The 112,611-nt window shown below is 67.7% G+C and carries 105 protein-coding genes, 4 tRNA genes and 8 pseudogenes (2 of these 117 cut by a window edge); 55 read left to right on the top strand and 62 right to left on the bottom strand.

Annotation, left to right across the window (positions count from 1 at the left end; all coding sequences use genetic code 11):
• Window positions 1-394 carry the 5' portion of a WS/DGAT/MGAT family O-acyltransferase gene (locus tag ACJ512_RS28440; protein ID WP_407688396.1) on the bottom strand. Its footprint begins 962 nt before the window's first position, so the window shows 394 of its 1,356 coding nt (coding positions 1-394); the start codon lies at window positions 392-394; its stop codon lies beyond the left edge, outside the window.
• A complete protein-coding gene (locus tag ACJ512_RS28445) occupies window positions 394-654 on the bottom strand; it encodes a nitroreductase family protein (protein ID WP_461479916.1) in 261 nt (86 codons plus the stop codon). Before ACJ512_RS28445 ends, ACJ512_RS28440 begins: the two co-directional genes overlap by 1 nt.
• Before the next feature lie 52 nt (window positions 655-706).
• Here ACJ512_RS28445 and ACJ512_RS28450 point away from each other — a divergent pair, with 52 nt between their 5' ends.
• Entirely contained in the window at window positions 707-1,252 is a 546-nt protein-coding gene (locus tag ACJ512_RS28450; protein WP_407688394.1) for an adenosine-specific kinase, read from the top strand.
• 4 nt (window positions 1,253-1,256) lie between these two features.
• On the opposite strand, the gene ACJ512_RS28455 is transcribed toward ACJ512_RS28450, so the two are convergent.
• Window positions 1,257-3,059: an AMP-dependent synthetase/ligase gene (locus tag ACJ512_RS28455; protein ID WP_407688393.1), complete on the bottom strand. Its 1,803-nt coding sequence runs from the start codon at window positions 3,057-3,059 to the stop codon at window positions 1,257-1,259.
• Between the two features lie 32 nt (window positions 3,060-3,091).
• Window positions 3,092-5,848 (bottom strand): cation-transporting P-type ATPase, encoded by a 2,757-nt coding sequence (locus ACJ512_RS28460; protein ID WP_407688392.1) that lies wholly within the window; start codon window positions 5,846-5,848, stop codon window positions 3,092-3,094.
• Window positions 5,849-6,146: 298 nt separating this feature from the next.
• Here ACJ512_RS28460 and ACJ512_RS28465 point away from each other — a divergent pair, with 298 nt between their 5' ends.
• The 6 genes from ACJ512_RS28465 (at window position 6,147) to ACJ512_RS28490 (ending at window position 14,393) form a co-directional block, all read left to right on the top strand.
• Window positions 6,147-7,223, top strand: a complete 1,077-nt coding sequence (locus ACJ512_RS28465; protein WP_407688391.1) for an NAD(P)H-dependent amine dehydrogenase family protein — start codon at window positions 6,147-6,149, stop codon at window positions 7,221-7,223.
• 4 nt (window positions 7,224-7,227) lie between these two features.
• Complete coding sequence (locus tag ACJ512_RS28470) at window positions 7,228-7,719, top strand: VOC family protein (RefSeq protein WP_407688390.1); 492 nt, start codon at window positions 7,228-7,230, stop codon at window positions 7,717-7,719.
• Complete coding sequence (locus tag ACJ512_RS28475; RefSeq protein ID WP_407688389.1) at window positions 7,716-8,489, top strand: SDR family NAD(P)-dependent oxidoreductase; 774 nt, start codon at window positions 7,716-7,718, stop codon at window positions 8,487-8,489. The genes ACJ512_RS28470 and ACJ512_RS28475 overlap by 4 nt, the downstream gene beginning before the upstream one ends.
• Entirely contained in the window at window positions 8,486-9,076 is a 591-nt protein-coding gene (locus ACJ512_RS28480; protein WP_407688388.1) for a TetR/AcrR family transcriptional regulator, read from the top strand. The genes ACJ512_RS28475 and ACJ512_RS28480 overlap by 4 nt, the downstream gene beginning before the upstream one ends.
• A gap of 83 nt (window positions 9,077-9,159) precedes the next feature.
• Entirely contained in the window at window positions 9,160-13,083 is a 3,924-nt protein-coding gene (locus ACJ512_RS28485) for a Pls/PosA family non-ribosomal peptide synthetase (RefSeq protein ID WP_407688387.1), read from the top strand.
• Complete coding sequence (locus tag ACJ512_RS28490) at window positions 13,080-14,393, top strand: M1 family metallopeptidase (RefSeq protein WP_407688386.1); 1,314 nt, start codon at window positions 13,080-13,082, stop codon at window positions 14,391-14,393. Before ACJ512_RS28485 ends, ACJ512_RS28490 begins: the two co-directional genes overlap by 4 nt.
• 16 nt (window positions 14,394-14,409) lie before the next feature.
• On the opposite strand, the gene ACJ512_RS28495 is transcribed toward ACJ512_RS28490, so the two are convergent.
• From ACJ512_RS28495 to ACJ512_RS28505, 3 genes are all read right to left on the bottom strand, one after another.
• Complete coding sequence (locus ACJ512_RS28495; protein WP_461479917.1) at window positions 14,410-14,712, bottom strand: hypothetical protein; 303 nt, start codon at window positions 14,710-14,712, stop codon at window positions 14,410-14,412.
• Window positions 14,713-14,794: 82 nt separating this feature from the next.
• The gene (locus ACJ512_RS28500) at window positions 14,795-15,766 is read right to left on the bottom strand and encodes an LLM class flavin-dependent oxidoreductase (protein WP_369736478.1); all 972 of its coding nucleotides are present in this window, start codon (window positions 15,764-15,766) and stop codon (window positions 14,795-14,797) included.
• An 8-nt stretch (window positions 15,767-15,774) separates the two neighbouring features.
• Window positions 15,775-16,257, bottom strand: a complete 483-nt coding sequence (locus ACJ512_RS28505) for a VOC family protein (protein ID WP_369741382.1) — start codon at window positions 16,255-16,257, stop codon at window positions 15,775-15,777.
• A gap of 115 nt (window positions 16,258-16,372) precedes the next feature.
• On the opposite strand from ACJ512_RS28505, the gene ACJ512_RS28510 reads away from it, so the two are divergent.
• Entirely contained in the window at window positions 16,373-17,683 is a 1,311-nt protein-coding gene (locus tag ACJ512_RS28510) for an ISL3 family transposase (RefSeq protein WP_407689792.1), read from the top strand.
• Between the two features lie 254 nt (window positions 17,684-17,937).
• Here the strand turns inward: ACJ512_RS28510 and ACJ512_RS28515 are convergent.
• Window positions 17,938-19,179: pseudogene (locus tag ACJ512_RS28515) on the bottom strand (MBL fold metallo-hydrolase); the annotation flags it as partial.
• Window positions 19,172-20,443 (bottom strand): sulfotransferase family protein, encoded by a 1,272-nt coding sequence (locus ACJ512_RS28520; protein ID WP_407686174.1) that lies wholly within the window; start codon window positions 20,441-20,443, stop codon window positions 19,172-19,174. The pseudogene ACJ512_RS28515 and the gene ACJ512_RS28520, both read right to left, overlap by 8 nt.
• Window positions 20,444-20,493: 50 nt before the next feature.
• On the opposite strand from ACJ512_RS28520, the gene ACJ512_RS28525 reads away from it, so the two are divergent.
• The gene (locus ACJ512_RS28525) at window positions 20,494-21,390 is read left to right on the top strand and encodes a helix-turn-helix domain-containing protein (RefSeq protein WP_407686173.1); all 897 of its coding nucleotides are present in this window, start codon (window positions 20,494-20,496) and stop codon (window positions 21,388-21,390) included.
• Here ACJ512_RS28525 and ACJ512_RS28530 read toward each other — a convergent pair.
• The gene (locus tag ACJ512_RS28530; protein WP_407686172.1) at window positions 21,380-21,766 is read right to left on the bottom strand and encodes a DUF2237 family protein; all 387 of its coding nucleotides are present in this window, start codon (window positions 21,764-21,766) and stop codon (window positions 21,380-21,382) included. The two genes, ACJ512_RS28525 and ACJ512_RS28530, sit on opposite strands and share 11 nt — an antisense overlap.
• An 85-nt stretch (window positions 21,767-21,851) precedes the next feature.
• Here ACJ512_RS28530 and ACJ512_RS28535 point away from each other — a divergent pair, with 85 nt between their 5' ends.
• Together ACJ512_RS28535 and ACJ512_RS28540 are read left to right on the top strand one after the other, a co-directional pair.
• On the top strand, window positions 21,852-22,244 hold the full coding sequence (locus tag ACJ512_RS28535; protein ID WP_407686171.1) for a hypothetical protein: 393 nt from the start codon (window positions 21,852-21,854) through the stop codon (window positions 22,242-22,244).
• 277 nt (window positions 22,245-22,521) lie between these two features.
• Window positions 22,522-22,881, top strand: a complete 360-nt coding sequence (locus ACJ512_RS28540; protein ID WP_407686170.1) for a hypothetical protein — start codon at window positions 22,522-22,524, stop codon at window positions 22,879-22,881.
• Window positions 22,882-22,899: 18 nt separating this feature from the next.
• Here ACJ512_RS28540 and ACJ512_RS28545 read toward each other — a convergent pair.
• From ACJ512_RS28545 to ACJ512_RS28555, 3 genes are all read right to left on the bottom strand, one after another.
• Window positions 22,900-22,989: transfer RNA gene (locus tag ACJ512_RS28545), tRNA-Ser, on the bottom strand.
• Between the two features lie 29 nt (window positions 22,990-23,018).
• Window positions 23,019-23,498 (bottom strand): nucleoside deaminase, encoded by a 480-nt coding sequence (locus ACJ512_RS28550; protein WP_407686169.1) that lies wholly within the window; start codon window positions 23,496-23,498, stop codon window positions 23,019-23,021.
• A 110-nt stretch (window positions 23,499-23,608) separates the two neighbouring features.
• Window positions 23,609-24,130 carry a tRNA adenosine deaminase-associated protein gene (locus ACJ512_RS28555; RefSeq protein WP_407686168.1) on the bottom strand — a complete coding sequence of 174 codons (522 nt, stop codon included), beginning with the start codon at window positions 24,128-24,130 and terminating at the stop codon, window positions 23,609-23,611.
• Between the two features lie 119 nt (window positions 24,131-24,249).
• Here ACJ512_RS28555 and ACJ512_RS28560 point away from each other — a divergent pair, with 119 nt between their 5' ends.
• Window positions 24,250-25,194 carry a prephenate dehydrogenase gene (locus tag ACJ512_RS28560; RefSeq protein ID WP_407686180.1) on the top strand — a complete coding sequence of 315 codons (945 nt, stop codon included), beginning with the start codon at window positions 24,250-24,252 and terminating at the stop codon, window positions 25,192-25,194.
• On the opposite strand, the gene ACJ512_RS28565 is transcribed toward ACJ512_RS28560, so the two are convergent.
• From ACJ512_RS28565 to ACJ512_RS28580, 4 genes and pseudogenes are all read right to left on the bottom strand, one after another.
• Complete coding sequence (locus tag ACJ512_RS28565) at window positions 25,157-25,711, bottom strand: putative glycolipid-binding domain-containing protein (protein WP_407686179.1); 555 nt, start codon at window positions 25,709-25,711, stop codon at window positions 25,157-25,159. The two genes, ACJ512_RS28560 and ACJ512_RS28565, sit on opposite strands and share 38 nt — an antisense overlap.
• A 49-nt stretch (window positions 25,712-25,760) precedes the next feature.
• A pseudogene (locus ACJ512_RS28570) lies at window positions 25,761-26,469 on the bottom strand (ABC transporter permease).
• Window positions 26,466-27,143, bottom strand: a pseudogene (locus tag ACJ512_RS28575) (ABC transporter permease). The pseudogenes ACJ512_RS28570 and ACJ512_RS28575 overlap by 4 nt, the downstream one beginning before the upstream one ends.
• 15 nt (window positions 27,144-27,158) lie before the next feature.
• Window positions 27,159-28,068: pseudogene (locus tag ACJ512_RS28580) on the bottom strand (ABC transporter substrate-binding protein); the annotation flags it as partial.
• Between ACJ512_RS28580 and ACJ512_RS28585 the strand changes: the two are divergent.
• Window positions 28,067-28,429: a LapA family protein gene (locus tag ACJ512_RS28585; RefSeq protein WP_407686167.1), complete on the top strand. Its 363-nt coding sequence runs from the start codon at window positions 28,067-28,069 to the stop codon at window positions 28,427-28,429. The pseudogene ACJ512_RS28580 and the gene ACJ512_RS28585 overlap by 2 nt on opposite strands.
• Here the strand turns inward: ACJ512_RS28585 and ACJ512_RS28590 are convergent.
• Both ACJ512_RS28590 and ACJ512_RS28595 read right to left on the bottom strand, forming a co-directional pair.
• The gene (locus tag ACJ512_RS28590) at window positions 28,426-29,472 is read right to left on the bottom strand and encodes a phosphotransferase family protein (protein WP_407686166.1); all 1,047 of its coding nucleotides are present in this window, start codon (window positions 29,470-29,472) and stop codon (window positions 28,426-28,428) included. The genes ACJ512_RS28585 and ACJ512_RS28590 overlap by 4 nt on opposite strands.
• A complete protein-coding gene (locus ACJ512_RS28595) occupies window positions 29,469-30,104 on the bottom strand; it encodes a histidine phosphatase family protein (RefSeq protein WP_407686165.1) in 636 nt (211 codons plus the stop codon). The genes ACJ512_RS28590 and ACJ512_RS28595 overlap by 4 nt, the downstream gene beginning before the upstream one ends.
• An 82-nt stretch (window positions 30,105-30,186) precedes the next feature.
• Here ACJ512_RS28595 and ACJ512_RS28600 point away from each other — a divergent pair, with 82 nt between their 5' ends.
• From ACJ512_RS28600 to ACJ512_RS28620, 5 genes are read left to right on the top strand one after another with little or no spacing between them, the layout of a single operon-like run.
• Window positions 30,187-31,227 carry a phosphotransferase family protein gene (locus tag ACJ512_RS28600; protein WP_407686164.1) on the top strand — a complete coding sequence of 347 codons (1,041 nt, stop codon included), beginning with the start codon at window positions 30,187-30,189 and terminating at the stop codon, window positions 31,225-31,227.
• A gap of 1 nt (window position 31,228) precedes the next feature.
• Window positions 31,229-31,987, top strand: a complete 759-nt coding sequence (locus tag ACJ512_RS28605) for an SDR family NAD(P)-dependent oxidoreductase (protein ID WP_407686163.1) — start codon at window positions 31,229-31,231, stop codon at window positions 31,985-31,987.
• 16 nt (window positions 31,988-32,003) lie between these two features.
• Window positions 32,004-33,287 (top strand): acyl-CoA dehydrogenase family protein, encoded by a 1,284-nt coding sequence (locus ACJ512_RS28610; protein WP_369736460.1) that lies wholly within the window; start codon window positions 32,004-32,006, stop codon window positions 33,285-33,287.
• On the top strand, window positions 33,235-33,891 hold the full coding sequence (locus ACJ512_RS28615) for a TetR/AcrR family transcriptional regulator (RefSeq protein ID WP_407686162.1): 657 nt from the start codon (window positions 33,235-33,237) through the stop codon (window positions 33,889-33,891). Before ACJ512_RS28610 ends, ACJ512_RS28615 begins: the two co-directional genes overlap by 53 nt.
• Window positions 33,891-34,865 (top strand): NADPH:quinone oxidoreductase family protein, encoded by a 975-nt coding sequence (locus tag ACJ512_RS28620; protein WP_407686161.1) that lies wholly within the window; start codon window positions 33,891-33,893, stop codon window positions 34,863-34,865. Before ACJ512_RS28615 ends, ACJ512_RS28620 begins: the two co-directional genes overlap by 1 nt.
• Here the strand turns inward: ACJ512_RS28620 and ACJ512_RS28625 are convergent.
• The gene (locus tag ACJ512_RS28625) at window positions 34,855-36,735 is read right to left on the bottom strand and encodes an alkyl/aryl-sulfatase (protein ID WP_407686160.1); all 1,881 of its coding nucleotides are present in this window, start codon (window positions 36,733-36,735) and stop codon (window positions 34,855-34,857) included. The two genes, ACJ512_RS28620 and ACJ512_RS28625, sit on opposite strands and share 11 nt — an antisense overlap.
• A gap of 135 nt (window positions 36,736-36,870) precedes the next feature.
• On the opposite strand from ACJ512_RS28625, the gene ACJ512_RS28630 reads away from it, so the two are divergent.
• The gene (locus ACJ512_RS28630) at window positions 36,871-37,353 is read left to right on the top strand and encodes a lipoprotein LpqH (protein WP_407686159.1); all 483 of its coding nucleotides are present in this window, start codon (window positions 36,871-36,873) and stop codon (window positions 37,351-37,353) included.
• Here ACJ512_RS28630 and ACJ512_RS28635 read toward each other — a convergent pair.
• The 5 genes from ACJ512_RS28635 to ACJ512_RS28655 all read right to left on the bottom strand — a co-directional run bounded on the left by ACJ512_RS28635 (window position 37,350) and on the right by ACJ512_RS28655 (window position 41,154).
• Complete coding sequence (locus ACJ512_RS28635; protein WP_407686158.1) at window positions 37,350-38,861, bottom strand: sensor histidine kinase; 1,512 nt, start codon at window positions 38,859-38,861, stop codon at window positions 37,350-37,352. The genes ACJ512_RS28630 and ACJ512_RS28635 overlap by 4 nt on opposite strands.
• Window positions 38,839-39,543, bottom strand: coding sequence for a response regulator transcription factor (locus tag ACJ512_RS28640; RefSeq protein WP_369741379.1), 705 nt, complete (start codon window positions 39,541-39,543; stop codon window positions 38,839-38,841). Before ACJ512_RS28640 ends, ACJ512_RS28635 begins: the two co-directional genes overlap by 23 nt.
• Before the next feature lie 148 nt (window positions 39,544-39,691).
• A complete protein-coding gene (locus ACJ512_RS28645; RefSeq protein ID WP_407686157.1) occupies window positions 39,692-39,847 on the bottom strand; it encodes a hypothetical protein in 156 nt (51 codons plus the stop codon).
• 22 nt (window positions 39,848-39,869) lie between these two features.
• The gene (locus ACJ512_RS28650) at window positions 39,870-40,112 is read right to left on the bottom strand and encodes a hypothetical protein (RefSeq protein WP_407686156.1); all 243 of its coding nucleotides are present in this window, start codon (window positions 40,110-40,112) and stop codon (window positions 39,870-39,872) included.
• A gap of 97 nt (window positions 40,113-40,209) precedes the next feature.
• Entirely contained in the window at window positions 40,210-41,154 is a 945-nt protein-coding gene (locus ACJ512_RS28655; RefSeq protein WP_407686155.1) for a class I SAM-dependent methyltransferase, read from the bottom strand.
• 133 nt (window positions 41,155-41,287) lie between these two features.
• On the opposite strand from ACJ512_RS28655, the gene ACJ512_RS28660 reads away from it, so the two are divergent.
• From ACJ512_RS28660 to ACJ512_RS28670, 3 genes are read left to right on the top strand one after another with little or no spacing between them, the layout of a single operon-like run.
• Window positions 41,288-42,340 (top strand): phosphotransferase family protein, encoded by a 1,053-nt coding sequence (locus ACJ512_RS28660; protein WP_407686154.1) that lies wholly within the window; start codon window positions 41,288-41,290, stop codon window positions 42,338-42,340.
• Window positions 42,341-42,387: 47 nt separating this feature from the next.
• Window positions 42,388-43,008 (top strand): hypothetical protein, encoded by a 621-nt coding sequence (locus tag ACJ512_RS28665; RefSeq protein WP_407686153.1) that lies wholly within the window; start codon window positions 42,388-42,390, stop codon window positions 43,006-43,008.
• 46 nt (window positions 43,009-43,054) lie between these two features.
• Window positions 43,055-43,792: a DUF732 domain-containing protein gene (locus ACJ512_RS28670; protein ID WP_407686152.1), complete on the top strand. Its 738-nt coding sequence runs from the start codon at window positions 43,055-43,057 to the stop codon at window positions 43,790-43,792.
• A 7-nt stretch (window positions 43,793-43,799) separates the two neighbouring features.
• On the opposite strand, the gene ACJ512_RS28675 is transcribed toward ACJ512_RS28670, so the two are convergent.
• The 3 genes from ACJ512_RS28675 to ACJ512_RS28685 form a co-directional block, all read right to left on the bottom strand.
• Entirely contained in the window at window positions 43,800-44,543 is a 744-nt protein-coding gene (locus ACJ512_RS28675; RefSeq protein WP_407686151.1) for a TrkA C-terminal domain-containing protein, read from the bottom strand.
• A 332-nt stretch (window positions 44,544-44,875) separates the two neighbouring features.
• Window positions 44,876-45,160 (bottom strand): HigA family addiction module antitoxin, encoded by a 285-nt coding sequence (locus ACJ512_RS28680; protein ID WP_407686150.1) that lies wholly within the window; start codon window positions 45,158-45,160, stop codon window positions 44,876-44,878.
• 15 nt (window positions 45,161-45,175) lie between these two features.
• Entirely contained in the window at window positions 45,176-45,457 is a 282-nt protein-coding gene (locus ACJ512_RS28685; RefSeq protein WP_407686149.1) for a type II toxin-antitoxin system RelE/ParE family toxin, read from the bottom strand.
• A 502-nt stretch (window positions 45,458-45,959) separates the two neighbouring features.
• Between ACJ512_RS28685 and ACJ512_RS28690 the strand changes: the two genes are divergently transcribed.
• Window positions 45,960-46,649 (top strand): hypothetical protein, encoded by a 690-nt coding sequence (locus tag ACJ512_RS28690; RefSeq protein ID WP_461479918.1) that lies wholly within the window; start codon window positions 45,960-45,962, stop codon window positions 46,647-46,649.
• A 111-nt stretch (window positions 46,650-46,760) separates the two neighbouring features.
• Here ACJ512_RS28690 and ACJ512_RS28695 read toward each other — a convergent pair.
• Window positions 46,761-46,964, bottom strand: a pseudogene (locus ACJ512_RS28695) (IS630 family transposase); the annotation flags it as partial.
• Here ACJ512_RS28695 and ACJ512_RS28700 point away from each other — a divergent pair.
• Window positions 46,962-47,303 (top strand): annotated as a pseudogene (locus ACJ512_RS28700) (transposase); the annotation flags it as partial. The pseudogenes ACJ512_RS28695 and ACJ512_RS28700 sit on opposite strands and share 3 nt — an antisense overlap.
• A 351-nt stretch (window positions 47,304-47,654) precedes the next feature.
• Here ACJ512_RS28700 and ACJ512_RS28705 read toward each other — a convergent pair.
• The 3 genes from ACJ512_RS28705 to fdxA are packed head-to-tail and all read right to left on the bottom strand — an operon-like array spanning window position 47,655 to window position 49,113.
• Entirely contained in the window at window positions 47,655-48,092 is a 438-nt protein-coding gene (locus ACJ512_RS28705) for a hypothetical protein (RefSeq protein ID WP_407686146.1), read from the bottom strand.
• Window positions 48,089-48,763 (bottom strand): helix-turn-helix transcriptional regulator, encoded by a 675-nt coding sequence (locus ACJ512_RS28710; RefSeq protein ID WP_407686145.1) that lies wholly within the window; start codon window positions 48,761-48,763, stop codon window positions 48,089-48,091. Before ACJ512_RS28710 ends, ACJ512_RS28705 begins: the two co-directional genes overlap by 4 nt.
• Complete coding sequence (fdxA, locus tag ACJ512_RS28715) at window positions 48,760-49,113, bottom strand: ferredoxin (RefSeq protein WP_407686144.1); 354 nt, start codon at window positions 49,111-49,113, stop codon at window positions 48,760-48,762. Before fdxA ends, ACJ512_RS28710 begins: the two co-directional genes overlap by 4 nt.
• A gap of 55 nt (window positions 49,114-49,168) precedes the next feature.
• On the opposite strand from fdxA, the gene ACJ512_RS28720 reads away from it, so the two are divergent.
• The 6 genes and pseudogenes from ACJ512_RS28720 to ACJ512_RS28745 all read left to right on the top strand — a co-directional run bounded on the left by ACJ512_RS28720 (window position 49,169) and on the right by ACJ512_RS28745 (window position 55,777).
• Window positions 49,169-51,055 carry a molybdopterin-dependent oxidoreductase gene (locus ACJ512_RS28720; protein WP_407686143.1) on the top strand — a complete coding sequence of 629 codons (1,887 nt, stop codon included), beginning with the start codon at window positions 49,169-49,171 and terminating at the stop codon, window positions 51,053-51,055.
• Window positions 51,056-51,167: 112 nt separating this feature from the next.
• Window positions 51,168-51,776, top strand: a complete 609-nt coding sequence (locus tag ACJ512_RS28725) for a DUF2249 domain-containing protein (RefSeq protein WP_407686178.1) — start codon at window positions 51,168-51,170, stop codon at window positions 51,774-51,776.
• Window positions 51,773-52,618: a class I SAM-dependent methyltransferase gene (locus ACJ512_RS28730; RefSeq protein ID WP_407686142.1), complete on the top strand. Its 846-nt coding sequence runs from the start codon at window positions 51,773-51,775 to the stop codon at window positions 52,616-52,618. Before ACJ512_RS28725 ends, ACJ512_RS28730 begins: the two co-directional genes overlap by 4 nt.
• A gap of 52 nt (window positions 52,619-52,670) precedes the next feature.
• On the top strand, window positions 52,671-54,404 hold the full coding sequence (ctaD, locus tag ACJ512_RS28735) for an aa3-type cytochrome oxidase subunit I (RefSeq protein ID WP_407686141.1): 1,734 nt from the start codon (window positions 52,671-52,673) through the stop codon (window positions 54,402-54,404).
• A gap of 210 nt (window positions 54,405-54,614) precedes the next feature.
• A pseudogene (locus ACJ512_RS28740) lies at window positions 54,615-54,976 on the top strand (hypothetical protein); the annotation flags it as partial.
• A 54-nt stretch (window positions 54,977-55,030) separates the two neighbouring features.
• Entirely contained in the window at window positions 55,031-55,777 is a 747-nt protein-coding gene (locus tag ACJ512_RS28745) for a succinate dehydrogenase/fumarate reductase iron-sulfur subunit (RefSeq protein WP_407686177.1), read from the top strand.
• Window positions 55,778-55,885: 108 nt separating this feature from the next.
• Here the strand turns inward: ACJ512_RS28745 and ACJ512_RS28750 are convergent, their stop codons facing one another.
• Entirely contained in the window at window positions 55,886-57,142 is a 1,257-nt protein-coding gene (locus ACJ512_RS28750) for an NAD(P)/FAD-dependent oxidoreductase (RefSeq protein WP_407686140.1), read from the bottom strand.
• A 353-nt stretch (window positions 57,143-57,495) separates the two neighbouring features.
• Between ACJ512_RS28750 and ACJ512_RS28755 the strand changes: the two genes are divergently transcribed.
• Window positions 57,496-57,828 (top strand): cupin domain-containing protein, encoded by a 333-nt coding sequence (locus tag ACJ512_RS28755; protein WP_407686139.1) that lies wholly within the window; start codon window positions 57,496-57,498, stop codon window positions 57,826-57,828.
• Here the strand turns inward: ACJ512_RS28755 and ACJ512_RS28760 are convergent.
• Entirely contained in the window at window positions 57,806-58,042 is a 237-nt protein-coding gene (locus tag ACJ512_RS28760) for a PRC-barrel domain-containing protein (protein WP_407686138.1), read from the bottom strand. The genes ACJ512_RS28755 and ACJ512_RS28760 overlap by 23 nt on opposite strands.
• Before the next feature lie 328 nt (window positions 58,043-58,370).
• Here ACJ512_RS28760 and ACJ512_RS28765 point away from each other — a divergent pair, with 328 nt between their 5' ends.
• On the top strand, window positions 58,371-58,727 hold the full coding sequence (locus ACJ512_RS28765) for a DUF488 domain-containing protein (protein WP_407686137.1): 357 nt from the start codon (window positions 58,371-58,373) through the stop codon (window positions 58,725-58,727).
• A gap of 480 nt (window positions 58,728-59,207) precedes the next feature.
• Here ACJ512_RS28765 and ACJ512_RS28770 read toward each other — a convergent pair whose 3' ends face one another.
• Window positions 59,208-59,645, bottom strand: coding sequence for a group III truncated hemoglobin (locus ACJ512_RS28770; protein WP_407686136.1), 438 nt, complete (start codon window positions 59,643-59,645; stop codon window positions 59,208-59,210).
• Complete coding sequence (locus ACJ512_RS28775) at window positions 59,638-60,390, bottom strand: helix-turn-helix transcriptional regulator (protein WP_407686135.1); 753 nt, start codon at window positions 60,388-60,390, stop codon at window positions 59,638-59,640. Before ACJ512_RS28775 ends, ACJ512_RS28770 begins: the two co-directional genes overlap by 8 nt.
• A gap of 183 nt (window positions 60,391-60,573) precedes the next feature.
• On the opposite strand from ACJ512_RS28775, the gene ACJ512_RS28780 reads away from it, so the two are divergent.
• The 4 genes from ACJ512_RS28780 (at window position 60,574) to ACJ512_RS28795 (ending at window position 66,139) form a co-directional block, all read left to right on the top strand.
• The gene (locus ACJ512_RS28780) at window positions 60,574-61,608 is read left to right on the top strand and encodes an Acg family FMN-binding oxidoreductase (protein WP_407686134.1); all 1,035 of its coding nucleotides are present in this window, start codon (window positions 60,574-60,576) and stop codon (window positions 61,606-61,608) included.
• A 172-nt stretch (window positions 61,609-61,780) separates the two neighbouring features.
• A complete protein-coding gene (gene acnA / locus ACJ512_RS28785) occupies window positions 61,781-64,570 on the top strand; it encodes an aconitate hydratase AcnA (RefSeq protein ID WP_407686133.1) in 2,790 nt (929 codons plus the stop codon).
• Window positions 64,571-64,614: 44 nt separating this feature from the next.
• On the top strand, window positions 64,615-64,941 hold the full coding sequence (locus ACJ512_RS28790) for a carboxymuconolactone decarboxylase family protein (RefSeq protein ID WP_407686132.1): 327 nt from the start codon (window positions 64,615-64,617) through the stop codon (window positions 64,939-64,941).
• Between the two features lie 4 nt (window positions 64,942-64,945).
• Window positions 64,946-66,139 carry a mandelate racemase/muconate lactonizing enzyme family protein gene (locus ACJ512_RS28795; RefSeq protein WP_407686131.1) on the top strand — a complete coding sequence of 398 codons (1,194 nt, stop codon included), beginning with the start codon at window positions 64,946-64,948 and terminating at the stop codon, window positions 66,137-66,139.
• Here ACJ512_RS28795 and ACJ512_RS28800 read toward each other — a convergent pair.
• From ACJ512_RS28800 to ACJ512_RS28815, 4 genes are all read right to left on the bottom strand, one after another.
• Window positions 66,089-67,351, bottom strand: a complete 1,263-nt coding sequence (locus ACJ512_RS28800; RefSeq protein WP_407686130.1) for a dihydrolipoamide acetyltransferase family protein — start codon at window positions 67,349-67,351, stop codon at window positions 66,089-66,091. The genes ACJ512_RS28795 and ACJ512_RS28800 overlap by 51 nt on opposite strands.
• Window positions 67,351-68,355: an alpha-ketoacid dehydrogenase subunit beta gene (locus ACJ512_RS28805; RefSeq protein WP_407686129.1), complete on the bottom strand. Its 1,005-nt coding sequence runs from the start codon at window positions 68,353-68,355 to the stop codon at window positions 67,351-67,353. The genes ACJ512_RS28800 and ACJ512_RS28805 overlap by 1 nt, the downstream gene beginning before the upstream one ends.
• Window positions 68,352-69,398 (bottom strand): pyruvate dehydrogenase (acetyl-transferring) E1 component subunit alpha, encoded by a 1,047-nt coding sequence (gene pdhA / locus ACJ512_RS28810; RefSeq protein ID WP_407686128.1) that lies wholly within the window; start codon window positions 69,396-69,398, stop codon window positions 68,352-68,354. The genes ACJ512_RS28805 and pdhA overlap by 4 nt, the downstream gene beginning before the upstream one ends.
• Window positions 69,399-69,507: 109 nt before the next feature.
• On the bottom strand, window positions 69,508-70,014 hold the full coding sequence (locus tag ACJ512_RS28815; RefSeq protein ID WP_210420024.1) for a CBS domain-containing protein: 507 nt from the start codon (window positions 70,012-70,014) through the stop codon (window positions 69,508-69,510).
• A gap of 303 nt (window positions 70,015-70,317) precedes the next feature.
• On the opposite strand from ACJ512_RS28815, the gene ACJ512_RS28820 reads away from it, so the two are divergent.
• From ACJ512_RS28820 to ACJ512_RS28830, 3 genes are read left to right on the top strand one after another with little or no spacing between them, the layout of a single operon-like run.
• Entirely contained in the window at window positions 70,318-70,785 is a 468-nt protein-coding gene (locus ACJ512_RS28820) for an OsmC family peroxiredoxin (RefSeq protein WP_407686127.1), read from the top strand.
• 16 nt (window positions 70,786-70,801) lie between these two features.
• Window positions 70,802-71,275, top strand: coding sequence for a hemerythrin domain-containing protein (locus ACJ512_RS28825; protein WP_407686126.1), 474 nt, complete (start codon window positions 70,802-70,804; stop codon window positions 71,273-71,275).
• Window positions 71,276-71,311: 36 nt separating this feature from the next.
• Window positions 71,312-71,503, top strand: a complete 192-nt coding sequence (locus ACJ512_RS28830; protein WP_144954063.1) for a ferredoxin — start codon at window positions 71,312-71,314, stop codon at window positions 71,501-71,503.
• A gap of 216 nt (window positions 71,504-71,719) precedes the next feature.
• Here the strand turns inward: ACJ512_RS28830 and ACJ512_RS28835 are convergent, their stop codons facing one another.
• The 3 genes from ACJ512_RS28835 to ACJ512_RS28845 all read right to left on the bottom strand — a co-directional run bounded on the left by ACJ512_RS28835 (window position 71,720) and on the right by ACJ512_RS28845 (window position 75,503).
• Entirely contained in the window at window positions 71,720-72,052 is a 333-nt protein-coding gene (locus ACJ512_RS28835) for a cupin domain-containing protein (RefSeq protein ID WP_407686176.1), read from the bottom strand.
• Between the two features lie 256 nt (window positions 72,053-72,308).
• Complete coding sequence (locus tag ACJ512_RS28840) at window positions 72,309-74,030, bottom strand: transposase (protein WP_461479919.1); 1,722 nt, start codon at window positions 74,028-74,030, stop codon at window positions 72,309-72,311.
• 63 nt (window positions 74,031-74,093) lie between these two features.
• Window positions 74,094-75,503 (bottom strand): WS/DGAT/MGAT family O-acyltransferase, encoded by a 1,410-nt coding sequence (locus ACJ512_RS28845; RefSeq protein ID WP_407689138.1) that lies wholly within the window; start codon window positions 75,501-75,503, stop codon window positions 74,094-74,096.
• Between the two features lie 524 nt (window positions 75,504-76,027).
• Here ACJ512_RS28845 and ACJ512_RS28850 point away from each other — a divergent pair.
• Window positions 76,028-77,035 carry an Acg family FMN-binding oxidoreductase gene (locus ACJ512_RS28850; RefSeq protein WP_407689137.1) on the top strand — a complete coding sequence of 336 codons (1,008 nt, stop codon included), beginning with the start codon at window positions 76,028-76,030 and terminating at the stop codon, window positions 77,033-77,035.
• A 167-nt stretch (window positions 77,036-77,202) separates the two neighbouring features.
• Here ACJ512_RS28850 and ACJ512_RS28855 read toward each other — a convergent pair whose 3' ends face one another.
• The 7 genes from ACJ512_RS28855 to ACJ512_RS28885 form a co-directional block, all read right to left on the bottom strand.
• Window positions 77,203-77,700, bottom strand: coding sequence for a hemerythrin domain-containing protein (locus ACJ512_RS28855; RefSeq protein WP_407689136.1), 498 nt, complete (start codon window positions 77,698-77,700; stop codon window positions 77,203-77,205).
• A 330-nt stretch (window positions 77,701-78,030) separates the two neighbouring features.
• A complete protein-coding gene (locus ACJ512_RS28860; protein ID WP_407689135.1) occupies window positions 78,031-78,828 on the bottom strand; it encodes a slipin family protein in 798 nt (265 codons plus the stop codon).
• Complete coding sequence (locus ACJ512_RS28865; RefSeq protein ID WP_407689134.1) at window positions 78,825-79,451, bottom strand: hypothetical protein; 627 nt, start codon at window positions 79,449-79,451, stop codon at window positions 78,825-78,827. The genes ACJ512_RS28860 and ACJ512_RS28865 overlap by 4 nt, the downstream gene beginning before the upstream one ends.
• A gap of 3 nt (window positions 79,452-79,454) precedes the next feature.
• A complete protein-coding gene (locus ACJ512_RS28870) occupies window positions 79,455-81,782 on the bottom strand; it encodes a nitric-oxide reductase large subunit (protein WP_407689133.1) in 2,328 nt (775 codons plus the stop codon).
• A gap of 200 nt (window positions 81,783-81,982) precedes the next feature.
• Window positions 81,983-83,056, bottom strand: a complete 1,074-nt coding sequence (locus tag ACJ512_RS28875) for an FAD-binding oxidoreductase (RefSeq protein WP_461479920.1) — start codon at window positions 83,054-83,056, stop codon at window positions 81,983-81,985.
• The gene (gene hcp / locus ACJ512_RS28880) at window positions 83,053-84,735 is read right to left on the bottom strand and encodes a hydroxylamine reductase (RefSeq protein ID WP_407689131.1); all 1,683 of its coding nucleotides are present in this window, start codon (window positions 84,733-84,735) and stop codon (window positions 83,053-83,055) included. The genes ACJ512_RS28875 and hcp overlap by 4 nt, the downstream gene beginning before the upstream one ends.
• 99 nt (window positions 84,736-84,834) lie before the next feature.
• A complete protein-coding gene (locus tag ACJ512_RS28885; RefSeq protein WP_407689130.1) occupies window positions 84,835-85,539 on the bottom strand; it encodes a Crp/Fnr family transcriptional regulator in 705 nt (234 codons plus the stop codon).
• A gap of 352 nt (window positions 85,540-85,891) precedes the next feature.
• Here ACJ512_RS28885 and ACJ512_RS28890 point away from each other — a divergent pair, with 352 nt between their 5' ends.
• On the top strand, window positions 85,892-87,148 hold the full coding sequence (locus ACJ512_RS28890; protein WP_369736942.1) for an ISL3 family transposase: 1,257 nt from the start codon (window positions 85,892-85,894) through the stop codon (window positions 87,146-87,148).
• 97 nt (window positions 87,149-87,245) lie between these two features.
• Here the strand turns inward: ACJ512_RS28890 and ACJ512_RS28895 are convergent, their stop codons facing one another.
• From ACJ512_RS28895 to ACJ512_RS28905, 3 genes are all read right to left on the bottom strand, one after another.
• Window positions 87,246-87,422: a hypothetical protein gene (locus tag ACJ512_RS28895; RefSeq protein ID WP_407689520.1), complete on the bottom strand. Its 177-nt coding sequence runs from the start codon at window positions 87,420-87,422 to the stop codon at window positions 87,246-87,248.
• A gap of 559 nt (window positions 87,423-87,981) precedes the next feature.
• A tRNA-Arg gene (locus ACJ512_RS28900) sits at window positions 87,982-88,054 on the bottom strand.
• A gap of 23 nt (window positions 88,055-88,077) precedes the next feature.
• Window positions 88,078-88,169, bottom strand: a tRNA-Ser gene (locus tag ACJ512_RS28905).
• A gap of 89 nt (window positions 88,170-88,258) precedes the next feature.
• Between ACJ512_RS28905 and ACJ512_RS28910 the strand changes: the two genes are divergently transcribed.
• On the top strand, window positions 88,259-89,332 hold the full coding sequence (locus ACJ512_RS28910) for a pyridoxal phosphate-dependent aminotransferase (protein ID WP_407689521.1): 1,074 nt from the start codon (window positions 88,259-88,261) through the stop codon (window positions 89,330-89,332).
• Window positions 89,329-89,790, top strand: a complete 462-nt coding sequence (locus ACJ512_RS28915) for a DUF4334 domain-containing protein (RefSeq protein WP_407689522.1) — start codon at window positions 89,329-89,331, stop codon at window positions 89,788-89,790. The genes ACJ512_RS28910 and ACJ512_RS28915 overlap by 4 nt, the downstream gene beginning before the upstream one ends.
• Window positions 89,791-89,803: 13 nt before the next feature.
• Here ACJ512_RS28915 and ACJ512_RS28920 read toward each other — a convergent pair whose 3' ends face one another.
• Entirely contained in the window at window positions 89,804-90,394 is a 591-nt protein-coding gene (locus ACJ512_RS28920) for a TIGR03086 family metal-binding protein (RefSeq protein ID WP_407689523.1), read from the bottom strand.
• A gap of 23 nt (window positions 90,395-90,417) precedes the next feature.
• Here ACJ512_RS28920 and ACJ512_RS28925 point away from each other — a divergent pair, with 23 nt between their 5' ends.
• The 3 genes from ACJ512_RS28925 to ACJ512_RS28935 all read left to right on the top strand — a co-directional run bounded on the left by ACJ512_RS28925 (window position 90,418) and on the right by ACJ512_RS28935 (window position 93,804).
• Window positions 90,418-91,251, top strand: a complete 834-nt coding sequence (locus ACJ512_RS28925; RefSeq protein ID WP_407689524.1) for a crotonase/enoyl-CoA hydratase family protein — start codon at window positions 90,418-90,420, stop codon at window positions 91,249-91,251.
• A gap of 19 nt (window positions 91,252-91,270) precedes the next feature.
• A complete protein-coding gene (lipE, locus tag ACJ512_RS28930) occupies window positions 91,271-92,515 on the top strand; it encodes a lipase LipE (protein WP_407689525.1) in 1,245 nt (414 codons plus the stop codon).
• A gap of 146 nt (window positions 92,516-92,661) precedes the next feature.
• The gene (locus ACJ512_RS28935) at window positions 92,662-93,804 is read left to right on the top strand and encodes an Rv2629 family ribosome hibernation factor (protein ID WP_407689526.1); all 1,143 of its coding nucleotides are present in this window, start codon (window positions 92,662-92,664) and stop codon (window positions 93,802-93,804) included.
• On the opposite strand, the gene ACJ512_RS28940 is transcribed toward ACJ512_RS28935, so the two are convergent.
• Window positions 93,786-93,872, bottom strand: a tRNA-Ser gene (locus ACJ512_RS28940). The genes ACJ512_RS28935 and ACJ512_RS28940 overlap by 19 nt on opposite strands.
• A gap of 203 nt (window positions 93,873-94,075) precedes the next feature.
• A complete protein-coding gene (locus ACJ512_RS28945; protein WP_407689781.1) occupies window positions 94,076-95,797 on the bottom strand; it encodes a transposase in 1,722 nt (573 codons plus the stop codon).
• Window positions 95,798-95,877: 80 nt separating this feature from the next.
• Here ACJ512_RS28945 and ACJ512_RS28950 point away from each other — a divergent pair, with 80 nt between their 5' ends.
• On the top strand, window positions 95,878-96,849 hold the full coding sequence (locus tag ACJ512_RS28950) for an NAD(P)H-quinone oxidoreductase (RefSeq protein ID WP_407685396.1): 972 nt from the start codon (window positions 95,878-95,880) through the stop codon (window positions 96,847-96,849).
• On the opposite strand, the gene ACJ512_RS28955 is transcribed toward ACJ512_RS28950, so the two are convergent.
• Complete coding sequence (locus ACJ512_RS28955; RefSeq protein WP_407685343.1) at window positions 96,846-98,042, bottom strand: cysteine desulfurase-like protein; 1,197 nt, start codon at window positions 98,040-98,042, stop codon at window positions 96,846-96,848. The genes ACJ512_RS28950 and ACJ512_RS28955 overlap by 4 nt on opposite strands.
• A gap of 117 nt (window positions 98,043-98,159) precedes the next feature.
• On the opposite strand from ACJ512_RS28955, the gene ACJ512_RS28960 reads away from it, so the two are divergent.
• The 6 genes and pseudogenes from ACJ512_RS28960 to ACJ512_RS28985 all read left to right on the top strand — a co-directional run bounded on the left by ACJ512_RS28960 (window position 98,160) and on the right by ACJ512_RS28985 (window position 103,942).
• Window positions 98,160-100,133, top strand: a complete 1,974-nt coding sequence (locus ACJ512_RS28960) for a DUF6541 family protein (RefSeq protein ID WP_407685344.1) — start codon at window positions 98,160-98,162, stop codon at window positions 100,131-100,133.
• An 11-nt stretch (window positions 100,134-100,144) separates the two neighbouring features.
• Window positions 100,145-100,662, top strand: a pseudogene (locus ACJ512_RS28965) (bacterial proteasome activator family protein).
• 21 nt (window positions 100,663-100,683) lie between these two features.
• Complete coding sequence (gene wzt, locus ACJ512_RS28970; RefSeq protein ID WP_407685345.1) at window positions 100,684-101,487, top strand: galactan export ABC transporter ATP-binding subunit Wzt/RfbE; 804 nt, start codon at window positions 100,684-100,686, stop codon at window positions 101,485-101,487.
• Window positions 101,484-102,413, top strand: coding sequence for a galactofuranosyltransferase GlfT1 (glfT1, locus tag ACJ512_RS28975; protein ID WP_407685346.1), 930 nt, complete (start codon window positions 101,484-101,486; stop codon window positions 102,411-102,413). Before wzt ends, glfT1 begins: the two co-directional genes overlap by 4 nt.
• Window positions 102,414-102,462: 49 nt before the next feature.
• Window positions 102,463-103,293 (top strand): galactan export ABC transporter permease subunit Wzm/RfbD, encoded by an 831-nt coding sequence (gene wzm, locus ACJ512_RS28980; RefSeq protein WP_407685347.1) that lies wholly within the window; start codon window positions 102,463-102,465, stop codon window positions 103,291-103,293.
• 40 nt (window positions 103,294-103,333) lie between these two features.
• On the top strand, window positions 103,334-103,942 hold the full coding sequence (locus ACJ512_RS28985; protein ID WP_407685348.1) for a DUF2202 domain-containing protein: 609 nt from the start codon (window positions 103,334-103,336) through the stop codon (window positions 103,940-103,942).
• A gap of 93 nt (window positions 103,943-104,035) precedes the next feature.
• On the opposite strand, the gene ACJ512_RS28990 is transcribed toward ACJ512_RS28985, so the two are convergent.
• The 3 genes from ACJ512_RS28990 to ACJ512_RS29000 form a co-directional block, all read right to left on the bottom strand.
• A complete protein-coding gene (locus tag ACJ512_RS28990; RefSeq protein WP_407685349.1) occupies window positions 104,036-105,799 on the bottom strand; it encodes an oleate hydratase in 1,764 nt (587 codons plus the stop codon).
• A gap of 20 nt (window positions 105,800-105,819) precedes the next feature.
• Window positions 105,820-106,677 (bottom strand): 3-hydroxyacyl-CoA dehydrogenase, encoded by an 858-nt coding sequence (locus tag ACJ512_RS28995; RefSeq protein ID WP_407685350.1) that lies wholly within the window; start codon window positions 106,675-106,677, stop codon window positions 105,820-105,822.
• 192 nt (window positions 106,678-106,869) lie between these two features.
• Entirely contained in the window at window positions 106,870-108,360 is a 1,491-nt protein-coding gene (locus ACJ512_RS29000; RefSeq protein ID WP_407685351.1) for a YeeE/YedE thiosulfate transporter family protein, read from the bottom strand.
• 147 nt (window positions 108,361-108,507) lie between these two features.
• On the opposite strand from ACJ512_RS29000, the gene ACJ512_RS29005 reads away from it, so the two are divergent.
• Both ACJ512_RS29005 and ACJ512_RS29010 read left to right on the top strand, forming a co-directional pair.
• Complete coding sequence (locus tag ACJ512_RS29005; RefSeq protein WP_407685352.1) at window positions 108,508-108,654, top strand: YgaP-like transmembrane domain; 147 nt, start codon at window positions 108,508-108,510, stop codon at window positions 108,652-108,654.
• Between the two features lie 13 nt (window positions 108,655-108,667).
• Complete coding sequence (locus tag ACJ512_RS29010; protein ID WP_407685353.1) at window positions 108,668-109,576, top strand: sulfite exporter TauE/SafE family protein; 909 nt, start codon at window positions 108,668-108,670, stop codon at window positions 109,574-109,576.
• A gap of 536 nt (window positions 109,577-110,112) precedes the next feature.
• On the opposite strand, the gene ACJ512_RS29015 is transcribed toward ACJ512_RS29010, so the two are convergent.
• Together ACJ512_RS29015 and ACJ512_RS29020 are read right to left on the bottom strand one after the other, a co-directional pair.
• On the bottom strand, window positions 110,113-111,513 hold the full coding sequence (locus tag ACJ512_RS29015; RefSeq protein WP_407685354.1) for a PPE family protein: 1,401 nt from the start codon (window positions 111,511-111,513) through the stop codon (window positions 110,113-110,115).
• A 44-nt stretch (window positions 111,514-111,557) separates the two neighbouring features.
• Window positions 111,558-112,611 carry the 3' portion of a PPE family protein gene (locus ACJ512_RS29020; RefSeq protein WP_407685355.1) on the bottom strand. It continues 161 nt past the right edge of the window, so only the last 1,054 of its 1,215 coding nucleotides appear in the window; the start codon falls outside the window, past its right edge — the gene reads right to left on this strand; it ends in the stop codon at window positions 111,558-111,560.

Below are 112,611 nucleotides of genomic sequence, written 5' to 3' on the forward strand. Positions count from 1 at the left end.
CGAATCGGCCGTCTTTGAGCCCCTCGATGACGTGCAACTCCCACAGCGGGCGGTGCCGGTCGAGCAGGCTGCTGTGCCACCGCGAGGTCAGCTCGAGCAGCTCACGGACCCGTCCGGGGGACGGCAGCGCCGAGCGGCGCACGTGGTAGTCGAGGTCGAGGTCTTTGTCGTACGCCCAGGCCAGGTTCGCCACACCACCCCAGAACGTCGCCGGACGCTTGAGGAAGGTGGGTTGGACATCCTGCTGGGCGACCAGGCTGTCGTAGAACCCGCGCACGTAGCCGCGACCGGCCCCCTCCGGCGGCTCGTAGAGCTGCAGCCCACCGACATGCATGGGGTGCTCGCGCGATTCGCCCAGCAGGAAGATCGCGTCGGTGGGCGTCATCAGTTCCATCATCCAATTAGACCCCGACCGAAGCCGTTCCGATGCGCGAACTCCGCGACTTCGCGGCGAACCCTCAGATAGGGCACCGCCGCGACGGGATGGCCGGGGCGCACGGCGTAGACGACCTTCATCCGGTCCGGCACGGCGAGGAGCGTCTTCACCTCCTGCTCGACGGCGGGCACGCTGGATGCCGAAAGTGCTTGAAAGCCAAGCCCCGACGAATTCGCCATCAGCCACATGTTCTGCAGGACGCACCCCAGGCTCATCATCCCGAGGACGTCCCCCTCGGAGCCGGGCGCGCGGACTGACGTTCCTCGATCGATGCGGCAGGTCCCGTTCCCCGGTCCGGCGTCGCGGTGGCACCATGTGCTTGTGACGACACTGCTGTCCTGGGATGTGGTGAGCATCGACAAGCCCGACGACGTCAACGTCGTGATCGGCCAGGCGCACTTCATCAAGACGGTCGAGGATCTGCACGAGGCCCTGGCCGGGGTGAGCTCCTCGCTGCGGTTCGGGCTGGCCTTCTGCGAGGCCTCTGGGCCCCGGCTGGTACGGCGCAGCGGCAACGACCCCGAATTGGTCGAACTCGCGGGCCGCGCCGCGCTGGCCGTCGGGGCCGGGCACAGTTTCGTGATCTTCTTGCGGGACGGCTTTCCGGTCAACGTCCTCAACCCGGTGAAGGCGGTGCCGGAGGTGTGCGGAATCTACTGCGCCACAGCCAATGCGGTCGACGTGATCGTCGCGGTCACGCCCCGCGGCCGCGGCATCGCCGGGGTGATCGACGGGCAGACCCCCGTCGGGGTGGAGACAGCCGGTGACGTGGCCGAGCGGCACGCCTTGCTGCGCGCCATCGGTTACAAACTCTGAGCTTTCAGCGCTTGGCGTAGAGCGCGTCGATCTCGGCCGCGAACCGGGCGGCGACGACGTTGCGCTTCACCTTCAGTGTCGGGGTCAGCTCGCCGGTGAGCACGGTGAAGTCGACGGGCAGGATGCGGAACTTCCGGATCGATTCCGCATGGGAGACACTCTGGTTGGCCGCGGCGACCGCCTGGTCGATCTCGCCCACCAGGGCGGGGTCGTCGACCAGGTCGGCCACCGAGGCGGTGGCCGGCTTGCCGTGGTGCTGCTTCCACACCTCGAATCCCTCGGGGTCGACCGCGATGAGTGCGGCCACGTAGGGCCTGTCGTCGCCCACCACCATCGCCTGGCTGACCAGCGGGTGGGCCCGCAACTGATCCTCGAGCACCGCCGGTGCGACGTTCTTGCCGCCCGCGGTCACGATGATCTCCTTCTTGCGGCCGACGATCGACAGGAATCCGTCGTCGTCGACCGAGCCGAGGTCGCCGGTGTGGAACCAGCCGTTGACGATGGCCTCGCCGGTCGCCTTCTCGTTGTGCCAGTAGCCGTCGAACACCACACCACCGCGCACCAGCACCTCGCCGTCGTTGGCGATCGCCATGCTGTTGCCCGGCAACAGCCTTCCCACCGTGCCGACCCGTTCCTCGCCGATCCGGTTCAGGGTGATCGCGGCGCTGGTCTCGGTCAGGCCGTAGCCCTCGTACACCGTCACGCCGACACCGCGGTAGAAGTGGCACAGCCGCTTGCCCAGCGGCGCACCGCCGGACACCGCGGCATGACAGTCACCGCCCAGGGCGGCCCGCAGCCTGCCGTAGACCAGCCGGTCGAACAGCGCGTGCGAGGCCCGCAACAGCGGGCCCGGGCCGCCGGCGTCCCGGGCGGCGCTCCACTCGATGGCCGCGCGGGCGGCGAGTCGGAAGATTCTGCCCCGGCCGCTGTCCTGGGCGTTCAATTCGGCGGCGTTGTAGACCTTTTCGAACACCCGCGGGACCGACACCACGACCGTGGGCTTGAAGACGGCAAGCGTGGCCACCAGGTTCTTGATGTCGCCGGTGTAGCCGATGGTGACCTTGTTGGCGAACGCCGACATCGACAGCGACCGCGCCAGCACGTGGGCCAGCGGCAGGAAGACCAGCAGCCGCTCCCCCTTGTGCAGCAGTGTCGGGAAACACGCCGTGGCGCCCCGAATCTCGCACAGCAGGTTCGAGTGCGTCAGCTGACAGCCCTTCGGACGGCCGGTCGTGCCCGAGGTGTAGATCAGCGTCGCCGCGTCGGCGGCCCGCAGCCCCGCCAACCGCTCGTCGAGTTTTCCGGTGTCCACGGACTTGCCGGACTCGGCCAGTTCGTCGAGCGCCCGCAGGCCGTGGGACTCGAGGTGCAGGATCGTACGCAGGCTCGGCAGCTCGCCGCTGAGTTCCTTGACCAGCTGAGCGTGCGCATCCGTCTCGGCGATCGCCATGACCGCACCGGAGTCCTCCAGCACCCAGCGCACCTGCTCGGGCGAGGAGGTGTCGTAGATCGGGACGGTGACCGCGCCGACCGACAGGATCGCGTAGTCCAGGATCACCCACTCGTAGCGGGTGGCCGACAAAATCGCCACCCGGTCACCGGCGTTCACCCCGGCGGCGATCAGACCGAGCGCGGTTTCGCGGATCTGCCGGGCGGCCTGGGCACAGGTGACATCCGTCCACGCGCCGTCGACGAGGCGCTGGAAGATCACATGGTCGGGATCGTCGCGCTCGTGGGAGTACACGCTGCCGACCACGTTGTCGTTCTCGCCGACGGTGAAGCTCGCCGGGAGGCTGAATTCGCGCATGCACCACGCTAGCCGCCCCGGGTGCCGCCTTCCTAGTGGCCGAAAGTCCCGGCGTCGAGGGTCGATCGGCGCCCGCCTCCGAGGGCGCGCCGCAGCAGCTTGTCGACCGCGACCACACCGCTGATCGCCGCCGCGATGGCGAAGATTCGCAGCCATGCACCGGCGGAGATGGGCGCGGTGGCGAAAACGGCCGTCATGGCGGGCAGATACGTGATGGCCAGCTGACCGATCGCCTGCGCGGTCACACCCACCACGATCCAGCGGTTGGAGAACACGCCGATCCGCCAGGCCGAGCGCGTCAACGAGCGGCAGCTGAACAGATAGAACGTCTCGATGACGACGAACAGGTTCAACGCGGCCGTGCGCGCCTCCGGCAGCGCCGCGCCGTTGGCGAGTTCCCACTCGAACAACCACCAGGCGCTGGCGACGAGCAACGTGGCGACGAGCAGGACCCGCGCGAGCAGCCCGCGGGTCAGCAATGGTTGGCCCGGGTCGCGCGGCGGCCGGGTCATGATGCCGGGCTCCTTGGGCTCGAACGCGAGCATCAGCCCGAGCGCCACAGCGGTGGTCATGTTGATCCACAGGATCTGGGTGGGCAGGATGGGCAGTGCTGCGCCGAAGGCGATGGCGGCCAGGATCACCAGTCCCTCACCGATATTCGTGGGCAGCGTCCACGTGATGAACTTGGTGAGGTTGTCGAAGACTCCCCGGCCCTCCTCGACCGCGGCCTCGATGGTGGCGAAGTCGTCGTCGGTCAGCACGACATCGGCGGCGTCTTTGGCGACCTCGGTCCCGCTTCTGCCCATGGCGACGCCGATGCTGGCCTGCCGCAAGGCCGGGGCGTCGTTGACGCCGTCGCCGGTCATCGCCACCACGTCGCCGTTGCCCTGCAACGCCTGCACCAGCCGGAGCTTCTGCTCGGGCGACACCCGGGCGAACACACTCGCGCCGGCCACCGCCTCCGGGAAGTCGTCGGCGTCCAGCGCGGCCAGACCGGCGCCCGTGAGCACCGTCCCCGGTCCGTGCCTTCCGCCGAGGATGCCGACCTGGGCGGCGATGGCGGCGGCCGTCCCGGCATGGTCGCCGGTGATCATCTTGACCGCGATGCCCGCGGTGTGGCACGCGACGATGGCGGGGACCACCGCCGCCCGCGGCGGATCGAGCATCGCGTGCAATCCGGTGAGGGTCAGCGAACCCGGCAACGCCTCGTCATCGAATTCATCGGGGTCATCGACGGCGCGCACGGCGGTCGCCAGCACCCGCAGACCCCGCCCGCCCAGCCGGTCGGCAGCCGTCAGCACCGCGTCACGGTCCAGCGGCCGCAGCGCGCCGTCGGCCCCCATCTGCGAATCGCACAGCTCGAGCAGCTTTTCCACCGCACCCTTGACCAACATCACGTAATTGCCGTCGTCGCGGTGCAGGGTGGCCATGTACCGGCGCTCCGAACTGAACGGGACGGCCGCTATCCGCGGCAGGCGTGCCGCCAGCTGCGGCGGATCGAGACCGGCCTTGACGGCGACGACAAGCATTGCGCCCTCGGTCGGGTCGCCGACGACATCCCATCGCCCGTCCTCGTGGGTCAGCGCCGCGTCATTGCAACACGCGGCCGCCAGCAGCGACCACCGCAGCGCCGCGTCGGCATCGATCACCACCGGTGCGCCGTCGGCGGTGCGCAGCTCACCGGCGGGCGAATAGCCCGACCCGGTCACCTCGACCGTTGCGTCAGTGGTCCAGACCACCTGCACGGTCATCTGGTTCTCGGTCAGCGTTCCGGTTTTGTCGGTGCAGATAACCGTTGTGCTGCCGAGAGTTTCGACAGCGGGGAGGCGCCGGACGACCGCGCGGCGGCGCGCCATCCGGGCCACACCGATGGCCAGCGTGATGGTGACCGCCGCCGGCAGCCCCTCGGGGATGGCGCCCACCGCGAGAGCGATCGCAGCGGTGAACGTCTCGACGGGATCCTGGCGACGGAGCAGCCCGGCGGCGAAGGTGAGGGCGGCGAGCCCGAGAATGCCTACCGTCAGGATCTTGCTGAACCGGGCGAGTTTCTCGGTCAGCGGGGTGGCGAGTGTCTCCGCGGCTCCCACGAGACGGTGGATCTCCCCGACCTCGGTCTCCGGGCCGGTGGCGACCACGACGCCGGCGGCATGCCCGGCCGTCACCAGTGTGCCCGAGTAGGCCATGTTGCACCGGTCGGCCACCGGGGTCGAATCCGGTAGGACGGTCTCGCTCTTGCTGACCGGGGCCGACTCGCCGGTCAGCGCCGACTCGTCGACGCGCAACCCGGTCTCACGCAGCAGTCGGACGTCGGCGGGAACCTTGTCGCCGGCTTCGAGCAGGACCAGGTCGCCGGGGACCAGGTCGTCGGACGGCACCGTTCGTTCCCGGCCGTCGCGGACCACCTTGGCGTCGGTGTGCACGATCTCGCGCAGGCCCGCGAGGGCGACCTCGGCCTTGGACTCCTGGATGAAGCCCACCGCCGCATTGATCAGCACCACACCGAAAATCACTATCGAATCAGCAAACTCGTGCAACCCCGCGGTGATCGCACCGGCGACCATCAGCACATAGATCAGCGGGTGATGGAACTGCCGCAGCACCCGCAGCAGCAGCCCGGCGCCCGCGGCCGGGGGTAACACGTTCGGGCCGAAACGCTCGAGACGTTCGGCCGCCTCGCCGCCGGACAGCCCGCGATGCGGATCGGTCTCCAGTAGCAGCACGACCTCGTGCACGGCTAAGCCGTGGTGTGCGGTCGTCGCAAACCCGGACGAAGCCCGCGCCGCCGGCATCGCCTCACCTCGCCACTCGACCGACCAGTCGTTCTCCCCCGATTGTTCGCGACGCAGGCGCTGTCGGTCAGGGCCTTAAGTCACCGCCGCCGCGCTCGGCGCCCGCCCCGCAGTCCTTGAACTGCTCGGCGGTGGGCTCCAACAGGCTCATCCGGTCCCCTCTCCCTCAGACGCTCACCCGCGGCCGGGCGGACCGTCGTTGACAGTCACTGCCAGCCGGTCATACTGTGCCAGTTCAGCCTCGGGCCTGTAAGGCCGGTGAAGGCGTGTCCGGGCGTTCGATTCGGGAGGTCGTTAGATGGGTGAGCCGTCCAAGCTGCGCGTGATCCAGTGGGCGACAGGAGGCGTCGGGAAGGCCGCCATCGAGTGCGTGCGCAACCACCCGCAGCTCGAGCTGGCCGGCTGCTGGGTGCACAGCGCGGACAAGAACGGCCGCGACGTCGGCGAGATCCTGGGCACCGGCCCGCTCGGCGTCACCGCCACCACCAGCGTCGAGGAGGTGCTGGCCATCGACGCCGACTGCGTGATGTACAGCCCGCTGATCCCCGCCGACGAAGAGGTCATCGCGATCCTGCGGTCCGGCAAAAACGTTGTCACCCCGGTCGGCTGGGTGTACCCCGACGCGACCAACCCCCGCGTCAAGGCCATCGCCGACGCCGCGCTCGAAGCCGGCGTGACCCTGCACGGGTCCGGCATCCATCCCGGCGGCATCACGGAGCGCTTCCCGCTCATGGTGTCCTCGCTTTCGTCGGCGGTGACCCACGTGCGCGCCGAGGAGTTCTCCGACATCCGCACCTACAACGCCCCCGACGTGGTGCGCCACATCATGGGGTTCGGCGGCACCCCCGAGGAGGCGGTGCAGGGACCGATGGCCGGGCTGCTCGAAGCGGGCTTCAAGATGTCGGTGCGAATGGTCGCCGACCACATGGGCTTTCGGATCGATCCGGACATCAGGACCATCCAGGAGATCGCCGTGGCGACCGCCGACATCGACTACGACCCCTTCCCGATCACCCCGGGGTCCGTCGCCGCGCGCCGGTTCCGCTGGGAGGCACTGGTCGACGGGGAGCCGGTCATCACCGCGGCGGTCAACTGGCTGATGGGGGAGGAGAACCTGGAGCCGAACTGGAATTTCGGCGGCCGTGGCGAACGCTTCGAGGTCGAGATCACCGGCGACCCCACGGTGAGCCTGACGTTCAAGGGGCTGCAGCCGGAGACCATCGCCGAAGGGCTGCAGAAGAATCCGGGGGTGGTGGCCACGGCCAACCACTGCGTCAACGCCATCCCCGACGTGTGCGCCGCCGGGCCCGGCATCAAGACCTACCTGGACCTGCCGCTGCTCGCCGGGCGCCCGGCCCCACACCTGGCGCGGTGACCCGGTGCGACTCGACGACGTGTCGTTCTGTCACCTCGTCGTCGGGGTGACGGACATGGATCGCGCGCTGGCGTTCTACCGCGACCTGCTCGGCATGGAGGTCGTCTTCGAAACCCTCATCTCCGGTGAGCCTTTCGACGCGGTGCTGCACGCCAAGCGCAAGCAGGAGGGCCGCGTGGTCGGCGGGCTGCTGGGCGGTGTGATGGTCGAACTGCTCTCGCTCGGCACCAAGCCGCCCGACCGGACGCACCGGCGCAGCGTCACCGGGGTCCACAACCTGTCGCTGTCGGTCCCCGACCTCGACGACGCCCACCGCCGCATCACCGCCGCCGGCTACGCCCCCGACCAAGATCCATTCGAGATCGGCGGCGTGCGCATGTTTTTCGTCAAAGACCCCGACGGGACGCCGGTCGAACTCATCGAGCTGCCCGGCGGCGCCCGCAGCACCTACGAGATGCACCGCGAGGTGCGGCTGCGGCTGGGGCCCGAGCGATGACCTACTCTCACCCCGATTCGATGCGCGGCCACGTCGCGATCGTCACCGGCGCCGCCCAGGGCGTCGGCAAGGGCGTCGCCGCGGCGCTGCTGGAACGCGGCGCGGCGGTGTTCCTGGTCGACATCCAGGCCGAGCGGCTGGCGGCCACCACCGCCGAGCTCGCCCGGGCCGGGCGGGTCGAGCAGCTGGTCGCCGATCTGCGCGACCCCGACAGCGCGCCGCGGATCGTGGCGGCCGCGGTCGAGGCGTTCGGAACGGTGCACGGCCTGGTCAACAACGCCATCGCCACCAACGAACCGAAGCGGTTCGTGGACATCACCCTCGAGGATTTGGCGCTCGGTCACGACGTGGGCCCGCGGGCGAGTTTTCTGCTCATGCAGGCGGTGCACCCGGTGATGGTCGAGGCGGGCGGCGGGTCGATCGTGAACCTCGGCTCCGGCACGGGCACCGGCGGCGACGTCAAGTGGGGTGGTTACGCCGCCGCCAAGGAGGCTATCCGCGGTATGTCGAAGGTCGCGGCCCTGGAATGGGGGCGCGACAACATCCGGATCAACGTCATCTGCCCGTTCGCCGAGTCCGACGGGGTCAAGCTGTGGAAGGAGTTCGCCCCCGACGACTACGCGAAGGCGGTGCGGCGCGTCCCGATGCGGCGCATCGGCGATGTCCGCACCGACGTCGGCGCGCTGGTCGCCTTCCTGCTCAGCACCGACGCGGCGTTCATCACCGCGCAGACCATCCACGTCGACGGCGGGATCGGCTGCTTCCGGTGACGGAATCGCTGCGCGACCGGCAGCGCGCCCAGATCCGGGCCGACATCAGGCGGGCGGCGTTCCGGTTGTTCGTCGAACGCGGCTACGACGCGGTGACGACCGAGGAAATCGCCACGGCGGCGGGCGTTTCGGTGCGCACGCTGTTCCGGCACGTGTCCGCCAAGGAGGATCTGCTGCTGGCGCCGGTCCGGCACGGCGGCGCCGCGATCGTCAACCTGCTCGAGCAGCGTCCCGCCGCCGAACCACCCGACGTCGCGCTGAGCAACGCGATCATCACCCGCACGCGGTCGTTCGACCGCGACGACTGCGCGGAGTGGCGCGCGGCGCTGCTGGTGGCCCCCGGCCTGCTCGGCAAGGTCAGCATCCACCAGCCGGCCGACAAGGAGCGCGCGATCAGGCTGACCGCCGAGCGGATGGGCGTCGACCCCGACGCCGACATGCGCCCGGGCCTGCTGGTCCACCTCGCCTTCGCGGCCGCCGATTTCGCCTTCCAGCTTTGGGTACGCCACGCGGGCAAGCCGCTGGACCGCTACGTCACCGAGGCGCTCGACGCGGTCAAGGCGCCGCACTGGAGGCGCGCCGGCTAGCGGGCTCGCCGGCGTAACCGGGCCGTCACACGCCGCACGCGGTCGCCGCCGCGACGGCCGAGCTTGAGTATTTTCGTAGGGTGGTGACAGGACCAGCACCGGCACGAGCCCCGGCGGACGTTCCGGCTCAGTACCTGCTGTCGTCCGCCGCGCCCAGCGCGCGCACCCTCATCGACATCGTCTACGCGACGGCCGCGCGTTTCCCGGACGCCCCCGCTATCGACGACGGCACCGTGCAGCTCACCTACGGCGAGCTGATCGGCGACATGGAGGCCAGTGTCGAGTGGCTGGCGGCCAGGGGCATCGGCCGGGGCGACCGGATCGGCATCCGGATGCCCTCGGGCAGCTACGCGCTGTACGTGGCGATCCTGGCGACGCTGGCCACCGGCGCGGCCTACGTGCCGGTCGACGCCGACGACCCCGACGAGCGGGCGGAGCTGGTGTTCGGTGCGGCCGACGTGGTCGCGGTGATCACCGAGGCGGGCCTGCTGCGGGGCCCCGGCTCGTCGCGCGGCTGGCGCGCGACGGCGCCCATGACCCGCGACGACGCGTGGATCATCTTCACCTCCGGATCGACCGGCACCCCGAAGGGCGTGGCCGTCACGCACCGCAGCGCCGCCGCGTTCGTCGACGCCGAGGCGCAGCTGTTCGTGCAGGACGGCCCGATCGGTCCCGGCGACCGGGTGCTGGGCGGGCTGTCGGTGGCCTTCGACGCCTCGTGCGAGGAGATGTGGCTGGCCTGGCGGCACGGCGCCTGCCTGGTGCCCGCGCCGCGCTCGCTGGTGCGCAGCGGGATGGACCTGGGTCCGTGGCTGGTCACCCGCGACGTGACCGTGGTCTCCACGGTGCCCGCGCTGGCCGCGCTGTGGCCCGCCGAGGCGCTGGAGGCGGTGCGGCTGCTCATCTTCGGCGGCGAGGCCTGCCCCGCGGAGCTGGCCGAGCGCCTCGCCGTGGAGGGCCGGGAGGTGTGGAACACCTACGGCCCCACCGAGGCGACGGTGGTCGCCTGCGCGGCCAGGCTGGGCGGTGGCGGCCCGGTCAGCATCGGGCTGCCGTTGCCCGGATGGGACCTGGCCGTCGTCGACGCCGACGGCTGCCCGGTCGGCTACGGCGAGATCGGCGAGCTGGTGATCGGCGGGGTAGGCCTGGCCCGCTACCTCGACGAGGACAAGGACGCCGAGAAGTACGCCCCGCTGCCGACGCTGGGCTGGGGGCGCGCCTACCGCAGCGGTGACCTGGTGCGGCTGGAACCCGACGGGCTGTATTTCTGCGGGCGCGGCGACGACCAGGTCAAGGTCGGGGGCCGCCGCATCGAGCTGGGCGAGGTCGACGCCGCGCTGGTCGGCCTGCCGGGGGTCAGCGGCGCGGCGGCGGCGGTCCGCCACACCGCGACGGGGACGCCGGTGCTGGTCGGCTACCTCGTCAGCGCCGATCCGGCGTTCGACCTGCACGAGGCGCGCCTGCGGCTGGCCGAACGGCTGCCCGCCGCGCTGGTGCCCCGGCTCGTGCGGATCGAGGAGCTGCCCACCCGGACGTCGGGCAAGGTCGACCGCGACGCGCTGCCCTGGCCGCCGCCCGGCGGGGACCCGGACGCGAGCGCCGATCTGGGCGGCACGACGGGCTGGCTGGCCGGACTGTGGCGCGACCTGCTGGGGTCGGCGGTGGACGGCCCGGAGGCCGACTTCTTCGCCCTCGGCGGCGGCTCGCTGGCCGCCGCGCAACTCGTCGCCGCGTTGCGGCGACGGTATCCGCAGGTCACCGTCGCCGACCTGTACGACCATCCCCGGCTGGGCTCCCTCGCCTCGTTCCTCGACGAGCTCGAGCCGCCACCCCCGGTCACCGAGCGCTCGGTCCGCCCGACCCCGCGGCTGACCCAGGCCGCACAGACCGTGCTGTCGGTGCCGTTGGCGACGCTGGCGGCGCTGCCGTGGGTGACGTGGCTCGCGCTGGGCAACGGCGTCGCCCGCGCGCTGCACGTGGTGCCGTGGACCGTCGCGGTCAACTGGTGGCTCGTCGCGGTGGCGTTCGTGTTGTTCGTCTCGCCGGTGGGCCGGATGGGCACCGCGGTGCTGTGCGCGCGGCTGCTGCTGTCGGGGGTGCGGCCCGGCACCTACCGCCGCGGCGGGTCGGTGCACCTGCGGGTGTGGCTGGCCGAACGGGTGGCCGAGGCCTGCGGCGCCCACAACGTGGCGGGAGCGCCGTGGCTGGTGTACTACGCCCGCGCGCTGGGCGCCAACGTCGGCAAAGGGGTGGACCTGCACTCGCTGCCCCCCGTCACCGGGTTGCTGAACCTGGGCCACCGCAGCGCGGTGGAACCCGAGGTGGACCTGTGCGGGCACTGGGTCGACGGCGACGAGTTCCACGTCGGCGCCATCACCGTCGGCGACGACGCGACTGTCGGCGCCCGGACCACGCTGCTGCCCGGCGCGGTCGTCGGTAAGAACGCCGACGTGGCCCCCGGCTCGGGCGTCGTCGACAAGATCAAGAACGGGCAGTACTGGAAGGGCTCACCCGCGGTGAAGTCGGGCCGGGTCAAACATCCGTGGCCCGACGAGCGGCCGCCCCGCCGAACCCGGTGGGTCGCGATGTACGGGCTGACGTCGCTGCTGCTCGCCGCCCTGCCGATGATCGCCGGCGCGAGCGGCGTCGCGGTGATCGCCGCGGCGGTGCGCCACACCCGCCGGCTCTCGGAGGCGGTGCCGCCGGCGCTGCTGTGGACGCCGGTCGCCGCGCTGGCCGCGGTGACGGTGTACGCGCTGCTGACCGTGGTGGCGGTGCGGGCGCTCTCGATCGGGCTGACCGAGGGCTACCACCCGGTGCGCAGCCGGGCCGGCTGGCAGCTGTGGGCGACTGAGCGGCTCATGGACGCCGCGCGCAACTATCTCTTTCCGCTGTATGCCGGCCTGCTGACACCGGCGTGGCTGCGGTTGCTGGGCGCGCAGGTCGGCCGCGGCACCGAGATCTCCACGGTGTTGCCGATCCCGAAGTTCACCGTGATCGAGGACGGGGCGTTCCTGGCCGACGACACCATGGTCGCCTCCTACGAACTCGGCGGCGGCTGGATCCACGCGGCCACGACCACCGTGGGCCGGCGCGCGTTCCTCGGCAACTCCGGCATCACCCAGCCGGGGCGCCGGGTGCCCGACGACGGGCTGGTCGCGGTGCTCTCGGCCGCACCACCCAAGGCCAAACGCGGCTCATCGTGGCTGGGCAGCCCCCCGATGCGGCTGCGGCGGCGCCCCACCGAGGCCGACCCGGCCACCACCTACGACCCGCCGGCCCGGCTCAAGGTCCGGCGCGCGGTGGTGGAGACCTGCCGGCTGCTGCCCGTGGTGGTGACGGTCGGGATCGGGCTGGCGGTGCTCGGAGCGCTGCAGGCACTGGCGCGGATCTTCGGCATCTGGGCGGCCGCGTTGTGCGGCGGGCTGGTGCTGCTGGCGGCGGGCGCCGTCGCGGGGGCCGTCACGGTCGCCGCCAAATGGCTGACCGTGGGGCGGATCCGGGCCAGCGAATACCCGCTGTGGTCGTCGTTCGTCTGGCGCAACGAGGTGTGCGACACCTTCGTCGAGACCGTCGCGGCGCCGTGGTTCGCCCGCGCGGCCGCCGGCACGCCGCTGCTGACCCTGTGGCTGCGGGCGCTGGGCGCCCGCGTCGGGCGGGGCACGTGGTGCGAAACCTATTGGCTGCCCGAGGCGGATCTCGTCACGCTGGGCTACGGCAGCACGGTCAACCGGGGTTGTGTGGTACAGACCCACCTGTTCCACGACCGGATCATGCGCATGGACAGCGTCGTGCTCGAACCCGGCGCCACCCTCGGGCCGCACTGCGTGGCGCTGCCGGCCGCCCGAATCGGGGCCGGGGCGACCGTGGGCCCCGCATCGCTGGTGGTGCGCGGCGACAAGGTGCCGGGATCGACTCGCTGGCAAGGCAATCCGATCAAGCCGTGGGGCGCGGGCCGCAAGAAGGGCCGGGCCAAGAACTCGGCGAAGCGGGGCGCCGCGGCGTGAAGGTTCCGGCTGAGAAGTCCGCGCCGGTCATCGACGACTACCTGCCGAAAAACGGCAATCCCGGCTACCGGGTGTCGCGCTACGAACTCGACCTCGAGTACCGGGTGGCGATCAACCGGCTGTCCGGCACGGCGACGATCACCGCGGTGACGCTCGTCGAGCTGCAGCAGTTCAGCCTGGACCTGTCCGGCGCGCTGTCGGTCGCCAAGGTGGCGGTCAACGGCAAACGGGTGCAGCAGTTCTCCTGCCGCGGCGGCAAGTTGCGCGTCCGGCTGACATCGAAGCTCGCGTCCGGTGCGGCGATGACCGTCGTGGTGCGCTACGGCGGTGCCCCGAAACCCATCCGATCCCTCTGGGGCGACATCGGTTTCGAGGAGCTGACCGACGGGGTGCTGGTCGCCGGTCAACCCAACGGCGCCCCGTCGTGGTTCCCCTGCAACGACCACCCCGGCGACAAGGCCGCCTTCCGCATCCAGGTCAGCACGGAAAGCCGCTACCGCGTCGTCGCCAACGGGAAACTCGTGGCGCGCCGCACCCGGGCCTCGCAGACCGTGTGGACCTACGAGCAACCCGAGCCGACCTCCACCTACCTGGTCACGCTGCAGATCGGCGCCTACGAGCTGGTGCGGCTGGCCCGGGCACCGGTGCCGATCCAGGCGGCGCTGCCCGCGCGGCTGCGGGACGCATTCGAGCATGACTTCGCCCGTCAGCCCGAGATGATGTCGCTGTTCGTCGAACTGTTCGGCCCCTACCCGCTGAGCAGTGGGTACACGGTGGTGGTCACCGATGACGACCTGGACATCCCCCTTGAAGCCCAGGGGATTTCGATATTCGGCGCCAACCACTGCGACGGCACGCGGGGCGCCGAACGCCTCGTCGCCCACGAGCTGGCACACCAGTGGTTCGGCAACTCGGTGACCGCGCGGCGCTGGCGCGACATCTGGCTGCACGAGGGATTCGCCTGCTACGCCGAATGGTTGTGGTCGGAGCGCAGCGGCGGCCCCGGCGCCGACGAACTGGCCCGGCTGCACCACGAGCGGCTGCGCGCGCAGCCACAGGACCTGCTACTGGCCGACCCCGGCGCGCGGCACATGTTCGACGACCGCGTGTACAAGCGTGGGGCGCTGACTCTGCACGCGTTGCGATCCCGGCTCGGTGATGCGAGTTTCTTTGCGCTGCTGCGAGATTGGACGGCACGCCACCGCCACGGCACCGTCGTCACCGACGACTTCACCGGCCTGGCCGCGAGTTACTCCGACGAGTTGCGGCCGCTGTGGCAAGCGTGGCTGTATTCCACGGCGGTGCCGTGACCGGCGGCGCAGCGGCTCAGCCGCCGCCGCCTCCGCCGCCTCCGGCGCCACCGGCACCACCGCCGCCGGCGCCCCCGCCGCCCTGGTCGACGGTCCCGGTGCCGTCGTAGATCAGCGGCGGCGGAACCGGCCGCCCCGGCCCGTTGGCGGGCGGCGGTGGCGGCGGTGGCGGCGCCGGGTTCGGGGCGGGCGCCTGCGGTGCGGCCGGAGCGGGCGGTGCCGCGGTCGCGTCGGGCGCCGGCACACCGACGCCAACCGCCGTGGTCAACGCCGCGGCGCCGCCCAACAGTCCGACTGCCCTACGTATCTCGAAGCTCATCAATTCCCCCAATTCTGTTGAAACCTGCCGTATCAAAGCCGTACCCGGTGCCGTGGTTGCCCAATCACGGCTTGGATACCTGTCAGGTGAACGCGGGCAAAACTTTGTCGGCCAGCAGTTGGACCGATCTCCACGCCTCGTCGGCCGGCATGCCGCCGACGAGCGGGTGCATCACCAGCGGTCCGTAGTCGTCGGAATCCCTGATCTCGGCGATGAGTTCCTGGGGCGTCAGGAACCGGTATCGCCCGGACGCCCTGACCTCCTCGAGGGTCCGCACCCCCGGCAGGTGCATCAGGGAACGCTCCTCGGTGGACCAGCCGCCGTAAGTGACCGCCTCCCAGAGGATGTGCTCGCCGAGCTGCGCCCAGGCCCGCTCCGGATCCTCGTGCAGGAAGATCATTCCGCGATTGACCCGGCCGGGCATGATCACCAGGGGCTTGACGCCGGAGTCCGAACACAGCCGCCGGTAGTGCGCGGCGACGTCGGGCAGGTGGTCGGCCAGGCTCAGCGGCAGGCCGAAGCGCGCCGCGCGCCTCGCCGTGGCGCGCACGCCACCGCCGACGTACAGCGGTGGGTGCGGGCGGCTCCACGTCCCGGTGCAGATGGGCCCACCGGGGTCGGTGCCGGCCCACACCGCCAGCAGCCGGGCGATCAGGGTGTCCATCAGCTCGCCGCGCCGGCCGAAATCGACTCCCAGCGCGTCGTATTCGATCGTGCGGTAACCCAGGCCGACGGTGGTGTGCAGCCGCCCCCGGCTCATGTTGTCCACCAGGGCGATGTCCTCGGCGAGCCGGACCGGGTGCCACAGCGGTCCGAGCGCGCAGTCCACGCTGGCGATCAGCGTCGTCGTGCGCGCCAGGAACATCGCCGCGGCCATGATCGGGTTGCAGCTCCACCCGTGCCCGGTCGCGTGGTGTTCGTCGACACTCACCGAGGTGATGCCGTGCGACTCGGCCCACTGCGCCATCTCCAGCGCGATGCGGACCAGTTCGCCTTGCGTCCGTGGGGTTCCCTGCGGCGAGCCGAAGTTGAAGCGTAACACCGTGAGCAGCATGTCCGGCCTCAGCCCTGCTCCGGCGCTGCCGCGGACCGCAGGAACGCGGCGAAGTCGGGGAACAGCGACCGGTCGACGATCTCGATGCGGGTGCCCGACGAGTCGACGTAGTAGGCGAACAGGGCGAGCCCCGGTGGCGAGACGTCGGCGGTCGCTTCGAACACGAAGCCGTTGTCCTCCAGCGCGCGCGCCGTCGCCGTCAGGTCGTCGGTGAAGTAGCCGAGGTGGTGAATCGCGTTGCCGCGCGGTGCCGTCCACGGGCTGTCGGGTACCTCTTGGATCAACTCCACGTGCGGGCTCTGCAGCGAGTAGACGAACGTCGAGGTGAGTTCGCGGGTGCCTGCGGCGGTGCGGAACGGCAGCGTGTAGCTCATCGGCGCGATCCAGGTGTAGCCGGCCAGCGCGCTCAGGCGCGCCATCGCGTCGTCGAGGTCGGACACGACGATGCCGGTGTGGTAGAAGTCGTCCGGCCGCAGCGCAAACGTCATGATTTCCGGCTCCCCTGACACTTCCGTGGGTGGGTAGCCGCGAGGGAGGGGCGCACGTCGTTGTCGCCTAAGGTTTCTGGCTTGTCGAAGGTCAGGAACCAAGGGAGCGGGCAACGACGTGCGGAATGTGAGGTTATGGCGTGCGCTGCTGGGTGTCGATAAGCGCACGGTGATCGAGGACATCGAGTTCTCCGACGAGGGCGAGGACGCCGAGGTGGTGGTGGCGCGGGTGCGTCCCCGCAGCGGTGTTTCACAGCGTTGTGGGCGCTGTGGAAGCAAGGCGCCCTGGTATGACCGCGGTGAGGGTCCACGCCGATGGCGGGGCCTGGATTTGGGGACGGTGCAGGTGCTGTTGGAGGCCGACGCGCCGCGGGTGAACTGCCCCACACACGGGCCGACCGTGGTTGCGGTGCCGTGGGCGCGTCATCGCGCCGGACACACCTTGGCCTTCGATGACACGGTGGCCTGGCTGGTGGTGGCGTGTTCGAAAACCGCGGTGTGCGAGTTTATGCGGATCGCGTGGCGCACTGTCGGCGCGATCGTGGCGCGGGTCTGGGCCGACACCGAAAAGACCGCTGATCGGTTTGCCAACCTGCGCCGGATCGGCATCGACGAGATTTCCTACAAACGCCATCACAAGTATTTGACCGTGGTCGTTAACCACGACAGCGGGCATCTGATCTGGGCCGCACCGGGACGCGACAAGGCTACCCTGCGAAAGTTTTTCGACGCTGTGGGCGCCGAGCGCTGCGGGTTGATCACCCACGTGTCCGCTGACGCCGCGGACTGGATCGCCGACGTGGTGGCCGAGCGCTGCCCGGGCGCGATCCTTTGCGCCGATGCGTTCCATGTGGTCTCCTGGGCCACCGAGGCACTCGACACCGAGCGCCGGCGGGCCTGGAACGACGCGCGCTCGCTGGCTCGTAGCGAGCCCAAATGGGGCCGCGGCCGGCCCAGCGAAGACACGCCGCCGCGACCGGGACACGAGCGGGCCCGCAAGCTCAAAGGGGCCCGCTACGCGCTGTGGAAAAATCCCGAGGACCTCACCGAACGGCAAAGCCAGAAGCTGGCCTGGATCGCTAAAACCGACACCCGGCTGTACCGTGCCTACCTCCTCAAAGAGGGCCTGCGGCATGTGTTCTCGGTCAAGGGGCAAGAAGGCAAGGACGCCCTCGACAAGTGGATCTCCTGGGCACGCCGCTGCCGCATTCCGGTGTTTGTCGATCTGGCTCGCCGCATCGTCAAACACCGCGACAGCATCGACGCCGCCCTCGACCACGGCCTGTCCCAGGGGCTAATCGAATCCACCAACACCAAGATCCGGGTCCTGACCCGCATCGCGTTCGGATTCCACAACCCCGCCGCACTGATCGCCCTGGCCATGCTCGCCCTCGGGGGCCACCGACCCGCCCTACCCGGCCGCGGCTGACACCCCCATCAGGGCCACCTCTCGGGGATGTCCCAGGGATGTCCCTTCCCCAAGCGTTGCCGATTCTGCACCACCCGCTCGTCGGCGTCCATGTCGTTCCGCCTCGCTGCGCTCGGGGGCTCCACATGGACACCTCCCACGCGGGGCAGCGCCAAGGAGCAACTATCGCGGAAGGGACCACAGAAACGTCCAACCATCACTGCACCGGCCGCTGAAACCGGGCTTGATCGACCCACGGATACGTCAGGAGAGCCGGATTTCCTCGCCAATTGCTCTTTCAGCCAAGCTGTTTCCCAGAAGTTCGTGCTGCCGGCCAACAGCCTCTCGTGGGCCTGCGCAAGCACGTCGCGGGCGCCGGCGTGGCCCGCGGGCACCAGCTCGGCCAGGTGAATGGCGTGCAGCGGGCGGTCGGCGTCCAGGTGGGCCCGCGCGCGCTGCACCAGCGCCTCGGCGCCGGCCAGCTCGACCACGTCGGCGGCGACGGCGTCGAACCCGACCGGGTACAGCTCGGTGGTCGACCGGTGGTGAAACCAGCCCGAGTAGTTCTCCCACACCGCCCGCACGTCCCAGGACACCTTCCCGTAGCCCTGTCCCACTTCGTATTCCGCGGGCAGGGTGATCTCGCGCATCAGGGTCGCGACGTCCTTGCCCGCGTTCATGCCGGCGACGGTCCGGTCGTGGACGTACCGGACGGCGCCCGCCAGCCGGGTCAGCTCGTCCTGGATGCGCTCGGCGCCCGCGATCGGCGCGAAGTGACCGGTCACCAGCAGGTCCGGTTGCAGCTCGCGCACCCGCTCGACCGAGGCGATGACGGTCAGGGCGTCGCGGTAGCGGTCGCCGCGCATCGTCACCAGGTTGGGGATGTGGCCGAACAGCGCGCCGAAGGCATTGCCGCACAAGCAGATACGTTCCTCCGGTAGCCACACCACCAGCGAGTCGGTGGTTTCGCCGCCGGGCACGGAGAGCAGCTCCAGGCGCCGGCCTCCCACCTCCAGGGTGAGGGTGTCCTCGAAGTCGAGGTCGACTACGGGGACGCTCTGGCCGGGCAGCCGCGTGGTGCCGAGGCGCCGCTGAATCGCGCGGATGCCCGACGCCAGCGTGTCTTTGAAGGCGAACGCGCTGCGGTTGGCGCGGTAGGGCATGAGCCGTTCGTTGTCGTCGCGCCAGGTGGTCCAGTTCGCCTGCGCGACAACGGTCGTGTCCGGATCGCGCACGCTGTCCAGGCCGCCGACGTGGTCCACGTGGCCCTGGGTGATGATGACGTAGCGCACCGGGGAGGGGTCGACGGCGTCGAAGTTGGCGCGGTGCACCGGACCCTCGAAGCCCATGCCGGTGTTGACGATCACCCGGCCGTCGCCGGTGGTCAGCAGGTAGGAGTTGGACAGGCCGGGTGAGCACCACAGCCCCGGGGCGATCTGTTCGGCCCGCTCGGCGGCAGCCGGGCGCATGGCCTCCGCGCCGGGCCGGCTCCGGTAGACCGGTTCGAACCTACTCATCGCGCACGTCGAACCGGTCGAAGTAGAAGCCGAACCGCCCGCGCAGTTCGTCGGCCGAGACGGCAAAGTGGCGCCGCAGGTCGTATCGAATGCGGCCGTGTTTGCCGCGCGGGTTGCCGTCGAGGTACCGCTGGAAGTGCCCGCGCACCTGCGGTGTCAGCTCGACCCCGCCGCGCCGGTAGAGCTCCTCGAGCAGCGGCAGTTCGTTGCCGCCCAGCTGGTGGAAGCCGATGTCGATGCTGCGCTCGGCCGGCACCAGGTCGCGGTCGCGCACGCACGCGCTGAGCAGCCGGTGCACCCGGTCGCTCCAATAGTCCAGCAGCCAGCCCGGGTCGATGCTCGTGCGGCGCAGCCGGTCAGAGTAGGCCATCATCGTGATCGCCGACTGGATGACGGCCGCGGGGTCGCGGTGCGTGAACGCCACCGTGGCGTCGGGGAAGGTCGCCATCAGCGGGCCGAGTTGCTCGGCGTGCTGCGGGCTCTTCAGCACCCAGGTGCGCGGTCCGCGCAGGAAGGTCAGCGCCTGCAGCACCTTCTTCAGGAACGCGTAGTGCCGAGTCTGGTCCAGCCGCAGGTAGTAGTCCCGCCAATCGGGTACGCGCGCATGCCATTCCAGCACATAGGCGGCCAGGTCGAGGTCCAGCAACTCGACCTCCTCCTCGATCGCCTCAGGGAACCGGTCGTGCATCGCCGCGACGGCCGGGGCGCTGGCCATCAGCGCCTCGTGTTCGGCCCTGGCCCGGGCATAGCGGGGGTCCACCCCGAAGATGCCGGGGCCCTGGCCGCGCGCGGGGATGGGTTCCTGGCTCTCCCAGTACGGCAGCGCGCGCCGGCGCGGGTCGGCGGCGATGAGGTTGACCAGATGGGTGGTGCCGGACCGCGGCATTCCGACAACGACGAACGGCTTCTCGATGCGGATCGTCTCGATCTCGGGGTAGCGCTGGATCAGCTCGGTCAACGACAACCGGTTGCGCAGCAGGCGAACCACCCGTTGCCGAAGCGAGCCGCGGGCGAGCTGGCGCAGGCCGGCGTCGGCCTCGATCGCGGCGACGTGCGCGGCCAGCCGGTCGGCGAAGCCGTCGGCCTCGTTCAGGTCCTCGGGGCCGCCGGCCTGCTCGCAGGCCTCGGCACGCATCCGCCCGACGTCGAGGTCGACGGGCCTGGCCTCGGTGTACTCGAGGATCTGGCGCTGCACGTCGGTCAGCCGGGGCGCCGTCAGGTCGTCGAAGTCGATGTCGGCGACGTCGGGGCCGACAGAGCCCATGCGACCGCCTCCTCGACGTGGCGTCGAATAGTCGACGTACCATTCGAAATATGACCGAGACGGTAACGGTGCCCGCGAGTCGCCGTCAACCGGCCTCCCCGCCGACCGAGCGGGTGGTGGCGATCATGCGACTGCTCGGCGCGCAGCCCGCGCGCGCGTTCTCGCTCGCCGAGATCACCCGGGAACTGGGCATCAGCCGCGCCACCGGCCACGCCATCCTGGCAACCCTGACCGCCCACCACTGGGTGGTGCGCGACCCGGCGACCGCCGCCTACTGCTGCGGGCCCGGGGTGGCCGCGCTCACCCGGGACGGCGACCGCGTCTACCACGGCATCCTGCGTGAGCTCGCCGAATCCACCGGCGCTCAAGCGTTTCTGGCGCGGCGCGCCGGCAACACCGTCGTCGTCGTGGACAGCGCCGGCGAATCCGCGTCCGGGATGCGCGTGGAGCGCGGAACGCGCATCCCCCTCGTCGCGCCCTTCGGGCGCGACTACCTCGCGTGGAGCGCCGCCGGGGCGCGGCGGGCCTGGCTGGAGGGCCTGGGCACACCGTCGGCGGCCCTGTCGCGGCGAATCATCGCTGTTTTCACCGAGATTCGCCGGCGCGGCTACGCCGTGGAGCGGCTCAGCCGCGAATACCTGCGGGTGTACGCCGCGCTCAGCGCGCTCGGCGGGGACGGCGAGCCCGACGCGATCACCCGGCGACTGGCGCGGGCGTTCGCCGACCTCACGGTGATCGACGTGTTGCCCGCCGAACTCGCCGACGCCCGCACGCACAGCATCGCCACCGTGTCCGCGCCGATCGCCGACGAGGACGGGCTGGTCACGATGTCGGTCAGCGCGGCGCCGTTCGCCGGCCTCTCCGCGGCCGGGGTCGAGCGGTTGGGCGGCCAGGTCCGCGCTGCCGCGGCACGAATCGGGGCGCTGGCGGGCGGGGCTACAGGTTAGCCAGGTCGTCGGGGACGTCGACCATGTGCTCGATCAGCGTCTCGAGTGGCACCACCTCGAGCGTGCGCTCGTGGGTGGAGGCCAGCACCACGGGGGCGGCGCGGCCGTCGTCGTGGGCCCGCAGCCAGTTCAGGGCGGTGACGCACCAGCGGTCGCCGGGCAGCAAGCCCGGAAAGCGGTATTCGGGGATCGGTGTCAGCAGGTCGTTACCGATGGAACGCTGGTGCTCCAGAAATTCGGTGGTCATCACCGCGCAGATCGTGTGCCGGCCCCGATCCTCGGGCCCGGTCGCGCAGCACCCGTCGCGGTAGAAACCGGTGAGCGGGTCGGTGCCGCAGGGTTCGAGCGGGCCGCCCAGCACGTTACGATCAGGCACCCACTCAGTATTGCGCTCCCGGGGACGAACTTCGAACGTAAATTTCGGCGCCGCGCCGTACCCACCGGACGATAGGTTTTGACCTGTGATACTCACCGGAGCTTTCCTGGCCGAGGGCGCCAGGACGGTCAACAACAAACTGGATGTGTCGGGCGGCGTGCTGGCGCGGTTCGCGCTCGGCCCGGACCGCACGGCCCGTTTCGTGCTCGTCGTGCTGACGCGGGCCGATGGCGAGGATGGCGATCGCCGGGTCGAGGTCAAGATCGTCCCGCCGACACTCGACGAACCGCTGCGCATGTCGTTCGAGGCCCCCGAAGCCGCGGTCGGCGAATTCCCGGGATTCGCCTTTTTCGATATCGCGATCGCGCTGCCTTTCGACGGGCGCTGGGTCGTCGAGGTGACCGGCGGTGGCGAAACCATTTCGCTGCCGCTGGCGGTGAGTAGCTGGGAAACCCAGCCGCCCCCCGCTTTCGGCTGACCGGCAGCGCCCGGCGGGACTCTCCCGCCACGCGGCCGGGTCTGCGCCAAAAACCTTGGCAGCCAAGGCTTTCCTACCATAACTCGCGGCCGGTCCCGGTCCGCTCCCCCAAATTCATGGGGCGGCCAGTTCGCGGCCATTCCCGGGAGGGGCGTCGTTTGCGGGCTCCACAGTGGCGGCCCAGGTTATTCCGATCATTCTTTCAGCATTTGTCTGTAGCCGCGGCGGCCGAATGGGCCTAGCTTTCTGCGTAGAGGTTTCGAGAAAGGCCAGGAAGATGGTCGCGATTCCGATTCTGCAACGTTCGCGATTGCACGCCGCGGCCGCCGCATGCGCGCTGGCCGTCGCCGCGCTGGCCAGCGCGCCCGTCGCCGGCGCCGACGACCCCAGCCCGCCACCGAACGGCACCAATCCGCAATGGGACGGCTTGGCCCAGGCCTGTCACGACGGTGTCTGGCAGTCCTGCGACAACCTGGTCGCGCAGACGCGACCGATGGTGTCCTCCGACCAGAAGGCCTTCGACTACAACCTGTACGGCCTGCGCTGCGGCGGGCGGGTGGTCGACTGGCTCTACGGCACCTACGACTGCGGGGCTCCGGCCGTCACCTGCGTGCAGATATACCGGCCCTGCCACTGACGGCCGGCCGGCGGTGCTTGGCGGTGGCGGAGGGATTTGAACCCTCGGACGGTGTTAGCCGTCACACGCTTTCGAGGCGTGCTCCTTAGGCCGCTCGGACACGCCACCGTCGAGCAGCTTACCGAACCGGTGCCGCCTCACCCCAATCGCTGCCGGGCGAAGAACTCCTCCAGCGGCGCCGCGCACTCGTCGGCGAGCACACCGCCGCGCACTTCCGGGCGATGGTTGAGCCGGCGGTCGCGCACGACGTCCCACAGCGACCCGACCGCCCCCGTCTTGGGTTCCCAGGCGCCGAACACCAGTCGCGCGACGCGGGCCAGCACCAGCGCGCCCGCGCACATCGTGCACGGCTCCACGGTGACCGCCAGGGTGGTGCCCTCCAGGCGCCAGCCGTCGCCGAGCACGCCGGCCGCCGCCCGCAGCGCCAGGATCTCCGCGTGGGCGGTCGGATCGCCGAGGGCCTCACGCGCGTTCACCGCGCGGGCGAGCTCGGTGCCGTCGGCGCTCACCACCACCGCGCCGATGGGCACGTCGCGGGGACCGGCGGTCGCGGCGGCCGCCAGCGCGGCGCGGATCAGGTCCTCGTCGCAGCCCGGCTCCGCCGCGCTTGCGGTCACCGACCGAGGCTCATGGCGGCGACCCGCTGCGCCCGACTCCGCCGCGCTTGCGGTCACCGACCGAGGCTCATGGCGGCGACCCGCTGCGCCCGACTCCGCCGCGCTTGCGGTCACCGACCGAGGCGGTCGATCACCGACGACAGCTGGTCGGCGAAGCCCATCTCCCGGGCGATGCGGCCCAGTTGCTCGTCGGCGTACAGGTCGGACTCGTCGAGGATGACGCCCAGCACGGCCTCGGGCAGCCCGATGTCGGCCAGCAACGCCAGGTCGCCCTCCTCGAAGGGCTCGGCGTCCTCGAGGTCGTCGGGATCCAGGTCGGCGTCCAGCTTGTCCAGGACCTCCGCGGCGATGTCGTAGTCCAGCGCGGCCGTGGCGTCCGACAGCAGCAGCCGGGTCCCCGACGGGCCCGGCCGGAGGATGACGAAGAATTCGTCGTCGACGTCGAGGAGCCCGAACACCGCTCCCGCGCTGCGCAGTTCGCGCAGCTCGGTCTCCGCGGCCTTCAGGCTCGTCAGCGCCGTGGCCGACATGGAGTAACACCGCCACTGGCCCTCTTCGCGCACGACGGCGACCCCGAACCCGTCCGGTGTGTCCGCGGACGGGCCCTGGGCCGAGGCCCGTTGTGCTTCCATGGGCGCCTACGCTAGTCGTTGACCTGGCCTCTTGACCAGACGAACCCGGTCGCCCACGGCACCGCCGCCCTGGTCTGTGTCAACCTTGGACTGTGGCGAGCCCTGTTTTGAAAACACCGGTGTGCGTGCTCGGCCTGGGGCTGATCGGCGGCTCGATCATGCGGGCGGCCGCGGCGGCCGGCCGCGAAGTGTTCGGCTACAACCGGTCGGTGGAAGGTGCGCACGCGGCCGTCGCCGACGGCTTCGCCGCCAGCACCGACCTCGCCGAAACGCTGACGCGCGCGGCGGACACCGGCGCGTTGATCGTGCTGGCCGTTCCGATGCCGGCGCTGGCCGCGATGCTGGCCCGCGTCGGCGAATTCGCGCCGGACTGCCCGCTGACCGACGTGACCAGCGCCAAATGCGCGGTGCTCGACGAGGTCGCCGCCGCCGGGCTACTGCGGCGCTTCGTCGGCGGCCACCCGATGACGGGCACCGCGGAATCGGGGTGGGCCGCCGGCTACGCCGGGTTGTTCACCAGGGCGCCGTGGGTGGTCAGCGTCGACGACCACGTCGACCCCGGGGTGTGGTCGACGGTCATGGCCCTGGCGCTGGACTGCGGCGCCCTGGTGGTGCCGGCCCGGTCCGACGAGCACGACGCCGCCGCGGCCGCCATCTCGCACCTGCCGCACCTGCTCGCCGAGGCGCTCGCCGTCACCGCGGGAGAGGTTCCGCTGGCCTTCGCCCTGGCCGCCGGTTCCTTCCGGGACGGCACCCGGGTCGCGGGCACCGCCCCGGACCTGGTGCGGGCCATGTGCGAGGGCAACGCAGGCCGGTTGCTGCCCGCCCTCGACCACACCATCGAGCTGCTCGGCCGCGCGCGCGAGTCGCTGGCGGGCCACGGCTCGGTGGCCGAGCTCGTCGAGGCCGGCCACGCGGCGCGCACGCGCTACGAGAGCTTCCCGCGCCACGACATCGTCGCGGTCGTCGTCGGCGCCGAGAACTGGCGCGAGGAGCTGGCCGCCGCCGGCCGGGCGGGCGGGGTGATCAGATCCGCTCTGCCAACCCGGGATAATCCACGATGAAACCCTCGTCGTCTGCGCTCACGATGGTGTCGGCGACCGGGGAACGCAACTTGATGCCGTCCAGCCTCCCCGTGCTGATGTAGCTGACGCTGGTCGCGGTGACGGACATGTCCGGGACGTTGACGTACACCACCGGCAACGTGGCCGACTCCGCGCGTTCGTGCAGGCCGAGCCGCCGGATCGGCAGCGCGTTGAAGAACGGGCTGAACACCACGTCGACGTCGAGGGCGCCGTCGTAGGCCGCGCGCCGGTCACCCTGGTGGTCGGTGACCAACCACATGTTCTCCTCGTCGCGGGCGATGGCGAGCACGCGTTCCCGCTCCGCCAGCGTGACCGTCATGCCGAGGCGCCTGGTGGCGCCGGTCTCGTCGGTCTGCACGTCGTAGTAGGCGCCGAAGGCCGGGTTGGTGTCGGTGGCCGCGGCCACGATGCGCCCGTTGGCCCGGATCCGCTTGCCGGACACCTGGATTCGTACCGATTCCATGCGGGAAACATCCTGCGCGCGCCAGGTCAGCATCGCCTGCCACACGCGCCGGGTCGAATCTGGGGCGTCTGCGTTCACCCGTCTACCGTAAATCCTGGTCGCCGTCCGCGGCGCGAGAGTCGGTAACTGCGTGCGCCGGTGCCCGGCGCCGACGCCCACACCGCCGCCGCCACCAGGCCGTCGAGCAGCAGCGCCAACGCCGCCACCAGCAGCGCACCCACCAGGGCGAGATGAAACTCACGCTCCTTGATCCCGTCGATCAGGTGCCGGCCCAGCCCGCCGAGGCTGGCGTAGGCGGCCACCGTCGCGGTCGCGACCACCTGCAGGGTCGCGTTGCGCGCACCGCCCAGGATCAGCGGCAGCGCGTCGGGCACCTCGACGCGCTGCCGCTGATCCTGGGACTCGGTCATGCCCATCGCGCGGGCGGCGTCCACCACCGCCGGATCGACGCCCGCGACGCCGGCGTAGGTGCCGGCCGGCAGCGCGGGTACGCGCAGCAGGATCAGGGCGAACAGCGGCGGCCCCAGGCCCAGCCCGCACAGCAACACCCCGAGCAGCAACACACCCAGCGTCGGCAGCGAGCGCAGCCCGTTGACCGCGCCGACCACCAGCACCGTGCCGCGGCCGGTGTGCCCGATGACCAGCCCGAGCGGGACGGCGATCAGCGCCGAGGCGCCCACCGCCACGACGGTGTACTCCAGATGCTCGAGCGTCCGCGCCCCCAGGCCGGCCGGGCCGGTCCAGTTGTCCGCGGTCAGCAGGTAGCAGATCGCCTGCCGCGCGAAGTTCACCGCGCGCCGCCCACCGCCGGGGACAGCGCCGGAGACCGGCGGCGCCCGGGGCGCTCCCAGGGCGTGGCCAGCCGGCCGGCCACCACGATCAGCGCGTCGACGACGAGCGCCAACGCCTGGAGCGCGACGATGCCGGCCACGATCTGAGCGCTCTTGTCTGTCTGATAGCCCTGGGTGAACCAGGCGCCCAGGCCCCCAAACCGATCACCGCACCCACGGCGACCATGGCGATGTTGGTGGCCACCACCACGCGCACCCCGGCGACCAGCACCGGCAGTGACAGCGGCAGCTCCACCGCGAGCATCCGCCGCAGCCCCGGGTAGCCGACGGCGGTGGCGGCGTCGCGCACCGCGGCGGGCACCGCGACCAGCGCCTCGAGCACCGCGCGCGCCAGCAGCGCGGCCGTGTAGGCCGTCAGCGCGACGACCACGTTGGCCTCGTCGAGGATCCGGGCGCCGATGACCATCGGCAGCGCCACGAAGCGCCGGCGACGCGATGGTGAACACGACGACGGCCGCCGCCGTCGTCGGCCGCCGGGCGACGGGCGCACGGCGCACGAGCGCGCCCAGCGGCACCGCGACCGCCGAGCCGAGCAGCACCGGCAGCAACGACAGCCGCAGATGGACCACGGTCAGCGCCCAGGCCATGCCGAGGTGGGTCAGCAAATAGTGCACGTCTCAGCCCCGCCGCCGGGCCGCCACCGCGGCCAGCACGTCCTTGAGGCGGTCGGACTTCTTCTGCGAATTCACCAGCGGCGCAATGTTACCGGCCAGGAAATGTTACCGGCCAGGAAATTGTGCTCGGGGTCCTCCAGCACCACCAGGTGATGCCGCGGGATGCCCGGTGACGTGCTGAAGATGTCGGCGGTGTCCACCTGGTCGTCCGCCAGCGCGCGCACGGTCACCGGACCGCCGTCGTTGATGCGCACGAAGTTTCCCGTGCCGATGTCGAGTCCGTATCTCTGCTTGAGGCCGGGCAGCCCCGACGGCCGCGCCTGGGACACCGAGGGCGCCCCGAAGCGCACCTGTGCCGAGTGCGCCGCGAGGCCGGCGATCGTCTTGAGCTGCCACGCGGCGGCGGTACCCCGGCGGCGGCGGTACCCCCGGTGACGGTCACCGTGTCGGTGTCGGATGCCGGCGACGGCGTCAGGATCGACAGGTCGCCGGGCAGCCGCCGGTGCAGCTCCAGCTCGACGGCGTCGAGCGCGGTCGCCGCCGACTGCGGCGCGTAGTACAGCAAGAGGTTGCCGATGTACTCGGGCACCAGGTCGATGGAATGATCCTTGAGCGCGGGGATGTAGGTCTCGCGGTTGCCGATCCCCATCCGCCGCCCCACGTCGAAATGGTTGGCCTGCAACGCCTGCGCGTCGATCTCGGCGGCGATCTCCGATTCCGGGAAGTCGGCCGATCCCACCACGATGGAGTTGGGGCTGCGCGTCTGCGCGCCCAGCGGGTCGGCGTTGCTGCACGACGTGGCCACCCATGCCGTCGCCAACCACACCGCGGCGCACACGGTCGCGCGATGCGGCCGCGACCCTAGCGTGCCCGGCTTCCGGTGTTCGGTTTCATTCCGTGCCGGATGGGACAAAGATGTCACCATGAGCAGCAACACCCCTGCCTCCCCCGACCAGCCGCCCGCCAAGAAGCCCGCCCCGCCACCCAAGCCCGGCGCCAAACGCGAGGAGCCGGCCATCGCGTTCACCCGCGCCGGCGCGTTGTGGTCGTCGCTGATCGCCGGTTTCCTGATCCTGATCCTGTTGCTGGTCTTCATCACCCAGAACACGGAATCGACGGCGTTCACGTTTTTGGGCTGGCACTGGCACCTGCCGCTGGGGGTGGCCATCCTGCTGGCGGCGGTCGTCGGCGGGCTGATCACCGTCGCCGTCGGCACCGCCCGGATCCTGCAGTTGCGCCGCACGGCGAAGAAACAGCACGCGACGATCGCCCGCCAGGGACGCTAACCGGGCAGCTTGGCGAGCTCGGCCAGCCCGCGCGAGATGAGCGGCGCCACCACCTCGGGCACGTGCTCGGAAGCCTTCCCGTGGGCCTGGTCGGATAACCGCCTGCGGAAGTCGATGCCGGCGGCGATGATGGCCAGCTTGAAGTAGGCCAGCGCCATGTAGAACTCCCAATGCGCCAGCGGCCACCCGGAAGCCAGCGAGTACCGGTCGGCCAGCTCGTCGGCTGTCGGCAGCAGCGGTGAGGTCCAGGCGGCCTGCGCGTTGACGATCAGGTCCAGTGCGGGGTCGCGGTACACGCACATCAGCGCCGCGTCGGACAGCGGGTCCCCCAGCGTCGAGAGCTCCCAGTCCACGACGGCCAGCACCCGGGTCGGGTCCTCGGCATCCAGGATCGTGTTGTCGATGCGGTAGTCGCCGTGCACGATCGAGGTCCGGCTCTGGTCCGGGATCCAGTCGCGCAAGCCGGCGTGCAGCCGCTGCACGTCGGCGTCGCGGTGGTCGTCGGGCAGGCGCACCAGCTCCCACTGCGCTCCCCAGCGGCGCACCTGGCGCTCCAGGTATCCGCTGGGCTTGCCGAAGTCGCCCAGACCGACGGCGTCGGGGTCGACGCGGTGCAGGTCGACCAGCACCCGGATCAACGAGTCCACGCAACCGTCGATCACGGTGTGACTGAGGGACTCGAGTTGGGCGCGCCGGCGCACCACCTGGCCGGCGACGAACTCCACGACCTGGAACGGAGCGCCCAGCACCGACTCGTCCTCGCATAGCGCGATCGCGCGCGCCACCGGCACGGGCGTGTCCCGCAGGGCGGCGACCACCCGGTACTCGCGGGCCATGTCGTGCGCCGACGGGGTGAGCCCGTGCAGCGGCGGGCGCCGCACCAGCCAGTCGGCCTTGTCGTCGTAGACCCGGAACGTCAGGTTGGAACGGCCGCCGGAGATGAACTCCGCCCGCAACTCGCCGTCGCGTTCGATGCCGAGCGAACGCAGATACCGGTCCAGCCCGGCCAGGTCGAGGCCCTCGGGTTGGTCAGCTGAAGTCACCGGAATTGTTTACCACCGCCGGTCACCCGCCGTTGATTTCGGGGCAGCAGGTCCCAGACGTGGTCGGTGGCGTTGACCGTGGCGACCGTCACCTGGCCGGACCGCGAGAACAACAGGCGGGTGACCGAGGCGTAGTCGATGGGAAAGGACAGCAGCCGCGCCGTACCCAGGATCTCGTGCAGCAGCACGTTGATCACCCCGCCGTGGCTGAACACCGCCACCGTGTCCTCGTGGTCGGCCGCCGCGACGACGTCGTCGAGCCCGGCGCGTACCCGCGCGCAAAACGCCTCCTCGTCGACCGCGCTGGGCAGGTGCCCGGAGGCCATGCGCGCCCACTCCTCGGGCCGCTCCGCGCGGATCTGTTCGACGGGGATGTAGAGGGGCAGGTCGCGGTCGTATTCGGCGAACCGGTCGTCGATCTCGATCGGCAGTTCGCGGGCCGCCGCGACCGGTTCGGCGGTCTGGACGGCGCGGCGCTGGGGGCTGCTCACCACGCGGCCGACGCCGAACCTGGCCAGTGCGGTGGGTAGGCGCCCGACCTGCGCCAGCCCTTCTTCCGACAGCTCGGGGTCGGAGCCCTCACCGGGTTCGCTGCGCAGCGGAAGGGCATGCCGGACCAGAAGCACTTGCATGCCATCAAGCCTCGCATGCGGCGCCGGCAACCTTGCCCGGCGCGTGGAGAATGCTATTCTCCGACAGGAGAGTGAGGTGTGCATGGGTGTCGGCGGCGAGACCGGACCGGACGCGGGCGTGCTGGGCCGGTGGCTCGACGACCACGGCGCCCCGGGCGGCGGGGAGCGGCCAGCGCTGGAGCGGCTCAAGGGCGGTTCGCAGAACACCCTGTACCTGATCGACCGCGGCGGGGAGCGCATGGTGCTGCGGATGCCCGGCGCCCGCGCCGACGCCGCCCGCATCGACGGCCTGCTGCGGGAGATCCGCCTGGTGCGGGCGCTGTCGGGCACCGACGTCCCGCATGCGGCCCTGATCGCCGCCGACGACACCGGAACCGTCCTGGGCATGCCCTTCTACGTGATGCGCGCGATCGACGGGTGGAGCCCGATGGACGGCGGCTGGCAGGCGCCGTTCGACGTCGACCTGGCCGCCCGCCGCGGGTTGGCGTTCGAGTTGGTCGAGGGTGCCGCCAAGCTGGGCCGGGTGGACTGGCGCGCCCAGGGCCTCGAGGGCTTCGGCCGCCCCGACGGGTTCCACGAGCGGCAGGTCGACCGCTGGCTGGCCTTCCTCGACGCCTACCGGGTGCGCGATCTTCCCGGCCTGGACGTGGCCGCCGACTGGCTGCGCCGCAACCGCCCGGCGTCGTATGAGGCGGGCATCATGCACGGCGACTACCAGTTCGCCAACGTGATGTTCGCGCACGGGGCGCCGGCCCGGCTGGCCGCGATCGTGGACTGGGAGATGACCACGGTCGGTGACCCACTGCTCGACCTGGCGTGGGCGCTGCTGGGCTACGACGGCGAAAACCCCGGCGGCGACGGGTTTTATCTGGACATGACGGGGATGCCGACCCGCAGCGAGCTGCTCGACCACTACGAGAAGCTCAGCGGGCGCTCCACCGAGAACATCGACTACTACCTGGTGCTGGCCAACTGGAAGCTCGGCATCGTGCTGGAGAAGACGTACGCCGCCGGGGTGCGCACCGGCAAGGTGGATCCCAAGGTGCAGGACGCCTTCGGGGCGATGATCCCCAAGCTGATCGCCACCGCCGCCGAACTGGCCCGCACGAGCAAGGGACGCTGAGATGGGTTATGCCGAAACGTTTTTCGACCTCACCGATCGGGTGGTGCTGATCACCGGCGGCAGCCGGGGCCTGGGCCGGGAGATGGCGTTCGCCGCGGCCCGCTGCGGCGCCGACGTGGTGATCGCCAGCCGCAACATGGACAACTGCGTCGCGACCGCAGCGGAGATCGAATCCGAAACCGGCCGCTCCGCCATGCCGTATCAGGTGCACGTCGGGCGCTGGGACCAGCTCGACGGGCTGGTCGAGACGGCCTACGAACGGTTCGGCAAGGTCGACACCCTGATCAACAACGCCGGCATGTCGCCGCTGTACGACAAGCTGACCGACGTCACCGAGAAGCTGTTCGACGCGGTGGTCAACCTCAACCTCAAGGGGCCGTTCCGGTTGTCGGCGCTGGTCGGCGAGCGCATGGTGGCGGCCGGGCGTGGCTCGGTCATCAACGTCAGCTCCACCGGCTCGCTGCGCCCCAACGGCGGCATCATCCCCTATGCCGCCGCCAAGGCCGGCCTCAACGCGATGACCGAAGGCCTGGCGCAGGCGTTCGGGCCGACCGTCCGCGTGAACACCCTGATGGCCGGCCCGTTTCTCACCGACGTCAGCAAGGCGTGGGATCTGTCCGGCGACAACAACTTCGGCCACCTCGCACTCAAACGGGCCGGCGACCCACCCGAGATCGTCGGCGCCGCGCTGTTCCTGGCCTCCGACGCATCCAGCTTCACCACCGGCTCCATCGTGCGGGCCGACGGCGGAATCCCCTAACCGATAGGAGCCTTCGATGCCTTGGGACTTCTCCACCGAGCCGGAGTTCGAGAAGAAACTCGACTGGATCCGCGAGTTCGTGCGCGAGGAGGTCGAACCCCTCGAGGTGGTGTTCCCCGGTTGCGAGTTCCTGCCACTGAACGACGAACGCCGCCGGATCGTCGACCCGCTCAAGCAGCAGGTCCGCGACAACGGTTTGTGGGCACCGCATCTGGGCCCCGAACTGGGCGGGCAGGGATTCGGGGCGGTCAAGCTCACGCTGATCAACGAGATCCTGGGCCGCAGCCCGTGGGCGCCGATCGTGTTCGGCACGCAGGCGCCCGACACCGGCAACGCCGAGATCATCGCCCGCTTCGGCACCCGGGAGCAGAAGGACCGATACCTGTCCGGGCTACTCTCCGGCGAGATCTTCTCGTGCTTCTCGATGACCGAACCGCAGGGCGGCTCCGACCCCCGCGTGTTCACCACCCGCGCCGTGCCCGACGGGGACGGCTGGGTGATCACCGGGCGGAAGTACTTCTCCTCCAACGCATCTGTCGCCTCGTTCTTCATCGTCGTCGCGATCACCGACCCCGACGTCCCGGTCCACCGCGGGGCCTCGACGTTCCTGATCCCGGCCGGCACCGAGGGGCTGAAGGTCGAGGCCACCCACCACCTCGTCGGTGCGCTGCCCCACGAGGCCGGGCATTCCCTGGTGCACTACGACGGGGTGCGGGTGCCCGCCGACGCGTTGCTCGGGGAGCCCGGTCAGGGCTTCATGATCCTGCAGGCGCGGCTGGCCGGTGGGCGGCTGCACCACGCGATGCGCTCGATCGGCGTGGCCCAGCGCGCCGTCGAGATGATGTCGCGGCGCGCGAAAAGCCGTTTCACCCAAGGTAGTTCGCTGGCCGACAAGCAGCTGGTGCAGGCGTTCGTCGCCGACTCCTACACCGAGCTGATGCCCTTCCGGCTGGCCGTGCTGCACGCCGCCTGGCTCATCGACACCGCCGGCGAGCACGCGGCCCGCCAGGAGATCGCCGCCTGCAAGATCCTGGCGTCGCAGGTGCTGAAATCGATCGGCATGCGCGCGATCCAGGTGCACGGCGCGCTGGGCACCACCGACCAGCTGCCGCTGGTCAACGTCCTGCTCGGCGGCGTGGTGCTCGGGCTGGCGGACGGCCCCACCGAGGCCCACAAGGTCAACCTGGCCAAGATGCTGCTCAAGGGGTACGAGGCCGAAGACGCCGAGTGGCCCAGCGAGATGCTGGATGTCCGCCGCGAGGCCGCCCGCGCCAAATACGGGGACCTCGTTGACCGGTGACCGGGTCACCGCGGCCGTCGAACGCGCGCTCGACGACCGTCAGCGGGAGGCCACCGAGGAGGTCGAACGCATCCTGGCCGCCGCGGTGCGGGTGATGGAACGCGTCGCGCCCGAGCCGCCGCGCGTCAGCGACATCGTCACCGAGGCCGGCTCGTCGAACAAGGCGTTCTACCGGTATTTCGCCGGCAAGGACGACCTCATCCTGGCCGTCATGGAACGGGGCGTGGCGATCGTGGTCTCCTATCTCGAGCACCAGATGGCCAAGGAGTCGCGACCGGCCGACCAGGTCGCCCGCTGGATCGAGGGCACGCTGGCGCAGGTCGCCGATCCGCACCTGATCAGCATGAGCCGCGCGGCCGCCGGGCAGCTGTCGGCGGCCACGAACTGGCGGGCGGCCGACCAGGAGATGATGCGCCCGTTGCGGGACCTGCTCCTGACACCCGTTGCCGCGCTGGGCAGCACCGACGTGGACCGCGACGTCGACGCCGTGTTCGACTGCACGGCCGCCACCATGCGCCGCTACGTCGGGTCGGCCGACCGGCCCGGCCCCGACGACATCGCGCACGTGGTGCGGTTCTGCCTGCACGGGTTGGGGGTCGGTTGATGCGCGCGGTCGTCTGTCGTTCCTACGGCGCACCGGAGGACCTGGTCGTCGACGAGCTGGCCGACCCGGCCCCGGGCCCCGGCCAGGTCGTGGTGCGGGTCCACGCCGCCGCGGTCAACTTCCCCGACGTGCTGCTGATCGCGGGCAGGTATCAGGTCAAGATCCCGGTGCCCTTCGTCCCGGGCAGCGAGCTGGCCGGCGAGGTCGTGGCGGTCGGCGCGGGCGCGCCGTTCCGGCCGGGCCAGCGGGTCTCCGCCACCACGCCCACCGGGGCTTTCGCCGAGCAGGCCCTGCTCGACGCGCCGTCGGTGACGCCCATCCCCGACGGCGCCGACTACGCCTCGGCGGCCGCGTTCGGCGTCACCTACCGCACCGCCTACCACGCCCTGCGCTCGATCGCCGAAGCGCGCCAAGGAGACTGGGTGGTCGTGTTGGGCGCCGCCGGCGGCGTAGGGCTGGCCGCCGTCGACCTGGCCGTGGCCATGGGCGCCCGGGTGCTCGCGGCGGCGTCCAGCCCGGACAAGCTCGCGCTGTGCCTGCAGCGGGGCGCCGCGGCGGTCGTCGACTACGCCACCGAGGACCTGAAGTCGCGCATCCGCGAGCTGACCGGCGACGGCGCCCGGGTGGTCCTCGATCCCGTGGGCGGACCGTACGCGGAGCCGGCGCTGCGCGCCCTGGCCCGCGGCGGGACGTTCGTCACCCTCGGCTACGCCGCGGGGACCATACCGTCGATCCCCTTGAATCTCGTTCTGCTCAAAGGCATCACGGTGCGGGGCATGGAGATCCGCACCTTCATGGCCGACCGGCCCGACGACGCCGCACGTGACATGGCTGAGCTGGCGCAGCTGTTCGCCGCCGGCACGGTCCGGCCCTACATCGGCGCGCGATTCCCGCTGGCCGAAACGGCGGCCGCGTTGCGGCACGTCGCCGACCGCAAGGCGATCGGCAAGGTCGTCATCGACGTCACGGCGTGACGATGTTGAAGGCAGGGTCGGGCTCGTCGAGCACGCCGAGAAACGCCTGCAGCGCCGACTGGTCGCCGGAGATCCGCAGCCCGGGCGAGTCGAAGTCGCCCATCGCGACGGTCAGCAGCCGGAGCTTGCTGCCCACGCTCACGGTCACCGAAGCGGTCACCGGGTCGGCGGCCCCCTTCCGATAGATCAGCACGCCGTTGCGCAGCGTGAGCCGGTAGTTCGCCGCAGGCTCGGCGAACTCGACGTCGAGGTCGAGGTCGAGTCCCCAGGCGCGCGGCCCGTCGACGCGGATGGCCAGGCCGTCGAAGATCTGCTCCGGGGTGAGCTGCGTCAGCAGCGACAGCGACGTCGCGGTGGTGGCGGTGCCGAAGTTGCCGTCGCGCAGTTCGGTTGCGCCGCTGAGGAAGAAGTTGCGCCAGGTCGCGTTCTCCGCGCCGTAGGCGAGCTGCTCGAGGGTGTCGGCGTACAGCTCACGGGCGGGGCCGTGGCCGCTGTCGGTGAACAGCGCGTGATCGAGCAGCGTTGCCGCCCAGCGGAAGTCGCCGGACTCGAACGCCGCCGCGGCCAGCTCGACCACCCGGTCGATGCCGCCCATCGCGGCCACGTAGCGGGGCCCGATCGCCTCCGGGGGATGTGGCCACAGCCGGGCCGGGTTGCCGTCGAACCAGCCCATGTAGCGCTGGTAGACCGCCTTGACGTTGTGGCTGACCGAGCCGTAGTAGCCGTGGGTGTGCCAGGCCCGCTGCAGCGCCGGCGGCATCTGGAACATCTCGGCGATCTCCACCCCGGTGTGGCCGCGGTTCAGCAACCGCAGCGTCTGGTCGTGCAGGTAGGCATACAGGTCTCGCTGCAGCGACAGGAACTCGACGATGCTCTCGCGCCCCCAGGTCGGCCAGTGGTGGGAGGCGAACACCACGTCGGCGCGGTCGGCGAACGTGTCGATCGCCTCGGTGAGGTAGCCCGACCACGCGTGCGGGTCGCGCACCAGCGCGCCGCGCAGAGTCAGCAGGTTGTGCAGGTTGTGGGTGGCGTTCTCGGCCATGCACAGCGCGCGGAAACGCGCGAAATAGAAATGCATCTCGGCCGGCGCCTCGGTGCCGGGCGCCATCTGGAACTCGATCTCCACGCCGTCGAGGGTGTGCTTCTCGCCGGTCCGCCGGATGACGACCGTCGGGACGATGACGGCCACCTCACCGGTGGACGGGGCCTGCCCCAGCCCGCAGCCGACCTGGCCGTGCGGGCCGCGGGGCAGCAGGGTCCCGTACATGTAGGTGGCCCGCCGGGTCATCGCCGGTCCGGCGAACACGTTCTCCTGCACCGCGTGTTCGATGAACCCCTCCGGGGCCAGCACCGCCACCGCGCCGGCGTCCACCTCGGCCTGCGAGGTCACGCCCAGGACGCCGCCGAAGTGGTCGACGTGGCTGTGGGTGTAGATGACGGCGACCACGGGGCGCTCGCCGTCGCGGTGGGCGCGGTACAGTCCCAGCGCCGCGGCGGCCACCTCGGTGGACACCAGCGGATCGATCACGATGATCCCGGTGTCGCCCTCGACGAAGGTGATGTTGGACAGGTCGAGGCCGCGCACCTGATAGATTCCCGGAACCACTTCGTAGAGGCCCTGTTTGGCGGCCAGGGTCGACTGCCGCCACAGGCTGGGGTGCACCGTCGCCGGCGCGGGGCCGCCCAGGAAGGCGTAGGCGTCGTTGTCCCACACGACGCGGCCGTCGGCGGCCTTGACGACGCACGGGGACAGGGCCGCGATGAAGCCGCGGTCGGCATCGCGGAAATCCGTCGTGTCCTCGAACGGCAGATCGTGTGCGCGATGCGCCGACTCGATGACCGTGGTGGGGGGTTTGTGATTCACGGACAATAGCCTGTCACGTGCAGCAGCTAATGAACACGGAAAGAGTTTCCCCCGGCCCTGGTCTTTGCTCCCGCAAACCCGCATACTTCCCGCACGGTCCCGAAATTCGAAGGACCGTCAACATCGGGCAAAGGAGCACGAGTGAAGCGTGGACTGACGGTCGCGGTGACCGGAGCGGCGATTCTGGCGGCGGGAATTTCCGGTTGTTCGAGCAACAAGTCGACCACCAGCGGTTCCGGGTCCAGCTCGGGGACGAGCGCGCCGGCGAGCGCCACCGGATCGGCCGGCACCAAGGTCATCATCGACGGCAAGGACCAAAACGTCAGCGGCACAACGGTGTGCAGCACCACCGGCGGCACCGTCAACATCGCGATCGGCGGCTCGGCGACCGGCATCGCCGCGGTGCTCACCGACGCCAACCCTCCCCAGGTGAAATCCGTCGGGCTGGGCAATGTCAACGGGGTGACGCTCGGTTATACGCCGGGCACCGGCCAGGGCGATGCCTCGGCGACCAAGAAGGGCAACAGCTACACGATCACCGGCACGGCCACGGGCGTGGACATGGCAAACCCCATGCAGCCGGTGAACAAGCCATTCGAAATCGACGTCACCTGCTCCAGCTAATCGCCGAGCGGTAATCGCACCGTGAATTCGGTGCGACCGGGTGCGCTGTCCACCGTGATGGTCCCGTGGTGCGCGCGGACCACCGCGGAGACGATCGCCAGGCCCAGTCCGGTGCTGCCCCCCTTGCGGGAGCGGGAGGAATCACCGCGCGCGAACCGCTCGAACACCTCCGATTGAAGCGCCGCCGGAATTCCCGGTCCGTCGTCGATCACCTGCATCACGGCGTGTCCGGGTTCGGTGCTCAGCCTCGTCGTGACGATCGTGTCCGCGCCGGTGTGGATGCGGGCGTTGGCGAGCAGGTTCGTGACCACCTGGTGCAGCCGCGCCGCGTCGCCGGTGACGATCACCGGTTCCTCGGGCAGGTCAAGCTCCCATTTGTGGTCCGGCCCGGCGACGTGCGCGTCGCTGACCGCGTCGACCGCCAGCCGCGACAGGTCCACCGGCTCGCGCTCCAGCGGACGGCCGGAGTCCAGGCGGGCCAGTAGCAGCAGGTCCTCGACGAGGCGGGTGATCCGCTCGGTTTCCGACGCCACCCGGCTCATCGCGTGGGCCACCGCCTCGCGGTCGTCCCCCATGCGCTGCGTGAGTTCGGTGTAACCGCGGATCGCGGCCAGCGGGGTGCGCAGCTCGTGGCTGGCGTCGGCGACGAACTGGCGGACGCGGGTCTCGCTGGCCTGGCGCGCCGACAGCGCGGCGGCGATGTGGTCGAGCATCCGGTTGAGCGCCGAACCCAGCTGCCCCACCTCGGTGTGCGGGTTGGCGTCGGGTTCGGGGACCCGCACCGGCAGCTCGACCTCACCGCGGTCCAGCGGGGTTTCGACGACCTCGCGCGCGGTCTGGGCGACGCGACGCAGTGGTGCCAGCGCGCGCCGGATGATGACGACACCGGCGGTCGTCGCGGCGACGAGCGCGATCACGGTGACGATGCCGAGGATGACCAGCATGCGGATCATGGTGGCGTCGACGTTGGACATCGACAGGCCGGTGACGATGATGTCGTCGCCGTTGCGGCTCGGGGCGCCGATGACGCGGTAGCGGCCGAGGCCGTCGAGTTCGAGTGTCACCGGTGTGCGGCTGCCCGCGATGTTCGCGAGTTGCGTTTGGGCGGTGGGGGTCACGTCGGCCCGGGTGCCGCTGGAGGTCAGGTAGCCGGCCTCCACCGTCCTGCCATCGCTGACCACCGCGGCGACCATGCCCGCGGGCTGGCCCGGGGCGTCGAGGAACATGGGCCCGGGCCCGGGCCGCCAATAGCGGTGCATCCACTTCCCGCCGGGGTGGTTCCGTTCGGGATACATCAGCGCCGAGCGGTAGGAGGTCCCGGCGAGCTGCCCGTCGAGCTGGGTCACGAGGTGGCGCAGCAGCGACAGCTCGGTCGCGGCGGTGATCCCGATGCACACCACGGCGAGCACCACGACCTGCCCGACCAGCAGCCGCAGCCGCAGCGACCACACCCGCCGCGGGTTGGCCGACGGTCGCGACCCGCTGCTAGCGGGCCGGCTTGAGGACATAGCCCGCCCCGCGCAGCGTGTGGATCATGGGCTCACGACCGTTGTCGATCTTCTTGCGCAGGTAGGAGATGTAGAGCTCCACGATGTTGGAGCGGCCGCCGAAGTCGTAGCTCCACACCCGGTCGAGAATCTGCGCCTTGCTCAGCACGCGCCTGGAGTTGCGCATCATGAAGCGCAGCAGCTCGAACTCGGTGGAGGTCAAGGCGATCGGCTCGCCGGCGCGGGTGACCTCGTGGCTGTCCTCGTCCAGCACCAGGTCACCGACCACCAGTTGGGCGCCACTGTCAAGGGTGGTCACCCCGGTCCGCCGCAGCAGCGCCCGCAGCCGCAGCACCACCTCTTCGATGCTGAACGGTTTGGTGACGTAGTCGTCGCCGCCCGCGGTCAACCCCGCGATGCGGTCTTCCACCGCGTCCTTGGCGGTCAGCAGCAGCACCGGCAGCTGCGGATTCTCCTCGCGCAGTTTGCGCAGCACGTCCAGCCCGCTCATGTCGGGCAGCATCACGTCGAGGACGACCACGTCCGGACGCTGGGCGCGCGCGGCCGCCATGGCCGAGGTCCCGTCTCCGGCGGTGGCGATGCTCCAACCCTCGTATCGCAGTGCCATCGCCACCATCTCGGCGAGGACGGCCTCGTCGTCGACGACCAGCACGTTGATCGGGTTGCCGTCGGCGCGGCACATGACGACCCGCTCTACCGAGGCCCTGGGCTGCGTCACGAGTTCCAGTATGCGCGGCCGCCTGAGCCGCCGCTAAGGCGTTGCTATGCGCGGGCTGTGAAACAAAATCGCGTGACCGCGAAGCGGTCACGCGATCTTGTTCGGTGAATGTCTAGTACCAGTAACGCCGGCCCGCGACGGGGCGGCCCACCGAGCCCATGATCCACAGCACGGCACCGATCACCAGCGCGACGATGCCGAGCGTCCACAACAGAGAAATCTTGAACACGAACCCGAGAATCAGCAGCACCACACCTAAGACGATCATTTCGACTTCCTTCGGTTGAGGGTTAGGACACCGGGGTCGCCGGCATCGAACTGGGTTGCGGTATGCGGCAGTCCTTGACCTTCGGATCGACGCCCGCGTAGTTCAACGGCCCCGCCAGAACCGTCAGCGCGACGTTGCCCGCCGTGACACAGCTGGTCGACCCGCCCGTGAAGTAACCGCGCTGCCACGTCGCGATCACTCCGATGACCAGCCACACCAGGACAACCGCGCCGATGATTCCGCGACCGCGCATGGGGACCTCCACTGTGCTCGAGAGATCGATTTCCGTACGCCCACCAATACCCGTTCGACGTATGTCTAAACCTCGCCGGGACGCCCGGCGAGTTAGCCAGAAGGGCCCCTCAGCCCGCCCGGCGCTGCGCCGACACGAAAAGCGTTGGCGGCATCGAGTCCTCGGCGCCCCGCGGGATGCTGCGCCCGTACCGGGCCATCAGCTCCGGGAAGGTCTGCGCCGAGGTGTCCCAGCCGTGCTCGCGCAGCCAGCGGTCGACGGCGGTGCGCTCCTCGGGGTACCACAGTTCGTCGAAGTCGGTGATCTCGGCGTTGACCAGCCTGGCGGCCGCGGCGCGCATGCGCTGCATGTCCGCACGCTGGCGCCGCACCAGTTCCGGGTCGGTGAACCCCTCGCCGGGCACGTTTGAGGCCAGCCAACTGCCCGGGGCACTGAGCTCGTGGATCCGCTCGAACAGCAGATCCTGGGCTTGGGCCGACAGGTAACGGACCAGCCCCTCGGCCGACCACACGCTCGGCTGCGACGGGTCGAATCCCGCCTCGCGCAGCGCCTTCGGCCAGTCCTGGCGCAGGTCCACCGGCACGTTCACCAACTCCGCCGCCGGGCGGGCGCCGTGGCCGCGCAGGGTGTCGGACTTGAACTCGAGCACCTTGGGCTGGTCCAGTTCGTAGACCACCGTCCCGGCGGGCCACGGCAGCCGCCAGGTGCGCGCGTCGAGGCCGGCCGCCAGGATCACCACCTGCCGGACGCCGGCGTCGGCGGCGGCGAGGAAGAACTGGTCGAAAAACGCTGTCCGCGTGGCCATGAAGTCGATCATCAGCTGGATCCGCGTCCGCACTTCGGGCTCGAGCTCGACGGCCTTGGCCAACAGCTTGGGGTCGGCGTAGATGCTCCACATGCCCTCGCCGGCGGCGTCGACGAACACGCGCGCGAACGGGTCGTTGATGAGCGGGTTGTCGCTTTCGGTCTCCGCGGCGCGGGCCGCGGCGACACCGAGCGCGGTGGCTCCCACGCTTTGGGTGATGTCCCAGGAATCGTTGTCGGTACGCGCCATCGCCAGTTCCCTTCCCAGCCCGCAAGTAAGTTAGTTCTACGCACTATTGTTCCAGCCGCCGCGGGGCCGGGGCGTCCGGCGCCGGTGGCCTACGCTCTTTCCCAGGGGCCCCACAGGTTGGCAGAGGAGCGCCATGACACCCACGCCGCAGGACAGTCCTGTGGACCTCGATGCCGTGGCGCAGTGGATGACGGGGCGCGGGCTGGGCGAGGGCCCCCTCGAGGACGTCTCGCCCGTCACCGGTGGAACGCAGAACGTCATGCTGCGGTTCACTCGCGCCGGCCGGCCCTACGTCCTGCGGCGCGGACCGCGGCACCTGCGCCCGCGCAGCAACACCGTGATCCTGCGGGAGACGAAAGTCCTCGCGGCACTGGCTGGGTCCGACGTCCCGCACCCGCGCCTGATCGCCACGTGCGACGACCCCGGCGTCCTCGGCGACGCGGTCTTCTACCTGATGGACCCGGTCGACGGGTTCAACGCCGGCGAGGGGCTGCCGCCGCTGCATGCCGGTGACGCCGGCGTGCGGCACGGGATGGGACTGTCGATGGCCGAGGCGCTGGCCAGGCTGGGCGCCGTCGACCACGTCGCCGTCGGCCTCGCCGACTTCGGCAAGCCCGACGGCTTCCTGGAACGGCAGGTGCCGCGCTGGCTTTCGGAGCTGGAGTCCTACCAGCAGTACGAGAACTACCCGGGGCCGCAGATCCCGGGGGTCGACCGGGTCTCGGCGTGGCTGGACGGCCACCGGCCGGCGAGCTGGACGCCCGGCATCATGCACGGCGACTACCACGCCGCCAACGTGATGTTCTCCCGCACCGGACCCGACGTCGTCGCCATCGTCGACTGGGAGATGTGCACGATCGGCGACCCGCTGCTGGACCTGGGCTGGCTGCTGGCCACCTGGCGCCAGCCCGACGGGACCAGCGTGTTCAGCCACGCGCTGGGCGGTCACGACGGGCTGGCCGCCACCGGCGAGCTGCTCGCCCGGTACGCCGCCAACACGACTCGCGACCTGTCGCACATCACCTGGTACACCGTGCTGGCCTGCTTCAAGTTGGGCATCGTGATCGAGGGCACCCTGGCCCGGGCGTGTGCGGGCAAAGCCGAGAAGCAGGTCGGCGACCAGCTCCACGCGGCCACGGTCCACCTGTTCGAGCGGGCGCTCGCCCTCATCGACAGCGGGTCCTGATCGACAAAGGGTCCATATCCGGGCGTTGTCCAGCTAACCTTCAACGTGTGGAAGTCGGGGACTCGGTGAGGCGCTCGCTGGACCATTGGGAAAGGCGTGAATGGGATTCGGCGATGAACCACGCCTGCAACGCTCTCGCCGAGACCGCGGCGCGGCGATATCCGCAGCAGGGGCTGGCAGCCAGGTTCAAACGTACGGTACGTGACTCGCTCGACATCTTCGGCGCGATGGCGGCACCCGGCATCGACTTCGACCAGAGCCGCTTTCCCATACCGGTGCGGTCGGACCTGCCGGACGGCCGTCCCGACATCGCCGACGTCTTGTACGGCGCTCACCGATGGAGCCACGGCCACGTGGAAGAGCTGCCCAACGGCTTCGAACTGACCCCGGACGGACCACGGCCGCGGGGAGTGCACATCTGGCGGGAGGGCAAGATCGAGCTCCCGGCGTCGGTGGTGATCGGCCTGCTGGCGATCGCCGTGTTCGCGCCGGAGAACAAGGGCGAGGCCATACCCGACGGCTACCAGCTCAGCTGGTACCAATACGTCTTCATCATCTGCCTCTGGTGGGGCTGGCAAGACCACTTCCGCGAAATCATCGGCACCGCCCGCCCGTCCGCGGCGACCCTGGATTTCGGCGAGGCCTGGGCCACCTGGGCGCCGGTCTGAGTACGAGGACTTGTGACAACCCCGCCGCCCCCGCAGACTGACTGACATGCGCGATCGCGAGACGATCGACTCCGAATTGCGGCTCCTTGCCCTGGGGCGCCGGTCGATTCGCGAACAGGGCGGTCAACCGTCGACCCAGCGGGTCGACGAACTGCTCGACGAACGCCTGGGCCACCTCCCGGCGGCGCCGGGCGGCGTCATCGCACCTGCCGGCCCGGTCGGGCGGCGCCGCAAGAGCGCGCTGCGCCGCTTCGGTCCCCTGGCGGTGTTGCCGCTGTCTCTGCTGGCGGTCGTGGCCGCGGTGGTGGTGATCCTCGCGGGCCGCGAAGCACCGCCGGCGGCGGAGCCGGCCGAGACCACGCCGCGGACGGCGCCACCCGCCCCGGCCATGCCGACGAAGGCTCCCGCCTCGACGTCCGGCATCGCCGACAAGGCGCTCACCGACGCGCTGCAGCAGCAAGGCGTGCCCGTTCCCGGACGCGACTACGTCGCCACCCAGGGGCATGCCGTCTGCGAATTCCTGAAGAACCGAGCCGACTTCGCCGACGCCGTCCGCTTCGTGCAGCGATCGTCGATCTGGGACGCCGACCAGAGCACCGCAGTCACCGCCGGCGCGATCGTCTCCTACTGCCCGCAGTTCCATCCCGCAAGCTTGGGCGAGACGCAACCGGGCCTGGACAAGGCGCTGTCCGACCTGCAGGCCATCGAGGGCAAACTGCAAGGCATTCAAGGCGATCTGCAGGGCATCGAGGGCGATCTGCAAGCCCTGCCGGGCCACCGGTAAGCCAGCGTCACCCGCGAGCGCCGCCGCGGACCGCGTGTCGGTCCACCGCACGGGCGTGGGATTCGTCGCCGTCGGCGATGCCGCGGTGGTCGAGATCGGTGATCGCGTCGGTGTGGCCGTAGAGCACCACCACGTCGCCGCTCGCCAGCCGGCTGCCCGGGACCGGACACGCCACGTCGTCGCCGCCCTTCCGGTTGATCCGCAGCACCAGCAGGCCCTCGTCCGGTAACCCGAGTTCCTCGAGTGTGCGCCCGGTCACCCAGTCGTCCGCGGCGATCGCCAGCTCGCTGACCACGTATCCGCCGCCGAGCTCGGCCAGCACCGTCGAGTCGCGGCCCGCCAGGTCGGTCCAGCGGTGCAGCGCCCGGCCGATCAGCCCGGTCAGCCAGCGGTTCACCCGGGGACTGCGGGACAAAAGCACCAGCACGATCAATCCCGCGGCCAGCTCGATGACCCGCATCCACGAGGCCCCCGTGGCGCCGCCCCGGAAACCGAGGATCAGCGAACTCGCGGCCGCGACGAAGCCGATGTTGCCGACCAGCATCAGCAGCATCACCACCCGGCGGCGCAGCGGATGCGACACCACGACCTCGGACTCGGTGGTGGTGAAGCCGGCACCGGTGAACGCCGACCGGGCCTGGAATCGCGCGGACTCCCCGGACATCCCGGAGGCGGCGAGCACCACGGTGGCGACCCTGGTGACGAGCAGCGAAACGGCCAGCACCGCGAGCAGTGAGGCGATCGCGTACATGTCCGGAGCTTGCCCCGACGAGCAATTCGGTAAACACCTGCCGGAAGAAGCGCGCCCGAAGGGATTCGAACCCCTAACCTTCCGATCCGTAGGCACGGGAAGACAGCGTGAACAGCAAGGATGGAAGCCCGACCACCGAGTAGCCCACAATGCAGGGATACCTGACTGTCGTCGGCGTTGTCGTCAGAACTGTCGTCCGCCGCCAGGCTCGGCGACGGGGCGCCGGCGGTGTTCGAAGGCGGTCAACTGACTTGGACCCCGTTGCCCTTGACGCCGCCGACCCGAGACAGGGATCCGCTTCCCCACGTTGGTTGATCCCTGGCTAGGACCGGCTATGACGCCAGAACTTGAACGCGGCTCAAGTCGGCTGTTTCACGTGCGACTTCGATGTCGTAGTGCTTCTGGAGGTTCAACCAATAGGTGTCCGACTGGCCGAACAGCTTCCCGAGCCGCAACGACGTGTCGGGTGTAATGGCACGCTGACCGTGAACGATCTGATTGATGCGCCGCGGCGGTACATCGATCAGGTCCGCGAGCTTGCGCTGTGAAAGACCAAGTTCGGTGAGGTACTGATCGGCGAGAATCCGGCCAGGGTGAACCGGCGCAATATCCCTCATAGTGATGTCCTTTCCCTAGTGATAGTCGACGATTTGAATGTCCCGCGGGCCGGCGGCGGTCCATACGAAACAGATGCGGTATTGGTCATTGATGCGGATGCTGTACTGGCCTTTGCGATCACCAACCAAGGCTTCGAGATGGTTTCCGGGCGGCATTCTGAGGTCACTGATCCGGTTGGCCGCGTTGAGCATCAGAAGCTTTTGGAGCGCTCGGTCGCTGAGTTCCGGGCTGCACTTCTTGGCTCGGCGTCCGTTGAACAGTTTCTCTGTGTCCTTGTCGGCGAACGCCCGAATCACCATTCAAGTGTACCGCGTAGCGTTACACGGGCAACCGTCGTACATCCCGCAGTACAGGCAGTTGCTCAGGAGTCGGGTGTTCAGCGTCGTCGACGATCAACAGGAGTGGTGTCGTCAAACGTAGGAAATCGCCCCGCCGACGGCCGCGAAAACGGCTTGACCTGCGCGCGCCCGAAGGGATTCGAACCCCTAACCTTCTGGCGTATCCGACCGCCAGGAGACCGTCCGGGTGCATCCGTTAATGTATTGCGGCACAACAGTTTCTGTAGGTACAGCGTCCGTGCTAAACCGCAGCTTCGGCGACATCGTCGACAACAGCACCCAAATCGACCTCGCACTCGAGCTGGGAGCCGCTCAGAGGAGTGGGTTTGCGGACCTACCGCTAACTGCCCTACTGAGCAACGCGGCAAGTGGCATCCTACTAATACCTAGGCGGTTCTTGGCAGGCAGGAGAACGACGACGACTACCTCTAACGATGACAGCGCCGACCAACCGAACACCATGGCCGCGGGTGACGACGGTGACGCGACGACGCTAGTGCCGCCGCCGACCGAGGCCGCGGCCAATCTGGCGTGGTCGTCGGAGGACGAGACCGTGGAAATTCACCGCCAGTCGTGGGGTTTGACCTGGGGTCGCGTTGGTGTGCTGCTGGCCTGTACCAGCGTGGTCGCGCTGGCGGTCGGGTTCGGCGGTTGGGCGTTGATGCGCACGCATGACAAGGCCGCGGCGCCGTACCCGGTTACGAGCACTCCGGCATCGTGGGCTACGCCGCCACCTCCTGACCGGGAGTCGACTACCACGGCGACACCGGCGCCTGAATCGCCCGCCGCGGCAACTGCGCAGCCAAGCATCGAAAGTCTGCCGGGAACCGACAGGCTTGGCTGGATCGCCTACCCCGGTGCACGCTGCGACCCGGGAACTCAACCAGCTGTCATGGCCCGAACCACGCAGTCATTACTGGTCATCTGCGAGATCCAACCCGGCGACTTCTACTACCGCGGCGTCCGCCTCAGCGACGGTGCGAGCATCGAACTCCCAAACGCAGTGCACTCCTCCGAAGGCTTCGACGTCACCAACCCGGCCGACGGCACCCGCTACCGAATCAGGCCGACAAGCCTTACCATCGCACCGCCCGACGCACCAGCGTCTTCGGAGGCGATGCTTCAGTACGCCAGCACGGCGGCGCCCTGATGACGTCCTTGTCGCACAACGCATCCGGCGTCGAAGCAGCGGCCGATCGCCTCCAGCCAGTCAGTCCCTGCGACGGACGCGCCAAAGCCCAGCTAGTGGTGTGTCCTGTAATTAGCTGACTTTTTCGAGGGCGATCCGACCGCGCGCAACCTTGGCGAGGATGGACTCGGCGGTGGCGGTCCACACGTAGGGTTTTGGGTCGCTGTTGTGAGCGTCGATGTATTCCTGGATCGAGGCGACGAGGTCGGGCACGGACTGGAAGACCCCGCGCCGCAACGCTTTGTCGGTCAGTTCCCGGAACCAGCGTTCGATGACCGCGAATCGCTGACGGTCTATCTGCGGTTTCCGCGTGAGCATTGGACACGGGTGCGGCACTCCAATTTCATCGAGCGCACCTTCGGCGAGACGCGGCGCCGCGTCAAGGTGATCGGCTGGCTGCCCGGCGAACACTCCTGCCTGAAACTGGTGTGGGCGGTGCTCGACCGCGCCTCGGCCGGATGGCGCGGGTTCACTATGACCCCGGCCGGGCTACGGCTCCTGCAAGATCTGCGTCGCATGCTGCACGACCCGCTAACCCAACTGCCACAAAAGAATTCGGGAAATCACACCGAAACCGGCGCGGCGCCGACCGAGCTTGTCAGCGCCACCGCATAGAATCATGAACGCAAGCGAGCGAAGCCTACGTCAGGCCACTTTTACACCGCTCCTGGGACGCCACCGACCTCCTCGTTGACCCCGACTTCGAGATACACCTTGCCGTCGTCGCGAAAACTCATTGCGTTACTATCCTTTCGCCGCAGGTGTCCACAGCCGGCCTTTGGCCTAAAGCAGTCAGCGGATGGCGGGCGTGGCCGCTCAGGTCGGAAGACCGTGTCAAAGGCTGACGATCCAACGCAGCGCCGCCGCCCTTCAATGGCGTGCCTTCACCAGACACCAGCCGGCCTTGGCGCGTGGTCTGCGGGTCCATTCCTCGATGGTCATCCGGCCGCTCGCCCATCGTCGCCGTCACGTCAGAGGGTGACCGGACAGTAGAAGCACCCCCGCAACCACCAATGCAATCACCTTGACCGCCTCCAGACCGACGTACGCGTAGTGGCCGCGAGAGCGGGGAGCGTTCAGGCCGGCAAGGACCCTGTCAGAACGTCGGTTCAAGAACGGTCGCACGGCGATTAACTGGGTGCCGAGCATGGCGAAGGCTGTCAGGAATGCCGCGATGACGCCTGCCGGCGGTGGGTTCGCCAGAACCACCGTCGCAAGGACGATGGCAAACGCAACCTCGATGCGGTTAAGTGCGCGGAAGACTAGGCGCCCGATCCCCAGTCCGATCTGCCTCGTCACGTTGGGTGCGCGGAACTTCAGCGGTGCTTCCAGAAACGAGATCGCGAGCACCATGCCCAGCCACACGAAGGTGACGGCGACGGCCACCGCTGATCCGCCGCTCACCGGGTAGTTCCTTCCAGTGTGAGGTGGGCCAGACACAGATCCGGTTCGACGAACGCGTCCAGGCGGTCGACGGCGACCGGCGACTCCCAGCCTTCCAGGGCTCCTTGCATGAGCCCCAGGTGAATCGGGCAGACGACACTGGCCCGGGTTTCGGCGAGTTCGAGAAACGGGCAGTGCCGCAAGCCAATCTGCTGCTCCCCGCCGGATTCGCGGCGCTCGGGGGCGAACCCGAGCTCATCGAGCGCCCCGACCAGGTGGTCGATCGATTCCTTTGCGCCCATCTTCTTGCCGTGTGGCGCCGGCGATTCCAACTGCCGCCCCCAGGCCCGGCCCGCGGCTAGCGCCTTGGCACGTGGATCGCGGCCGGCGGCAAGGCTCGTCGTGAGAATCTCGGCGAGCAGCCGATAATGGCGCGGTCCACCGGGATCCATCCGCGGGATCGCACGAAACATCAGCGGCGGGCGTCCCGGTCGTTTACGGTCCGGCTCGACCTGCTCCACCCGGCCGTCGCTGACCAATGTGTCCAGATGGAAGCGGACGGTGTTGGGATGCACACCCAGCTCGTCGGCGATCGCGGTGATGCTTATCGGGCCGGGCGCCGCCTTCAATACCCGCAGCACGCCACGACGGCGACTGGAGTGTTCCTCGGATGACCCGGCGATAACGCTCACGCTCCGTTTGCATCCTGCTTGGGCAGACTGGCCACCAGTGGCGTGTCGACGCCGAGCGGGCCCATCTTGGCGGCCCCGCCCGGTGACCCCAGCGGCTCGTCGCGACCCGGGAGGGTTTCGAAAAAGAACGCTGCATTGTCCGCCAGGTAGGGCTGCAGGTCCTCCGGGAGGTCATCTTCGTAGTAGATCGCCTGCACCGGGCAGACCGGCTCGCACGCTCCGCAGTCCACGCATTCGTCGGGATGGATGTAGAGCGCCCGGCCGCCCTCGTAGATGCAATCCACCGGGCACTCCTCCACGCAGGCCCGATCCATCACGTCAACACATGGCTTCCCGATCACATACGTCATGACGTAGAGTTTACACAAGGAGATATTGTGAAAACTAGGGAGGGTGCGAGATCCGATGCCCGACAATCAACTCGACGCCCCACAGTCCCAGGATGGAAAATCCCGGGATGAAAGCAGTGGCGCTGGCGGGCACGTCGACTCGCCGGAAACCGCCCTGGTTACCGCCGCGCAGGACGGCGGAAAGTTCCAGCCCAACAAGGACGGCCGCAACGGGGATCACGCTGTGGGCTATCGCGCGGAACTGCTGCGTGCCGAGGACATCGTCGACCCGGAGACCTGGGCCGGCGGGCTCGAAGACAAGCGGGCGATTGCGCCGCGACTGCGGGTCGGTCGTGACAAGTGGTTCAACCTGCTGTGGCTGCTTCCCGTTGGGTTCGCCCTGTTGGTCGCGGCGGTGGCGGTGGGCAAAGGCCTGCACAACATGCCGGCGGTGCAGGCCTTCATCCAGCGGTATCCCGGTACCCATGTGCCTTCCGGGGTCGTCGCGGGCATCCCGGCCTGGGTGGGCTGGACGCATTTTTTCAACCTGTTCTTGATGATGTTCATCATCCGCTCGGGCATGCAGATCCTGTGCGATCATCCGCGGCTGTACTTCAGTCGCAACGCCACGCCCGGCAAGGACGAGTGGCTGCGGGTGGCCAAGCCGGTGCCGGACGACCCGCTGTGGACGGCCAAGGACGATTCGGTTGCGCTGCCCGCTCAGTTGGGGTTGCCGGGGATTCGCCATTCCATCGGGCTGGCGCGCTGGTGGCATCTCGGTGTCGACGTCGTGTGGCTGCTCAACGGCGCGGTCTTCTACGTGCTGTTGTTCTCGACCGGGCAATGGCGTCACATCGTGCCGACCAGCTGGGATGTCTTTCCCAACGCCGCATCAGTTGCGATCCAATACCTGTCGCTGCACTGGCCGACCGACCACACCTGGGTGGCCTACAACGCGCTGCAATTGATGGCTTACTTCACCACCGTCTTCATCGCCGCACCGCTTGCGGTCATCACCGGGCTGGGGATGTCGCCGGCGCTGTCGATGCGTCTCACCGTGATCAGCAAGCGATTGAGCATCCAGACCGCGCGGTCGCTGCATTTCCTGGTGCTGGTGTATTTCCTGTTCTTCATCGTTACCCACGTCACGATGGTCTTCGCCACCGAGGCGCTGCGGAACCTCAACCACATGTTCGCCGCCCGCGACGACAACAGCTGGGTCGGGTTCGCGATCTTCACCGCGGCCATGGTGGTGGTGGCCGTCGGCTGGGTGGCCGCCACGCCGTTCACCTATCGCCACCCCCGGGTGGTGCAGCGGGTCGGCTACGCACTCATCGGGCCGCTGCAGCGGCTGTTCGAGTACACCAACCCGAAGCCGGGCGCGTTCACCGAAAACGACATCTCGCCGTACTTCTGGCACAACGGCACCTACCCGGAGACCGTTGAGTACAAGGAGTTGGAGAAGAACAACTTCGTGGATTGGCGGCTACGGGTCTACGGCCTCGTCGAGCACCCGACCGAGTTCTCGCTGGCCGAGCTGCATGACCTGCCCTACCACGAACAGATCACCCAACATTTCTGCATCCAGGGCTGGTCGGGTGTCGCCAAATGGGGTGGCGTGTCGATGCAGACGATCATGGACATCGTCAAACCGCTGCCCGAGGCCAAATGGGTGGTGTTCTACTCGCTGGGTCCCGGCGCCGACGGCGGGATCTACTATGTCGCGCACCCGATCGAGCAGATGAGCAACCATCTGACCATGCTGGCCTACGACATGAACGGCGAACCGGTGAGCTACGGCCACGGGGCGCCGCTGCGGCTACGCAATGAATTGCAGCACGGCTTCCGGCATGTGAAGTGGCTCAAGGGCATTGAGTTTGTCGCGCACTACTCCGAGCTCGGCAGCGGTTACGGCGGTTACAACGAAGACCACGAATTCTTCGGACGTCACCAAACCATCTAAGGCGTCGAGCAACGGACGCCTTTGGAATGTAGGCAAGGCTTCCCTATCGCACACTGATGCGTTAGTGTTTACACAAGTGTATTTGTAAAAACTATGGGAGATGCGAGAAGATATGGTAGACAACGAACTCGACGTGCGACAGCTGCGCAAACCCGACAAGCATCCGGCGATCTTCGCCACCTACGCCGACCTGCCGGTCGGGGGCTCATTCGTGCTGGTCAACAACCACGACCCCCAGCACCTCCATGAGGAATTCGAGGCCGATCACGTCGGCAGCTACGGCTGGGAGTACCTCGAGAAGGGCCCGACGGTCTGGCGGATCCGGATCAGCAAACTCACCACCACCCCGCTGCCGCGGATTGTGGCGAACACCGCCGATATCGCGGCTGCCGACGCGGAACCGGGTGTACCCGGGGTGGAGTGGAAGCTGCAGGTCCGCGAACGTGACCTGGACTCGAATGTCATCGCGCTGGCACCCAACGGCGGAATCGACACGCACACCGGGGCCGACGTCGACGTCTTGATCCACGTGCTCTCCGGCAGCGGCCAGCTGACCACCGAGCAGGACACCATCGACCTCGCCCCCGGCGCCTTCGTGTGGCTACCGCGTCGGTCACGGCGACAGTTCACCGCCGGTCCGGACGGACTGCGTTACCTGACCGTGCACCAAAAGCGGGAAATCCTGCCCCTGACCCCCACCGTGCGGCAAGTCGACCGATGAGCAACGTCGGCCAAAACAATGAATCCACGCTGCCGTGGTCCGGCCGCGGCGATGAGGCCGTGCAAGGGCATTGGCTGCTGGCGCGGCTGGGCAAGCGGGTATTGCGCCCTGGCGGTATTGGGCTGACCCGCACGCTGCTGTCCGACGCCGGTGTGACCGACACCGACGTGCTCGAGCTGGCCCCAGGTCTCGGCCGCACGGCGACCGAGATCCTTGCTCGGCGTCCCCGGTCATACGTAGGTGTCGAGCAAGACCCCGACGCCGCTCGGTCAGTTCGCAACGTCATTAATGGACGGGGGGAGGTCCGGGTCGCCGACGCGGCTAAGACTGGCCTGCCTGCTGCCAGTAGAGACGTCGTCATCGGTGAGGCGATGCTGACAATGCAAGGCGACCCGGCCAAGCACGCCATCGTGGCAGAGGCGTCGCGGGTGCTGCGGCCGGGCGGGCGCTACGCCGTACACGAGCTCGCGTTGACGCCCGACACCGTCTCCGATGAGCTCAAGACCGACGTCCGGCAGTCGCTTGCCCGAGCGATCAAAGTCAACGCCCGTCCCCTGACGGTTGCCGAGTGGACACGACTGCTGGCGGACCATGGTCTGGTCGTCGACCATGTCGCGACCGCGCCGATGGCGCTGTTACGACCGCGACGCCTGATCGCCGACGAAGGCCTCCTGGGGGCGTTGCGGTTCACCAAAAACCTGTTGATCCACCCTGAGGCCCGCCGCCGAATCGCCCTGATGCGTGGCGCCTTCCGCACGCACCGCGAGCGGTTGACCGCCGTTGCGATCGTCGCTCACAAACCCACCGGCAACGCCGGTGACGGCCAGCAACGTCGAAGCTGACGGGGCGGATCGAGCGGAAGCTCAACAACGGCACCGAGTATTGGAGGACGTGATGACCACCGAAGCGGCCCCGCGAGAATTGGTGGCACGTCGCCCCTTTCCTGCGCGGCTGGGGCCGAAGGGCAGTCTGCTCTACAAGTTGATCACAACGACCGATCACAAGCTGATCGGCATCATGTACATGGTCGCCTGCTTCACGTTCTTCTTCATTGGCGGCCTGCTGGCGTTGCTGATGCGCGCCGAACTCGCCGCACCCGGGCTGCAGTTCCTGTCGACCGAGCAATACAACCAGCTGTTCACCATGCACGGCACGATCATGCTGCTGTTTTATGCCACCCCGATTGTGTTTGGGTTCGCGAACCTGGTGCTGCCGTTGCAGATCGGCGCACCCGACGTGGCGTTCCCCCGGCTCAACGCCCTGTCATTTTGGCTGTTCGTATTCGGCGGGCTGATCGCGATCTCGGGATTCATCACCCCGGGTGGGGCCGCGGACTTCGGTTGGACCGCCTACACGCCGCTGTCCAATGCTGTCCACAGCCCGGGCGTGAGCGGCGACCTGTGGATCCTGGGTTTGGCGGTCGGCGGCCTGGGTACCATCCTGGGCGCGGTCAACATGATCACCACGGTGGTGTGCCTGCGCGCACCGGGGATGACGATGTTCCGCATGCCGATCTTCACCTGGAACATCCTGGTTACCAGCATCATGGTGCTGAGCGCCTTCCCGCTGTTGACCGCGGCGCTGTTCGGGTTGGCCGCCGACCGGCACCTGGGCGCCCACGTCTATGACCCCGCCAACGGCGGGGTGATCCTGTGGCAGCACCTGTTCTGGTTTTTCGGCCACCCCGAGGTCTACATCGTGGCGCTGCCGTTCTTCGGCATCATCACCGAAGTCATCCCCGTGTTCGCTCGCAAACCGATCTTCGGCTACACCACAATGGTCTATGCCACCATCAGTATCGCCGGGCTCTCCACTGCGGTCTGGGCGCACCACATGTTCGCCACCGGCGCGGTGCTGCTGCCGTTCTTCTCGTTCATGAGCTATCTCATCGCGGTGCCTACCGGGATCAAGTTCGTCAATTGGATCGGCACCCTCTGGAAAGGGCAGCTGACCTTTCAAACCCCGATGTTGTTCGCGGTGGGCTTTCTGGTGACGTTCCTGCTGGGCGGGCTCTCCGGGGTGCTGCTGGCCAGCCCACCGATCGACTTCCACGTCACCGACACCTACTTCCTGGTCGCGCATTTCCACTACGTGCTGTTCGGCACGATCGTGTTCGCTACCTTCGCCGGCATCTACTTCTGGTTCCCCAAGATGACCGGCCGGCTGCTCGACGAGCGGCTGGGCAAGCTGCACTTCTGGCTGACCCTGATCGGCTTTCACACCACCTTTTTGGTCCAACACTGGCTGGGCAACATGGGCATGCCCCGCCGCTACGCCGACTACCTGCCCACCGACGGTTTCCAACCGCTGAACATCGTCTCCACTATCGGGGCGCTCATCCTGGGCGTGTCGATGCTGCCGTTCGTGTGGAACGTGTTCACGAGCTGGCGCTACGGCGAACCGGTCACCGTCGATGACCCTTGGGGCTACGGCAACTCGCTGGAATGGGCGACCAGCTGCCCCCCGCCGCGGCACAACTTCACCGAACTGCCCCGCATCCGGTCCGAACGGCCCGCCTTCGAGCTGCACTACCCGCACATGATCGAACGGATGCGCAACGAGCTATACATCGGGCGCGAAGCCGTCGTCGGCGCCGACGAGGAACGCGAAATGACCCCGACCGCATAGCAGCTGGACCGCGAAGCTCCAGCACGGCATCCGCAACAGATCAGGCACGGCGCCTTATGGCTAACGATCCAAAAATCGTGAGCAGAGCGCAGCGAAGCGAAAATGACCTCGACCGGCTCAACACCGACACCCGCGAAACCGAGGCATCCGACAAGCCACTGTGCCGGCCCGCCGATGAGGAGCTCGCCGATCCGGGCACCGATGCGTGGTTGGTTCCCACCGCTGATAGTCAACATCGGCTCGGCCGCCTTCATCATCTACGCAACCATCCGGGCGTTCTGGGGCAGCTCCTATTGGGTCAAGGATTACCAGTAACCGACCCCGTTCCACTCACCGTGCATCGGCGCGTCCTGCGCGCCCGGCGCCAGCCACCTCCGTGTCTGGCTGGGACAGTTCGCGGCGTGGATCCCATTGGGAAAGCTGGTGTTACCGTTCCTGCTGGCCTTCCGGATCACCTGCTACCACCACCACAAGGCCTACTAACGATCGGTGCAGCAGTCCACCCCACCAGCTGCGAAACCCCCGCGCCGCGCGCCCGTTACACTGGAGAAACCCGGCTTCCGCCGATCATCCTTCCTCGAACAACCGGCGACGAACTGGCCCGGCACCCAGGATGGAGAAGTCAGATGAGCTACAACGCGAGCATGCGGGTATGGCGTGGCGACCAGGACGGCGGCGCCTTGCGGGACTTCACCGTCGAAGTCAACCAGGGCGAGGTGGTGCTCGACGTCATCCACCGTCTGCAGCAGACCCAGACACCCGACCTCGCGGTGCGCTGGAATTGTAAAGCGGGCAAGTGCGGATCGTGCTCGGCAGAAATCAACGGTCACCCGAAGTTGATGTGTATGACGCGGATGTCCACGTTCGCCGAGAACGAGGTCGTGACCGTGACGCCGATGCGCACTTTCCCGGTCATCCGCGACCTGGTCACCGACGTCTCGTTCAACTACGAGAAGGCCCGGGAGATAACGCCTTTCGCGCCGCCAAAGGGATTGCAGCCCGGTGAGTACCGGATGGCACAGGTCGACGTACAGCGCTCACAGGAGTTCCGCAAGTGCATCGAATGCTTCCTGTGCCAGAACGTCTGCCACGTGATCCGCGACCACGAGGACAACAAGAACGCCTATGCCGGCCCGCGGTTCTTCATCCGCATCGCCGAACTCGAGATGCACCCACTCGATACCGCTGACCGTCGAGACCTCGCCCAGGACCATGAGGGCCTGGGATTGTGCAACATCACCAAATGCTGCACCGAGGTGTGCCCGGAAAACATCAAGATCACCGACAACGCCATCATCCCGATGAAGGAACGCGTCGCCGGCCGCAGGTACGACCCCGCGGTCTGGCTGGGCAACAAGCTGTTCCGCCGATAGCTCGGGTGCCAGAGCCCGGCTGGGTGCTGCAGCGGATCGAGTCCACCCACAGTTGGGTAACCAGGCGGGCGGCGCGGTCGAGCCGTTGGGCAGTCATCGGCGCCGTCATCATCGCGCTCCCGACGCAGGCCCGCCGGCGACTTGGTCCAGCGGCACGTCGGGGTCGACGAGCTTCGCCCGGTCGACCGGCCGGCCGGAGCGGAGCAGGGCAGCGATCGTGTCGGTGAGGTCCCATACGTTGACGTTCATGCCGGCCAGCACCCGACCGTGATGCAACCAGAAGGCGACGTATTCGCCCTTGGCCACGTCGCCGCGGAAGACCACCTCATCGTAGTTGCCCCTCGCGACGTAGCCGGAGTACTCCATGCCCATCTCGTACTGGTCGGAGAAGAAGTAGGGCACGCGATCATAGGCCGCGTCGCGCCCGAGCATGGTGGCCGCGGCCACCGCTGGCTGGTTGAGCGCGGCCGACCAGTGCTCAAGACGCAGGTGCGTGCGCAGGTGGGGGTAGTAGGCGTTGGCAACGTCCCCGGCGGCGACGACGTCGGGGTCGGAAGTGGCCAGGTGTTCGTCGACGACGACGCCGTTGTCGACGTGCAGTCCGGCCGCCTCGGCCAGCGAGGCGTTGGGTGTGATGCCCACGCCGACCACGACGGCGTCGGCGTCGATCACGCTGCCGTCGGCCAGACGCACCCCGGTGGCGCGGCGGTTCGTCCCGGTGATTTCTTCGACGCCGGCGCCCAAACACAGAGTGACGCCGTGTGCGCGGTGCAGGGCGGCATAGATCTCGGCCACCTCGCGGCCCAGCACCTCGAGCAGCGGCAGCTCACCCATCTCGATCACGGTGACCTCACAGTCGGCGGCCCGAGCGGCGGCGGCGGTTTCCAGCCCGATCCAGCCCGCCCCGATGATCGCCACCCGCCCGGCGGCGGCGAACGCGGCCTTGATCGCTTCGCAGTCGGCGAGGCTCCGCAGGTAGTTCACGCCGTCGAACTCGGCGCCGGGCACGCTCAGGCGCCGCACGGCCGACCCGGTCGCCAACAGCAACTTGTCGTAGCCGATCCGCTCACCGCCGGTGACGCTGAGGCGGTGGGCGGCGAGGTCGAGGCCGGTCACCCGGGTGTCTAATCGCAGCTCGATGTCGTGCTCGGCGTACCAAGCCTTGGGGTGGACGTAGATCTTGTCCTTCTCCGACTTGCCTTGCAGGTAGTCCTTGGACAGCGGGGGCCGGTTGTAGGGCCGTTCGGTTTCCTCGCCGAGCAGCACGACCCGGCCGATGAAACCGTCGGTGCGTAGTGCCTCGGCTGCTTTGGCGCCGGCCAGCCCCGCGCCCACGATCACGAATGTTTGCTGTCCGGTGGTCATATTCGGTCCTGTCGACGCTTGGACAATATGGAGCCCTGATGACTGAACGCAGCAAGCCGCACGACGCGAGCAACGTCGCGGGTGAGCGGCCCAAGATAAGGCGCGGAACAGGATTCGCCGCAGGCGAGTTTCCGGCAATGCGGTTTCAATAACGAACGTGCGACCTGGTGGCGGCGCCCTAGTGTCGGAACAGCTGCTGCTCAGTTATTTTGACGCTACGCCGTTCAGGTAGCAGTGTCACGCGATCCATCCACGCAATGGGACCGGTGTCGCGACGCCAGACATGTTGACAGATCCCTGCCGTTGACGATCGCCCGGTTCGCGCGATCGGACAATCGCTTACACTGAGAGTCATGCAACGGATCTCTCTGGACGCGCTGGCCACTCAGCAGCTCGAACTGGCTGCCGCCCACGGTGGCCGGTGTGCCGCCGACACCGTCGTCGGCGGTCATGAACGGGTACTGCGCCAGACCGTCATCGCCATGATCAAAGGCACCGAGTTGGACGAGCACAACAACCCCGGAGAGGCCACGATGCACGTCCTGTGCGGTCGGGTCCGCTTGACATCCAAAGGCCAGTCCTGGGAGGGCCGGTCCGGTGACCTGTTGAAGGTGCCCGACGCCCGTCACGGCCTGCAGGCGCTGGAAGACTCGGCGATCTTGCTTACCGTGGCCAAGCTACCGTGAGGCCAACCGCTTGCATACCGAGGAAACCGCTGCGTTCGTCGAGCAGGAAGCGGGCCTTGCGTTCGCGGTCGTCGAGGAACACGTCGTGCACCTTGCCGACGTCCATTCCGTCCCTGTCCGTTACCTTCCGCTCGCGCATGTCGTCAGTGGCATTCTCGACCGTCACGCCGGTGCCGGTGAGTGCGCTGAGGGTGACATGGTCCTGAGATGTCATGGGAGCTCCTGGCGAGCGGCGTCCACTCACAGCCGACCTCATCGCGGGCTGGCTGAGGTACCAACATGAATGAACCTACGCCGATCTGCCAACCCACTGTCGGCCTGCCCCAATCGCCTGACGGACGCGTACGTCAACTGCGCTCGGTGGCCGGACCCACACCTCCTCGTTGTGGACGTCGGCTGACCGGGTCGTGCGCAGACACGGTAGCCGATGTCAACACGCACTGGTCAGCGCGACCGATCAAGGGGACAGTTGAAGAAGATCGAGAAGGTGCGACGCACCAACACGAAAGCCGTCGATGCGGCCCACCGACAGGAGGCAGCAAATGGGCACACACAAGGTGCAGGTGCGCCGCGTTTACGACGACCCGGCCCGCGGGGACGGCAACCGCGTGCTGGTGGACCGGATCTGGCCGCGCGGCATGACCAAGGAGAAAGCGAACCTGGACGAGTGGTGCAAGACGATCGCCCCCTCCACCGAGCTGCGCAAGTGGTATCACCACGACCCGGAACGGTTCACGGAGTTCGCCCGCCGCTACCGCGAGGAGCTGACCCAACCCGAACGGGCCGAGGCGCTGGCACATCTACGAACCCTGGCAAAGGACCGAAACCTCACCCTACTCACGGCAAGCAAGGCCGTCGACATCAGCGAGGCCACCGTGCTCGCCCAGATGCTGGGCTGAGCGGCCTCGCCGGCGACGCAGGCAGTCGATGATGCCCGGCTGCTTGGGGTGCACCGGGCACCGCTGCGAGACAAGATCGGTGAGGAAATTGACGCGAGTGCGCGACCTGGACCGTTCGATGAACTTCTACCCCGATGCGTTCGAATGCCCTGTTGCGCTGCACGAACCCAAGGCGGCACTTCTCTTGACGCCGGAGGCTTTCTCGTCGCTTTTGGTACCGCGTACACCAGTTGTGACGTCTCGCATAGGGTTTGGCACAAAGCCAACTTTGGTCGATGCCGCTTGTCGCGGACGGATGTCTGCCATTCGCCGCACGGTTCTCGCGTGTGGCCCGAATCGGTAGGTTGGAGAAGTTCGGTGTCGTTGACAGTTTCCGCGGTTCGCGGACGTTTGCGCATGCCAAACTCCCACGGCCACGTTTCCCGGCCGTCGACAAAACGTGCATCGATCAGCGAGCCAAGGTTTTCGTCCGGTCCCAGTTCAGCGTGCGACCAGCATGTCGAGTTCTGGCGTGTCGGTCCCGGTTAGCCGCCGGTGCATGGCCCAGGCGATTCGGGCGGCTTGGATCTTCGCGTGTTCGGCGACCGGTCCGCGATACATCTCGTCGACGGTGTTGTTCCACATGGTCAGCCAGCGCACGAAGTGCGGGCCGCTCAGCGGAGTCTGGTGGTGGACGTGGCGGTGGGCGTGCAGTGCGCTGCCCCGGTAGAGTCCGGAGCGAAACAGCACGGTTTCCCAGAAGTCGCACATCACCGGAATGTGTGCATCTATACCCCTGATCCGCAACTCGGCGAAGGGCTCGGCGAGCACATCGTCGAGCAGCACGCGGCCGTAAAACCGGCGCAGTAATTTCTCCACATCGGCGCGGGTGGTCAGGTCCGTGCTCGCGTGGTCAGGTGGCGCCTTCAGCTCAGTCATTCGCGATCACCCTGGCAAGGCACAGGTCGGGTTCGACAAACGGCTCCAGCTCGGCCTGCAGCGCCGAACGTGGTGACTTTTTCGCCCAGCCTTCGGTCGCTGTCGCGTTGGTGAGCAGGCCCTGCAGTAATCCCCGGTGCAAGGCGCACCCCACCTCCGGGTGGGCGCGGGCCAGGTCCCGGACCGGACAGGCGTGCAGACGGAGGGTCTGCTGGGTGCCGGCGGTCGACGTCACGGCCGGCGTCAGCTCAGGACCGAACCCCATCCGCGCGAAAACCGACGCGACCATCGCCGCTCGATCCTCGAGGGTCTCACCGGGCGTAGTTCCGTCCGAGACATCAAGTCCTGCATCAACGTCGCTCGCCGACCCGACCCGGATGCGCTCAGCCCAACGCCGCCCGGCAGCCTCGGCGCGTCGACGCCGCTGATCGGCGGTCTCGCCCAGTTCCAAGGCCAATATTTCGGCGAGGCTGCGATAGTCCAGCCGGTCGCGTACGGCCATGTAGCCGGTGCGGGGACGGCCCACGCCGGCGCGTGTCATGCGGGTGCGCTCGATGGCTCCCTGGTTACACAGCGCGTCGAGGTGAAATCGCACCGTGGTCACGTGCAGTCGCAACCGTTCGGCAAGCTCGGTCGCGTCGACGGCTCCGTCGTGTTCACGCACCAAATCCAGGATCCGTTGGCGTTGCCGGTTTCGTGGCCCGCGGTCCACTCGTCGGGCCCTGCGGTCGTTGTGGTCAGCCACTTTAGGTGTCCTCTCGTCCCCTTGTCCTCCGCCTATTTAAAGGATATTATTCATTAATAATAGCATCCCTGAACGAGGCCTAGTCGTCACCCACGGTCGTCATCCACGCCGGGAAAGAACGTGCGGTGGCAAAGGCAGGAGTTGTTCACAGAAGGCCTGGGGAAAGAAAATTGGAGGTTGGTCATGTTGGATACCATGGCGGCAACCAACATCATCGAGGGTGCGGTTGAAACCCAGGTCATCGAGGATGCGGTGCGGTTGGCGTGCCGGGCCCCGTCGCTGTACAACAGTCAACCGTGGCTATGGGTGACCGACGGCGGCCGCCTGGACCTGTTCCTGGATCGCAGCCGTGTCCTGCACACGGATCGATCGACGCGGCAGGCCCACATCAGCTGCGGCGCGGTGCTCGATCACCTTCGGGTGGCGATGGCCGCCGCGGGATGGATGGCCGACATCGACCGATTTCCCACACCGAACAATCCCGGCCACCTTGCCACGGTGGAGTTCACCCGCCTGGGCTGCGTCACTGATGACCAGCGCCGGCGCGCCGACGCGATCCTCAAGCGCCGAACCGACCGGCTTGCTTTCATGGCGCCGTTCACCGCGCCGATAACGTGGGACTCGATTGAGGGCGTGCTGCGCGGCCGAGTGGGCGCCGATGCGGTGCGTCTGGACGTACTGCCCGACGAGATGCGTCCACGCCTTGCCGAGGCGGCCCAGCTCACCGAATCGCTGCGCCTGTATGACTCCGCTTATCATTCCGAACTCGATTGGTGGACAGCACCGTTCGTAGTGTCAGAGGGAATTCCGCATACTGCCCTGGTTTCGGCCGCCGAGAGTGACCGGGTAGGTGTCAATCGAGTCTTCCCACTCACCCACAACGGGGAGAGGCGCACCAACATCGGACAGGATTACGCGAAGATCCTGATGCTGTCCACCGACGCTGACAGCCTCGCCGATGCGTTGGCATGCGGAGAAGCGCTCTCGGCCGTCCTGCTCGAATGCACGATGGCCGGCTTTGCGACCTGCCCGGTGACGCATTTGACGGAGTTGTCGGTCAGCCGCGAGCTCCTTGCGGCGGTAACGGGTCACACCGACCTGCCCCAAGTTTTGATCCGGGTCGGCGTCGCTCCCGCGCTGGGCGAGATACCTCCGGCCACGCCGCGGCGTCCGCTCGCCGACGTGTTGCGGGCTGAAGTGGTAGCCCGGAACGCGTAATGTGGACCTGGCACCCAGCAACCTCATTCGTCGCCGGCGTCGACGGTTCGTGGTCGGCGCCGCCGGTGTTGGAATGTCGGGATGTCTTGTCGCTTGTTGCAACCCCTGTCGCCAATCCGCTTGTCGGACTACGTTGGTGAAGGACTCGCTTACAACCGGTGAGGTGAATGCGATGGCATCGAACAGCTTTGCAACCCAGGATCAGCTCACGGTCGACGACGAGACGTACATCATCCACCGCCTGGCACGGATCGAGGGCGCAGCCCGGTTGCCGTACAGCCTGAAGGTCCTGCTGGAGAACCTGCTCCGCAACGAGGATGGGCGACTGGTCACCGCCGAGCAGGTCGGTGCACTGGCCGCCTGGGATCCAACCGCCGACCATGGCCGGGAGGTGGCTTTTACCCCGGCGCGGGTGCTGATGCAGGACTTCACCGGGGTGCCATGTGTGGTGGATCTGGTCGCGATGCGCGATGCCATCGCCGAACTCGGCGGGGACACCAAGCGCATCAACCCGCTGTGCCCGACCGAGTTGGTGATCGACCACTCGGTGATCGCCGACGTCTTCGGGCGCTCAGATGCGTTCCGTGTCAATGCCGAGTTGGAGTTCGAGCGCAACGCCGAGCGCTACCAATTGCTGCGTTGGGCCCAGCAGGCCTTCGCGGACTTTCACGTGGTTCCCCCGGACACCGGAATCTGCCACCAGGTGAATCTCGAATACCTGTCTCGGGTGGTGTTCGCCCGCGACAGCGCAGAAGGAACGCTGGCATACCCGGACACGCTGGTCGGTACCGACTCGCATACCCCGATGGTCAACGGGTTGGGCGTGCTGGGCTGGGGTGTGGGTGGTATCGAAGCCGAGGCGGCCATGCTCGGCCAGCCGATGAGCATGCTGATTCCGCAGGTGTTGGGTCTGAAGCTGACCGGCGAGCTGCCGCCCGGGACCACCGCAACCGACTTGGTGCTGACCGTGGCCGAGCTGTTGCGTCGTACGGGTGTGGTCGGCAAGTTCGTCGAGTTCTACGGCCCCGGGGTGGCCAACGTACCGCTGGCCAACCGGGCCACCATCGGCAACATGAGCCCGGAGTACGGGGCCACCTGCGCGATTTTTCCGATCGATGACGTCACGCTGGACTACCTGCGGTTGACCGGGCGCCCCGAATCCCGGATCCGGTTGGTGGAGGCCTACGCCAAGGAGCAGGGCCTGTGGCACGACCCGGATCACGAGCCGACGTTCTCGCAGACGATCGAACTGGACCTGGGCACGGTGGAGCCGTCGATCGCCGGGCCCAAGCGGCCGCAAGACCGCATCCCCCTACGCGTCGCTCCCCAGGCCATCGCCGCGCTGCTGTCCGGTCAGACCTACGCCGAGGCGGTGGAAATCGGCCTGGACGAGGCGTCCGCGGAGTCGTTTCCCGCGAGCGATCCGATCGCGGTGAGCCGCGACCGCCCCGGCGACCTCCCGCATGCGCCGCAAACCAACGGTGACGGGTCCGACTGGCCACACAAACCGGTCGAGATCAGCGTGGACGGGCAGCGGGTCAGCGTCGACAACGGGCATGTGGTGATCGCCGCGATCACCTCCTGCACCAACACATCCAACCCGTGGGTGATGGTAGGTGCAGCGCTGCTGGCGAAAAAGGCGGTGGAAAAAGGCCTGACCCGCAAACCGTGGGTCAAGACCACGCTGGCCCCTGGGTCCCGGGTGGTCACCGACTACTACGAGCGAGCCGGCCTGACACCATATTTGGACGAGCTCGGCTTCAACCTGGTGGGCTATGGCTGCACCACCTGCATCGGCAACTCCGGACCACTGATCCCCGAGGTGAGCCAGGCAGTGACCGACAACGACCTGACCGTCTGCTCGGTGTTGTCGGGAAACCGCAACTTCGAGGGGCGCATCCATCCGGAGTGCAAGATGAACTTCCTTGCCTCACCACCCCTGGTAGTCGCCTACGCATTGGCCGGCACTCTGCATGTGGACCTGCTTCGCGACCCGCTGGGCACCGGCAGCGACGGACAACCGGTCCACCTGCGCGACCTCTGGCCATCGACCGCCGAGATCACGCAGGTGATCGACAACTGTATTGAGGCCGGGATGTTCAGCAAGGACTACGCCGACGTCTATACGGGCGACGACCGCTGGCGCTCGCTACCGGTCCCCGACACCGACACGTTCCAGTGGGATCTCGGGTCGACCTATGTGCGCAGGCCGCCGTACTTCGACGGGATCGGCCGCGAACCCGAGCCGGTCACCGACATCACCGGTGCGCGCGTACTCGCCAAGCTTGGTGACTCGGTCACCACTGATCACATCAGCCCGGCCGGATCGATCAAGGCCGACTCGCCCGCTGGCAACTACCTCACCGAGCACGGAATCCAACGCAAGGACTTCAACTCCTACGGCTCGCGGCGCGGCAACCACGAGGTGATGATCCGCGGCACATTCGCCAACATCCGGCTGCGCAACCAACTCGCCCCGGGTACCGAAGGCGGGTGGACACGCGACTTCACCCAACCCGGCGGTCCGATGGAAACGATCTACGACGCATCCGTGAATTATCTGGACGCCGGCACACCGCTGGTGATCATCGCCGGCAAGGAGTACGGCTCCGGCTCGTCGCGCGACTGGGCCGCCAAGGGCACCGCCCTGCTCGGTGTGCATGCCGTGATCGCCGAGTCCTACGAACGGATCCACCGCTCCAACCTGATCGGCATGGGCGTCCTGCCGCTGCAGTTTCCGGACGGGCAGAGCGCGGACTTGCTGGGCCTCACCGGTGAAGAGACCGTCGACATCACCGGTGTCGACGCGCTCAACGACAACATCCCCGGCACCGTCCACGTCAAAGCCGGTGACGTCGAGTTCGACGCCGTGGTACGCATCGACACCCCCGGCGAGGCCGACTACTACCGACACGGCGGCATCATGCCCTACGTCCTGCGCCAAGTGCTCGGCACAGCGTGATCAAACCCGCCCGCCGGACAACATAATTCGATAAGGAGATGCTCATGATGGACGCGATGTACCCGCAAGCGGCCCAGGAGATCTACGACCGTCGCAAGGAACTCGCCCCGCATACCCACGAGGCATTCGAGGCGTTTTCCCGTGCGGCGTTCGCCGAGGGCGCGCTACCGGAGAAGACCAAACAGCTCATCGCCGTCGCGGTCGCGCACACCACCCAATGTCCCTACTGCATCCGGGGCCACACCCGGCTCGCCCGCCGCAAAGGCGCCAGCGCCGAGGAGATCATGGAAGCCGTCTGGGTGGCCGCCGAGATGCGCGCCGGGGGCGCATACGCGCACTCCACCCTCGCCCTCGATGAGCTCGCCAAATAGTCGCATGCCTCCCACCGTCGCCGAACCCGACGCAGTCATCGCCAACATCGAGACGGTTCCACTGCATATCCCGCTCAAGGTGGGCAGCACACCGGGAGCCTCCCTGTGGGGAGACACGCTGTCTGCGGCAGACTCGCTGCTCGTCAAGGTGACAACCCGCGACGGAACGGAAGGTTGGGGGGAGGCCTTCGGTTTTCGCGCCGTAGACTCGGCCAAACTTGCAGTCGACGAACTAATCGCGCCGCTATGCATCGGCCGCGACGCCACGCGAATCGGGCCCCTGATGCTGGAGATTCAAAGGAAGCTGCACGTTTTCGGGCGCGGCGGCGCGTTGATGTACGGACTATCGGCGGTGGACATCGCCTTGTGGGATATCGCCGGTAAGCGCGCCGACGCTCCCGTGTCTCAGCTCCTTGGCGGCGGAGTGACCAGTATGCCGTGTTATGCAAGTCTGGCCTGCTACGCCGATCCCGCGCTGGTCCGCATCGCGGTTCGCCGAGCAATCGATGCCGGCTTTCACGTGCTCAAGCTGCACGAGGCGGATGTGTCAGCAATTCGGGCGGCGCGCGAGGAAGCCGGTCCCGGCGTCGAGTTGATCGTGGACGCCGGCTGTTCCTGGACCGTGTCCCAAGTGGGTCGGCTCGCTCACGAACTCCAGGCAGTTCGGCTGAAATTTCTCGAGGAGCCACTGTGGCCGCCGGAGAATTTTGACGGTCTTGCGGAGCTGCGAAAAAGCACCGGTATCTCAATCTCGTCCGGTGAAAACGCCTCCACCCTGATGGAATTCGAGCGAATGCTCGCTGCGGAGGCGGTGGACTTTGTTCAGCCGAGCCCGGCCAAGATGGGAGGGATCAGTGAGTTGTGCAAGGTTTTTCCTCTCGCGGCAGCCCGCAACGTGCCGGTGATGACGCACTCCTTCTACGACGGTCCAGGGTTGCTCGCGGCACTTCACGCGACCGCTGCGCTGGGTAACGCCGACTCCATGATCGAGTGGCGCTTATTCGATCTGGAGGCGTTCATCTATGGCGATGCCCTCACCCCGAAGGCAGGCCGGATTTCCGTCCCGCAGGAACCGGGGCTGGGAATCGACCCCGACCCCGCTGTTATCAGCGCTTACCGGCGCACACCTACCGCCCCTGACAGCCCCTCACGCCATGATGCGCAGCGGGTGTTCGAGGATGTGCACCAGGGCCTGTAGGAATTCCGCGGCGGTCGCACCGTCGAGCACGCGGTGGTCGACAGTCAGGGTGAGCTTCAATGTGGTGGCCGTGCTGAGTTGGCCGTCGCGGACGACGGCCTCTTGCTGCACTGCGCCGACGGCGAGGACTGCGGCCTCGGGTGGGTTGATGACGGCGGTGAAGTGGTCGATGCCGTACATCCCGAGGTTGCTGATCGTGAATGTGCTGCCGGTCAATTCGTCGGGCGTGAGCCTGCCGGCTCGTGCCCGTTCGATGAGGGTATGGGCCTCGCGCGCAATCTCGGTGAGGCTTTTACGGTCCGCGTCGCGGACAACGGGTACCAGCAGCCCGTTGTCGGTAGCCACGGCGCAGCCGATATTCACCTGGCGGTGCTGGATGAGGTGGTCACCGCCCCACGACGAATTGACGTGGATGTGGCTACGTAGGGCTACGGCACAGGCCCGAATCAGCAGATCGGTGATGCTCATTTTCGTTCCGCCGTCGAACAACTCCGCGTTGAGCTCGGCGCGCAGCTTCTGCATCGCGTCGAGGTCGGCGCTCATGGTGAGGTAAAAGTGCGGTGCCGCGGCGCTTTCAGTGAGCCGCTGTGCCGTGATTCGGCGTATCGACGAAAGGGGTACTTGTTCGTCACCTTCGGCAGTAGCCGGTGCCGGTCTGGCTTTGGGAGTCGCCGGGACCGTAGCGGATGAAGCCGGCGTCGAGGTAGTGACCTGGCTTACGGCGCCTTGGATGTCGGCGCGCACGATACGTCCGCCGGGGCCGGTACCTTGGACACTGGCCAGATCGATTCCGTGTTCGTGTGCCAGCTTGCGCACCAGTGGAGTGGCACGCACCGCCGCGGCGGTCACGGGTGTTTGGGCGGGGCCGGCTTCGGGGGGTGACGCAGGGGATGCGGGTGTGGGTGCAGCACCGGCGGCGACGCCATCGGTTGGGGCGTTGGAGACCACTTGGCCGCCACCAGGTTCGGCGCCGCTGGTCGGATCATCGATGACGGCGATGGGCTGACCGATGGGAACCGTACTGCCTTCGGGAGCGATGATTCGGGTCAGCACCCCGCTGTCGTAGGCTTCGAGCTCCATGGTGGCCTTGTCGGTCTCGATTTCGGCGAGTGTGTCACCACGCCGGACGATGTCACCTTCGCGCTTGAGCCATTGCCCGACAACACCTTCGGTCATGGTGTCCGACAACCGCGGCATCAGCACGTCTGGCATCAACGGTCCTCTCCGTAAGCGAACCGGCTGGCGTCGAGAACCTCACGGATGACCTTGGTCAGGTCGGCGGCGTCGGGAAGGGCCGCCAGCTCGAGCGGCTTCGCGTATGGCAGCGGCACTTCGGCGGCGGCGATCCGGCGGATCGGGGCATCGAGATAGTCAAATGCGCCTTCGGCGATTGTCGCCGCGATCTCAGCGCCGACCCCGTAGCTGAGCCAGTCGTCTTCGAGGATGACGGCCCTGCTGGTCTTGCGTACCGAGGCGCAGATCGTCTCGCGGTCCAGCGGCCGCAAACTCCGTAGGTCGACCACCTCGATCGACACGCCGTCGGCCTCGAACTGGCGGGCGACGTCCAAAGCGATCACCGTCGAGCGCGAGTAGGCGACGACCGTCAGGTCGGTTCCCGGCTTGGCAATCGAAGCTATCCCGATCTGAGCGATCTGCTCGCCGTCGGGAACCTCGCCCCGGGTGTTGTACAGCGCCAGATTCTCTAAAAACAGCACCGGGTCGTCGTCGCGGACGGCGGCGGTCAGCAACGCCTTGGCATCTGCCGGGGTGGCGGGGGTGACGACTTTCATCCCGGGTACGTGCGCATACCACACCTCCAGGTTCTGCGAGTGTGTCGCCGCCAGCTGCTGTCCGCCACCCCCCGGGGTGCGGATCACCAGTGGCACCGACACCTGGCCCGCGAACATCGCGTGCATCTTGGCGGCGTGATTGACGATCTGGTCGATAGCCAAGAGGCTGAAGTTGATCGTCATGATCTCCACGATCGGTCGCATGCCCAGCATCGCTGCGCCGATCGCGGCACCGACGAATCCTCCCTCGCAGATCGGTGTGTCAACCACCCGGGTGGGCCCGAATTCGGTCAACAGGCCGGCGGTGATCTTGTAGGAGCCTTCGAAGACACCGATCTCCTCGCCGATGAGAAATACGGACTCGTCGCGCAGCAGTTCGGCGCGCAGCGTGTCGTGCAGGGCTTGCCGATAGGTCAGCACGGTCATGGGTGCCCCAGCGAGAGCGCGATCACCGGATCGCCGGGCAGTTGGTGTGGCGCATTGGCGACCGCCGTGGCATAGACGTAGCCGAACAACTGATCGGCACCGGGGTCGGGGCTGGCATCGGCGAAATCCACAGCGGCATCGACCTGCGCCTCGGCCTGTTCCTCGACGTCCTGCGCCGCCCTGTCGTCGAGGATCCCGGCATCGACCAAGCGCCGACGAAACGCTGGAACGGGATCGAGCGCGCGCAGTCGCGCAACCTCGTCGCGGGAACGGTACTTGTCTGGGTCCACCACCGAGTGGCCGCGCAGCCGCTGGCACATTGCCTCGATCAGGCCCGGCTCGCGCTGGATTCGGGCACGCGACAGCGCAGCCCGGGCCGCATCACGCACCGCGAGCACGTCGTCACCGTCAACCCGTTCCCCCGTAATCCGGTAGGAACAGCCCCGCTTGTACAGGTCGGGTTCTGCCGCCGCTTTTTCCACCGGCGTCCCCATGCCCAAGCCGTTGTTGACGATCACGTACACGATCGGCAGCTGCCACAGCCCGGCCAGGTTGAGCGACTCGTGAAACGCACCGATGTTGGTGGCCCCATCGCCGAGCACACACATCACGGCCTCCGCGCCGGGACCGGGGCTTCCGCGGTAGGTGAGCGCCAGCGCCGCACCGGTGGCCGGCGGGATCTGGCCGCCGACGATGCCGTATCCGCCTAGTAGGCGCAGCTTGCTGTCGAACAGGTGCATCGAGCCGCCGCGGCCCCCGGACACACCAGCGGCCTTGCCGAACAGCTCCGCCATGACACGGCCGGGCTCGATCCCGCGGGCAAGGGCATAGCCGTGATCGCGATAGGTCGCAAACAGGTAGTCGCGGGACTCGAGCGCCGCCATCAGGCCGACCACGGTGGCTTCCTCGCCCACATTGAGGTGGCAGTACCCACCGACTTTCGCCCGCTGGTACATCTCCGCTGCCCGCGACTCGAATGCCCGGATCAGCGCCATCTGCCGGTAGTAGCCGCGCAGTGTCTCCGCGGGTTCCTCGGCCGGCAATCCGCCGAGTGCAGCGGATTCGGGTCTGGGGCTTGGCGTGGGCGGGATTGTCATTGCCCTCCTGCTTCGGTGATATCACACAAACGGGGTTGTCCGGCCAGACACCCGTTCAGGCACCAGGGGGTTGCTCCTGCAGCACGAACTGCTCGCTCGTTGCCTGACACTTCGGACACCTGCCGGGGGGATGCTCACCGCGCACCGGCTCACCGCATACCTGGCATACCCATTCGGTGGCCATCACGGCCACCAGGTCATGGCGGCTCACGATTCCGACCAGTCGCCCCTCCTGCACCACCGGAACCCTACGGATACGACGGTCGACCAGCAGGTGTCGGATATCGTCGGCCGCGCTGTCCACGGTCACGCTGATCACCGCCGTCGTCATCAGGTCACGTGCTAGTGCACCGGTTTTGGAGAGCAGGTCATGTTCGCTGACAAGTCCCAACAGCGTGCCTGCCTGATTAACCACGGGTGCTGCGCTGATCCGGTGCCGCGTCAAGATGCCGGCTACCTGTTGGGTTGAAGCGTCAGCGAGGACGGTGATCACCGGCGAGGACATGATGTCACCGGCTGTGAGATGGGCCAGTGACACTGCGGCGGTGTCCTGCGGATACACCTTCGCAGGGTACGCCTGTCGGGTTTCAGATATCAGGCATCTGCTCGAAACATTGGTGATCTGGACCATCATTACCGCTCGCTCACGCAACCGCAGTGCGCCAGTTCATGAGTCGAAAAGGCGCTTTCTTCCGCTGAGCTCGGTGGAGAAAGTCGCAAAAGTGCCCGCAAGCAACAGGCCGCTTGCTTCGATTGCATGCCCACTCCTGACGATCGCTCTAGTCAATGCGCATGGTGACGGTCTAGAGTTTACACAAGCAGCACTTGTACAAACATTGCGCGTTCCAGAAAGGGGCCGAGGAGCATGAGCATTGCGGAACGGACCACGCAGACCACGTGGGAGGGCCCGCTGGCGTCTGGCGAAGGCAAGCTGTCGGAGGGCAGCAGCGGAGCGCTGGATGGCCTGTCGCTGACCTGGGCCTCGCGGACTGAGCAGCCTCGCGGCAAGACCAGTCCGGAAGAGCTTGCGGCGGCGGCGCATTCGTCGTGTTTCGCGATGGCGTTGGCGTTGAAGCTGGGTGAGAACCACACGCCGCCACAGCGCCTCGATGTCACAGCCACCGTGATCCTGGATGAGGTCGACGGAATCCCCACGATCACAACGTCCCGGCTGAAGGTCAGCGCGCAGGTGGCCGGGCTGGACGCCGAAGCCTTCGCGGCCGTGGTAGGCCAGGCCGCTGCCCTGTGTCCGGTATCGCGATTGTTCGCCGGCGCCACGATCAGCGTCGACGCCGAGCTCGACGAGACCGAATCTGTCCGTTCTGCGGGCTGACGCCCAGGCGCACATGATGCCCGACTTGCCGCTATCTGTTGAGCTGGCGCGAGAGCACCGCGAAATCGATAATAGGATACAGACTTTCATCGAGAAACTCGTCTGTGGCAGCGTGCGACACGAGCTACTGACCGAGACTCTGGCAGCGCTGCGCCGGCACATCTACCTCGAGGAGGTCTTCCTTTTCCCGCCGCTCCGAGAGGCCGGTATTGTGATGCCGATCTTCGTGATGATGCGCGAGCACGGTCAGTTGTGGCGCACCATGGACGCCCTGACGGATTTGCTCGCTGATTCAAACGACACCGGGCGGCTCACGGATACGTGTACGCAGCTGCTGGACCAACTTCACCAACACAACTCGAAGGAAGAGCCGATTATCTATCCGAGCGCCGACACCGCGCTGCCGCTGCAGACGAGCGCCGAACTAACGCGGTTTATCGAGACCGGTCGCGCCCCCGATGGATGGGTGTGCCAGCAGGCGGGTGCCTGAGGCTCTCACCTGCCGAAGTTCCGAAGGAGGACTCTCATGCGCGTCGTGGTAAACCTGGATCGCTGTGAGGGCAATGCTTTCTGTGTCAATATCGCGCCAGAGGTGTTCGAGCTCAGCTACGACGAGTACGCCGTGGTCATTACTGACCCCGTCCCTGTCGAGCAGGAGACGCTCGTCGAGCAGGCCATCGCCGCGTGCCCTCGCGCGGCCTTATCCCGCGAAGACTAGATTCAGAGGCGAGCGCGTCATCGTCGCGGCGAATTACATCGGTATCAAAGAGATGTCGAGTTGGTCTTGGGTTACACTGGCATGCCCGCAAGCTGGTGTCAGAGCCTGGTCCAGTTAAAGCTGTCATCACCACTGTGCACCGGCCGCAATGCGCTTCGGTGCGGTGGCGAGACGAGACAAAGACCACGCCCATGAGCTCGGCTTAATTGGTGTCGGCTAAGGGCTTTTGACGACGGTCAGCAGAACAACGGAGTCTTCGACAGCATGTAGGCCATGCCGGCTCGACGGGATCACCAGGTGATCGCCCGGGGCTCCGTCCCAGTTGGTCTCCGGCGACGTGAGCCGGACCCGGCCCTGCAGCACCTGCAAGGTGGCCTCTCCGGGGCTGTCATGGTCGGAGAGCGCTGTTCCGGCGGTCAAGGCAACCATGGTTTGCCGCAGGCTGTGTTGGTGACCGCCGTACACCGTGTGTGCGCTGCGGCCGCTGGCGGCCCGGTGCGCGGCCGCCAACTGCTCGCGCGCCAGAGCGGTAAGCGAGATCTTGTCCATCGGGTTGACTCCTTCCTGGTCACAAAGCATATGCCGCAGTGCGGTCTTGGCTTCATTACTGCGGTCGTGGCCCTAGGTGGCTGGTGTCGAACGGCCATTGTGGGGGCGCTGGTTGACCGGTCGGGCTATTGGGCGATGCTCGTGTGGTCGTGAGCGGTTCCTAGCTCAGGTGAATTCGGTTGTCGGGATTGGCGATTCCGTTGCTTGGCTGGTCTACAGGCGGTCCTGGTGGGCCGGTTGGCATCGCCGACCGGCCTCAGGTCGTGGCGGCGGCCCAGTTTGCGCCTTCCCGGTGTAATCCGAGCACACCCAGGCGTGCGAGGTTGATCGCGGCGGCCAGCAGGGAGAAATCGGCGGCGACCTTGGTGGTGCCGCGCACGCGCGCACGGCGGCCGCCGTGGCGGCGGCGCATCAGGTGGCCGATCTTGCGTTCCACTTTCGGCCGGGTGGCCTTGTAGTCGGCGACCCAGCCCGGATCTGCTTGGGTGGTGCGAGCACGGGTGAGTTCGGCCTCGTAGCGGCTGATCGCGATGGTGCGCCCGGCGGTTGAGCTGGTGCACTGCTCGGCCAGTGGGCAGCAGGCGCAAGCCGGGCCGAACACCGCGTTGCCGCCGCCGCCCTTGGCCGGGCGGATCGGCACGGTCACCGCGCCCGGGCAGGTGACCGTGCCGACGTCGAGGTCGATGACGAAGCGGTCCTTGGCGTAGCGGCCACCCGGCGCGGTCGGTGGCTGCACCTTGGTGAAGATTTCCGCGCCCGCGGTTTCCAACACGGCCAGCGGTTTGCCCGCACCGTAGGCGGCGTCGCCGTAAACCGCCGGGCATCGCTGGTCTTGGGCTCCGCACACGCTGGGGGCGCTCCCGTCGCCATCACCATCACCGACCGCGCTGGCCGCGGTCGTCGTGCCAGCACTTGCACCGAGGCTCGAGTCGTCCTGAGGATCAACGCAATCTCCGTCGGCGGTGTTGGTGTCGCTGGTCACCGGAGTGGGTAGGTCGCCGGCCGGCAGGTCGGTGGCGGGTTGGGCGTCGCCGGCGTTGCCGGCGGTGACTTCGGTGGCGGTGATGATCTCGGCGTCGGGGTCGATCGCGATGTGACCCTTGTATCCGTCGAAACCCCGCGCGGAGGTCTTGTGGCCGTGGCGTGCCTGCGGGTCCACCGTGGAGATCACCCGATCGGCGGCCACACGGCGCGCGATGCGGAATATCCCGTCGGCGGCGTCTTGGTCGAGGTCCTGGCCGACCACGGTGGCCAACAGTTTGGCCGCCTTGTCCACCTCGGGCTTCAGCGCCTGCTCATCCAGGCAGGCCAGCAGCGCAGACGCGTCGCGGGCCAGCGCGTCCACCAGCGCCTCGCGCGCCGCCACGTCGTCGTAGTCACACACCGGTTTGCCGGCGCTGGCGTAGTCGTCGTCGCGGGACAGCCGCGCCCGCAGCGCGGGTTGCAGCTCCGCGCCGGCGACCGCCAGCAGTCCCCGGATCGCCGAGCGGATCAATGTGACCGTGTCCATGGTGGCCACCGCGTCATACAGCGGGGTCGAGTCCAGCACCCGCTTACGGCCCACCAGCCCGGCCGCCTTGGCCGCTTGCAGGGTGACCTCAAAGATCCGGTCCGGGCGATCCGAGCGGGCCAGCCTCGCGCGCATGTCCACCAACACGGTGTGCACAAACCCCGGATAATCGAAGTCCAGCCCGCCCGCGGCATACTTCCACCGCGCGTCGAACGCGAACCGATCCACCGCCTCCCGATCCGAAAGCCCCTCGATGCGCTGCAACACCATCACCACCGCCACAATCATCGGCGGCACGCTGCGCCGGCCGACATCGGTGAACAAGTCGGCGAACATTTCATCGCCGAACAAGTTGAAGCACTCCCGGTGCAGCACGCTGTAAATCGAGTCCGGCGCCACCCGGCCCTCGCAGAAATCCACCGTCGACCGCCACAAATCCGCCTGTTTCGGCGTCAAACCCAAACTCACCCAACCATTCTCGCCGACCGCACCCGATTACCCGGTCAACGCCACGCGAAAAACACCAGCCACCTAGACGTTGCCGACGAGTGACATTCCTCGGCGGCCGCGTAAGGTCTTGCGTTTCTTGCTGATCGCCACCAGGCGTGCCACCGCGACTTCGATTCCGCGGGCCAATGCGTCGATATCGGCCACGGTATCATAGTCGGCGAGGATGCCGAAGAACAGGTCCTCGGCGTAGCTGAGCATTGCCACCCCGGTTCGCAGTTGCATCGCGATCGGCGGGATCGGGAAGACGCTGAGCACCCGTTGCCCCATGAGTTGCAGCGGTTGACGAGGACCGGGGACATTGGTTGCCAGCGTCGTGACGCCGCGCTGCGGCAGTCGGATCAATAAGGCGACCGCCCATGCGGTCAGGGGGAAGGGAATGCGATTGGCGATTGACACGAAGGCGTGACCCGCCTGGTGTTGCCCGTGCGACTTCGTGCGATCCAATCGGGAATGGACGATCCGCAGCCGTTGCACCGGGTTCTGCTCGTCGACCGGCAGGTACGGCAGCATCAACGAGACGCGGTTGTCGGTTTTATCGATCGCCTCGGCGGAGCGCATCGATACCGGCACCAGGGTGCGAAGCGCATCGGGCAAGGGTTCTTCGCCCCGTTGGACGAGGATGTTGCGGTAGCTCTCCGTGATCGCGGCCAGTGCGACATCGTTGATAGTGACGTCGAATGTCTGGCACACGTGCGCGATGTCGGCCAGGGGTACTCGCGCGACGCTATAGCGGCGCAAATTGGCGATCGGCCCGTTCAGCGACGTCGTGGTGGGGCGGAGGAGACCGGCAGCGATCTCGGCAACACCCAACGCTGTGCGGACAGCGGTGGCAGTGATGGCAGCCGACGCATTCCACAGGCCGCCCAGCACGCTAAAGGGATTCACGCCCGGTATGGCCTGCGGAAGGCCTTGTATCCCAGGCTCTTTGGCGGTATGGATGTAGCTTGCGAAGCTTTGGCCGATGCCGTCGTCGCATAGGCCGGCAAGCACGTGGGTGGCGGCGATTCCATCAGCCATGCAGTGGTGGATCTTGGTGAGCATTGCCCACCTGTTGTCGCTGAGGCCTTCGATGATCCAGATTTCCCACAGCGGTCGATCCCGGTCAAGGCGCCGGGAAATCACGTCGGCAGCCAGGTGGAACAACTCTCGGTCGTCTCCGGGCCGCGGTAGTGCGATATGCCGTACATGACGGGTGAGATCAAAGTCCGGATCGGCCACCCATTCGGGTGCACCAAAGTCGAACGGGCGCGTTCGCAGACGCTGTCCGAACCGGGGGCATGCACGGATTCGCTGCGCCAGTGTCGCCATCAGCGCATCACGGTCCGGGATCGGCCCCTCGATGACCGCCAAGCCACCGATTGCCAAACTGACATGCCTGTCGGCGTCTTCTGCTTTGAGGAAACCCGCGTCAAGGGTTGTCAATTGGTCCACCACCACCACCTCCCGCCGTTATAGGCAACTTGGGCCAACACCATTCGCCGTGGGGCACCGGTTTCGATAGCAGGACCAAAAGTCGCCAAGCCTGGGCCGGTCATGCGGTCACATGCGGCGCGCCAGCACAACCGCCGGCAGGATCGCGCCCCGCCGTGCCGGCGCACCAACTCGGGGACACGTCGCCGGTGCCGCCGGCTGGCGCCCGGTGGTCTGGGTTCACCTGATCTCGTGAACGTCGTCGTCATCACCCGAGTCCCTCTCGCCAATTGCCTATCGACTATTTAACGGATATTATTCCTTCAAACAGTGCTGAGCACAAGAGGCCGGGCTTCACGCAGCGAGTGCGGGTAGCGGCTGAAGTCCTGGGGCACAAGAGAAAACCGGAGGTGGTCGCGTTGGACACCATGGGGACGGCCACAGGCCATCGCGAATGCAGTAGAGATGGCGGGCCGTCGTGGTCTGGTATCGGCGATGTGGTCGCGCGACGTGCTGGTGCGAAAGCAGCCAACGACCCCGTCGCCATGAACACCCCGCTTTTCCCGGATACGCAGGTGATCCGCGCGGTACTGGCGCTGGCTACCCGGGCACCTTCCATCGACAACACGCAGCCGTGGCGGTGGCGAGTGGATCGCACAAGCCTGCATTTGTACTCCGATTCGGGCATGCAGCTACCCAAGACCGACCCCGATGGCCGGGACTTGATTTTGAGTTGCGGTGCAACGCTTAACCATTGCATCATTGCCTTGGCGGCCATGGGTTGGCATGTCGGCGTGCATCGCTTACCTGATCCGGCCGACCCTAGCCACCTCGCGACTATCGAGGTGTACCCACACGCCCCCGATCGCGTCGACCTCGCCCTGGCGGCGGCAATCACGCAACGCCGAACCGATCGGCGAATCTACAGTTCTCGCCCGGTAGCGGCCGGTGATATCGCCTCGATGGCTGCCCAAGCCGCTCGGATGGAGGTCATGCTGCGCCAGGTCGACGCCATGGAACAACTGCGTGAGATCGTCAAGCAAGCTGCGCGTGCTCACGCGACCGACGGCGATTACCTCGTCGAGCTCACCAGGTGGAGTGGGCGATACGGATCACGGGCCGGTGTGCCAGCCCGCAACGTCCCAGAGCATGACTGCAGCGCACCAGTGCCTGGACGCATCTTTGCGGGGGCGGGCCTGCCGCAGCCGCCGGGGGCCTCGCCCGCCGATGACAAAGCTGTCATCTTGGTGCTGGGCACCGAGACTGACGACCGTCTGGCTCAACTTCGCGCCGGCGAGGCGGCCAGCGCACTACTGCTGACCGCGACGGCGATGGGACTGGCCACGTGCCCGATCACCGAACCCCTGGAAATCCCGATAACCCGCGACGCTATCCGCTCCGACATATTGGCCGCCGAAGGATATCCGCAGATGCTGCTGCGGCTGGGCTGGGCACCAGACAACGCGGATCCCCTGCCGCCAACGCCGCGGCGTGAGCTCGCCAGTGTCGTGGAGTGGTCGCACGAAACCGAGCAACTAGGGTGCATCAGCTGAAGACCCGGGTCCAGGTCGTGGCGGCCTCCTCGGGGTCGGCGACCGGCGGTTGCGCTCCGGTCAACGGCGGATGCTGCGGCGGTACGGTCGGCACTGAATTCGTAGCTACGCTTCTTCGCGGGCAACGCGACGATACCCCCGATCGGCCGCCGGACCGGGTAACCCGGTCACAGGGCGCGTACGAGCGCGGCCCGCCCCTTCGTGCGCAACCTGTGTACAGCCGAGCCTCGGTATTGCTCCATTTTCGCGGCCATCTTGTCACCCAGCTCCTCGAGCTCTGCGTCACTGATGTGCACTTCGGGAGGAGCGGGAATCAGGTCGCGTTCTTCTTCGTCGGCATGCGCCTCGAGGACAGTCTTGAAGGAATTCCACTCGGCCTCATATCCAGGCGCAGTCTGCGGAGTTTTGATCAGCACGGAAAGCTGGTCGACGACCTGGCGATGCTCCGCATGGGCAATCGCGATGAGCTTAATGGCCTGTTTGAGGGCCGGGTAGTACACGTCGTCCTCGACGCGAAAATGAATATCGAGCTCGATCAGCAAATCGTCGAAAAGGGCATGCCGTTCTGCGGAGTTCACCGGCGCCGCAGTGATCTTGCGGCCCAGTCCCTTGAGTAGAGCTCGCCGGCAGCACGGATTCGCGGTGGGTCTGGGGAGCCAGCACACGGTAGTCGAGGACGTGGAGATCGAGACCGAGACCACGCACGGGTAGACCCCGACGACCGATGAAGGCGTATTTGCAACGGTGCTGGCGCACCAGCCGTTCACGGGCCTCGGCACCCGCGGTCATTTTGCACGGTCAGCAAGATCGGCTGGTCAGCCCTGACGCCGGACGCGCGACAGCCGACGCCATTCTCGGCGCGGAACCGGTCCACCTGCCAAGAATGGGTCACGACCTACCAAACCCACTGTGGCCCAGGATCATCGAACAGACTAAGAATTTCGCCCGATCGCGCTCGAGCGGTCAGCCCATCCTGATGGTTCATCTGAGTGCGCTTAGGGGCCGTCGTTTATCGCACTGGCGATGTCCCGCAATACTTCTGGTTTTCTCAGAAACGGGGTGATGATGTCGACCGGCAGCGGGAAGACCACTGTCGAGTTCTGATCCGCTCCTAACTCCAGCAGCGTTTGCAGGTAACGCAATTGAAGTGACGCCGGGTTTTTCGACAGGGTCTCGGCGGCTGCCCGCAGTTCCTCGGACGCTTGTAGTTCCCCGCGGGCGTTGATGACTTTGGCGCGGCGTTCCCGTTCGGCTTCGGCTTCGCGGGCCATCGCGCGCTGCATCGACTCGGGAATCTCGACGTCTTTGATCTCGACCACGCGCACCTGGATGCCCCATGGCTCGGTTTGCTTTTCGATGATCGTGCGCAGGTCGCTGTTGAGGTCTTCGCGATGCGCGAGCAAGGTGTCCAGGTCAGCGCGTCCCAGCAGTGAACGCAGCGTCGTCTGAGCGATCTGCGAGGTCGCGATCGCATAGTTCTCCACAGCCAGAATCGCTTTGAGCGGGTCCATCACCTGGAACATGACGACCGCGTTGACCCGGGCCGGCACGTTGTCGCGGGTGATCACCTCCTGCGGTGGGATAGTCAGCGTCACCAGCCGCTGGTCCACCCGAATCATTCTGTCCACCAGCGGAATCAGGAAGCGCGGCCCGGGATGGTACAGCGGGCGCACGTGACCCATCCGGAACACCACGCCGCGTTCGTACTCGCGCAACACGGCCAGCGACAGCGGCGTAAGCACGGCCAGGATCACGATCGCGGCGACGAGCAGACCGATCACTAGTCCGGTCACGAAGTCTTGTCCTCCTTGCCTTCCCAGCCGCCCCAGCGGGTGGAATATCGGTCGATCGCGGCGGCCACCTGATCCTCAATTGCCGTGCGGTGCGGCAGGTGTTCGGGCGCGTTGGACGGGGTGTTCCACAGGTGGCGGGCCAGCGGCAGTCCCAGCAGCACGACGACCAGCACGGTGCCCACCAAGACCAGCACCTCACTGACCGAATGGCTGACGATCAATGTCGCCAGCGGTAGCACCACTCCGAACGTAGCCACACAGCACGCGATCCCCCGGTGGAATCGTCCCGCATCCGAATGCGGCCATGGGTCGATCTCGCGGCTGATCTCACGGCCGTAATCCGATGTCGTGCAATCCGATTTGGCCGGGCAACTGTTGCATACTATTGGCTGCGCCCGGTACCGCATGACCCGGTGGCGCGGATCGAACGAGGTCGGCCACAGCCACTGGTCTTGCGGGCATACCCAGGCGTCGTGGTCAGGCCGGTAGGCGAATTGACCCGTACGCCAACGCGCAGCACGCACCGAGGCCCGCCGCGCCATCGCGTCAAAACTCCACCCGATGGCCACCAGGGCCAGTGAATACCCGGCAATCAGCCATACCGAGGTAGCCGGCTGAACCATTGATCAATCCTTCACAGGCACGTTGGCGCTGGTCTGCGACTCGGTGTAGAGCGGGTGATCGGGCATTTCCTGAATCGTCGGACCGGAGCGGAAGTTGCGCAGCGCGGTCCACGCTATCCAGATAAACGGCAGCACCCCGCCGACGATGAAGATCAGATCACCGGGCATCCGCAGCCACTCGATCACCGCGTTGCCGGGCTTGGTGATGTAGCCCAGCGACCGCGCCTCGAAGTAGCCGTCGCTGACCGAGTGGTACAGCTGCAACACGCCCAGCGGCAGCAGGGTGACGAATACCATCCAGGCTAGGCCGATGTTCATGCACCAGAACGAGAGTCGGGCCCATTTCTCCGGCCATTTGTCGGCCGGGATCACGTAGCGGAACGCGAACATGGCCAGGCCGACGGCCAGCATGCCGTAGACGCCCATCATCGCCGCGTGCGCGTGGTTGGCCGTCAGCGCGGTGCCGATCTCGTAGTAGGACACGATCGGCAGGTTGATCAGGAAGCCGAAGATACCCGCACCCAGGAAGTTCCAGAAGCCGACGGCAACGAGGAACATCACTGGCCAGCGATGCGGGAAAGGCTTGGCGTCGCCGGATTGTTGATGCGCGCCCAGCTGCAAGAAAGCCCAAGCCTCCACCGTCAGGAAGGTCAAAGGGATGACCTCGGCCGCGGAGAAGAACGCCCCCAGCGCCATGTGTTCGACCGGGGTGCCCGAGAAGTACAGGTGGTGCATGGTGCCGATGACGCCGCCGGCGGAGTACAGGATGACGTCGAGGAAGATGACACCGAGAGCGATCCTTTCCCGCACCACGCCCAGCAGCACGAACATGTAGGCCACCATGACGGTGGTGAACAGTTCGAGGAAGTCCTCGACCCACAGGTGCACCACCCAGAATCGCCAGAATTCGGCGACGGTGTAATGGGTGCCGCTGCTGGCCAGCAGCCCGACGGTGTAGAAGGCCGGGATCGCCAGTCCGGAGAAGAAGAGCAGCCAAGGCATGTTCATCTTCGACTCGCTCTTGAGCCTGGCGCGCATGCCGCGCCAGATGATCGCGATCCATAGGAACATGCCGATGATCAGCAAGATCTGCCACAGTCGCGGCAGGTCCAGGTACTCCCACTGCTGGGAGAACAATCCGCCGTGCGGTATCACCCCGTAGATCGACAGCGCTTCGCAGATCAGCGACCCGAACACCACCACCGCGACCGCGCCCAGCAACACATAGGCCAGCAAGCCCTGGCGGCGCGGTTCCCGGCGGGCGATGAAGGGCACCAGGAAGATTCCGCCGGCCAGGAAAGCCGCCGCCGTCCAGAACAGCGACAGCTGAACATGCCAGGTCCGAGCCAGGTTGTAGGGCAGCACCCGGGCCAGGTCCAGGCCGAAAAACGTCGACAAGTCAGCCCGGTAGTGCTCAGTGGCCGCGCCCAGCAGCGTCTGCGCCAGGAACAGCACCGAGACGATCGCGAAGAACCAGATGGTGGCGCGCTGTGCCGGCGTCAGGCCCACCTCACCGGGCTGACGGAACGACAGCGTGGACGCCTCGGCGCTGTGCCAACCCACCTTTTGGCTCCAGCGACCGTAGACGGCGAACATGATCCCGATGCCGCCGAGCAACGCGATCAGCGACAGCGCTGACCACACGATCACCGGGGCGGTGGGACCGTTGTCCACGCGGGACTCGGCCGGCCAGTTATTGGTGTAGCTGTACTTGTGGCCCGGGCGTTCGGCCGCCGCCGCCCACGCCGTCCATGCGAAAAACGCCGTCAGATCGCGGATCTGCGCCTTGTCGGTCATCATCTGCGGCAATAGCCCATACTTGGTGGAGTTCTCGCCGAAGTAGGCTGCGTAATGGCTCTGAATGCGATCGAATGCCGCGGCCTGCCGATCGCTGAACACCAGAGTCTTGGTGGCGGGGTTGTAGCGGTTGGTCCGGAATTCGGTGACCACCCGATCCCGCGGATCGGCCACACCCTGCGTGCGGAATTGGTCAGCAACGTCGTCGGTGGCCATCCGCAGATACTCGGCGGTGTAATCGGGACCCAGATAGGCGCCGTGGCCCAGCACCGACCCGTACTCCATCAGCCCGCGGGCCTGGTAGAGCTCCTGACCCCGCGTGATGTCATCGCCGGTGAACAGGAGCTGCCCCGATTCGCTGACGACCTTCTCGGGCATCGGCATCGACGCCGAGTAGGTGCGGTAGGCCAAGATGCCCATCACCAAAAAACCGAAGATCATTACCAAGGCGACGCCCTGAATCCAGCCCCTCCCAACCAAAGGCTGCGACGATGACTGATCGGTCGCTGATGACTGTGCCGGCTGTGCTGCCATGGCGATGACCTCTTTCGCGAGGGGTGATGTATCGGCAGGTATGCGGAACGCGACGACGCCACACTACTCGGCATCGCATCTAATGAGAACCACCGGTGACTAATCGGACGCCGATACTGCTGCGCAGCATCGACTTCCGCCGGCGCTGAAATCGCTTTCACTTCAGGTTTTTTCCGACTGCCACGCGAAGTTCAGCGCGGTCAGGCCGTGGTGAAAAAGCGTTCGGCAAAAATCTGTTCGCGAACCACACCGGCGTCCGTCAGCGCCGCGTAAGCTGCCTCGATCATGGGCGGGGGTCCGCACACATAGACATCCGGTCTCTCGTCGAGCATTTGCACCTCGGCCGCGGCGAGATCGACAGGATTGCCGGTGGCGCCTGGCCACCGGGTATCTGGGCGCCAGACCACGGTGTCGGCCCGAAAACCCGGCATCGTGTCGGCGAGTTCCCGTAGTTCATCTTGGGCAAAAACTTCGGTTTCGTAGGTGAGACCGAAGAACAGACGTGTCGGCTGGGGATCCCCCCACTCGGCCATTCGTCGCAACATTGACAGCAACGGCGACAATCCGGTGCCGCCGGCGAGAAACCAACGTGGCCGAAGGCCGTTCTCGGCCAGCGCGAATGACCCCTGCGGGCCAGAGACGGTGAGCACATCGCCGACGGCTGCCCTCTTTGTGAGGTACGTCGACATCAGACCACCAGGCAGCAGCCGGATGTAGAACTCCAGCTCACCGTCCCAGTTGGCGACGTTGGCCGGCGAGTAGGCGCGTCGGGCGTCGGTGCCCGGGACGGTGATTCGCACGAACTGTCCCGAGTCAAAGTTCAGCGACGATGGACCGTCGGGCCCGGCCAGTAGCGCGACTTTCACGCGTATCACGGCGTCGGCGACTCGATCCAAGCCGGTGATTTTGGCCTGATGCCGTGTCGGGGTCGCAGTGACGACCTGGTCGCGGTCATAGGGCAGATCAATCCGGCAGTCACCGCGGGGAAAGCTGCGGCACAACAGGATCCCGTTCTCGCTCTCGGGTACTTCGAGGACATCCGGGTCGTGTTTGCCCATGTCCACCTGCCCGGCGGCGAGCACGGCCGAACATGCCCCGCACCCGCCGGTCCGGCAAGTTGACTTCAACACCAGTCCCGCCGCCTCGGCGGCGGTGAGCACCGTGGTCTGCGAATCACAGGCGATTGTCGACTCTTCGCCGTCGGTGGTGACCAGAACGACGTCGTAGCAAGACAGTTCCCTGTCAGCGGTGATCTCGACGGCCTCAGTCATCATGCACCTAACATCGCGTCGGCCAGATCCTGGGCAGGGTCGCCGATGGGTTTGAGCGCGAACTGCTCGACCAGGATGTCGACCACGGCGGGGGTGAGAAACGCCGGCAGCGTCGGCCCCAGCCGGATGTTGCGGATTCCCATCGACAGCAGGGTTAGCAGCACTGCGGCGGCCTTCTGTTCGAACCAGGAGACGAACAGGCTCAACGGCAGGTCGTTGACCCCGCAGTCGAAGGCGTTCGCCAGTGCCAGCGCGATCTGCACAGCCGAGTAGCTGTCGTTGCACTGGCCGAGATCGAGCAACCGGGGGATGCCGGCGATGTCACCGAACTCGTGGTTGTTGAAGCGATACTTGTTGCAGCCCAGGGTCAGCAGCACTGTGTCGTCGGGTGCATGATCGGCGATGTCGGCATAGTAGCTGCGTCCGGGGGCGGCGCCGTCGCATCCTCCGATCAGCAGGAAGCGTTTGATCGCACCGTCTTTGACGGCCGCGATCACGGTCTCGGCGACCGACAGGACCGCGTCGTGCCCGAACCCGGTGGTGATTGACTCCGACGGCACCTCGGTGGTGAATCCGGGCAAGGACTGTGCGGCCTTGATAGCAACGGAGAGGTCGGCGGTGTCGAGGTGACGAACACCTGGCCAGCCCACCGGCCCGGTGGTAAAGATCCGGTTGCGATAGGCCGGCTGCGGCTCGATCAGACAGTTGGAGGTCATCACGATCGGGCCGGGAAAAGCGGTGAAGTCACGCTGTTGGTCCTGCCAGGCACCGCCATAGTTGCCGGCGAGGTGACCGTAGGCGTGCAGCCTGGGATAGCCGTGCGCGGGCAGCATCTCGCCATGGGTGTAGACGTTGATCCCGGCGCCCTCGGTGGCCTCCAGGATCTTCTGCAGGTCGTGCAGATCATGACCCGACACCAGGATGGCCTTGCCGACGACAGGGGTGATCCGCACCGGCGTCGGGACCGGGCTGCCGAAGCTGCCGGTATTGGCCGCATCCAGCATCTCCATCACCTGCAGGTTCACCGAACCCAGTTCAAGCGCGTGGGTAAGCAGGGCGTCGGGATCGGTGGGTGCGCCGGCCAGAAACGCCAGCGCGGATTCGATACCCCCGTCTGTCGCCTCGGTGCGATACCCCAGGGCGTGGGCATGATGCGCATAGGCACAGACCCCCTTGAGGCCATACAGATTGAGATTCCGCAGGCCGACCACATCTGGGCCGAGGACGGCCAGATCGGCGTCCACGCCGACGTCGGCAGCCTGGGCAACCACCGCGGAAATCGTCGTCGCCGGCACGAACTCGGCCGGACCGGAAAGGGTTTCCGGCTCAACGCCAATAGCTCGGGCTGCATTCTCGTAGGCCATCTTCGCCTGGTCGCGCATGTCGACCGCCGCGCAGATCAATCCCATGAACCGCGTGGGATTGAAGTTGACGTTAGTCAGTGTGGTGAACAGGTCGAAACTGGCGTGCGCGGCAAATCGCGGGTCAGCCGCTCCGAGCAGGCGGGCTCTGTGCGCGTACTGTCCGATACCGAGATTGACGTGAACCAGCACGTCTTGCAGGGCCGCGGTGGTGGCATCCTTGCCGCAATTTCCCCTCGTGCTCGCACAACCGAAAGCCAGCAGATCGGGGCGGCCAGGTGAATCGGTGCGGTCGGTTTGTTCGCACTGGTAGCAGAACATTGGGTTTCCTCCGGCGCCGGTGGGCGATTGACGAGCTCACGCTACGAACCGTCGGGAACAGTGGGTTTGACGTAGATCAATTCGGCCCTGTGGCGGTGGTCACAGAATCGAGACGTTTCGGGCATAGGTGTCCAAAGCGGCAACGTCAGGAATCCGTACGACTGCGCCGTCCGCGCGGATCAGCCCCCTGTCCGAGAGGGCACGCATGGCGCGCGAGAAGGTCTCGGGCGTCATACCCAGCCGTGACGCGAGAACCTGCTTGAGGGCGGGCAGCTCAATGCTGGTCGACCGTGCGCCGAGGCTGGTCTCGGCTGCCGGAGCACCAGCTGCCCCGCCCAGGTCGTAGGATCCGACCCCGACCGCGCCGAGGATGTAGGCGACGATCCGCTGGGTGGCGGATTGAAGAGACAACATGGCGATGTCTTGAATCGTGCTTTGCAGGCGGCGCGCCATCGATGCAAGCATGATGCGCGCCATCGCTGGGTTCTCGTCGAGCACCCGGTCAACGGTCGCAGCTGGGACGAACACCAGATGCGAATCGGTCAGCGCGGTGGCATCCACCGGATAGGGTTCATGTAAGAACATGACCGCGTGGCCGAAAGCGCTTCCCGGGCGAAGGATTTCCACTACCTTCACCATGCCTTCGGAATTTGACACCGAAAGCTGCATGAGGCCCTCGCGAACCATGTAGAAACCTGTCGATGGTGTTCCTTTACGGAACAGCACCTGACCCGAGGGCAGGAAGATCGCGCGGCTCTGCGCGGCCAGGAAGTCCACGTGTGCGGCGTCCAGCCCGTCGAACATGGGCGCAGACGCAATAGCTTGCCGCAAATCGTTACTCATCGAACCTGGCCTCGGCTTCCACTGTTAGACATTATTGCCTCAGCATGAGCCTTGCCGGTCACCCGGGTGATTTCGACTCCGAGGATTGTCACCGCTCCCGTCGGCGGCGACGAAGGTGCCGGTGTGGCACCATCATTGCTGACCTCCATCGCCAACTCGAGCACTACACTTCCGGCCGTGATCATCCGAGAGCTCGTGAATGGCTCTTGTGACGTTGTCGTGGGTTCGCTGACCTGGGAATTTGGGCGCAACGCCGTGTCCTGCTTACGTTTTGGACTGTCTAGGGTTCAATCCGCGAGAAGGAGCTACGGCGTTGCGCATGTCCAGGGTATTGGCGAGCGGTCTGGGTGACCAAAACATGGTGATCGAGGACGTGACGATCGAGACCGAGACCACGGGTCGGAAGCAGCCGAAGACCTCCGAAGTTCTGGTGTTCTCGGTGCGGCCCAAGGCGTCGCAGGCGGGCCGGTGCTCGCGGTGCCGGAAGCGGTGCCCGGGCTATGACGCGGGGGGCCGGGACGGGAACGGGATCAGGCGCTGGCGGACCCTGGATGTGGGGACCACAAAGGCGTATCTGCAGGCCGCGGCCCCGCGGGTGGCATGCGGCGAGCATGGGGTGGTGGTTGCGCATGTGCCGTGGGCGCGGCCGGGCGCCAAACACACCTGGGCGTTCGAGGACACCTGCGCGTGGCTGGCCGCGCACACCGCATTGAGTGTGCTCACGGTGCTGCTGCAGATCGCCTGGCGCACCGTGGCGGCGATCGTGACCAGGGTGGTGGCCGATGGCCGCGACACCAACGACCTGCTCGCCGGACTGTCGCGGATCGGCATCGACGAGATCGCCTACCGCAAGGGACATCGCTACTTGACGTGCGTGGTTGACCACACGACAGGCCGGCTGGTGTGGGCCGGCGAGGGCCGCAACCAGGACACGCTGGGCCGGTTCTTCGATCAGCTCGGCGCCGAGCGGGCCAAGCTGCTCACCCACGTCAGCTGCGACGGGGCGGAATGGATCCACGCCCTGGTGCGTGCCCGCGCGCCGCAGGCGCTGATTTGCCTGGATGGGTTTCATGTCGTGGCCTGGGCCATGAAGGCACTGGACAAGGTGCGGGTACGCACCATGACCCGCGCCGGGATCACCGATCGGCACGCCATGTGGGCGACCCGCAAGAACCCGGCTGACCTGTCCTGCGAGCAGCGCACCAGCCTCGCTAAGATCGCCGACACCAACCGCACCCTCTACCGGGCGTATCTGCTCAAAGAGCAACTACGCGAGGTGTTTCGGGTCAAGGGCACCCACGGGCGGCAGCTGCTGGCCGGCTGGCTGTCGTGGGCGTCGCACTCACGCATCCCCGAGTTCGCCGCGCTGGCCCGCAGCATCCGCCGCTACCGCGACCTCATCTGGAACACGCTCGATCACGGCCTGTCCAACGCCCGATCCGAAGCCACTAACACCCACCTGCGGGCATTAACCAAACGCGCCTACGGATTCCACAGCCCAGACGCACTCATCGCCATGGCCATGCTCACCCGAGGCGGCCTCTGCCCAGCACTACCCGGACGGAAATGACCCACTACAACGTCAGTAGATCCTCGTGAATAGAGGTTCTATAGCGAGCTATCGGTGACCCGGTGGGCTGCCGACAGATTCGCTGCGGGAAGGCTACTCACAATTGCGTTTTGGCGCAGAGGATGCGGATGCCAGTGACAATCTCGGTTTTGATCGCGATCATGGTTTCCACGGTCATGTTCACCCACGGGTGCAGTAGTTGTTCGTGACGGGCGATTTGTTCGGGGTCAGTGCTCGTGGTTGCCCACCCGGTGACCACGACGCTCCAGCCCACCCGCCACTGGGGTGGAGGTCGTCAGCTTCATAGCCCCCCCACCACACCGGCACCGGTGCTGAATCGCACCGCGCACGATGATCTGACCCTCGCCGACTAGGTGGTTGACCGGGCGGATTGTGGGCACGTCCTGCCCGTCCCATCCCCGCTGGTCGAGTTGAACGCGGCGAAAAGGGGCAGCTGTCCGAAAGGCCGAAAGTCGGCGTCGACTACGCCGACCTCGATTACGTGGTGTGCAACGAAGCCGGGCAGCCGTACCACCCAGACACGCTGTCCAAGATGTGGGCCAACACCGTCACCGCGGCCGGTGTGCCCCGAATCCGGCTGCACGACGCACGGCATACCTGCGGTACCACGATGCAAGTGCAGGGGCGTGCCGGCCGCAGTAATCGCGGCCTGGCTCGGCCACGCCGACGTGGCATTCACGATGCGAACGTATGTGCACTCACAGCCAAACGCGCTGGCCGACGGCGCGCGGAGTTTGGCACGAGTTGTGACAATCCGTGACAATGTTGCCGGTGCTTGAGCACCAAACCAGCCCATATCCGCTGTTAGAAAGCGCGCCCGAAGGGATTCGAACCCCCAACCTTCTGATCCGTAGTCAGATGCTCTATCCGTTGAGCTACGGGCGCTTGTGTTCAGTTGTGTGTGCTCCTGGCGGAGGCGAGAGGATTTGAACCTCCGGTCCCCTTTGAGGGGGACAACTCATTAGCAGTGAGCCCCATTCGGCCGCTCTGGCACGCCTCCATCGGACTTTCTGAGGGTACCCGACCCCTTTCCGGTCTCGCGGAACCGCCGGAGGCATAGCGTACACAGCCCCGGCATATGCTGTCGAAGTGACCGCCCGTCTGCGCCCCGAGTTGGCCGGGCTGCCGGTCTATATTCCGGGCAAGACGGTGCCGGGTTCGATCAAACTTGCCAGCAACGAGACGGTGTTCGGCCCGCTGCCCAGCGTGCGCGCGGCCATCGAGAACGCCACCGACGACGTCAACCGCTACCCCGACAGCGCCTGTGTGGCGCTCAAGGCCGCACTGGCCGAGCACGTGGGCCCGGGCTTCGGTCCGCAGCACGTCGCGGTCGGCTGCGGGTCGGTCAGCCTGTGCCAGCAGCTGGTTCAGATCAGTGCTTCGGCCGGCGACGAGGTGGTGATGGGCTGGCACAGCTTCGAGCTATACCCCCCGCTGGTCCAGGTCGCCGGCGCGGTCTCGGTCAAGGTGCCGCTGACCGAGCAGACCTTCGACCTCGACGCGATGCTGGCCGCAATCACCGACCGCACCCGGCTGATCTTCGTCTGCAACCCCAACAACCCGACCTCCACGGTCGTCGACCCCGGCGCGCTGGCCCGCTTCGTCGCCGCCGTGCCCTCCCACATCCTGGTCGCCATCGACGAGGCCTACGTCGAGTACATCCGCGACGGCATGGCACCCGACAGCCTGGCGCTGGTCCGTGCCCACTCCAACGTCGTTGTGCTGCGCACCTTTTCGAAAGCCTACGGGCTGGCCGGCCTGCGCGTCGGCTACGCAATCGGTCCCGCCGAGCTGATCACCGCGCTCGAGCAGGTCTACGTGCCGTTCTCGGTGACCAGCGTCTCCCAGGCCGCCGCGATCGCCTGCCTGCAGGCCGCCGACGAGCTGCTGGCCCGCACCGATGCGGTCGTCGCCGAGCGCACGCGCGTGGCCGCCGCGCTACGGGACGCCGGATACACCCTGCCGGTGTCGCAGGCCAACTTCGTCTGGCTGCCGCTGGGCCCGCGCAGCGCGGACTTCGTCGGGCGGGCCGCCGCCGCGCGCCTGGTGGTCCGCCCGTTTGCGCCCGAGGGTGTCCGGGTCACCATCGGGGCGCCGGAGGAGAACGACGCGCTGCTCGACTTCGCCCGCGACTGGATCACCCACCCCGAGGAGAGCCGATGACCCCGGCCCGCACGAAGTTCACCGAGCTCAAGGAACGCGGCGGCGCGATTCCCGACGCCGAACTCGACGAGTTCTGGGCGAGCCTGCGGCCCGCGACCGTCGAGCAGATGATCGGCGAGTGGAAGGGCGGCGAGTTCGTCACCGGACACAAGATGAACGGCCAGCTGGAAAAGGCCGGCTGGTTCGGCAAGACGTTCAAGTCCGCCCGCGACGTTCAGCCGCTGGTCTGCCTGGACGCCGACGGAAACAAGTTCTCCAACAAGGAGATGGGCAAGGGCGAGGCCAGCCTGTGGCTCGAGGAGTTCCGCGGCGAGGTCACCGCCACGATGGTCTACGACGGCCAGCCCGTGCACGACCACTTCAAGACCGTCGACGACGACGCGGTGATGGGCATCATGAACGGCAAGGGCGTGCTGGATGACGGCCGCTATTACTACTTCTACCTCGAACGGGTGTAGGGCTACCCGCACCTCACTTGACCCGGGCCGGATTGCGACCGGTGAACGCGACCAGCCGTTGCAGCGCGCCGGCTCCCTCGGGCGCCTCGACCGGGTCGTCGAACCCGGCCATGGCACGCAGCTCCGGCTTGATGATCCGGTGCCCCAGCTCCAGCACGTATTCGGCCAGCGGTTCGCGGGCATCGACGTCGCGGCCCACGGCCTTGGCGTAATCCCAGGCGTGCACCAGGAATTCGAGCGACCACGCGGCGCAGGCATCCCGGGCCGCCATCTTGCCCTTGCCGAACGCCACGCTGCCGTCCAGCCCGCGCCGGCGCCAGGCGTCCAGCGCCGGCCGGGCCGCGCCCACGATCTGGCGCTCCACCGAGTCGGAGTCGTCGCACGGCGGGATGTCGGCGTCCACCATGCCCCCGAGCGCCCTGATGGAGTTCAGCAGATGTCCGGTCAGCTGGCGCACGTCGTAGTCGGAACACGGCGTCTTGCGGGACAGGTCGTCGCTGGCGAAGGGGTGCACGACGTGCTGCAGCACCGTCAGGCAGGCCTCGGCGCTTTCCAGCTCGTCGGTCGGCGGGGAGTCTGGTCCGGGTCGCAAATCGCGTGGCATGTGCGTCACGCTACGGTCTCGGCATGGCCCACGAAGCAAGAGCGTACGAATCGGTCACCGTCGACACCCAGGACCACGTCGCGCGGGTGACGCTGATCGGGCCCGGCAAGGGCAACGCGATGGGGCCCGCGTTCTGGTCGGAGATGCCCGAGCTGTTCGCCGCCCTGGACGCCGACCACGACGTGCGGGCCATCGTCATCACCGGGTCCGGAAAGAACTTCAGCTACGGCCTGGACGTGCCCGCGATGGGCGGCACGTTCACCCCGCTGCTGGCCGGCGACGCGCTGGCCCGCCCGCGCGCGGAGTTCCACGCCGAGATCAGGCGCATGCAGAACGCGATCAGCGCCGTCGCCGACTGCCGCACCCCCACCATCGCCGCGGTGCACGGCTGGTGCATCGGCGGCGGCGTCGACCTGATCTCCGCCGTCGACATCCGCTACGCCAGCGCCGACGCCAAGTTCTCGGTGCGGGAGGTCAAGCTGGCGATCGTCGCCGACGTCGGCAGCCTGGCCCGCCTGCCGATGATCCTGAACGACGGGCACCTGCGCGAGCTCGCGCTCACCGGCAAGGACATCGACGCCGCCCGCGCCGAGAGGATCGGCCTGGTCAACGACGTGTTCGACGACGCCGAGGCCACCCTGGCCGCCGCGCACGCCACCGCGGCCGAGATCGCCGCCAACCCGCCCCTGGCCGTGCACGGGATCAAGGACGTCCTCGACCAGCAACGCGTCGCGGCCGTCTCGGAGAGCCTGCGCTACGTCGCCGCCTGGAACGCCGCGTTCCTGCCGTCGAAGGACCTGACCGAGGGCATCTCGGCGACGTTCGAGAAGCGCCCGCCGAATTTCAAGGGCGAGTGAGGCACGTACCCTCGCTGGGGTGACGCCCCAGACCCCCGACGGCAAGATCCGCGTCCCGGCCGACCTGGACTCGGTGACCGCGATCGGCGACGAGGACCATTCCGGCATCGACCGCGCCGCCGTCGAACGCATCTGGCAGGCCGCGCGGCACTGGTATGCGGGCGGCATGCACCCGGCGATCCAGGTGTGCCTGCGCCACGACGGGCGGGTGGTGCTCAACCGGGCGATCGGCCACGGGTGGGGCAACGCCCCGACCGACGCGCCGGACGCCGAACGGGTTCCGGTCGGCACGGACACGCCGTTCTGCGTGTACTCGGCGGCCAAGGGCGTCGCGGCGACCGTGGTCCACAGGCTCGTCGAGCGCGGCGCCTTCTCCCTGGACGACCGGGTCTGCGAGTACCTGCCCACATTCACCAGCCACGGCAAGGATCGCATCACCATCCGGCACGTGATGACGCACAGCGCCGGCCTGCCCTTCCCCACCGGGCCGCGGCCGGACGTCAAGCGCGCGGACGACCACGACTACGCCCTCGAGAAGCTGAGCGAGTTGCGCCCGCTCTACCGGCCGGGCCTGGTGCACATGTACCACGCGCTGACCTGGGGACCGCTGATCCGCGAGATCGTCTGGCGGGCCACCGGCAAGGAGATCCGCGAGATCCTGGCCACCGAGATCCTCGACCCGCTGGGCTTCCGGTGGACGAACTTCGGTGTGGCCAAGGAGGACGTCGGGCTGGTCGCGCCGAGCCACGCGACCGGCCGGCCGCTGCCGCCGGTCCTGGCGAAGATCTTCCGTAAGGCGATCGGCGGAACCGTGCACGAGATCATCCCCTACACCAACACCCCGATGTTCCTGACGACCATCGTGCCGTCGTCGAACACGATATCGACCGCCGACGAGCTGTCCCGGTTCGCCGAGATCCTGCGCCGCGGCGGCGAACTCGACGGGGTGCGGGTGCTGAGCGAGGCGACCCTGCGCGGCGCGGTGCGGCAGTGCCGGCGGCTGCGGCCGGACGTGGCGACGGGGCTGATGCCGGCCCGCTGGGGCACCGGGTACATGCTCGGGACGGACCGCTTCGGGCCGTTCGGGCGCAACGCGCCGGCCGCGTTCGGCAACCTCGGCCTGGCCAACATCGCGATGTGGACCGACCCGCAGCGCAGCCTGGCCGCCGGTGTCATCAGCAGCGGCAAGCCGGGGCGCGATCCCGAGCTGCGCCGCTACACCGCGCTGATGGACACGATCGCCGCGGAGATCCCGGCCGCCTGACAGCGCCGAGGAGGCAGCAGCGCGCGGTTCCCAGACAAGCAGGGCCAACCAGGTCGAGGACGGCGAATGGCACTTCTTCGACGACAGCGAGGGCGACCGCAGCTACTAGGGTTTTGCGCCCCGAAGCGCCGGGCAACCAACAAGGCATGCAATCTGAACGCTTCCGCAAGCTATTGGACGCACCGGGCCCGTTCGCGTCGGTCTACTTCGACGACTCCCACGACACCCCGGATGCGGAGACGCAGCTCGACCTGAGGTGGCGCGCGGTGCGCGAGCAGCTCGAGGAGCGCGGCGCCGACGAGTCCGTCATCGCCGAGATGGAACGCGCGGTGATGGAGCTGCGCCCGCCGATCGGGCGCAGCGGGCGGGCCATGGTGGCCGGCGCGGCGGGCGTCCTGGTCAACGAGCACCTGCAACGGCCGACCGCCGAGACCGTCGTCCGGGTGTCCGAGCTGCCCTACGTCGTGCCCGTCGTCGAACTGGGCTTCGAGCACCCGGACTATCTGCTGGCCGTGGTCGATCACGCCGGCGCGGACATCACCACGCACCTCGCCGGCGCGCTGCACACCGAGGCCGTCGACGGGGGCGGTCATCCCGTGCACAAGGCCGCCGGCGCCGAAACCCCCGGCTACAAGGACCCCCAGCTGCGCACCGACGAGGCCGCCCGCAAGAACATGCGTGCGGTCGCCGACCGGATCGCCGAGCTCGTCGACGGCAACGGCCTCGAGGTCGTCTTCCTGGTCGGTGAGATGCGCTCCCGCTCCGACCTGCTCGCGACGCTGCCGGAACGGCTGCGGGACAAGGCGATCCAGCTTCACGTCGGCGCCCGCCACAGCGGCCACGACGACGACGAGGTGCGCGACGCCATCGAGACCGAGTTCGCCAAGCGGCGGCTGAACGTGCTCGAGGACGCCGCCGAGCGGTTCACCGCCGAGATCGGGCGGCGGTCCGGGCTGGCCGCCGAGGGGTTGGGCCCGGTCTGCTCGGCCCTGCGGCAGGGCGCGGTCGAGACGCTGGTGATCGGCGACGTCGGCGACGCGACCGTGGTCGCCGACGATCCCATGACGACCGTCGCACCGAACGAGAACGTCCTGTCCGAGCAGGGCGCCGCTCCCGCCAAGACCTTTCGCGCCGACGAGGCGCTGCCGATGTTCGCGGTGTCCATCGGGGCGTCGTTGGTGCGCACCGACGAGCGCCTCGCCCCGGCCGACGGTGTCGGCGCGGTGCTGCGCTATGCGCCGACGCTGCACGAGACCGCCCACCAAACCGGCGGTGGCGGAGGGATTTGAACCCCCGGACGGTGTTAGCCGTCTCTCGCTTTCAAGGCGAGTGCATTAGGCCGCTCTGCCACGCCACCGCTGACCAGGGTAACGGGACTAGGTGGCTGGTGTCGAACGGCCATTGTGGGGGCGCTGGTTGACCGGTCGGGCTATTGGGCGATGCTCGTGTGGTCGTGAGCGGTTCCTAGCTCAGGTGAATTCGGTTGTCGGGATTGGCGATTCCGTTGCTTGGCTGGTCTACAGGCGGTCCTGGTGGGCCGGTTGGCATCGCCGACCGGCCTCAGGTCGTGGCGGCGGCCCAGTTTGCGCCTTCCCGGTGTAATCCGAGCACACCCAGGCGTGCGAGGTTGATCGCGGCGGCCAGCAGGGAGAAATCGGCGGCGACCTTGGTGGTGCCGCGCACGCGCGCACGGCGGCCGCCGTGGCGGCGGCGCATCAGGTGGCCGATCTTGCGTTCCACTTTCGGCCGGGTGGCCTTGTAGTCGGCGACCCAGCCCGGATCTGCTTGGGTGGTGCGAGCACGGGTGAGTTCGGCCTCGTAGCGGCTGATCGCGATGGTGCGCCCGGCGGTTGAGCTGGTGCACTGCTCGGCCAGTGGGCAGCAGGCGCAAGCCGGGCCGAACACCGCGTTGCCGCCGCCGCCCTTGGCCGGGCGGATCGGCACGGTCACCGCGCCCGGGCAGGTGACCGTGCCGACGTCGAGGTCGATGACGAAGCGGTCCTTGGCGTAGCGGCCACCCGGCGCGGTCGGTGGCTGCACCTTGGTGAAGATTTCCGCGCCCGCGGTTTCCAACACGGCCAGCAGTTTGCCCGCACCGTAGGCGGCGTCGCCGTAAACCGCCGGGCATCGCTGGTCTTGGGCTCCGCACACGCTGGGGGCGCTCCCGTCGCCATCACCATCACCGACCGCGCTGGCCGCGGTCGTCGTGCCAGCACTTGCACCGAGGCTCGAGTCGTCCTGAGGATCAACGCAATCTCCGTCGGCGGTGTTGGTGTCGCTGGTCACCGGAGTGGGTAGGTCGCCGGCCAGCAGGTCGGTGGCGGGTTGGGCGTCGCCGGCGTTGCCGGCGGTGACTTCGGTGGCGGTGATGATCTCGGCGTCGGGGTCGATCGCGATGTGACCCTTGTATCCGTCGAAACCCCGCGCGGAGGTCTTGTGGCCGTGGCGTGCCTGCGGGTCCACCGTGGAGATCACCCGATCGGCGGCCACACGGCGCGCGATGCGGAATATCCCGTCGGCGGCGTCTTGGTCGAGGTCCTGGCCGACCACGGTGGCCAACAGTTTGGCCGCCTTGTCCACCTCGGGCTTCAGCGCCTGCTCATCCAGGCAGGCCAGCAGCGCAGACGCGTCGCGGGCCAGCGCGTCCACCAGCGCCTCGCGCGCCGCCACGTCGTCGTAGTCACACACCGGTTTGCCGGCGCTGACGTAGTCGTCGTCGCGGGACAGCCGCGCCCGCAGCGCGGGTTGCAGCTCCGCGCCGGCGACCGCCAGCAGTCCCCGGATCGCCGAGCGGATCAATGTGACCGTGTCCATGGTGGCCACCGCGTCATACAGCGGGGTCGAGTCCAGCACCCGCTTACGGCCCACCAGCCCGGCCGCCTTGGCCGCTTGCAGGGTGACCTCAAAGATCCGGTCCGGGCGATCCGAGCGGGCCAGCCTCGCGCGCATGTCCACCAACACGGTGTGCACAAACCCCGGATAATCGAAGTCCAGCCCGCCCGCGGCATACTTCCACCGCGCGTCGAACGCGAACCGATCCACCGCCTCCCGATCCGAAAGCCCCTCGATGCGCTGCAACACCATCACCACCGCCACAATCATCGGCGGCACGCTGCGCCGGCCGACATCGGTGAACAAGTCGGCGAACATTTCATCGCCGAACAAGTTGAAGCACTCCCGGTGCAGCACGCTGTAAATCGAGTCCGGCGCCACCCGGCCCTCGCAGAAATCCACCGTCGACCGCCACAAATCCGCCTGTTTCGGCGTCAAACCCAAACTCACCCAACCATTCTCGCCGACCGCACCCGATTACCCGGTCAACGCCACGCGAAAAACACCAGCCACCTAGTAGCGTGGCCGGCATGCGCGCCATCGTCGCCGAATCCCCCGACCGGCTGTCCTGGCAGGAGGTTGCCGACGTCTCCGCCGGCAGCGGCGAGGTGCTGATCGAGGTCCGCGCCGCGGGCGTCAACCGCGCCGACGTGCTGCAGGCCGCCGGGAAGTACCCGCCCCCGCCGGGAGCCAGCGAGACCATCGGCATGGAGGTCTCGGGCGTCGTCGCCCAGATCGGCTCCAGGGTCTCCGAATGGTCTGTGGGGCAAGAGGTTTGCGCGCTGCTGGCCGGCGGCGGATACGCCGAGCACGTCGTCGCCCCGGCCGGGCAGGTGCTGCCGGTCCCGGACGGGGTCGACCTCGTCGACGCCGCCGGGTTGCCCGAGGTGGCGTGCACGGTGTGGTCGAACCTGGTGATGACCGCGCACCTCGGCGAAGGGCAGCTGCTGCTGGTCCACGGCGGGTCCAGCGGCATCGGGAGCCACGCCACCCAGGTCGCGCGGGCGCTGGGCGCCCGGGTGGCCGTCACCGCCGGATCGGCCGACAAGCTCGAGTTCTGCCGCGAGCTGGGCGCCGAGATCCTGATCAACTACCGCGAGGAGGACTTCGTCGCCCGGCTGCGCGACGAGACCGGCGGCGCGGACGTGATCCTCGACATCATGGGTGCGGCCTACCTGGACCGCAACCTCGACGCGCTGGCCACCGACGGGCAGCTGGTGGTCATCGGCATGCAGGGCGGGGTCAAGGGCGAGCTCAACCTCGGCAAGCTGCTGGCCAAGCGGTTGCGGGTCATCGGCACCACGCTGCGGGCCCGGCCGGTGAGCGGGCCCAACAGCAAAACCGAGATCGTGCGGGCGGTGACGGACTCGGTGTGGCCGATGATCGCCGACGGCCGGGTGCGGCCGGTGATCGGCGCGCGGCTGCCCATCGAACGGGCCGGCGACGCGCACCGCCAGATGGTGAACGGCAAGGTGACCGGCAAGATCCTGCTGACGGTCTAACCCAGGGACGCCAGCGCACGCACCAACTGGTCGACCTCGGCCGTCGTCGAGTAGTGCGCCAGCCCGACCGTGACGGCGCCGCCGATGTCGTTGACGCCCAGCACGTCGAGCGCGCGCGAGGTCTCGTCGATCACGGCCAGGATGCCATTGTCGGTGAGCCGCTGCATCACCCGCTCGGCGGGCACGTCCTGCACGGCGAAGCTGACCACCGGTATCCGCGACTCCGGCTGGCCGATCAGCATCACCAGCGGCAGCGACCGCAGCGACACCATCAGGTAGTCGAAGACCCGGTTCAGGTAGGCGCCGGCGGACTGCATGGACAGCGGCAGGCGTTCGCGGCGGGTGCCGCGCGCGGACTCGTCGAGGGCGGCCAGGTACTCGATGCTGGCGACCACCCCGGCCAGCAGACCGAACTGGTGGGCGCCGACCTCGAGTCGGGCCGGTCCGGTGGCCCGCGGGTCCGTGGAGATCGAGGCGAACGAGTTGATCATCGCCGGATCGCGGAACACCATCGCCCCCACCGGCGGGCCGCCCCAGGCCGCGGCGTTCACCGCCACCACGTCGACGTCGGTCTCCTTGACGTCGAGCAGCCGGTAGGGCGCGGCGGCGGAATGGTCGACCACCACCAGCCCGCCGACGTCGTGCACCAGTTTGGTCATCGCCCGCAGATCGGTGACCGTGCCCAGGGTCGTCGACGCCGAGGTGACCGCGACGAGCCGGGTGGACTTGCCCACCAGGCTCTCCCACTGCCACGTCGGCAGCTCACCGGTCTCGATGTCGACCTCGGCCCACTTCACCTTGGCGCCGTAGCGGTGCGCCGCGCGCAGCCACGGGGCGATGTTGGCCTCGTCGTCGAGGCGGCTGACGACCACCTCGTAGCCCAGGCCGGCGCGCGAGGACGACGCTTCGGCCAGCGCGGACAACAAGATTGCGCGATCGGCGCCCAGCACGACGCCGGCCGGGTCGGCGTTGAACAGGTCGGCAACCGCCGCGCGCGCCGCGTCCAGAATGGCCGCGCTGCGCTGCGCCGACGGGTGTGCGCCCGCCATGCTGGGACTGGACCTGCGGAAAGCCGTCGACACCGTGGTCGCGACCGAATCGGGGATCAGCATTCCGGTCGGAGCGTCGAAGTGCACCCACCCGTCACCCAGCGAAGGATGCAATCCGCGCACCCGGGCAACGTCGTAAGCCATGCCAGCCACCTTAGAGCTTTCGCCATTCCGCGAAATTGTGACGGTAGCGGGTGCCCAGACATTCCGGCCAGACAGTGGCATCCCGAGCCGGGGCACCCGGGTAGCCATACTAGTCCGGTGGGTTTCTGGTTCGGAACGCTGATCGCACTGTTCCTGCTGATCGCACCGGGCACCATCGTCGCACGCATCAGTCAGCTGAGCTGGCCGGTCGCCATCGCGGTCGGGCCGCCGCTGACCTACGGCATGGTCGCGCTGGCGATCATCCCGCTCGGTGCGGTCGGCGTCCCGTGGAACGGCTGGACCGCGCTGGCCACGCTGGTGCTGGCGGGCGCGGTGATGACGGGGCTGCAGCTGCTGCTCGCCCGGTACCGGGACACCGCGGCGGAAGCCCGAGGGATCGGCCGCGGGCCGGCGCTGGCCGTGGCCGCCGGCGTGCTGCTGGGTGCGCTGCTGATCATGTGGGCGGCCTGGCGCGGCATCGGCGCGCATTGGCAGACCATCCCGAGCACCTGGGACTCGGTGTGGCACGCCAACACCGTGCGGTTCATCCTCGACACCGGCCAGGCCTCCTCCACCCACATGGGCGAGCTGCGCAACGTCGAGACGCACGCCCTGCTGTACTACCCCTCGGTCTTCCACGCGCTCACCGCGGTGTTCTGTCAGCTCACCGGGGCGGCGCCGACCACCGGCTACACGCTGAACTCGGTCGCGGCGGCGGTCTGGCTGTTCCCGGTCAGCGCGGCCGTTCTCACCTGGCGCCTGCTGCGCGCACGCACGACGGTGTGGCGCACCGCGGGGGCGTCGGCGGCCGCGGCGCTGCTGTCGGCGTCGTTCACCGCGGTGCCCTACGTCGAGTTCGACGTCGCCGCGATGCCCAACCTCGCGGCCTACGGTGTCGCGGTGCCGACCATGGTGCTGATCACGTCGACGCTGCGCCACCGCGACCGCATTCCGGCGGCGATCCTGGCACTGGTCGGCACGTTCTCGGTGCACATCACCGGCGGGATCGTCGTCGGGTTGTTCCTGTTGGCCTGGTGGCTGCTCGACGCGCTGTGGCATCCGGTGCGCGGGCGGCTCGCCGACTTTTTGACCCTGGCCGGCGTCGCGGTGGCGGCGGCCCTGCTCATGCTGCCGCAGTTCGTCAGCGTGAAGCAGCAGGAAGACATCATCGCCGGGCACTCCTTCCTCACCTACCTGAGCAAGAGGCGCGGCCTGTTCGACGCCCTCTTCCAGCACTCGCGGCACCTCAACGACTTCCCCGTGCAGTACGGGCTGAGCGCGCTGCTGGTGGTCGGCGGGCTCATCCTGCTGGTAAGGCGGATCTGGTGGCCGCTGGCGGCGTGGCTGCTGCTGGTCGTGGTCAACGTCGACGCGGGGACCCCGCTGGGCGGTCCGATCGGCGCGGTCGCCGGCGCGGTCGGCGAGTTCTTCTACAAGGACCCGCGCCGGGTGGCGGCCGCCACGACGCTGCTGCTGCCGCCCATCGCCGGTGTCGCGCTGTTGGCGATCGTCGGGGCGATCGTGTGGGCGGCCAGGCGCCTGAGCACGCGGTTCACGCCGCTGCCGGAGCGCGCCTGGGCCGCGGCGACCGCGGTCCTGGTGGCGGTGGCCGGGGTGCTGAGCGCCTGGCACTACTTCCCGCGTCACGCGTTCCTGTTCGGCGACAAGTACGACTCGGTGATGATCGACCAGCGCGACCTGATGGCGATGGCCTACCTCGCCAAACTGCCCGGCGCCCGCGACACCCTGATCGCCAACGCGAACACCGACGGCACCGCATGGATGTACGCCGTCGCCGACCTGCACCCGTTGTGGACCCACTACGACTACCCGCAACAGGCGGGCCCGGGCTACAACCGCTTCGTCATCTGGGCATACGCCCGTAACGGGGTCTCCGATCCGCGGGTGGTCGAAGCAGTCAAGGCGCTCAATATCCGCTACATCCTGATCAGCAAGCCGACGGTGCGGGGTTTCGCCGTGCCCGACGGGCTAGTGTCATTGGAGAAATCGCAGTCGTGGGACCTGATCTACGACAATGGCGGGGCCAAAATCTATGAATGGCGCGGGAAGTCCGCGGCGCCACACGCGTAGCTCGGAGAAGGATGGTGACCCATTGAGCACGGGCAACGAGGATGACGGCATCGAGGTCATCGGCGGCGTCGACCCGCGGATCATGGCGGTCGAGGACGACGACTCCGACGAACGCTCGTTGACCGACCTGGTGGAGCAGCCCGCCAAGGTGATGCGCATCGGCACGATGATCAAGCAACTTCTCGAGGAGGTGCGCGTGGCGCCCCTCGATGACGCGAGCCGCAACCGGCTGCGCGAGATCCACGCCACCAGCATCCGCGAACTCGAGGACGGCCTGGCCCCGGAACTGCGCGAGGAACTCGACCGCCTCACGCTGCCGTTCAGCGAGGACGCCACCCCGTCGGACGCCGAGCTGCGCATCGCCCAGGCGCAGCTGGTCGGCTGGCTGGAGGGGCTCTTCCACGGCATCCAGACCGCGCTGTTCGCCCAGCAGATGGCCGCCCGCGCACAGCTGGAGCAGATGCGCCAGGGCGCGCTGCCCCCGGGCATGGGCAAGACCGGCCACTCCGGGCACGGCCAATACCTCTAAGAGGTCGCAAAGCAGGTGACGGTGCCCGGTTCCGGTCCTCACATCGAGACGCACAACGCGTGGGTGGAGTTTCCCATCTTCGACGCCAAGTCGCGCTCCCTGAAGAAGGCCTTCCTCGGCAAGGCGGGCGGCACGATCGGACGCAACAACTCCAACGTCGTCGTCGTCGAAGCGCTGCGCGACATCACCATGTCACTCGAACTGGGCGACAGGGTCGGCCTCGTCGGCCACAACGGGGCCGGCAAGTCGACGCTGCTGCGCCTGCTGTCGGGCATCTACGAGCCCACCCGCGGCTGGGCGAGGGTCACCGGCCGGGTGGCGCCGGTCTTCGACCTCGGGGTCGGCATGGACCCGGAGATCTCCGGCTACGAGAACATCATCATCCGCGGCCTGTTCCTCGGCCAGACCCGCAGGCAGATGCTGGCCAAGGTCGACGAGATCGCCGAGTTCACCGAGCTCGGCGACTACCTGTCGATGCCGCTGCGCACCTACTCCACCGGGATGCGGGTGCGGCTGGCGATGGGCGTGGTCACCAGCATCGACCCCGAGATCCTGCTGCTCGACGAGGGCATCGGCGCGGTGGACGCCGACTTCCTGAAGAAGGCCCAGTCCCGGTTGCAGAGCCTGGTGGAGCGGTCCGGGATCCTGGTGTTCGCCAGCCATTCCAACGAATTCCTGGCCCGGCTGTGCAAGACCGCGATGTGGATCGACCACGGCGTCATCCGCCAGTCCGGCGGCATCGAGGACGTGGTGCGCGCCTACGAGGGCGAGGACGCGGCCCGGCACGTGCGCGAGGTGCTGGCCGAGACCCGGTCCGTGGGATGAGCGAATCCGGCACCGAATCCGTCATCGCCGTCGTCGTCACCCACCGGCGTCCCGATGAGCTCGTCAAGTCGCTCGGCGCGCTGAGCACCCAGACCCGGCTGCCCGATCACCTGGTCGTGGTGGACAACGACGGTTCGTCGGACGACGGCCGCGTGCGTGAACTGGTCGCGGGGCAGCCCGTCCCGACCACCTACCTGCCGTCGCGCCGGAACCTCGGGGGTGCGGGCGGTTTCGCGCTGGGGATGCTGCACGCCCTGGCGCAGGGCGCCGACTGGGTGTGGCTGGCCGACGACGACGGGCGCCCCCAGGACAGCCGGGTGCTGGCGACGCTGCTGGCGTGCGCCGAGAAGCACGGGCTGGCCGAAGTGTCGCCGATGGTGTGCAACGCCGACGACCCGGCGCGGCTGGCCTTTCCGCTGCGGCGGGGCCTGGTGTGGCGCCGGCTGACCAGCGAACTTCGCACCGAGACCGGCGACGACCTGCTGCGCGGCATCGCGTCGCTGTTCAACGGGGCGCTGTTCCGGGCGTCGACGCTGGAGTCGGTCGGGGTGCCCGACCTGCGGCTGTTCATCCGCGGCGACGAGGTGGAGATGCACCGGCGGCTGGTGCGTTCCGGGCTGCCGTTCGGCACCTGCCTGGACGCCGTCTACCTGCACCCCTGCGGGACCTCCGAGTTCCGGCCGATCCTGCGCGGCCGGATGCACACCCAGTACCCCGACGACCCCGGCAAGCGCTTCTACACCTACCGCAACCGCGGCTACCTGCTGTCGCAGCCGGGGTTGCGCAAGCTGCTGGTGCAGGAGTGGGTCCGATTCGGCTGGTTCTTCCTGGTGACCCGCCGCGACCCCCGAGGGTTTCGGCAATGGCTTCGGCTGCGCCGCATGGGGCGCCGCGAGCGGTTCGGCACCCCAGGAGGCCTGGCATGACACGCGCCGACGACGATGCAGAGCGAAGCGATGAGGAGGAGCGGCGCCGATGACGTTGCTGGATGCGGCGACACAGTCACGCACGTTCGCCCGGGCCCGCGGTGACCTGACCGCCGGTTTCCGGCGTCACGAGCTGTGGCTGCACCTGGGCTGGCAGGACATCAAGCAGCGCTACCGCCGCTCGGTGCTGGGCCCGTTCTGGATCACGATCGCGACCGGGACCACCGCCGTGGCGATGGGCGGGCTGTACTCGAAGCTGTTCCACCTCGAGCTGTCGGTGCACCTGCCCTACGTGACGCTGGGCCTGATCATCTGGAACCTGATCAACGCCGCCATCCTGGAGGGCGCCGACGTGTTCGTCGCCAACGAGGGACTGATCAAGCAGTTGCCGACGCCGCTGTCCGTGCACGTCTACCGGCTGGTGTGGCGGCAGATGATCCTGTTCGCGCACAACATCGTCATCTATCTGGTCGTGGCGATCATCTATCCCAAGCCGTGGTCGTGGGCCGACCTGTCGGTGCTTCCGGCGCTGGCGCTGATCGTGCTCAACTGCATCTGGGTGTCGCTGTGTTTCGGCATCCTGGCGACCCGCTACCGCGACATCGGCCCGCTACTGTTCTCGGTCGTGCAGTTGCTGTTCTTCATGACCCCGATCATCTGGAACGACGACACCCTGCGCCAGCAGGGCGCCGGGCGCTGGGCCGGCATCGTCGAACTCAATCCGCTGCTGCACTACCTCGACATCGTCCGCGCCCCGCTGCTGGGCGCCCATCAGGAGCTGCGGCACTGGGCGGTGGTGCTGGCCCTGACCGTCGTCGGCTGGGTGCTGGCGGTCTTCGCGATGCGGCAATACCGCGCCCGCGTGCCATATTGGGTCTGAGCCCGGGGCGAGAGATTGCCGAAATGAACGGAGTCATCGGATGAATCGCGACGACACTTCGAAACCGGCGGCCACTGGCCCGTTGTCCGATCACGAGCGGGCAGACCTGGTCTTGATGCGGGAGGAGGAACGGCTGGCGCGTGATCTGTACCGGCGGTTCCACCAGGCTTGGGATGTGCCGATCTTTGCCAACATTGCCGCCAGCGAGCAGCGTCACTACGACGCGATCGGGCGACTGCTCAAGCGCTACGACGTCCCCGACCCGTCGGCCGGGAAGCCGCCCGGCGTCTACGCCGACACGGAACTCCAAGATGCCTACGACGGGTGGCTCGCCCGGGGACTGTCCTCGGCCCAAGGGGCCTACGAGGTCGGTGTCGAACTCGAAACCGGTGACATCGCCGATCTGTCCCTGGCCTTGGAGGCCTTGGAGGCCTTGGAAAGCAGCGACGAGGCAGCCATCCATCGGGTCTACGAGAACTTGCGTACCGCTTCTGACAACCATCTGCGGGCGTTCGAAGCGGCGATATCGGGGCGGCCTCTGGGCGACCCACGTTGGCGTAGGCGCGGCGGTGCACAGGGCGGGGATGGTTGCGGCGGCGGTCGAGGTGGTCATGGCCCTCGTGGTGGCCGCGGACGACGCGACAGTTGAGTCGGTCGGCACTGCCCTTCGGCGTCACCGGGCGCGAAAGCGGCCTCGACGCCAGACTCGTCCGATGTCGCTCGCTTTGGCGCGACGCGTTCGTCAGCCTTTGATCAGCCCGTATTCGACGAGTAGTTCGCCGATTTCGTTGTCGGTCATCTTGTTGACGAGACGTTGACGCAGGATTTCCGGGACGGGGATGTCGATCTCCTTGCCGTCGCGCAGGTGCACGGCGGCGGCCAACAACTTGCGGATGTCGTAGGTCGAGTCGAAAACCTCCGGCACACCGCGGTCCACACCGAGCAGCCGATAGGCGGCCTCCATGCCGGTGCGCACCGAGTATTCGGTGGTGAAGATGCAGTCGCGGGTGGTTTCGGCGAACTGGCCGATGAACGCGAAGTTCACGGCCCCCTCGGGAACCACATCTGGCCGGTCACCGGAGGCGCGTGGCATGAAGAATGCGGTGACATAGGGCATCATCACCGGAACCGTCTTGGCGCCGTCGGCCGCCAGTTCGGGAATCTCGTCCTCGGGGACGCCCAGGTGATAGAGCCATTCCCGGGTGATCTCCTCACCGGTGCAGTCCTGCATCGGCTTGTCGACGTAGTCACCCGGGACGTCGACGAACAGTGCATACAGCCATACCACGATCTGCTCGGGTGGCTGCTGCTTGAAGTGGGGCTGACGGTTGACCGTCCAGCTCAGCAGCCATTTCGAGTCTCGCGCGGTCACGATGCCGCCGGTGACGACCTTGCCGCTGAACGGATTCCGCTTGCAGATCTTCTGAATGTATTGCGGGATGCGCCGATCCAGTGTGGTGACGGTGGCCGATTCCCACTTGGTTTCCGGGATGTGGGCACCGAACACGTCGGGGTGGCCGAAGCAGGGATCTTTGGCCGCGATGCGCCGCCACAGCTCCCAGGCCGGCGCCGGTCCGGTGTTGAGCGTTGCGGGGGTGTGATGGTCGCCGTTGTCGGAGTTTTCGGTCAGCGAGCCGATGGTGGTCAGCACCAGATCGTCGGGCCCGAGGTCGACACCGCCGGACACGCCGTCGCGTATCCAGTGAATTCTGTTGGCCTGCTTACGCTCTTCGCTGATGTCGAATTCGATGTCGGTGACCTCGGTGTCGAAGTGAAACGTCACCCCCTGCTCCAGCAGCCACCGGTAAAGCGGGAGCACCAGCGATTCGTACTGGTTGTATTTGGTGAATTTCAGTGTCGACAGGTCGGGCAGTCCGCCGATGTGGTGGATGAACCGGTGCAGATAGAGCTTCATCTCCAGCGCGCTGTGCCACTCCTCGAACGCGAACATCGTGCGCCAGTAGAGCCAGAAATTGCTGTCGAGGAAGTCACGACCGAACACCTCGTTGATGCGTTTGTTCTCCATCTCTGCGCGTGACGCGAGGAAGACTTTGACGATGTCCTTCTGCGCCTTGGCGTTCAACGCGAACAAACCGTCGGTGTGCGCATCCTGACCGCGGTTGACGGTGGCGCGGCACAGGCTGTAGTTGGGGTCGTCCTTGTTGAGCCAGTAGAACTCGTCGAGCACGCTCGCGCCCTCGATCTCGATGGACGGTATGGACCGAAACAGGTCCCACAGGCATTCGAAGTGATCCTCCATCTCGCGGCCCCCGCGAATGACGAAGCCCCGCTTGGGTTCTTTGATGCCGTCGAGCGCCCCGCCGGGCAGTGCGAGCCGTTCCAGGATGGTGATCCTGGCACCGGGCAGCCCGCCGTCGCGGATCATGAACGCCGCCGCCGACATCGACGCCAGGCCGGCACCGACCAGCCAGGCGGTCTTGTTCTCGACGCCCTCGGGTTTGCGGGGGCGGGCAAAGGCCTCATAGTTACCGCTGCTGTAGTACACGACGTTTCCCCTCCGGCCGATCACTTATAGGTGTAGAAGCCCTCGCCCGTGGCGAGACCGAGCTTGCCCTTGTCGATGTAGTTCTCTTTGAGCCAGGCCGCGATCTTCTGGGATTCGGCGTCCCCGTGGACCATGATGTTGTACGGGGTGGTGAGGCCGATGATGTCGAGAATCTGCAAAGGGCCCAGCGGCGCACCGGTGGCGATGCGCCAGGTGCGGTCGATGTCCGACGGATCGGCGTAGCCGCCGAAGACGAGTTCGGCCGCGGCGTTCAGAAACGGCACCAGCAGCGAGTTGAGAACGTAACCCGCTTTCTCCTTGTGCAATGCGATGGGCACCATCCCGATGGCTTCGGCGAAGTCGACCACCGCCGCAAAGATTTTAGGGTCGGTATCGGCGGTACCCATGATTTCGGCGGTGTTGAACTGCCAGACCCGGTTGGCGAAGTGCAAGGCCAGGAATCGGTCGGGCCGGCCGGTGGCATCTTTGAGATCACTGGGCAGCAGCGTCGAGGAGTTGGTGGCAAAGATCGTCTTCGGTGGCGCCAGCGCGGCGAGCTTCCGATAGATCTCCCGTTTCAGTGCGAGGACTTCGGGAACTGCCTCGATGACCAGGTCGGCATGTTTTACGGCTTCGTTCAGATCTGAGGTCAGGGTGATCCGATTCAGCGCCGCGGCCGCCGCTCCGTCCTTGGCGTCGGGAACCTCCTTGCCATAGGTTTCCACCAGGTGGTCATACCGTTTTTTGGCAACCTGCAGTGCGTCGTCGTCGATGTCGTAGGAGACGACGCTGAGCCCCTTGAACGCCGACTGGAAGGCGATCTGGGAGCCCAAAACGCCGGCGCCCAGGACTGTGACGTGGTGGATACCGCTATTCATGAGTCGCTCCGTTCGTCCGTCACGCTACTTCCCGACATCGCCTCGGCCATTACGCTCGACAGCGAGCCAAACATCTCGGGTGCGGGGGTTTCTAGTGTCCAAAGGCCCCAGTCGATAGCGACGCCGATCACAACGGCTGTTATCGCGGCAAATGTTCGGGCCCAATGGGACCCGTGGAATCGGCCGGCTGGTTCAACGCCGCCCCTTCTTCGCGCCGTGCCACCGCGGGTTGGCCCACCACGACAAGGCGATCGTGATCGCGACCACCAGCAGCACCGGGATCACGGCGGGGATCAGCACGTCGGAGAGCGTCAACAGCCCCTCGTTGCGCCCGCCGGTCAGGACCGCACCCAGGGCGGTCATGACGGCGAAGCCAGTGAGCACGACGCCCAAGAGCACCCGAGCGCTGACTCTCGTCGCCTCACGTCGCCGCACCGGTTGGGTACCCGCGCCGGCCAGGGCCGTGAGCCAGCTCGCGTCGCGATAGACCAGCCGGGCCGTCGCCACCATCGCGGTCACGGTCGCCGCGGTGAACAGCCACCCGCTCAACGCCAGTTGGATCCCCCCGCTGAGCATGTGGCCGCTGGTGCATCCGCCGGCCATCCTGGCACCGAAGAGCACCAGAAACGACCCGCCGAAGCAGCCGATGGCGCGCCTGGCCGGGCTTGGACCGAACCGGTTACGCCAGGAGGGCGGCACGACCGGACGGAATGCGGTGAAGCGCCGGCTGATGAACAGGGCGCAGATGAACCCGCCGAAAAAGACGCCGACATCGGTGAACGGCTCCCATCCGATGTTGCTGAACACCGCTGCGCTGTAGGCGAAATGGGGCAAAAACAGGTGCCCGACAAGCCACGAATATGTCGTGGACTGCCCGAAGATCTGATGCAGGAAGATCGCCAGGACGGTTACGACGGCGATGGCGAACCCGACGGTGCCGATGGTTCGCGCGTAGAAGTTGGCGCTGGGGACCTCGCGCGACGTCAGGCGCTGATACCAGTTCGGGGTGGGTGAGCCCGTCGCGTCGACCGCTCCTTCGGCAAGGTACTGCGCGGTGTCGCGCATGAGCACCCGGTCGTGCTCGTCGAGCGGGCAGCGGGCCAGGTGCCGAAAACAGCTGTGCGTGCCACCCCGATACCGGGGCAGGAAGTACAGCAGCGTCGAGGCCACTCCTGCGTAGCCGAGGGCCACGACGAACGTCGGCAGCGGACGGATGTGCGCGATGTTGCCGGTGACCACCAGATCCCCGAAGTTGGCCGCGCTGACCAGCCAGCGCCCGGCAGGTGTCTCATAGAGCGCTGTCCACGCCGCCGCGCCCAACAAGCCGCCCGGGATCGCGTACAGCACGTCGCGGCGGCCTTCGCCGAGGGCGATCCACTCGCTGCCGGGGAAATAGCCGCTGATGGCCACGCCCACACCGAAGAGCAATCCCCCCAAGGTCACTCCGTAGACATAGAGCGGCTTGGGGGAGAAATGCATCGCAAACCCCAGCGCGTAGAGGCCGTAGAGCATGAGCGCGCCGACCGCTGTGACGAACGCAAAACAACCGATGAGCAGCCGGTCGACGAGCCTGGCCGCCCGGATGACGGTCTCGGGATTGCCGATTCCCCACAGGGCCGCGGGAATACCGAACGCAGCGCCGATGAGCAACCCCACCCAAAGCGGAGCGGTCACGTCCACCATGTCGATCCATTGTGCGCCACGTCGGGAACGCAGACGACGCCGGCGTACCGAACCGGGCGGAGCCAGCGGTCGCGAAGGCCAGTCGAGAACGGCTAACGTGGTGGGATGAAACGCCGTCGGGATCCGACCCAGCGTGGAATGCGCGGGATGCCCAGGCCGCAAGGGGGGGCGATCCTGACCGGTTTCGTGGGAGTCAATCTGCTACTCGACACGGCCGTGGGGTGGTGCCCGACGAGCCTGCCGCTGCATCGCCTGGGCGTTCCGACGGCGGCCGAACACCCATCCGGCGCATAGTTCGGAGCCACTGGTGGGCGCCGCCGTCGCGATGACGCTGAGTGCCACCCGCGTCGCCGCATCGGTGCCGTTGGGTTTTGTGATCGGGTTGTCGCTGGGTGCGCTGGGCGGCGGCGGATCGATCCTGGCGGTACCGGCACTGGTCTACGGCGCGGGCGAGACCCCGCACGCGGCGACAACGACGTCGCTCATCGTGGTTGGGGTATCCGCCCTGGTGGGAACGGTGCGCCAGCTGAGAGCCGGGCGGGTGCGACTCGTCTGGGGCCTGACATTCGGGCTCGTCGGCATCGGCGGATCGTTTCTGGGCTCGGCGAGCAGTCGGGCGATACCCGATAACGTGCTGCTCCTGGCCTTCTCGGGCTTGATCGTGGTGGTCGCGTGGCGCTTGCGTGGCCGCTCGGGGGAGACGCCGCGCCGTGCCGAGCAGCACACTGCGGCCGCGATCACTTCCGGGCCGGAACTCCCAGCTCCGGCGAAAACGCCTGACCATGCTCGAACCGCGATGGGCACCGCCGTACGGGTGGTGATCGCCGGAACCGTGGTGGGATTCCTCACCGGGTTTTTCGGTGTGGGCGGCGGTTTCGTCGTCGTGCCCGCTCTGGTCCTGACGCTGGGCTACGAGATGCCGGTCGCGGTCGGCACCTCCCTGCTGGTGATCGCCATCAGCTCGGCCGAAGGGCTGCTGTTTCGACTCTCCGACAGCGACATCGATTGGGCGGTGGCGATTCCGTTCACCGCGGCGGCGATCGTCGGCGTGCTCCTCGGGGACAGGGTCGCCGCCAAAGTGCCGGCGGCGCGGCTCACGACGTGGTTCGTCTGGCTGATGCTCGCGGTCGCCCTCTACACGGCAGCCGAATCGGTGCTGGCGTCGGTGACACGGACGGCGCACTCGCTCGCCGAGACCAGTTGCAGCGGCACCTGACCGGCCCCGTGCTCCGGGGCCATGCGACACGAGTTGTTGCAGTGCGCTCTGCGTGTTCGCGGTTGCCGGGGGCGCCGAGGGGTGGGCGAGCGCGGCGGACTGGCCTGCGAGCCCGGCCGGGTTGGTGGTATGCGGAGGGGGTGTAAACGGCGCCGATATCGACGCGGCCGACGACGCCTGCGCACAGTCATACATGGCGGTGGCGTCTTGGGCCAACATTTCGGCGTATCGACACCGCCGACGGACCCGCCCACGACCTGGCGGCCAGCCGCGACACCACGGAATCACTTTATGCTGCAGTGGAATACAGCTCGGCTGCGGCCAAATCGTGGCTCAACGACGGCTACTGAACGGATACCGATGCATATAATCGCCGTCCGCACTGCGCCCCGTCCACCCAGCTGCCAAACCTCCCCCGGCAAAGCGCCTCGAAGTCTCCACTTCACACTGGGCGACTAGCTCGCGAGGGATTGAAATTCCGGGCTGTCGCTTGCCACGCCGGAAACCTTACGCGACAACGGCGTGCGCCCCTCACATCACAACCCACCCACGGGGTTGTCACAAGAGCCCCTTTTCTTGTCGCCGGTGTGAATGTGTACCGCATGGGTACCCGGTTTCCTCGACAGTTGGTCCAGCAGACTCTCAAGTTGAGCCTTGTCGGTGTGCCAGTGCTGAACCGACTCGGGCTTCTGGGAGAGTTCGGCAAGGACGCGTTCGAATTTGCTGGGTTTCGTACCGCCCTTGTCGCGGGCCGTCTCCGATCGGTGCACAGTTGTCACGTTGACCGCGGGCGGCATTGCCTTGCCGAGTGCGCCACCGACCGCGCTTGCCAGGATCATCTCGCCAGTCAGGTCTTCGATGGCCTTTGCCGCGACCGCAGGGGCTGCACCGGCGCCGGTACCCTGCAATCCGGAGGCAACCAGCTTGACGGTGGGGGTGGCTGCCGCCCAGCTTGGCGGTACTGACAACCCACCCGTCAGCCCAGCGCTGCCCAGCTGCGCTGAGACCACCGGGGCGGCTGCCGTCAGGCCCGCGTTCGGCGCCGTCATCGATGCAGCCAATTGCGGCCCCGATGCCGTAGACAGCCCAACCGAGGATATCGCGCCTTGCATCCACAAAATGTCGAGGTTCATGCCGAACATGGTGTTGACCACGCCGGAAGCTCCCACTAGAACAGCTCTCCCGCCCGTATCCAGGAAATCCGCGGCGATCGACAACGGCGACGACGAACTCAACAGATCGAGCAGCGGCGTAATCACCGACGAGATCGGCAGCGTCGAGGTCGCGGCGTTGCTCAGCATTGATGGTGTCGTGGACATCAGTTCGGCCAGCTGTGAGAGTATCGGCTGCACCCCGCCCGCTGACGCGCCGATCTCCTGCGCGGCCGACACGGCTGGAGCCGCGGCGCCGCCCGGATTTGTCGTGGGGGGCGCGGCCGTGAACGGCGCCAACCGGGTGGCAACCGCGGACGACGCCGCATAGTCGTACATCGCGGCGGTGTCCTGAGCCCACATCTGCCCGTACTGCGCCTCGGCAGCCGTGATCGCCTGCGTGTTTTGGCCGAAGACGTTCGTCGCGATCAATGCCGCCAACTCGCTGCGGTTAGCTGCGATGACCGCCGGGGGCACCGTCGCAGCGAAGGCTGTCTGGTAGGCGTGGACGGCCATGCTGGCCTGGACGGCGGCTTGCTCGGCTCGCGCAGCGGTGTCACGCAGCCACGCTGTATACGGACTGGCCGCGGCCGCCATCCGCACCGCCGAAGGGCCGCGCCATTGCGCTGACAGTGTCGACAGTGTGGACGCGTAAGAATTCGCCGCAGAGCGCAACTCGGCGGCGAGAGTACCCCAGGCCGCCGCGGCCCGAGACATTGATCCGGACCCGGCGCCGGCGTAGATACGGCCGGAATTGACTTCCGGCGGCAACATCCCGTAATCCATCTCTACCCCTTCGGTCTACGGATTCTGCACGGTGCGGTCAAGGGTTATTCGTCGTCTTCGGTTATCAGGATGATGTTTATGGTCGCATCGTCTGCCGCCGCAGCATCTGCGGTGCGCACGTTGCCGGCTGTGGCGGTGCCGGCGCCGGTTCCGACGATCGCCCGTCCGGCCAGGCCGGAGAGCGCCATGCCGCCGAACAGGTTTCCTTCTTCGACGGCGGTGACCGCTGCCACGGCCGCAGCCGGTTCCGACACCGGCACAAACACGGCAGCCGGCTTGATTTCCGGGGCCGCCAGTACCCAACCGTGCGGCACCGACATGTTACTGATCAAAGCCGCGCGTCCCATGCTGGCTGACACTTGCGCCGGTGCCGCCGAGCTGGCCAGCACACCTCCGGAACCAAACACGCCCGGCGGGAGGCCGAGCACGACTTTGTCGAACTTGCTGGCCACGTTCGCAAAGTTGACCCCGGTTTGGGTTACCGAGTAGAGCAACAGGCTTACAAGCTCGCCTTCTGGAAGCCCGGACAACAAATTGAACGGCGATAGCGACCCGACGGTCACATTTGCTAGCACGTCAACGAGCGAAGACGGTGTGGCCGCCGCCGGCGAGGCGCCCACCGGGGCCGCCATCGTGTGCAGTAACTGGGGAACCGAGGACAGCAGAGCCGGCAATGTCTGTGCCGGTGTCTGGGCGGCGCGGGTTACTGCTGCGGCCTGCGCAACCAGCCCGCTGGAGTTGGTGGCCTGCGGCGGCTCGACGAACGGAGTCACCGCGGATGCCGCCGAGGCAGAACTGGCGTAACCGTACATGGCCGCGGCGTCTTGCTCCCACATCTCGGCGTAATCGAGTTCGGTAGCCGCGATTGCTGGGGTGTTCTGCCCGAAAATATTGGTTGCCACCAGGGATGCCAATAAGCTGCGGTTGGCCGCGACGGCCGGCGGCGGAACGGTGGCGGCAAATGCAGCCTCGTAGGCGGCCACCGCGGCGCGGGCTTGGACTGCGGTTTGGCGCGCGCGGACGGCGCTGGTGTCGAGCCATGTCGTATACGACTGGGCCGCCGCGGCCATCGCCGCGAACGACGGGCCATGCCATCTG

This window comes from Mycobacterium cajalii, assembly GCF_045809005.2.
In the GTDB taxonomy this organism is placed as follows: domain Bacteria; phylum Actinomycetota; class Actinomycetes; order Mycobacteriales; family Mycobacteriaceae; genus Mycobacterium.

Coding starts and splice junctions, on each gene's coding strand:
- ACJ512_RS28445 (WP_461479916.1), bottom strand. CDS start 654: ATGATGAGCCTGGGGTGCGTCCTGCAGAACATGTGGCTGATGGCGAAT.
- ACJ512_RS28450 (WP_407688394.1), top strand. CDS start 707: ATGCGGCAGGTCCCGTTCCCCGGTCCGGCGTCGCGGTGGCACCATGTG.
- ACJ512_RS28455 (WP_407688393.1), bottom strand. CDS start 3,059: ATGCGCGAATTCAGCCTCCCGGCGAGCTTCACCGTCGGCGAGAACGAC.
- ACJ512_RS28460 (WP_407688392.1), bottom strand. CDS start 5,848: ATGCCGGCGGCGCGGGCTTCGTCCGGGTTTGCGACGACCGCACACCAC.
- ACJ512_RS28465 (WP_407688391.1), top strand. CDS start 6,147: ATGGGTGAGCCGTCCAAGCTGCGCGTGATCCAGTGGGCGACAGGAGGC.
- ACJ512_RS28475 (WP_407688389.1), top strand. CDS start 7,716: ATGACCTACTCTCACCCCGATTCGATGCGCGGCCACGTCGCGATCGTC.
- ACJ512_RS28495 (WP_461479917.1), bottom strand. CDS start 14,712: ATGAGCTTCGAGATACGTAGGGCAGTCGGACTGTTGGGCGGCGCCGCG.
- ACJ512_RS28500 (WP_369736478.1), bottom strand. CDS start 15,766: ATGCTGCTCACGGTGTTACGCTTCAACTTCGGCTCGCCGCAGGGAACC.
- ACJ512_RS28520 (WP_407686174.1), bottom strand. CDS start 20,443: ATGGGCTCTGTCGGCCCCGACGTCGCCGACATCGACTTCGACGACCTG.
- ACJ512_RS28525 (WP_407686173.1), top strand. CDS start 20,494: ATGACCGAGACGGTAACGGTGCCCGCGAGTCGCCGTCAACCGGCCTCC.
- ACJ512_RS28540 (WP_407686170.1), top strand. CDS start 22,522: ATGGTCGCGATTCCGATTCTGCAACGTTCGCGATTGCACGCCGCGGCC.
- ACJ512_RS28555 (WP_407686168.1), bottom strand. CDS start 24,130: ATGGAAGCACAACGGGCCTCGGCCCAGGGCCCGTCCGCGGACACACCG.
- ACJ512_RS28565 (WP_407686179.1), bottom strand. CDS start 25,711: ATGCTGACCTGGCGCGCGCAGGATGTTTCCCGCATGGAATCGGTACGA.
- ACJ512_RS28585 (WP_407686167.1), top strand. CDS start 28,067: ATGAGCAGCAACACCCCTGCCTCCCCCGACCAGCCGCCCGCCAAGAAG.
- ACJ512_RS28595 (WP_407686165.1), bottom strand. CDS start 30,104: ATGCAAGTGCTTCTGGTCCGGCATGCCCTTCCGCTGCGCAGCGAACCC.
- ACJ512_RS28600 (WP_407686164.1), top strand. CDS start 30,187: ATGGGTGTCGGCGGCGAGACCGGACCGGACGCGGGCGTGCTGGGCCGG.
- ACJ512_RS28605 (WP_407686163.1), top strand. CDS start 31,229: ATGGGTTATGCCGAAACGTTTTTCGACCTCACCGATCGGGTGGTGCTG.
- ACJ512_RS28610 (WP_369736460.1), top strand. CDS start 32,004: ATGCCTTGGGACTTCTCCACCGAGCCGGAGTTCGAGAAGAAACTCGAC.
- ACJ512_RS28615 (WP_407686162.1), top strand. CDS start 33,235: ATGTCCGCCGCGAGGCCGCCCGCGCCAAATACGGGGACCTCGTTGACC.
- ACJ512_RS28620 (WP_407686161.1), top strand. CDS start 33,891: ATGCGCGCGGTCGTCTGTCGTTCCTACGGCGCACCGGAGGACCTGGTC.
- ACJ512_RS28635 (WP_407686158.1), bottom strand. CDS start 38,861: ATGTCCTCAAGCCGGCCCGCTAGCAGCGGGTCGCGACCGTCGGCCAAC.
- ACJ512_RS28640 (WP_369741379.1), bottom strand. CDS start 39,543: ATGTGCCGCGCCGACGGCAACCCGATCAACGTGCTGGTCGTCGACGAC.
- ACJ512_RS28645 (WP_407686157.1), bottom strand. CDS start 39,847: ATGATCGTCTTAGGTGTGGTGCTGCTGATTCTCGGGTTCGTGTTCAAG.
- ACJ512_RS28655 (WP_407686155.1), bottom strand. CDS start 41,154: ATGGCGCGTACCGACAACGATTCCTGGGACATCACCCAAAGCGTGGGA.
- ACJ512_RS28660 (WP_407686154.1), top strand. CDS start 41,288: ATGACACCCACGCCGCAGGACAGTCCTGTGGACCTCGATGCCGTGGCG.
- ACJ512_RS28670 (WP_407686152.1), top strand. CDS start 43,055: ATGCGCGATCGCGAGACGATCGACTCCGAATTGCGGCTCCTTGCCCTG.
- ACJ512_RS28675 (WP_407686151.1), bottom strand. CDS start 44,543: ATGTACGCGATCGCCTCACTGCTCGCGGTGCTGGCCGTTTCGCTGCTC.
- ACJ512_RS28680 (WP_407686150.1), bottom strand. CDS start 45,160: ATGAGGGATATTGCGCCGGTTCACCCTGGCCGGATTCTCGCCGATCAG.
- ACJ512_RS28690 (WP_461479918.1), top strand. CDS start 45,960: ATGGCCGCGGGTGACGACGGTGACGCGACGACGCTAGTGCCGCCGCCG.
- fdxA (WP_407686144.1), bottom strand. CDS start 49,113: ATGACGTATGTGATCGGGAAGCCATGTGTTGACGTGATGGATCGGGCC.
- ACJ512_RS28720 (WP_407686143.1), top strand. CDS start 49,169: ATGCCCGACAATCAACTCGACGCCCCACAGTCCCAGGATGGAAAATCC.
- ACJ512_RS28725 (WP_407686178.1), top strand. CDS start 51,168: ATGGTAGACAACGAACTCGACGTGCGACAGCTGCGCAAACCCGACAAG.
- ACJ512_RS28730 (WP_407686142.1), top strand. CDS start 51,773: ATGAGCAACGTCGGCCAAAACAATGAATCCACGCTGCCGTGGTCCGGC.
- ctaD (WP_407686141.1), top strand. CDS start 52,671: ATGACCACCGAAGCGGCCCCGCGAGAATTGGTGGCACGTCGCCCCTTT.
- ACJ512_RS28745 (WP_407686177.1), top strand. CDS start 55,031: ATGAGCTACAACGCGAGCATGCGGGTATGGCGTGGCGACCAGGACGGC.
- ACJ512_RS28750 (WP_407686140.1), bottom strand. CDS start 57,142: ATGACCACCGGACAGCAAACATTCGTGATCGTGGGCGCGGGGCTGGCC.
- ACJ512_RS28755 (WP_407686139.1), top strand. CDS start 57,496: ATGCAACGGATCTCTCTGGACGCGCTGGCCACTCAGCAGCTCGAACTG.
- ACJ512_RS28760 (WP_407686138.1), bottom strand. CDS start 58,042: ATGACATCTCAGGACCATGTCACCCTCAGCGCACTCACCGGCACCGGC.
- ACJ512_RS28765 (WP_407686137.1), top strand. CDS start 58,371: ATGGGCACACACAAGGTGCAGGTGCGCCGCGTTTACGACGACCCGGCC.
- ACJ512_RS28770 (WP_407686136.1), bottom strand. CDS start 59,645: ATGACTGAGCTGAAGGCGCCACCTGACCACGCGAGCACGGACCTGACC.
- ACJ512_RS28780 (WP_407686134.1), top strand. CDS start 60,574: ATGTTGGATACCATGGCGGCAACCAACATCATCGAGGGTGCGGTTGAA.
- acnA (WP_407686133.1), top strand. CDS start 61,781: ATGGCATCGAACAGCTTTGCAACCCAGGATCAGCTCACGGTCGACGAC.
- ACJ512_RS28790 (WP_407686132.1), top strand. CDS start 64,615: ATGATGGACGCGATGTACCCGCAAGCGGCCCAGGAGATCTACGACCGT.
- ACJ512_RS28795 (WP_407686131.1), top strand. CDS start 64,946: ATGCCTCCCACCGTCGCCGAACCCGACGCAGTCATCGCCAACATCGAG.
- ACJ512_RS28800 (WP_407686130.1), bottom strand. CDS start 67,351: ATGCCAGACGTGCTGATGCCGCGGTTGTCGGACACCATGACCGAAGGT.
- ACJ512_RS28805 (WP_407686129.1), bottom strand. CDS start 68,355: ATGACCGTGCTGACCTATCGGCAAGCCCTGCACGACACGCTGCGCGCC.
- ACJ512_RS28820 (WP_407686127.1), top strand. CDS start 70,318: ATGAGCATTGCGGAACGGACCACGCAGACCACGTGGGAGGGCCCGCTG.
- ACJ512_RS28825 (WP_407686126.1), top strand. CDS start 70,802: ATGCCCGACTTGCCGCTATCTGTTGAGCTGGCGCGAGAGCACCGCGAA.
- ACJ512_RS28830 (WP_144954063.1), top strand. CDS start 71,312: ATGCGCGTCGTGGTAAACCTGGATCGCTGTGAGGGCAATGCTTTCTGT.
- ACJ512_RS28835 (WP_407686176.1), bottom strand. CDS start 72,052: ATGGACAAGATCTCGCTTACCGCTCTGGCGCGCGAGCAGTTGGCGGCC.
- ACJ512_RS28850 (WP_407689137.1), top strand. CDS start 76,028: ATGAACACCCCGCTTTTCCCGGATACGCAGGTGATCCGCGCGGTACTG.
- ACJ512_RS28865 (WP_407689134.1), bottom strand. CDS start 79,451: ATGGTTCAGCCGGCTACCTCGGTATGGCTGATTGCCGGGTATTCACTG.
- ACJ512_RS28870 (WP_407689133.1), bottom strand. CDS start 81,782: ATGGCAGCACAGCCGGCACAGTCATCAGCGACCGATCAGTCATCGTCG.
- ACJ512_RS28875 (WP_461479920.1), bottom strand. CDS start 83,056: ATGATGACTGAGGCCGTCGAGATCACCGCTGACAGGGAACTGTCTTGC.
- hcp (WP_407689131.1), bottom strand. CDS start 84,735: ATGTTCTGCTACCAGTGCGAACAAACCGACCGCACCGATTCACCTGGC.
- ACJ512_RS28885 (WP_407689130.1), bottom strand. CDS start 85,539: ATGTTCGACGGGCTGGACGCCGCACACGTGGACTTCCTGGCCGCGCAG.
- ACJ512_RS28915 (WP_407689522.1), top strand. CDS start 89,329: ATGACCCCGGCCCGCACGAAGTTCACCGAGCTCAAGGAACGCGGCGGC.
- ACJ512_RS28920 (WP_407689523.1), bottom strand. CDS start 90,394: ATGCCACGCGATTTGCGACCCGGACCAGACTCCCCGCCGACCGACGAG.
- ACJ512_RS28925 (WP_407689524.1), top strand. CDS start 90,418: ATGGCCCACGAAGCAAGAGCGTACGAATCGGTCACCGTCGACACCCAG.
- ACJ512_RS28935 (WP_407689526.1), top strand. CDS start 92,662: ATGCAATCTGAACGCTTCCGCAAGCTATTGGACGCACCGGGCCCGTTC.
- ACJ512_RS28950 (WP_407685396.1), top strand. CDS start 95,878: ATGCGCGCCATCGTCGCCGAATCCCCCGACCGGCTGTCCTGGCAGGAG.
- ACJ512_RS28955 (WP_407685343.1), bottom strand. CDS start 98,042: ATGGCTTACGACGTTGCCCGGGTGCGCGGATTGCATCCTTCGCTGGGT.
- glfT1 (WP_407685346.1), top strand. CDS start 101,484: ATGAGCGAATCCGGCACCGAATCCGTCATCGCCGTCGTCGTCACCCAC.
- wzm (WP_407685347.1), top strand. CDS start 102,463: ATGACGTTGCTGGATGCGGCGACACAGTCACGCACGTTCGCCCGGGCC.
- ACJ512_RS28985 (WP_407685348.1), top strand. CDS start 103,334: ATGAATCGCGACGACACTTCGAAACCGGCGGCCACTGGCCCGTTGTCC.
- ACJ512_RS28995 (WP_407685350.1), bottom strand. CDS start 106,677: ATGAATAGCGGTATCCACCACGTCACAGTCCTGGGCGCCGGCGTTTTG.
- ACJ512_RS29000 (WP_407685351.1), bottom strand. CDS start 108,360: ATGGTGGACGTGACCGCTCCGCTTTGGGTGGGGTTGCTCATCGGCGCT.
- ACJ512_RS29005 (WP_407685352.1), top strand. CDS start 108,508: ATGCCCAGGCCGCAAGGGGGGGCGATCCTGACCGGTTTCGTGGGAGTC.
- ACJ512_RS29015 (WP_407685354.1), bottom strand. CDS start 111,513: ATGGATTACGGGATGTTGCCGCCGGAAGTCAATTCCGGCCGTATCTAC.